Origin of the sequence: Labrys sp. KB_33_2 (assembly GCF_052114505.1) — a bacterium.
In the GTDB taxonomy this organism is placed as follows: Bacteria; Pseudomonadota; Alphaproteobacteria; order Rhizobiales; family Labraceae; genus Labrys.
On the sequence record NZ_JBFREW010000013.1, the window covers coordinates 57014 to 172356 of the forward strand.

The 115343-nt window shown below is 62.6% G+C and carries 104 protein-coding genes and 3 tRNA genes (1 of these 107 cut by a window edge); 38 read left to right on the top strand and 69 right to left on the bottom strand.

The features are described from left to right. Positions 1-1565: the 3' portion of an excinuclease ABC subunit UvrA gene (uvrA, locus tag AB4037_RS22530; RefSeq protein ID WP_441773007.1), read on the top strand. The gene continues 1360 nt to the left of window position 1, outside the view; 1565 of the gene's 2925 nt are visible here — the last part of the coding sequence; its start codon lies off the left edge, out of view; the stop codon is at positions 1563-1565. A 220-nt stretch (positions 1566-1785) separates the two neighbouring features. After that, positions 1786-2586, top strand: a complete 801-nt coding sequence (locus AB4037_RS22535) for an extracellular solute-binding protein (protein WP_434956353.1) — start codon at positions 1786-1788, stop codon at positions 2584-2586. A gap of 18 nt (positions 2587-2604) precedes the next feature. Here AB4037_RS22535 and AB4037_RS22540 read toward each other — a convergent pair whose 3' ends face one another. Next, positions 2605-3594, bottom strand: coding sequence for a hypothetical protein (locus AB4037_RS22540; protein ID WP_441773008.1), 990 nt, complete (start codon positions 3592-3594; stop codon positions 2605-2607). Between the two features lie 646 nt (positions 3595-4240). On the opposite strand from AB4037_RS22540, the gene AB4037_RS22545 reads away from it, so the two are divergent. The 3 genes from AB4037_RS22545 to AB4037_RS22555 all read left to right on the top strand — a co-directional run bounded on the left by AB4037_RS22545 (position 4241) and on the right by AB4037_RS22555 (position 6835). Beyond that, positions 4241-4396, top strand: a complete 156-nt coding sequence (locus AB4037_RS22545; RefSeq protein WP_434956351.1) for a DUF1127 domain-containing protein — start codon at positions 4241-4243, stop codon at positions 4394-4396. Positions 4397-4767: 371 nt separating this feature from the next. Then, positions 4768-6180, top strand: coding sequence for a methylenetetrahydrofolate--tRNA-(uracil(54)-C(5))-methyltransferase (FADH(2)-oxidizing) TrmFO (gene trmFO, locus AB4037_RS22550; protein ID WP_441773009.1), 1413 nt, complete (start codon positions 4768-4770; stop codon positions 6178-6180). 199 nt (positions 6181-6379) lie between these two features. After that, a complete protein-coding gene (locus tag AB4037_RS22555; protein WP_441773010.1) occupies positions 6380-6835 on the top strand; it encodes a tetratricopeptide repeat protein in 456 nt (151 codons plus the stop codon). Between the two features lie 128 nt (positions 6836-6963). Here AB4037_RS22555 and AB4037_RS22560 read toward each other — a convergent pair whose 3' ends face one another. The 5 genes from AB4037_RS22560 to yajC form a co-directional block, all read right to left on the bottom strand. Continuing rightward, positions 6964-7851 carry a phytoene/squalene synthase family protein gene (locus AB4037_RS22560; RefSeq protein WP_441773011.1) on the bottom strand — a complete coding sequence of 296 codons (888 nt, stop codon included), beginning with the start codon at positions 7849-7851 and terminating at the stop codon, positions 6964-6966. 10 nt (positions 7852-7861) lie between these two features. Further along, positions 7862-8242 carry an Mth938-like domain-containing protein gene (locus AB4037_RS22565; protein WP_434956347.1) on the bottom strand — a complete coding sequence of 127 codons (381 nt, stop codon included), beginning with the start codon at positions 8240-8242 and terminating at the stop codon, positions 7862-7864. A 6-nt stretch (positions 8243-8248) separates the two neighbouring features. Beyond that, positions 8249-9190 carry a protein translocase subunit SecF gene (gene secF, locus AB4037_RS22570; protein WP_434956346.1) on the bottom strand — a complete coding sequence of 314 codons (942 nt, stop codon included), beginning with the start codon at positions 9188-9190 and terminating at the stop codon, positions 8249-8251. A 21-nt stretch (positions 9191-9211) separates the two neighbouring features. Next, positions 9212-10810: a protein translocase subunit SecD gene (secD, locus tag AB4037_RS22575; protein ID WP_434956345.1), complete on the bottom strand. Its 1599-nt coding sequence runs from the start codon at positions 10808-10810 to the stop codon at positions 9212-9214. 133 nt (positions 10811-10943) lie between these two features. Then, positions 10944-11294 carry a preprotein translocase subunit YajC gene (gene yajC, locus AB4037_RS22580; protein WP_149250899.1) on the bottom strand — a complete coding sequence of 117 codons (351 nt, stop codon included), beginning with the start codon at positions 11292-11294 and terminating at the stop codon, positions 10944-10946. Positions 11295-11678: 384 nt separating this feature from the next. Between yajC and AB4037_RS22585 the strand changes: the two genes are divergently transcribed. Then, on the top strand, positions 11679-12545 hold the full coding sequence (locus AB4037_RS22585; protein WP_434956343.1) for an ATP-binding protein: 867 nt from the start codon (positions 11679-11681) through the stop codon (positions 12543-12545). Positions 12546-12638: 93 nt separating this feature from the next. Here AB4037_RS22585 and AB4037_RS22590 read toward each other — a convergent pair whose 3' ends face one another. The 14 genes from AB4037_RS22590 to AB4037_RS22655 all read right to left on the bottom strand — a co-directional run bounded on the left by AB4037_RS22590 (position 12639) and on the right by AB4037_RS22655 (position 28022). After that, the gene (locus tag AB4037_RS22590; protein ID WP_441773012.1) at positions 12639-14432 is read right to left on the bottom strand and encodes a peptidoglycan DD-metalloendopeptidase family protein; all 1794 of its coding nucleotides are present in this window, start codon (positions 14430-14432) and stop codon (positions 12639-12641) included. A 316-nt stretch (positions 14433-14748) separates the two neighbouring features. Further along, the gene (locus tag AB4037_RS22595) at positions 14749-15969 is read right to left on the bottom strand and encodes a cytochrome P450 (protein WP_441773013.1); all 1221 of its coding nucleotides are present in this window, start codon (positions 15967-15969) and stop codon (positions 14749-14751) included. 292 nt (positions 15970-16261) lie between these two features. Then, the gene (locus AB4037_RS22600) at positions 16262-16948 is read right to left on the bottom strand and encodes a protein-L-isoaspartate(D-aspartate) O-methyltransferase (protein WP_434956340.1); all 687 of its coding nucleotides are present in this window, start codon (positions 16946-16948) and stop codon (positions 16262-16264) included. Then, positions 16945-17727 (bottom strand): 5'/3'-nucleotidase SurE, encoded by a 783-nt coding sequence (gene surE / locus AB4037_RS22605; RefSeq protein WP_441773014.1) that lies wholly within the window; start codon positions 17725-17727, stop codon positions 16945-16947. Before surE ends, AB4037_RS22600 begins: the two co-directional genes overlap by 4 nt. A gap of 248 nt (positions 17728-17975) precedes the next feature. Further along, positions 17976-19259, bottom strand: a complete 1284-nt coding sequence (serS, locus tag AB4037_RS22610) for a serine--tRNA ligase (protein WP_441773015.1) — start codon at positions 19257-19259, stop codon at positions 17976-17978. Between the two features lie 38 nt (positions 19260-19297). Further along, positions 19298-20080 (bottom strand): twin-arginine translocase subunit TatC, encoded by a 783-nt coding sequence (tatC, locus tag AB4037_RS22615; RefSeq protein ID WP_434956337.1) that lies wholly within the window; start codon positions 20078-20080, stop codon positions 19298-19300. A 1-nt stretch (position 20081) separates the two neighbouring features. Then, positions 20082-20528 carry a Sec-independent protein translocase protein TatB gene (gene tatB, locus AB4037_RS22620; protein WP_434956336.1) on the bottom strand — a complete coding sequence of 149 codons (447 nt, stop codon included), beginning with the start codon at positions 20526-20528 and terminating at the stop codon, positions 20082-20084. A 100-nt stretch (positions 20529-20628) separates the two neighbouring features. After that, complete coding sequence (locus AB4037_RS22625) at positions 20629-20859, bottom strand: twin-arginine translocase TatA/TatE family subunit (RefSeq protein ID WP_434956335.1); 231 nt, start codon at positions 20857-20859, stop codon at positions 20629-20631. A 123-nt stretch (positions 20860-20982) separates the two neighbouring features. Then, complete coding sequence (gene scpB, locus AB4037_RS22630) at positions 20983-21615, bottom strand: SMC-Scp complex subunit ScpB (protein ID WP_441773167.1); 633 nt, start codon at positions 21613-21615, stop codon at positions 20983-20985. Between the two features lie 233 nt (positions 21616-21848). Then, entirely contained in the window at positions 21849-22646 is a 798-nt protein-coding gene (locus AB4037_RS22635) for a segregation and condensation protein A (RefSeq protein ID WP_441773016.1), read from the bottom strand. Further along, the gene (gene nagZ, locus AB4037_RS22640; RefSeq protein WP_441773017.1) at positions 22647-23669 is read right to left on the bottom strand and encodes a beta-N-acetylhexosaminidase; all 1023 of its coding nucleotides are present in this window, start codon (positions 23667-23669) and stop codon (positions 22647-22649) included. It lies immediately after the preceding gene. A gap of 243 nt (positions 23670-23912) precedes the next feature. Then, entirely contained in the window at positions 23913-25601 is a 1689-nt protein-coding gene (locus tag AB4037_RS22645; RefSeq protein ID WP_441773018.1) for an SPOR domain-containing protein, read from the bottom strand. 65 nt (positions 25602-25666) lie between these two features. Then, positions 25667-26794: a DALR anticodon-binding domain-containing protein gene (locus AB4037_RS22650; RefSeq protein ID WP_441773019.1), complete on the bottom strand. Its 1128-nt coding sequence runs from the start codon at positions 26792-26794 to the stop codon at positions 25667-25669. Between the two features lie 7 nt (positions 26795-26801). Next, on the bottom strand, positions 26802-28022 hold the full coding sequence (locus tag AB4037_RS22655; protein WP_441773020.1) for a deoxyguanosinetriphosphate triphosphohydrolase: 1221 nt from the start codon (positions 28020-28022) through the stop codon (positions 26802-26804). Between the two features lie 654 nt (positions 28023-28676). On the opposite strand from AB4037_RS22655, the gene erpA reads away from it, so the two are divergent. Next, on the top strand, positions 28677-29006 hold the full coding sequence (gene erpA, locus AB4037_RS22660; RefSeq protein WP_434956329.1) for an iron-sulfur cluster insertion protein ErpA: 330 nt from the start codon (positions 28677-28679) through the stop codon (positions 29004-29006). A 4-nt stretch (positions 29007-29010) separates the two neighbouring features. Beyond that, positions 29011-29793, top strand: coding sequence for an exodeoxyribonuclease III (gene xth, locus AB4037_RS22665; RefSeq protein WP_441773168.1), 783 nt, complete (start codon positions 29011-29013; stop codon positions 29791-29793). A 38-nt stretch (positions 29794-29831) separates the two neighbouring features. Here the strand turns inward: xth and AB4037_RS22670 are convergent, their stop codons facing one another. Next, on the bottom strand, positions 29832-30575 hold the full coding sequence (locus AB4037_RS22670; protein WP_441773021.1) for a FecR family protein: 744 nt from the start codon (positions 30573-30575) through the stop codon (positions 29832-29834). A 270-nt stretch (positions 30576-30845) separates the two neighbouring features. Here AB4037_RS22670 and AB4037_RS22675 point away from each other — a divergent pair, with 270 nt between their 5' ends. Further along, the gene (locus tag AB4037_RS22675) at positions 30846-33023 is read left to right on the top strand and encodes a CHASE2 domain-containing protein (RefSeq protein WP_441773022.1); all 2178 of its coding nucleotides are present in this window, start codon (positions 30846-30848) and stop codon (positions 33021-33023) included. A gap of 170 nt (positions 33024-33193) precedes the next feature. On the opposite strand, the gene AB4037_RS22680 is transcribed toward AB4037_RS22675, so the two are convergent. Together AB4037_RS22680 and betC are read right to left on the bottom strand one after the other, a co-directional pair. Then, entirely contained in the window at positions 33194-34093 is a 900-nt protein-coding gene (locus AB4037_RS22680; RefSeq protein ID WP_434956326.1) for a tetratricopeptide repeat protein, read from the bottom strand. A gap of 373 nt (positions 34094-34466) precedes the next feature. Further along, positions 34467-35987 (bottom strand): choline-sulfatase, encoded by a 1521-nt coding sequence (betC, locus tag AB4037_RS22685; protein ID WP_441773023.1) that lies wholly within the window; start codon positions 35985-35987, stop codon positions 34467-34469. A gap of 147 nt (positions 35988-36134) precedes the next feature. On the opposite strand from betC, the gene AB4037_RS22690 reads away from it, so the two are divergent. Continuing rightward, complete coding sequence (locus tag AB4037_RS22690; RefSeq protein ID WP_441773024.1) at positions 36135-36842, top strand: HAD family hydrolase; 708 nt, start codon at positions 36135-36137, stop codon at positions 36840-36842. A 143-nt stretch (positions 36843-36985) separates the two neighbouring features. On the opposite strand, the gene AB4037_RS22695 is transcribed toward AB4037_RS22690, so the two are convergent. From AB4037_RS22695 to AB4037_RS22705, 3 genes are all read right to left on the bottom strand, one after another. Further along, complete coding sequence (locus tag AB4037_RS22695) at positions 36986-37597, bottom strand: dihydrofolate reductase family protein (protein WP_441773025.1); 612 nt, start codon at positions 37595-37597, stop codon at positions 36986-36988. Between the two features lie 76 nt (positions 37598-37673). After that, on the bottom strand, positions 37674-39260 hold the full coding sequence (gene ggt, locus AB4037_RS22700) for a gamma-glutamyltransferase (protein WP_441773026.1): 1587 nt from the start codon (positions 39258-39260) through the stop codon (positions 37674-37676). Next, a complete protein-coding gene (locus AB4037_RS22705; protein WP_441773027.1) occupies positions 39257-40000 on the bottom strand; it encodes a FadR/GntR family transcriptional regulator in 744 nt (247 codons plus the stop codon). The genes ggt and AB4037_RS22705 overlap by 4 nt, the downstream gene beginning before the upstream one ends. A 164-nt stretch (positions 40001-40164) precedes the next feature. Between AB4037_RS22705 and AB4037_RS22710 the strand changes: the two genes are divergently transcribed. From AB4037_RS22710 to AB4037_RS22720, 3 genes are read left to right on the top strand one after another with little or no spacing between them, the layout of a single operon-like run. Continuing rightward, positions 40165-41001 carry an ABC transporter substrate-binding protein gene (locus AB4037_RS22710; RefSeq protein ID WP_441773028.1) on the top strand — a complete coding sequence of 279 codons (837 nt, stop codon included), beginning with the start codon at positions 40165-40167 and terminating at the stop codon, positions 40999-41001. Between the two features lie 9 nt (positions 41002-41010). Next, positions 41011-41778 (top strand): amino acid ABC transporter permease, encoded by a 768-nt coding sequence (locus AB4037_RS22715; protein ID WP_434956319.1) that lies wholly within the window; start codon positions 41011-41013, stop codon positions 41776-41778. Next, on the top strand, positions 41775-42572 hold the full coding sequence (locus tag AB4037_RS22720; RefSeq protein WP_441773029.1) for an amino acid ABC transporter ATP-binding protein: 798 nt from the start codon (positions 41775-41777) through the stop codon (positions 42570-42572). The genes AB4037_RS22715 and AB4037_RS22720 overlap by 4 nt, the downstream gene beginning before the upstream one ends. 61 nt (positions 42573-42633) lie before the next feature. Here the strand turns inward: AB4037_RS22720 and AB4037_RS22725 are convergent, their stop codons facing one another. Continuing rightward, on the bottom strand, positions 42634-45405 hold the full coding sequence (locus tag AB4037_RS22725; protein WP_441773030.1) for a valine--tRNA ligase: 2772 nt from the start codon (positions 45403-45405) through the stop codon (positions 42634-42636). 515 nt (positions 45406-45920) lie between these two features. On the opposite strand from AB4037_RS22725, the gene AB4037_RS22730 reads away from it, so the two are divergent. Beyond that, the gene (locus AB4037_RS22730; protein WP_441773031.1) at positions 45921-47450 is read left to right on the top strand and encodes a glucan biosynthesis protein; all 1530 of its coding nucleotides are present in this window, start codon (positions 45921-45923) and stop codon (positions 47448-47450) included. Further along, positions 47426-49627 (top strand): glucans biosynthesis glucosyltransferase MdoH, encoded by a 2202-nt coding sequence (gene mdoH, locus AB4037_RS22735; RefSeq protein ID WP_441773032.1) that lies wholly within the window; start codon positions 47426-47428, stop codon positions 49625-49627. Before AB4037_RS22730 ends, mdoH begins: the two co-directional genes overlap by 25 nt. Before the next feature lie 198 nt (positions 49628-49825). Here mdoH and AB4037_RS22740 read toward each other — a convergent pair whose 3' ends face one another. The 4 genes from AB4037_RS22740 to AB4037_RS22755 all read right to left on the bottom strand — a co-directional run bounded on the left by AB4037_RS22740 (position 49826) and on the right by AB4037_RS22755 (position 57351). Beyond that, positions 49826-51688: a B12-binding domain-containing radical SAM protein gene (locus AB4037_RS22740; protein WP_441773033.1), complete on the bottom strand. Its 1863-nt coding sequence runs from the start codon at positions 51686-51688 to the stop codon at positions 49826-49828. Between the two features lie 507 nt (positions 51689-52195). Then, on the bottom strand, positions 52196-53566 hold the full coding sequence (gene ntrX / locus AB4037_RS22745) for a nitrogen assimilation response regulator NtrX (RefSeq protein WP_434956313.1): 1371 nt from the start codon (positions 53564-53566) through the stop codon (positions 52196-52198). A 269-nt stretch (positions 53567-53835) separates the two neighbouring features. Beyond that, a complete protein-coding gene (locus AB4037_RS22750; RefSeq protein WP_441773034.1) occupies positions 53836-56160 on the bottom strand; it encodes an ATP-binding protein in 2325 nt (774 codons plus the stop codon). Positions 56161-56289: 129 nt separating this feature from the next. Continuing rightward, complete coding sequence (locus AB4037_RS22755; RefSeq protein ID WP_434956311.1) at positions 56290-57351, bottom strand: DUF2252 family protein; 1062 nt, start codon at positions 57349-57351, stop codon at positions 56290-56292. A gap of 156 nt (positions 57352-57507) precedes the next feature. Between AB4037_RS22755 and AB4037_RS22760 the strand changes: the two genes are divergently transcribed. Next, positions 57508-59220 (top strand): phospholipase D-like domain-containing protein, encoded by a 1713-nt coding sequence (locus tag AB4037_RS22760; protein ID WP_441773035.1) that lies wholly within the window; start codon positions 57508-57510, stop codon positions 59218-59220. A gap of 15 nt (positions 59221-59235) precedes the next feature. Here the strand turns inward: AB4037_RS22760 and ntrC are convergent, their stop codons facing one another. From ntrC to dusB, 3 genes are read right to left on the bottom strand one after another with little or no spacing between them, the layout of a single operon-like run. Beyond that, positions 59236-60675, bottom strand: coding sequence for a nitrogen regulation protein NR(I) (gene ntrC / locus AB4037_RS22765; protein WP_441773036.1), 1440 nt, complete (start codon positions 60673-60675; stop codon positions 59236-59238). A gap of 11 nt (positions 60676-60686) precedes the next feature. Continuing rightward, on the bottom strand, positions 60687-61787 hold the full coding sequence (locus AB4037_RS22770) for a two-component system sensor histidine kinase NtrB (RefSeq protein WP_434956308.1): 1101 nt from the start codon (positions 61785-61787) through the stop codon (positions 60687-60689). Continuing rightward, positions 61784-62824, bottom strand: a complete 1041-nt coding sequence (dusB, locus tag AB4037_RS22775) for a tRNA dihydrouridine synthase DusB (protein WP_434956307.1) — start codon at positions 62822-62824, stop codon at positions 61784-61786. Before dusB ends, AB4037_RS22770 begins: the two co-directional genes overlap by 4 nt. Before the next feature lie 227 nt (positions 62825-63051). On the opposite strand from dusB, the gene AB4037_RS22780 reads away from it, so the two are divergent. Both AB4037_RS22780 and AB4037_RS22785 read left to right on the top strand, forming a co-directional pair. Next, on the top strand, positions 63052-63429 hold the full coding sequence (locus AB4037_RS22780; RefSeq protein ID WP_434956306.1) for a DUF2147 domain-containing protein: 378 nt from the start codon (positions 63052-63054) through the stop codon (positions 63427-63429). A 91-nt stretch (positions 63430-63520) separates the two neighbouring features. Further along, the gene (locus AB4037_RS22785) at positions 63521-64549 is read left to right on the top strand and encodes a cupin domain-containing protein (protein WP_441773037.1); all 1029 of its coding nucleotides are present in this window, start codon (positions 63521-63523) and stop codon (positions 64547-64549) included. A 74-nt stretch (positions 64550-64623) separates the two neighbouring features. Here the strand turns inward: AB4037_RS22785 and gatB are convergent, their stop codons facing one another. The 4 genes from gatB to gatC all read right to left on the bottom strand — a co-directional run bounded on the left by gatB (position 64624) and on the right by gatC (position 68382). Then, entirely contained in the window at positions 64624-66090 is a 1467-nt protein-coding gene (gatB, locus tag AB4037_RS22790; protein ID WP_434956304.1) for an Asp-tRNA(Asn)/Glu-tRNA(Gln) amidotransferase subunit GatB, read from the bottom strand. A gap of 48 nt (positions 66091-66138) precedes the next feature. Continuing rightward, positions 66139-66465, bottom strand: coding sequence for a chorismate mutase (locus AB4037_RS22795; RefSeq protein ID WP_441773038.1), 327 nt, complete (start codon positions 66463-66465; stop codon positions 66139-66141). 2 nt (positions 66466-66467) lie between these two features. Beyond that, complete coding sequence (locus tag AB4037_RS22800) at positions 66468-68006, bottom strand: amidase (protein WP_441773039.1); 1539 nt, start codon at positions 68004-68006, stop codon at positions 66468-66470. 88 nt (positions 68007-68094) lie between these two features. Next, the gene (gene gatC, locus AB4037_RS22805) at positions 68095-68382 is read right to left on the bottom strand and encodes an Asp-tRNA(Asn)/Glu-tRNA(Gln) amidotransferase subunit GatC (RefSeq protein ID WP_149250944.1); all 288 of its coding nucleotides are present in this window, start codon (positions 68380-68382) and stop codon (positions 68095-68097) included. A gap of 194 nt (positions 68383-68576) precedes the next feature. On the opposite strand from gatC, the gene AB4037_RS22810 reads away from it, so the two are divergent. Continuing rightward, positions 68577-70289, top strand: coding sequence for a caspase family protein (locus AB4037_RS22810; protein ID WP_441773040.1), 1713 nt, complete (start codon positions 68577-68579; stop codon positions 70287-70289). Positions 70290-70343: 54 nt separating this feature from the next. Further along, on the top strand, positions 70344-71339 hold the full coding sequence (locus tag AB4037_RS22815) for a tetratricopeptide repeat protein (RefSeq protein ID WP_441773041.1): 996 nt from the start codon (positions 70344-70346) through the stop codon (positions 71337-71339). A 76-nt stretch (positions 71340-71415) separates the two neighbouring features. On the opposite strand, the gene AB4037_RS22820 is transcribed toward AB4037_RS22815, so the two are convergent. Continuing rightward, the gene (locus AB4037_RS22820; protein WP_434956299.1) at positions 71416-72117 is read right to left on the bottom strand and encodes a metal-dependent hydrolase; all 702 of its coding nucleotides are present in this window, start codon (positions 72115-72117) and stop codon (positions 71416-71418) included. Positions 72118-72306: 189 nt separating this feature from the next. Between AB4037_RS22820 and ruvX the strand changes: the two genes are divergently transcribed. Then, positions 72307-72726 (top strand): Holliday junction resolvase RuvX, encoded by a 420-nt coding sequence (ruvX, locus tag AB4037_RS22825; protein WP_441773169.1) that lies wholly within the window; start codon positions 72307-72309, stop codon positions 72724-72726. Between the two features lie 113 nt (positions 72727-72839). Here the strand turns inward: ruvX and AB4037_RS22830 are convergent, their stop codons facing one another. From AB4037_RS22830 to AB4037_RS22840, 3 genes are all read right to left on the bottom strand, one after another. Beyond that, positions 72840-73817 carry an Ldh family oxidoreductase gene (locus AB4037_RS22830; protein WP_441773042.1) on the bottom strand — a complete coding sequence of 326 codons (978 nt, stop codon included), beginning with the start codon at positions 73815-73817 and terminating at the stop codon, positions 72840-72842. Positions 73818-73935: 118 nt separating this feature from the next. Further along, positions 73936-75231, bottom strand: coding sequence for an MFS transporter (locus AB4037_RS22835; protein WP_441773043.1), 1296 nt, complete (start codon positions 75229-75231; stop codon positions 73936-73938). A gap of 158 nt (positions 75232-75389) precedes the next feature. Further along, on the bottom strand, positions 75390-76919 hold the full coding sequence (locus tag AB4037_RS22840) for an ABC-F family ATP-binding cassette domain-containing protein (RefSeq protein ID WP_441773044.1): 1530 nt from the start codon (positions 76917-76919) through the stop codon (positions 75390-75392). A 414-nt stretch (positions 76920-77333) separates the two neighbouring features. Here AB4037_RS22840 and AB4037_RS22845 point away from each other — a divergent pair, with 414 nt between their 5' ends. Next, positions 77334-78281 carry an aspartate carbamoyltransferase catalytic subunit gene (locus AB4037_RS22845; protein WP_434956295.1) on the top strand — a complete coding sequence of 316 codons (948 nt, stop codon included), beginning with the start codon at positions 77334-77336 and terminating at the stop codon, positions 78279-78281. 13 nt (positions 78282-78294) lie between these two features. Beyond that, positions 78295-79608, top strand: coding sequence for a dihydroorotase (locus AB4037_RS22850; RefSeq protein WP_441773045.1), 1314 nt, complete (start codon positions 78295-78297; stop codon positions 79606-79608). A gap of 121 nt (positions 79609-79729) precedes the next feature. On the opposite strand, the gene AB4037_RS22855 is transcribed toward AB4037_RS22850, so the two are convergent. Further along, positions 79730-80167, bottom strand: coding sequence for a hypothetical protein (locus AB4037_RS22855; protein WP_441773046.1), 438 nt, complete (start codon positions 80165-80167; stop codon positions 79730-79732). A 253-nt stretch (positions 80168-80420) separates the two neighbouring features. Here AB4037_RS22855 and plsY point away from each other — a divergent pair, with 253 nt between their 5' ends. The 4 genes from plsY to AB4037_RS22875 all read left to right on the top strand — a co-directional run bounded on the left by plsY (position 80421) and on the right by AB4037_RS22875 (position 86036). After that, entirely contained in the window at positions 80421-81026 is a 606-nt protein-coding gene (plsY, locus tag AB4037_RS22860) for a glycerol-3-phosphate 1-O-acyltransferase PlsY (protein WP_441773047.1), read from the top strand. Continuing rightward, entirely contained in the window at positions 81023-82180 is a 1158-nt protein-coding gene (gene dprA, locus AB4037_RS22865) for a DNA-processing protein DprA (protein ID WP_434956291.1), read from the top strand. The genes plsY and dprA overlap by 4 nt, the downstream gene beginning before the upstream one ends. A gap of 309 nt (positions 82181-82489) precedes the next feature. Beyond that, positions 82490-85177, top strand: coding sequence for a type I DNA topoisomerase (gene topA, locus AB4037_RS22870; protein WP_441773048.1), 2688 nt, complete (start codon positions 82490-82492; stop codon positions 85175-85177). Positions 85178-85277: 100 nt separating this feature from the next. Continuing rightward, positions 85278-86036, top strand: a complete 759-nt coding sequence (locus AB4037_RS22875; RefSeq protein ID WP_441773049.1) for a DUF2259 domain-containing protein — start codon at positions 85278-85280, stop codon at positions 86034-86036. 12 nt (positions 86037-86048) lie between these two features. On the opposite strand, the gene AB4037_RS22880 is transcribed toward AB4037_RS22875, so the two are convergent. Both AB4037_RS22880 and AB4037_RS22885 read right to left on the bottom strand, forming a co-directional pair. Beyond that, positions 86049-86453 (bottom strand): thiol-disulfide oxidoreductase DCC family protein, encoded by a 405-nt coding sequence (locus tag AB4037_RS22880; protein WP_441773050.1) that lies wholly within the window; start codon positions 86451-86453, stop codon positions 86049-86051. Continuing rightward, the gene (locus tag AB4037_RS22885) at positions 86443-87297 is read right to left on the bottom strand and encodes a 5'-nucleotidase, lipoprotein e(P4) family (protein ID WP_434956287.1); all 855 of its coding nucleotides are present in this window, start codon (positions 87295-87297) and stop codon (positions 86443-86445) included. Before AB4037_RS22885 ends, AB4037_RS22880 begins: the two co-directional genes overlap by 11 nt. 489 nt (positions 87298-87786) lie before the next feature. Between AB4037_RS22885 and rnr the strand changes: the two genes are divergently transcribed. From rnr to AB4037_RS22910, 5 genes are all read left to right on the top strand, one after another. After that, the gene (rnr, locus tag AB4037_RS22890) at positions 87787-90120 is read left to right on the top strand and encodes a ribonuclease R (protein ID WP_441773051.1); all 2334 of its coding nucleotides are present in this window, start codon (positions 87787-87789) and stop codon (positions 90118-90120) included. Beyond that, positions 90117-90542, top strand: coding sequence for a DUF983 domain-containing protein (locus AB4037_RS22895; RefSeq protein ID WP_434956285.1), 426 nt, complete (start codon positions 90117-90119; stop codon positions 90540-90542). Before rnr ends, AB4037_RS22895 begins: the two co-directional genes overlap by 4 nt. Positions 90543-90546: 4 nt before the next feature. Then, positions 90547-91260 (top strand): NUDIX hydrolase, encoded by a 714-nt coding sequence (locus AB4037_RS22900; protein WP_441773052.1) that lies wholly within the window; start codon positions 90547-90549, stop codon positions 91258-91260. A gap of 171 nt (positions 91261-91431) precedes the next feature. Further along, a complete protein-coding gene (rpmG, locus tag AB4037_RS22905; RefSeq protein WP_068297055.1) occupies positions 91432-91599 on the top strand; it encodes a 50S ribosomal protein L33 in 168 nt (55 codons plus the stop codon). A 75-nt stretch (positions 91600-91674) separates the two neighbouring features. Further along, entirely contained in the window at positions 91675-92283 is a 609-nt protein-coding gene (locus tag AB4037_RS22910; protein ID WP_441773053.1) for an MFS transporter, read from the top strand. 38 nt (positions 92284-92321) lie between these two features. On the opposite strand, the gene rpe is transcribed toward AB4037_RS22910, so the two are convergent. The 8 genes from rpe to AB4037_RS22950 form a co-directional block, all read right to left on the bottom strand. Next, complete coding sequence (gene rpe / locus AB4037_RS22915) at positions 92322-93005, bottom strand: ribulose-phosphate 3-epimerase (RefSeq protein WP_434956282.1); 684 nt, start codon at positions 93003-93005, stop codon at positions 92322-92324. A 29-nt stretch (positions 93006-93034) separates the two neighbouring features. Next, positions 93035-93979 (bottom strand): CbbX protein, encoded by a 945-nt coding sequence (gene cbbX, locus AB4037_RS22920; protein WP_441773054.1) that lies wholly within the window; start codon positions 93977-93979, stop codon positions 93035-93037. Positions 93980-94186: 207 nt separating this feature from the next. Next, entirely contained in the window at positions 94187-94606 is a 420-nt protein-coding gene (locus AB4037_RS22925) for a ribulose bisphosphate carboxylase small subunit (RefSeq protein WP_434956280.1), read from the bottom strand. Positions 94607-94619: 13 nt separating this feature from the next. Next, a complete protein-coding gene (locus tag AB4037_RS22930) occupies positions 94620-96080 on the bottom strand; it encodes a form I ribulose bisphosphate carboxylase large subunit (protein WP_434956279.1) in 1461 nt (486 codons plus the stop codon). Between the two features lie 29 nt (positions 96081-96109). Beyond that, the gene (gene fba, locus AB4037_RS22935; RefSeq protein WP_441773055.1) at positions 96110-97192 is read right to left on the bottom strand and encodes a class II fructose-bisphosphate aldolase; all 1083 of its coding nucleotides are present in this window, start codon (positions 97190-97192) and stop codon (positions 96110-96112) included. Positions 97193-97227: 35 nt separating this feature from the next. Further along, entirely contained in the window at positions 97228-99261 is a 2034-nt protein-coding gene (gene tkt / locus AB4037_RS22940; RefSeq protein WP_441773056.1) for a transketolase, read from the bottom strand. A 74-nt stretch (positions 99262-99335) separates the two neighbouring features. Further along, complete coding sequence (locus AB4037_RS22945; protein ID WP_441773057.1) at positions 99336-100211, bottom strand: phosphoribulokinase; 876 nt, start codon at positions 100209-100211, stop codon at positions 99336-99338. A gap of 13 nt (positions 100212-100224) precedes the next feature. After that, positions 100225-101286, bottom strand: coding sequence for a class 1 fructose-bisphosphatase (locus AB4037_RS22950; protein ID WP_434956275.1), 1062 nt, complete (start codon positions 101284-101286; stop codon positions 100225-100227). Between the two features lie 126 nt (positions 101287-101412). Between AB4037_RS22950 and AB4037_RS22955 the strand changes: the two genes are divergently transcribed. Then, a complete protein-coding gene (locus AB4037_RS22955) occupies positions 101413-102348 on the top strand; it encodes a LysR family transcriptional regulator (protein ID WP_441773058.1) in 936 nt (311 codons plus the stop codon). Positions 102349-102664: 316 nt separating this feature from the next. Here the strand turns inward: AB4037_RS22955 and AB4037_RS22960 are convergent, their stop codons facing one another. Continuing rightward, positions 102665-103033, bottom strand: coding sequence for a response regulator (locus AB4037_RS22960; protein ID WP_434956273.1), 369 nt, complete (start codon positions 103031-103033; stop codon positions 102665-102667). A 219-nt stretch (positions 103034-103252) separates the two neighbouring features. Between AB4037_RS22960 and AB4037_RS22965 the strand changes: the two genes are divergently transcribed. Further along, a complete protein-coding gene (locus AB4037_RS22965; RefSeq protein WP_434956272.1) occupies positions 103253-103546 on the top strand; it encodes a DUF3572 family protein in 294 nt (97 codons plus the stop codon). Beyond that, positions 103546-104814, top strand: a complete 1269-nt coding sequence (locus AB4037_RS22970; protein ID WP_434956271.1) for a DNA polymerase IV — start codon at positions 103546-103548, stop codon at positions 104812-104814. Before AB4037_RS22965 ends, AB4037_RS22970 begins: the two co-directional genes overlap by 1 nt. A 199-nt stretch (positions 104815-105013) precedes the next feature. Here the strand turns inward: AB4037_RS22970 and AB4037_RS22975 are convergent, their stop codons facing one another. The 7 genes from AB4037_RS22975 to AB4037_RS23005 form a co-directional block, all read right to left on the bottom strand. Further along, a complete protein-coding gene (locus AB4037_RS22975) occupies positions 105014-106714 on the bottom strand; it encodes an ArnT family glycosyltransferase (RefSeq protein WP_441773059.1) in 1701 nt (566 codons plus the stop codon). Positions 106715-106791: 77 nt separating this feature from the next. Continuing rightward, positions 106792-106868, bottom strand: a tRNA-Arg gene (locus AB4037_RS22980). A gap of 147 nt (positions 106869-107015) precedes the next feature. Further along, positions 107016-107321 carry an ETC complex I subunit gene (locus tag AB4037_RS22985; RefSeq protein ID WP_434956269.1) on the bottom strand — a complete coding sequence of 102 codons (306 nt, stop codon included), beginning with the start codon at positions 107319-107321 and terminating at the stop codon, positions 107016-107018. Positions 107322-107354: 33 nt separating this feature from the next. After that, positions 107355-107431 (bottom strand) — tRNA-Pro (locus AB4037_RS22990). Positions 107432-107527: 96 nt separating this feature from the next. Beyond that, complete coding sequence (locus AB4037_RS22995; RefSeq protein WP_441773060.1) at positions 107528-107947, bottom strand: DUF192 domain-containing protein; 420 nt, start codon at positions 107945-107947, stop codon at positions 107528-107530. A gap of 59 nt (positions 107948-108006) precedes the next feature. Continuing rightward, complete coding sequence (locus AB4037_RS23000) at positions 108007-108597, bottom strand: cold-shock protein (protein ID WP_441773061.1); 591 nt, start codon at positions 108595-108597, stop codon at positions 108007-108009. 171 nt (positions 108598-108768) lie between these two features. Continuing rightward, positions 108769-109545, bottom strand: a complete 777-nt coding sequence (locus tag AB4037_RS23005) for an SIR2 family NAD-dependent protein deacylase (RefSeq protein WP_441773062.1) — start codon at positions 109543-109545, stop codon at positions 108769-108771. A 34-nt stretch (positions 109546-109579) separates the two neighbouring features. Here AB4037_RS23005 and AB4037_RS23010 point away from each other — a divergent pair, with 34 nt between their 5' ends. Both AB4037_RS23010 and AB4037_RS23015 read left to right on the top strand, forming a co-directional pair. Beyond that, on the top strand, positions 109580-110020 hold the full coding sequence (locus AB4037_RS23010; protein WP_434956265.1) for a VOC family protein: 441 nt from the start codon (positions 109580-109582) through the stop codon (positions 110018-110020). 116 nt (positions 110021-110136) lie between these two features. Next, a tRNA-Glu gene (locus tag AB4037_RS23015) sits at positions 110137-110211 on the top strand. A 70-nt stretch (positions 110212-110281) separates the two neighbouring features. On the opposite strand, the gene AB4037_RS23020 is transcribed toward AB4037_RS23015, so the two are convergent. From AB4037_RS23020 to AB4037_RS23040, 5 genes are read right to left on the bottom strand one after another with little or no spacing between them, the layout of a single operon-like run. Further along, the gene (locus AB4037_RS23020) at positions 110282-111481 is read right to left on the bottom strand and encodes a tyrosine-type recombinase/integrase (protein ID WP_441773063.1); all 1200 of its coding nucleotides are present in this window, start codon (positions 111479-111481) and stop codon (positions 110282-110284) included. Then, positions 111402-111692 (bottom strand): helix-turn-helix transcriptional regulator, encoded by a 291-nt coding sequence (locus tag AB4037_RS23025; protein ID WP_441773064.1) that lies wholly within the window; start codon positions 111690-111692, stop codon positions 111402-111404. The genes AB4037_RS23020 and AB4037_RS23025 overlap by 80 nt, the downstream gene beginning before the upstream one ends. Then, positions 111689-112228, bottom strand: a complete 540-nt coding sequence (locus tag AB4037_RS23030; protein ID WP_441773065.1) for a GIY-YIG nuclease family protein — start codon at positions 112226-112228, stop codon at positions 111689-111691. The genes AB4037_RS23025 and AB4037_RS23030 overlap by 4 nt, the downstream gene beginning before the upstream one ends. Further along, positions 112225-112431 carry a hypothetical protein gene (locus AB4037_RS23035; protein ID WP_441773066.1) on the bottom strand — a complete coding sequence of 69 codons (207 nt, stop codon included), beginning with the start codon at positions 112429-112431 and terminating at the stop codon, positions 112225-112227. The genes AB4037_RS23030 and AB4037_RS23035 overlap by 4 nt, the downstream gene beginning before the upstream one ends. Continuing rightward, positions 112428-113126: a hypothetical protein gene (locus AB4037_RS23040; RefSeq protein WP_441773067.1), complete on the bottom strand. Its 699-nt coding sequence runs from the start codon at positions 113124-113126 to the stop codon at positions 112428-112430. The genes AB4037_RS23035 and AB4037_RS23040 overlap by 4 nt, the downstream gene beginning before the upstream one ends. Here AB4037_RS23040 and AB4037_RS23045 point away from each other — a divergent pair. Further along, positions 113125-113400: a DUF1488 family protein gene (locus tag AB4037_RS23045; protein WP_434956261.1), complete on the top strand. Its 276-nt coding sequence runs from the start codon at positions 113125-113127 to the stop codon at positions 113398-113400. The genes AB4037_RS23040 and AB4037_RS23045 overlap by 2 nt on opposite strands. 5 nt (positions 113401-113405) lie before the next feature. Here AB4037_RS23045 and AB4037_RS23050 read toward each other — a convergent pair whose 3' ends face one another. From AB4037_RS23050 to AB4037_RS23060, 3 genes are read right to left on the bottom strand one after another with little or no spacing between them, the layout of a single operon-like run. Then, a complete protein-coding gene (locus tag AB4037_RS23050) occupies positions 113406-113672 on the bottom strand; it encodes a hypothetical protein (RefSeq protein ID WP_441773068.1) in 267 nt (88 codons plus the stop codon). Then, a complete protein-coding gene (locus AB4037_RS23055) occupies positions 113669-114751 on the bottom strand; it encodes a DNA-methyltransferase (RefSeq protein ID WP_441773069.1) in 1083 nt (360 codons plus the stop codon). The genes AB4037_RS23050 and AB4037_RS23055 overlap by 4 nt, the downstream gene beginning before the upstream one ends. Then, the gene (locus tag AB4037_RS23060; RefSeq protein ID WP_441773070.1) at positions 114748-115227 is read right to left on the bottom strand and encodes a hypothetical protein; all 480 of its coding nucleotides are present in this window, start codon (positions 115225-115227) and stop codon (positions 114748-114750) included. Before AB4037_RS23060 ends, AB4037_RS23055 begins: the two co-directional genes overlap by 4 nt. Between the last annotated feature and the right edge of the window lie 116 nt (positions 115228-115343).

The following is a 115343-nucleotide window of genomic DNA, read 5'->3' on the forward strand; positions in this document are numbered from 1 at the left end:
TGTCGGTGCGCCAGGCCCAGCATTGGTTCGAGGCCTTGCCGGCCGAACTCAACGCCAAGCAGACCGAGATCGCCGTCCGCATCCTCAAGGAGATTCGCGAACGCCTGCGCTTCCTCGTCGATGTCGGTCTCGATTATCTGACGCTGGCCCGTAACTCCGGGACCCTGTCGGGTGGCGAGAGCCAGCGTATCCGCTTGGCCTCCCAAATCGGCTCTGGCCTCAGCGGCGTGCTTTATGTGCTGGACGAACCTTCCATCGGCCTGCATCAGCGCGACAATGAACGCCTGCTCGAAACATTGCGGCGGCTGCGCGAACTCGGCAATACGGTGATCGTGGTCGAGCATGACGAGGATGCCATTCTGCAGGCCGACTATGTGGTCGATGTCGGCCCCGGCGCCGGCGTGCAGGGTGGGCGCGTGGTGGCCCACGGCACGCCTGCCGAGGTGATGGCCAATCCGGCGTCTCTCACCGGCAAATATCTCACCGGAGAGCTGGCGGTACCCATGCCGGCCGAACGGCGCCGGCGCCAGAAGGGCAAGGCGCTGAAGCTCACCGGCGCCCGCGGCAACAATCTCAAGGATGTCTCGGTCGAGATTCCGCTCGGCCTGTTTACCTGCGTCACCGGCGTATCGGGCGGCGGCAAGTCGACGCTCCTGATCGACACCATCTACAAGGCGGTCGCCCGCAAGCTGAACGGCGCGCTCGAACATCCCGCTCCCTTCGACAAGCTCGACGGCCTGGAATTGATCGACAAGGTCATCGACATCGACCAGTCGCCGATCGGCCGTACGCCGCGGTCCAATCCGGCCACCTATACAGGTGCCTTCACGCCCATCCGCGAATGGTTCGCCGGCCTGCCGGAGGCGAAGGCGCGCGGCTATCTGCCGGGGCGCTTCTCCTTCAACGTCAAGGGGGGCCGCTGCGAGGCGTGCCAGGGCGACGGCGTCATCAAGATCGAGATGCACTTCCTGCCCGACGTCTATGTCACCTGCGACGTCTGCAAGGGCAAGCGCTACGACCGTGAGACGCTGGACGTTCGCTTCAAGAACAAGTCCATCGCCGACGTGCTCGACATGACCGTCGACGAGGGAGCCGAATTCTTCAAGGCGGTGCCGACCATCCGCAACACCATGGAAACGCTGGCACGAGTGGGCCTCGGCTATGTCAAGGTGGGCCAGCAGGCGACCACCCTGTCGGGCGGCGAGGCCCAGCGCGTGAAGCTCTCCAAGGAATTGTCGCGCCGCTCGACCGGACGCACACTCTACATCCTCGACGAGCCGACCACGGGCCTGCATTTCCACGATGTCGCCAAGCTGCTGGAAGTGCTGCATGAACTGGTCGAGCAGGGCAACACCGTGGTGGTGATCGAACACAACCTCGAAGTCATCAAGACGGCTGACTGGGTCATCGACATGGGTCCCGGAGGGGGCGACGCTGGCGGCGAAGTGGTCGCCGAAGGCACGCCGGAGGCGATCATTCGCGAGCCCCGCTCCCATACCGGGCGCTTCCTGCGAGAAGTCATGGAGCGTCGCCCTCAGCGGCGCCAGGGAGAAGCGGCGGAATAGAAATCCTTGGGACCGTAGGCGTCCCCGCCTGTTCCTGGCAAAGCCGCCCCGGCGACAAGGCAGATGCAGGTGGTCGCCCCGGGTCCCAGACAATGCATCTTGCCGGGCATCCTTGCTTGTCCCCCGGCAAGGCCATTGCCAAGTGGAGGCTCTCGCAGCTATCGCTATAGCCATTCATATATAGCGAATCGCCACGCCACTCCGTTTCCGGGAAAAACAAATGCTCAGGATCGTGCTCGCCTCTTGCCTGGCCCTTGGAAGCGTCGCGGCCCGGGCCGACGAGGTAGTACTCTACGGCGCGGGAAGCCTGCGCGCCGTGCTGACCGATATCGCCCAGGATTTCAGCAAGAAGAGTGGCATCAAGGTGCGTACCGCCTTCGGCCCCTCAGGGTTGATGCGGGAAAAGATCGAGCAAGGCGACAAGGTCGACATCCTGGCTTCGGCGGACATGGCCAGTCCCCGCCAGTTGCAAAGGGATGGCCGGGCGAGTGCCGTCGTCATGTTCACCCGCAACCGGCTTTGCGCCTTTGCCCTGCCGGAAGCCAGGCTCGCCGTTGTCAACTTTGCCGAACGCCTGCTCGATCCCGCCGTGAAGCTCGGCACGTCCACGCCCAAGGCCGACCCCGGCGGCGACTACACCTGGGCCATGTTCCAGCTGATCGACAAGCGAAATCCGGGTGCTTTCGCCAAGCTCGATGCCAAGGCCCAGAAGATCGTCGGTGGCTCGACCGCCTCCACTCCCGCCGGGCAAGATCCGATTGCCGATGGTTTCAAGAGCGGTCAGATCAATGTGATGATGGGTTATTGCAGTGGCGCGGCACAACGCAAGGCCGTCACGCCGAACCTCGAGGTTATCCAGGTGCCCGAAGCCTATGAGACCGGCCCGGAATATGGCCTGGCTCTGGCACGGACCGACAATGCCGCCGCCGTGGCGCTGATGCTAGCGATCCTCTCCCCGGAAGGTCAGGCCGCCTTCGGCAGATACGGTTTTGCACCGGTCGGCTTGCCGGCTCAGCCCTGAGCGAAACGAGGAATCCGATCACGCCATTGGCATCGACTGCCCTGCACTCTCCCTTGGTTTGCATGATGGAAGAACGCCATAGCCAGGGGATCTATCCGCGTTTCCTGCCGGAAACTCGGTGTGGACATTGCCTGCAGCCCCCAGCCACAGATGACGCCAATGAACCAGAATGGCGCGAAAACGCCCAGCCACGGGCCGGCGTAGCGGCATCGCCGCCAGCAGAACGAGTGCCGATAGCAGCAGGCTCATTCGGCCGTTGATCTCGCGGCCCGACCGGCTGACGGCGGAGATTGGTGTCGCCCGGAGCCAGGGCAAGCGAAACAGCGCAAGAATGGCGTGGATGTCGTCCTCATACAGACGCCCGTCGACGAAGCCATTGGCAACCTTGTTGCCGCCGACGGGTTCGGTATGCCGAACCGGAAATTCATCGATCACGGCAAAATCGCCCGGCCCTTCGGCGACGAGATTGCACCAGACGAGGTCAATGCCGCTTTCGTATCCTAAGGCGTAGAGCGGTGCGATCCGCTCGAGAATGTCATGCCGGAAAACCGGACACATCATCTCCACGAAGTTGAGATACCGCAGGGCATATCGCTTCTGCTGTAGCAGGCAGGCATAGGTGAAATGACTATCCCATGTCAGCGCCGGTTGCGCGATCTTGAGATTATACTGATCACAGCGCGAAAAAATTCCACTTATGGAGGAAGGAGTCGCGCTAATATCATCATCAAAGAAGCAGATGTATTTATATCGACCAAGAAACTCCGCGTGTTCACGCAAAAGCCCATCGTAGCCGGCGACCTTGCTACCGGATCGATACTCGAAATAGACGCCATCGCCCGCGATAGCGGGCAAGCTGGTATCGTAGCTGCTTAAAAAGACATCGTAATTTCTATCCGCACTCGCAGCCAGCCACTGCGCGTGAAGACTTTTCGGCCCTATCCGAGCAACCAAGAGATATTTACGAGGTCTCTGCTCCAGGCCGTCCTCTGTACCGTTCCTCGTCATTGCTCCAGTCTCCCGCTAAGCTTCCAAGGGTTCGGTGAACTTCGGAACCACGCAAGTTAAAAGGCCAGATTGAATCAATATATCCTTCCATTAAGAGGGATATAGAAGATATACCTGCAATTAATATTGGTTTTATATTTCAACAAAACCCAAAGAGCGCATAATTTAACGCCCTCTTCGCTCCGGCATATGCCTAGTTTTCATGCTCCCTATAGCATACCGACACCTTGGGAAGCCAAGTCCAACTTTGGTATATGGCGGTACTACTGATGGCAGCGCGCACTAGGTCTCGGCATGAGCTCCAGGGACCCAGATTAGGCATGCCCCCTGCCATTTGGCCCTGGCCGCGGGTTCAGACGCTCGTGGGAGCATTCGAATGGATACAACCATGCGTTCCCCCGACTGCTCCGTTCTGAAGCCATCCCGCCTTGCGGGCGGAAGAGGCATGCACCATATGCATCCAGTGGCCACCTGTTAGGTCAATTTTGACGATTTTTTAACAATGGCAACTTTGCGACATGCAAAAATTGCATGCTCGTTGTGCGGTGCAGCATCTACCTCATTCGACGAAAAGGCTGCATATAGAGAATGTGAACGGCGTTGAGGAATTCGCTTCAACGCAGGTTCGCAGAAGAGGAACCTTATCATGTTGTTCGCAGCTTTGATCGAACGTGTCCGTATCTGGCGCCGTGAGCGCGAGACGCTGGCCGAGCTCAGGCGCTTGAACGTACGCGATTTGGCCGACATCGGTATCAACCCTGCCGACGTTCGCGCTATCGCGCGTCAGGCTGCCCGCGCCTAATCACGCAGGTGATGACCAATGGGCTGTTCAGCTCATTGGTACAGTTTCGACGATCCACCAGCGCGTCCATCTTTTGCAGTGGAAAGTCGTATCGTTTCTGTCGGCTGAAGCGTTTTGCGATTTGGTAGTCCCGCCAAGAATCGCAAAGATGCGTCGAAATGAGTGAGAGCAAACAAGCGTTTCCGTCTAAAAACGCTTTGCTCTAGCTATGTCGGCCGACAATCGGGCAGCGATTTCATCGCGCCTAAACGGGAAGTAGTGGGCGCCCGCCTTGCTGGAGCAGGGCCAAGCGCCACATAGCCGCCCCCTCAGGGCGGCTTTTTGTTATGCTGGTGCTTCAATCATGAGGCCCGATGGTCTAAAAGCCGGGCATGACAATCACCCCCGTTCATATCATCGGCGGCGGCCTCGCCGGTTCCGAAGCCGCATGGCAGATCGCCCAGGCAGGCGTTCCCGTCATCCTGCACGAGATGCGCCCCGTTCAGCCGACCGAAGTCCATAAGACCACGGACTTCGCCGAGCTCGTCTGCTCCAACTCCTTCCGCTCCGACGATGCGCAGACCAATGCCGTCGGCCTGCTTCACGAGGAAATGCGCCGGCTGGATTCCGTGATCATGGCCTGCGCCGACGCCCACAAGGTTCCGGCAGGCGGTGCCCTCGCGGTGGACCGAGATGGTTTCTCGGCTGCGGTGACGGAACGCTTGGCATCCCATCCCCTAATCGAAATCCGGCGCGAACATGTCGACGGCCTGCCGCCGGCGGACTGGGACAACGTCATCGTCGCCACCGGTCCCCTCACCTCCAAGCCCCTTGCCGATGCAATCGCAGCCCTGACCGGCGAAACCTCCCTTGCTTTCTTCGATGCGATCGCGCCGATCGTGCATCGCGAATCCATCAACATGGACATCGCCTGGTATCAGTCGCGCTACGACAAGCCGGGCCCGGGCGGCACCGGTGCCGACTATATCAACTGCCCCCTCAGCAAGGAGGAATACGAGGCCTTTCTCGATGCCGTTCTCGCCGGCGACAAGACCGGTTTCAAGGAGTTCGAAGGCACGCCCTATTTCGATGGCTGCCTGCCGATCGAAATCATGGCGGAGCGCGGCCGTGAAACCCTGCGCTTCGGACCACTGAAGCCGGTTGGCCTTACCAACCCGCGCAACCCCAGCGTCAAGCCCCACGCCATCGTGCAACTGCGCCAGGACAATGCGCTCGGCACGCTTTACAACATGGTCGGGTTCCAGACGAAGCTGAAATATGCCGAACAGGTGCAGGTGTTCCGCATGATTCCCGGGCTCGAAAATGCCGAATTCGCTCGCCTCGGCGGGCTGCATCGCAACACCTATCTGAACTCACCCGTGCTGCTGGACGCAACGCTTCGCCTGAAAACGCAGCCACGTCTGCGTTTTGCCGGCCAGATCACCGGATGCGAAGGCTATATCGAGAGCGCGAGTGTCGGCCTGATGACGGGCCGCTTTGCCGCCGCCGAGCGCCTGGGTCGACCGGTGGCCACGCCCCCGGCCACCACGGCCCTCGGAGCGCTGCTCAACCACATCACTGGCGGTCACCTCGTCAGCGAGGATGCGGGGCCGCGCTCCTTCCAGCCGATGAATGTCAATTTCGGCCTGTTCCCTCCTCTTGAGGTCTCGCCCAAAGGGGAAGATGGAAAGCGCCTGCGCGGCAGCGAAAAGACTCACGCCAAGAAAAGGGCGATGAGCGCCAGAGCCTTGGAAGCCCTGGAGGGCTGGAAGCGGGCGGTGGCCGGCGAACATCTCTCAGCCTGAGCGTGATCGTATGGTGCCCTTGCGACGGGAAGCTCTACCTGGGTGACTTCCGTCCCGGGACATGAGGCAGGATGGGCACGGGCTCCAGAACGATGTAGCTTGCTATCCGTTCCTGCCCGGCCCACGTCGTGGCGAGAACCGAAGATCCGACCGACGACGTTCACCACCCCGCCTCGTCATTTACAAACAGGATCCTGCCATGCTCCGCCTCCATGGCCTCGCCTCCGCCCTGGCCCTCGTCCTCGTTGCAGGCCCGGTCTGGGCCGCCGACACCTCGTCCGATGCGCCTGCTGCCGCGACCGACCTCGCGCCCATCCGGGCCCAGATCAAGGCGGCGGACTACAAATCCGCCATCGCAGCCCTCCAGCCTCTGGCGGACCAGGGTTCGAAGGACCCTGACGTCTACAATCTGCTTGGCTTCAGCCTACGCAAAAGCGGCGACCGCAAGACCGCGCAGACCTTCTATGAGAAGGCGCTTGCCATCGATCCCAACCACAAGGGAACCCTGGAATATCAGGGCGAGCTCTTCGTCGAGAACGGTGACATTCCGAAGGCCCAGCAAAATCTCGCGGCGCTGGTCAAGCTCTGCCCCAATGGCTGCGAGGAGCGTGAAGACCTCGAAAAGGCGCTGACACAGGCTGCCAAGCCGAAATAACTCGCCGCAACGTTACGACTGTTTTCGACTGGAGAAAGTGCGATTTCTTCGAACCGCACTTCTCTCCATGTCTTTGTTCTGACGTATTTTCTTAATCGAAAAGTCCATCAACTTTTCTGGAAAACGCTCTAGCGCAGCCGGCGTGAGAAACGCCACAGATGCCATTGACTGCGCCATTGCGGTAATTCGGCTTCATGGCGGAACCAGTCAAAACCCGGGCGGGTCATCCGCTTGAGCAAGGGCCTGACCAGCGCAAGGCCGATATAGGCGGGTGCCGCCGCACTGGGCACGGCAGGCAGCAATTGCTCCGCTGCGTTCAGATGATGCAGCGCTGCCCCAGCGAGCTCACCGAACATCGCGCGCATCTCGCCGGTGCTGCGTCCATTCAACAGATCTTCGCGAGCTGTGCCGTGCTTGAGGGCAAGATCGGCCGGCACGAAGATCTGCCCCCGGGCCGCGTGCCGGGCAGCCTGTTTCATCAGGCAGGCTATGCCATAGGCCACGCCGGCGTGCCCGGCGAGATCGGCACTGCCGGCATCGCCGCCATCGGCAAGAATGAGACTGGCCAGGCGAAACAGACTTGAATAGGTCTCGCCGCAATAGCCTTCCAAATCGGTGATGCTCTGCAGCAGATCGTCATAGAGATCATGCGTGTGGGCGTCGATCAGGGTCACAAGAGCGGAAACCGGCAGGTGGTAGCGATCAATCGCGGCCATCAGTTCGGAGGCAACGGGATGCCCCGATATCTGCCCCCTCGCCTGCCCCTCCAGCAGGTCCCGCCACCATTGCAGGCGGACTTCGCCGGGGAGCGGCTCCGACACCATGTCCCTCACGCGTTCGATCTCGCTGTTGAAGGCATAGAGCGCATTCAGGGCGCGTCGGTGCTCGGCGGGCGCAAACAGGTTGGCGAGCCAGCGATTGCGATCGTGCTCGCGCAGCAGACTCTCGCAATAAGCCTGGTTGCTCATGCTGATATTGGAATTGGCCAGGGAACCGGTTTGGCGAGCGGCGCTCATGACAAGATGCTCACGGCACGGCGATCAGGGCGGCGGCGATGCGCCGGTCCTCGGCCAGCAGAACGTTCCAGGTGCGGATCGCTGCGCCGGTCGGCATGGCGTCGACGACGATCTTGAGATCGCGAAAACGCCAGCGCAGCGCCTCGGGGAAAAAAGCCACATCAGGGCCGGTGCCGACGAGCAGGATCTCGATGGCATCGGCTTCCGCAAAAACCGGCTCGAATGCTTCAGCCGAGAATTGAGCAACACTTGTCACCGACCACGCATGCATGCCCGAGGGCAGGCAAAGAAGCGAACCGCGATGCGACATCTCCGCAAAACGGAACCCGCCGGCGCCATAGGCGTCGATCGGCGCCACGCGTGGCAGGAAGCGCCGTTCGCCTGCGGTCATGGCAGCTTACTCCGGCTTGTTGCCGCCCGCCGTCTCATGGCTGCCCGGACGCAGGCCCAGATAGATCAGGACGGGCGAGGCAATGAAGATCGAGGTGTAGGTGCCGACCAGCACGACGCCGAACAGCATGGTGGCGGTGAAGCTGTGAATGGCGTGCCCCCCGAACAGGAGCAGGGCCAGCAGCGCCAGCGCCACGGTGACGTGGGTGATCACCGAGCGCGACAGCGTGGCGTTGATCGACTCGTCCAGCAGTTCATCCATCGGCTTCTTCTTGTACTTGCGCAAGAGCTCGCGGATGCGGTCATAGATCACCACGGTGTCGTTGAGTGAATAGCCAAGGATGGTCAGCAAGGCGGCGACACTGGTGAGGTCGAAGTCGATCTGCGTCACCGACATGAAGCCGATGGTCAGCACGATGTCGTGCATGTTGGCGATCATGGCGCCGACGGCAAACTGCCAATCGAAGCGGAACCATAGATAGATCAGAATGCCCAGAATGGCGACGAAGATGCCGACGATGCCGACCGTCACCAGTTCCTGCGAAACGCTCGGCCCGATGATCTGTGTCTGATCGTCCTTGCCGGGAACGTAGTCGGGCGCCAGCGTCTGCTTGACCTTCTCCGCAACGGCATTCTGTGCCGCGTCGCCGCCCGGCTGCAGGGCGATGCGCATCAGCACCTGTCCCTTGTCGCCGAAACTCTGAATCTGGACCTCACCCAATCCGAGCGGCGCCAGCTTGTCGCGAATGGCCTGCACGTCGGCCTGCCCGGATTGAGCCGTGACGCCGAGGGCGATGCCGCCCTTGAAATCGATACCGTAATTCAGGCCATGGGTGAAGAAGAGCACCAGAGCCAAGATCGACAACACGGCCGAAATCGGAAAGCTGATACGCCGGAACCGAATGAAGCCGAAGCTGGTGTTGTCGGGAACAATGCGAAGATGGCGCACCGCGCTCACTCCATCAATCTATCAAATCGGGATGGAGCGAGGCTTGACCCCGCGATACCACCAGGAAACCAACAGGCGCGTGACCGTGAAGGCGGTGAACACCGTCGTGATGATGCCGATCCCCAGCGTCACCGCGAACCCTTTCACGGCGCCGGTACCGACAAAATACAGCACGGCGGCGGCAATGAAGGTGGTGATGTTGGAATCGAGGATGGTCGCCAGCGCCCGGGCAAAGCCGGCGTCGAGCGACATCAAAACGGTTCGTCCGGCACGCACCTCCTCGCGTATGCGCTCATAGATCAGCACGTTGGAGTCGACTGCGATGCCGACTGTCAGCACGATGCCGGCGATACCCGGCAAGGTCAGCGTCGCCCCGAGCAGGGACAGGATGCCGAAGATCATGCCGACATTGAGCGCCACGGCGATGGACGCGATGATACCGAACAGGCCGTAGCTGGCGATCATGAAGCCGACGACCAGGATTGAGCCGACTAGGGCAGCCATCTCACCGGCGCGAATGGCGGCCTGGCCGAGGCCCGGACCGACCGTCTGCTCCTGAATCACCGTCATGGGTGCGGGCAAGGCACCCGAACGCAGAAGCAGCGCGAGATCCTGGGCCTGCTGCGTGGTGAAATTGCCGGAGATCTGGCCCGAACCACCAGTGATCGGCTCGCGAATGACCGGTGCCGACAAGACCTTGCCGTCGAGCACGATGGCGAAGGGCTTGTTGACATTCTCCGTGGTGACGCGGCCGAACTGGCGCGCGCCATTGGTGTTGAAGCGGAAGGAGACCACCGGCTCGCGCGTGTTCTGGTCGAAGCTTGCTTGGGCGTCGGTCAGTTCGTCGCCGGCGACCATCACCTGGTCTTCGATCAGATAGTTCTGGCCGCCATCCGACGATGGCAGAACCGTGGAACCGACCGGCGGGCGAGAACGCATGGCCTGATCGACCGGCATGCTCAGATCCACCAGGCGAAATTCGAGCTTGGCTGTTTGGCCGAGAAGGTCCTTGAAACGGTCGGGATTCTCCAGGCCGGGCAATTGCACCACGATGCGATCTTCGCCCTGGCGCTGAATGACGGGCTCGACCACGCCGGAGCCGTTGATACGGTTGCCGATAATCTCCACCGCCCGCACCATGATGCGGTTCATGCGGTCACGCAGGCCTTCATCGGTCAGCGTGGCGCCGATCTGGCCTGGGGTGGTCGAGGCAATCGTGGCCGTCCGGTTGCCGGTGCCGAAAAGGTTGCCGTCGGCGGGATTGCCCAGCACTTGCAGGAGTTGCACGGCCTTCTCGGTATCGGCCGGATTGGGCAGCGTCACCACAATGCCGCGCCCCTGCAAAGCAGCCTGGCTACGGATCTTGTTGTCGTTCAGGATCTGGCGCGCCTGCGAACGCAGGCTGGCGACCTGTTCCTTGACCACGGCATTCTTGTCGATCTCGAGCAGGAAGTAGGATCCGCCCTGGAGATCGAGGCCCAGCGTCAGCGTCTTGTGCGGCAGCCAGGACGGCATCGCCTTCACCCAGCTCTCCGGCATCAGATTGGGTACGGCCAGCCACAGGCCGATCAGCAAAGTCAGGAGAACCGAAGCCGTCTTGACGGGAGAAAAATGCAGCATAGCGGAGCGATTCCGAGCCTTGACAGGCTATTCTCAGGACGATCGGGAGATGTAGATTCGCCCCGACCCTATCCTGAGTCTCTTATCGTGTCTTGTGATCGAGACCAAAGAGGGGCGTTGCCCCGCGTAGACCTCAGGCTGCCTCGGCCTTCTTCACCGGCTCGGTCTTGGAGCGGACGGTGACCACCATCTCGCGGATGACCTTCACGCGAACGCCCTCGGCGATCTCCGCCTCGATCTCGGATTCGCCCTCGACAGCCTTGGTCACCTTGCCGACCATGCCGCCCGACATCACAATGGTATCGCCACGACGGATTGCCTTGAGCAGAGCGGCCTGTTCTTTCGCCTTGCGCTGCTGCGGGCGGATCAGCAGGAAATAGAAGATCACGAACATCGCGATCGGCAACAGCAACGTGCCACCGAGACTGGAGAACAGATCGCCGCCGCCCTGGGCTGCCTGGGCAAAGGCTGGAGTCGTGAACATTGGATCGCCTCTCAAGAGAAGCGGCCGGGACAGCCCAGCCGCGAATTCGCGCGGAATATAGTGAACCAGCCACCGAAAGCAAACAGAACGCCACTTTTGCCCAGCACATGACGAAAAATTCATGCCTTCCGATGTGGGAAACCGCCAATCGGGCCAACATGATGGGCTGTCGGGAGGACTACGGATAGCGACAGGGAATCGCCTGTCTCCTCACAAGTCGGCTCCACGCACGCCTCGGCTTGCCCGTGGCCCCCTTGGGTGACCCACCGGCACTGGGCGCACATGCAAAACGGAAGGCAGGCGCGGCATGCCGCCGCTTTTCAGCGCCTCTCAGGCGCGTTAGAGACGAAGGGCTTACCCACAGGTTCATCTCATCTGGTTGCCATGACTGACTTTTCATCCAGCGAATTGCCGCAATTGCTCGCCCGTATCGCCGACGCCCTGGAGCGGCTGGCTCCACCGGCCGCCATCAAGGCCGACTTCGATGCTGCAGAAGCCTTCATCTGGCAGGCCGGCGAAAAATATCTGCAACCTGTACCGAAGGTGAACAGGGTCGCGATGCCGTTGCTCAAGGGCATCGATCTGGTGCGCGACCTCCTGGTCGACAACACCGAGCGCTTCGCAAACGGGCTGCCCGCCAACAACGCTTTGCTCTGGGGCGCGCGCGGCATGGGCAAGTCGTCGCTGGTGAAGGCCGCGCATGCCGACATCAACGCCAAGATCGGTGGCACCCTGAAGCTGATCGAGATCCATCGCGAGGATATCGATAGTCTGCCCGAGTTGATGAACCTCACCCGCAAGGCCCCCTATCGCTTCATCGTCTTTTGCGACGATCTCTCCTTCGACAGCGACGACACCTCCTACAAATCGCTCAAGGCGGCGCTGGAAGGCGGCGTCGAGGGGCGGCCGGACAATCTCATCTTCTATGCGACCTCGAACCGGCGTCATCTGATGCCGCGCGACATGATCGACAATGAGCGCTCGACTGCGATCAATCCAGGCGAGGCGGTGGAGGAAAAGGTGTCGCTCTCCGACCGTTTCGGCCTCTGGCTCGGTTTCCATCGCTGCAGCCAGGACGATTTCCTCGACATGGTCTATGGTTATGCCGATCATTTCGGCCTCGATCACGATCGAGACACCATGCGGGCCGAGGCCCTGGAATGGGCGACGACCCGTGGTGCCCGGTCCGGTCGCACGGCCTGGCAATATGTGCAGGATCTCGCCGGCCGGCTGGGCAAGACGCTGAACTGAGCCAGGTCCGCGTGTTCAATAAAAAGTGGCCCGGACATCGCTGCCGGGCCACTCGAGCTGCTTCGGGGTCTCGCGGAGAAGCAGATTCTGTTATCAGGTGCCGGAAAGATAGCGGGTCGGATCGACCGGCGCGGCACCCTTGCGTACTTCGAACAACACTTGCGGCGAGGTCACGTTGCCGGTCTGACCTGCGGTCGCAATGGTCTGGCCACGCCTGACACTTTCACCCTTCTTGACGTCGAGCTGCTTGGCATGGCCATAAGCGGTGACATAGCCGTTGGCATGGCGGATGAGGATCAGGTTGCCATAGCCTTTCAGCTCACTGCCGGCATAGGCGACCACACCATCCTCGGCAGCCTTCACTTCGGTTCCTTCAGGCACCGAGATGTTGATACCGTCGCTGTTGCGGCCGAAATTCTGGATGATCCGCCCCTTCACCGGCCAGCGGAACTCCGGATTGCCCGGGGTGGCGGCATTGGCATCCTTCGGCAGTTCGGCGGCCGGAGCTGCCGGCTGAGATGCACTCGCGGCAGGCGAGATCGTCCCGGTTGCAACCGGCGCGGGCTGGCTGGCCTCGGCGGGCTTGGCCGGCTTGGCGGCAGCCACCTGCGCAGGTTTGTTGGCCAGCGCCTTCTGCTTGGCGGCAGCAAGCTTCTCCGCCTTGAGCTTGTTCGCCTTGGCCGCATCGACCGGCTTGGCCGCCGCCACCTGGGCGGGCTTGGCCTTGACATCGACGGGGGCGACCCTTGCCGTCTGAACGGGTTTGACCGTTACTGGCTTGACGGTCGCAGTCCTGACGGGCTGGGCATGCGGCGCAGCAACCTGCATCGCTTCGGCGGCAATCGACTTCGCCTGGGTCTTGGCCGTCCTCACCGGCGCCGGATTGGCCGCCCGCGCGGCCTGTACCGGCTTGGGAGCCGCCACGGGCCTGGGCTGCACGGCGGCCGCCACCGGCACGTCACGCGGCGGGCGGTTGTCGACCACGGCCTCTGCAGCCGGAGCAGCAGCGTGGGCCGTTCCGCGCACGACCAGCTTCTGGCCGATCTTGACGCTCATCCATTCGTCGATGCCATTCTCCTTGGCCAGACGCGGGCGCGTCGTGCCGTAGGCTTTGGCGATCGACGTCAGCGTCTCGCCCGGCTTGACAACATGGACGCCGGAAGCGGCGGCGGCAGGCATCGGCTTCGGCTTGGCTCCCGCAGCCGGCGTGGTGGCGACCGGCCGGACCTTGACTTCGCCGACGCTGCCCCGAGACGTTTCGGGCACGTCTCCCGGATAGGGCTGCTCAGCGGTCGCGGCCACCGTCGTCACCGCGGTGTTGCCGTTCTGAGCCGCGTTGTACACGGGAATGATTACCTGCTGGCCGGGCGTCAGCGAGCGAGAGGTCAGGCCGTTGACCTTCATGATCGCGTCGGAAGGCACACCATAGCGGTTGGAGAGCGTATTGATGGTCTCACCCGCCGCGGCGGTAACTGGCGTGCCGCCCGTGGCAGTCCAGCCACCGGCCTTGAAACCGCCGATCTGCGGAGCGGGCGTCGAGATCGCCCCCGTCACGATGGGCTGCTCGCCACGAGCCAGTCGATATTGCGTCGACGGCGCGCTACGCTGTGCCACGGCGCCGACCGGCGGCAGCGGCTGCGAAGCGACCACGCCCGCCGCCGGCACCGTGTTGACGGCATAGTTGGAATTGCCATAGCGCGGCGCGGCCTTGGTAGGCTGTGCCTGGGCATAGGCCAACTGATTGTCACCCGAGTTGAACGGGTTCGAGAAGGGGTTCTGGGCGAACCTCGAAGTGTCGCTGCAGCTTGCTGCGAGGCCAGCCACCAGGGCGATCACGGCGACGCGCGACAAGTGGCGCGAACGGATCAATTCGATCGGAAAACGCATAGGACGTTCACACCCACGCTTGAGAAGAACACGGGGTAATTAAGCCTCTATTGGGGTAAACAACGCCTTAAGAGCCGGACTCAATTTGGACAAAATCCGGAAACGGCTCCGATGGCGGCGGGCTGAGAAACTCAGATCGCCCGCTCCTCATGCCCTTGAGTCCACTGCGTTTTCCAGTCGATCGGCCGGTCTGCCGACCGGTCCCGACTGGGCGGGAATGATTAAGAGCGGGGATCGCCCCCGCCCCATGCGTTAAAGTCGCGCCACGTCGGTTTTCGCAGGGAATCAGCATGGCCGGCGCGACTCGCAAGCAGCCTCAGCGCGTCCATTCCAGGCGCAAACCCTCAGCGCGGCGAATACCGCCATGGCCCTCGACCTTCAATTTGCCGACGAGCTTGGCCTGCGGAATCCGGTTGACGAGCGCCGCCAGTCCTTCTTCCAGTTCGGCCTTTGCCAGGGCCTCGCCGAGACAACGATGCGCACCGCCACCGAAAACATAATGCCAGCGCGTGTGATCCGTTCGCCTGATGTCGAATCGATCCGGCTCGCCGAACACCTCCGGATCTCGCAGGGCCGACATGGTGGAAAGCATCAGCAACGATCCCGGTGCCAATCTTTGACCGCCTATCTCGATCTCCTCGAGCACAAGCCGTGGCAGCGACGCGACCGAGGGTTCGAATCGCAGCGCTTCGGAGACCGCACCGGGGATGAGGCTGGGATCGGCGCACACCGACTGCCATTGTTCGGGGTGCTCGAGCAGAAGCGCGGCCTGGATCGCCATCGAGGCCCGCGTGGTATCACTGCCGCCCAGCACCACGATGATGATCTGCATGATCGCCTCGAGCGGCGTCATCTCGGGGTTCTCGTCGATGGCGGTGATATAATCGGAAAGGAAATCGCCGCGAGGGTTCTGACGGCGCTCCGCCACCAGTTCATACATGTAGTCCGTCATCTGACGGCAGGCATCCTCGAGGTCGGGAATGTCCTTTTCCGTCCAGGAGGTACCCAGGCTGCGAGCGATGACATAGATCCACTGCGCGAATTTTGGGATGTCGGCCTCGGGCATCCCCAGAATCGCAGCGACGGTATGGGCGGGAATGATCGCCGAATAATCCTCGAACAGATCCAACCCGCCAGCCTCGTAATGCTGGTCGATCAGTTTCTCCGCCATGGCCCGTACCTTGGGGCGGACCTCGGCGACCATCTTGAAGGCGAAGGTCCGCGCCATCGGGCCGCGCCGCCTCCTGTGGGCGGCCCCGTTCGAAAGCAGCATGCATTTGTCGTAAAAATCGAATAGTGGGCCCGAGGTGACGCCCCTCAATTGCAGGAGTTCGGTCTCGATCTGCCGGGTGCGCTCATCGGTCGTGAGGCTGACGACATCCTTGGCACGCAGAATGAAGAGCGGCCCATCGTCCCGTTGGATGAAAGGGGTTTCCGGTCGAAACTTTCTGAACAGGGCGTGGGTGTCCTGATCCAGTTCGGCAATAGTGAATATAGGTATATCTGAATTGATTTGTTGTGCTGCTTGTTCGGTCATCTCAAATCCCCCAACCGACGTGCTGCTCTGACTGACCGGCCAGGGGCGATCTTGAAATCAGACCCGAGTTGCCAGTCCAGCGCCGTCGGAAACCGCCGTATACTGCACGGGATGGAGGTATCCCGCCATACCTCTGCGATCTGAATTTGCTGCGATCCACCAGCGCCGGGACTTCGCCGCTGCGACTGCAATCGGGCGATCGTGGCTTGGCCCGGCAAGAAGAACTGGATTGTCTCGCAGCACCTGCGATGAAGCGCCCGAAAACCAAACCCAGCTCAAGTTCAAGGGTGGTTCAAAGCCGGTCGGCCACGCCCAAGATGATGGACGCGGCACGGATATCCATCAGCGGTGTATAGTGAAAGCCATCGGCATCGCGCGCGATCATGGTCAATTGCTGCTCTTCGCCGGGCGGGCCGATTGGTGCGATCATCCGACCGCCCAGCGCCAGTTGATCCAGCAAGTCCTCGGGCACCTCGCTCATCGCCGCCGTGGTGACGATACGATCGAAGGGAGCCTGTTGGCGCCAGCCGGAACTGCCATCGGCGACCATCATGGTGACGTTGAGGATGGTAACGGCCCGCAGCCTCTCCTCTGCCTCGGTGACCAGGGTGCGCCAACGATCGAGGGTCAGGACGCGCTTGGCCAGACGGCCGAGCACCGCGGTCAGATAGCCAGAGCCCGTACCGATCTCCAGCACGCGATGCAGCGGCTCGACGTCCAAGCGCTCGGCAATGGTCGCAGCGAGCACCGGCGGCGTGATGGTCTGGCCGCACTGGATGGGAAGGCTGAGATCGCGCCAGGCGTATTCGGCGAATTCAGGCAGCACGAAAACCGGGCGTGGCAGGGTGGAAACGGCATTCAGCACCTTCTGGTCCGTCAACCCGTGGCGGCGCAGGCGCAGGATGAAGGCCATCATCTCCTGGGCATGCTCGTCGTCAGGATTCACAAAAGACTGATAGTCCGTCATATTGTCCGTCATGATGTCGGTCTTGGCACCGTTTCAAAGGTATCCGAAAGGCGTTGCAGAGCAGGCACGTCGGTCAGATTGAGATGAAGGGGCGTCACAGAAATACGCTTGTTGAAGAGAGCGGCAAGATCCGTGCCCTCGAGCCGGGGCGGCGTTTCCCGGCGCGGCGCCAGCCAATAATAGGGGCCGCCACGAAAATCCTCTCGCTCGACCACATCGACCAGGGCGACATCGCGCTGCCCCTGGATGGTGACGGCAACGCCAGCGACCTCCTCGGGCTCGCAATCGGGAAAATTGACGTTGAACAAGGTTCCCTTGGCGAAACCATGGGCCAGCAGTTTGCGGATCACGCCGGGCGCATGCTGCTCGGCGCAATGCCAGCGCATGCCGTCCCTGCCCCCGATGCCATAGGCCTGGCTGAGCGCGATCGACGGAACCCCAAGAACGGTGCCCTCCATCGCCGCCGCCACGGTGCCGGAATAGGTAACGTCTTCGGCGACGTTCTGGCCCCGATTGACGCCGGACAGCACGAGGTCGGGCTGCTGGCCCTTGAGCAGATGCTGCACACCCATCAGCACGCAATCGGTCGGCGTGCCGCTGACGGCATAGCGCTTTTCCTCGATCCGCCGCAGACGCAGCGGCATGCTGAGCGACAGGGAATGGGACACGCCGGACTGATCCGTCTCTGGCGCCACGACGATCACGTCGTCGCTCAGGCTGCGGGCGATCCTTTCGAGGGAAACCAGGCCGGGCGCATGGATGCCGTCATCATTGGTAATCAGAACTCGCATCCACCGTCCGTCCTTGTTTCACTAAATCGACACCAAAGCGTTTTGCGATGAGATGAAATCATCTCGAATCGCAAAGACGCGTCGAAACGCGCTTTGCTTCAGTGTGCCACAGGAAAAGGAGCTCCGGCGAGAGTTTGTCATACGCAATCCCCTGCTGTTGCAGAAATCCCTGCAGAAACAAATGATTACTTCACTCTCCTTGATTCTGGAATCAAGGAGGGTGTGACAAGGTACGGCAAGATCGAGGCTTATTGTCTCTCGATCCGGCGCAGGCCGCCCATATAGGGGACGAGAACCTCCGGAACCGTGATGGAACCGTCCTCGTTCTGATAATTCTCCATCACCGCCACGAGAGCACGGCCGACCGCAACGCCCGAACCGTTCAGCGTATGCACGAAACGCGGGGCGCCTCCAGATTTCGGCCGGGTCCGGGCGTTCATGCGACGCGCCTGGAAATCGCCACAGACCGAGCAGGAGGAGATTTCACGAAACAGCCCCTGCCCCGGTAGCCAGACCTCGATGTCATAGGTCTTCTGCGAGGCAAAACCCATGTCGCCGGTGCACAGCGTCATCACGCGGTAATGCAGGTCCAGGCCCTTCAACACGGCCTCGGCGCAAGCGAGCATGCGCTCGTGCTCGTCCCGGCTCTTTTCAGGAGCCGTGATCGAGACGAGTTCGACCTTCTGGAATTGGTGCTGGCGGATCATGCCACGGGTATCCCGCCCCGCAGCGCCAGCTTCCGCACGGAAGCAGTGAGTCAGCGCAGTATAGCGCAACGGCAGCTCTTCCTCGGCGGTGATGGCATCGCGCACGAGATTGGTCAGCGAAACCTCGGCCGTCGGAATCAGCCAGAAATCGCCGGGCTGCACGCGGAACTGATCCTCCGCGAATTTCGGCAGCTGAGCGGTGCCAATCATGGCATCGTCACGCACCAGCAAGGGCGCGGCGACCTCGGTATAGCCGTGCTCGCCGGTGTGCTTGTCGATGAAATACTGGCCTAGCGCCCGCTCAAGCCGAGCCAGGCCCTTCTGCAGCACCACGAAGCGGGAGCCGGAGAGCTTGGCGGCGATCTCGAAATCCATCAGGCCGAGAGCTTCGCCCAATTCGAAATGCTCTTTAGGGGCAAAAGTATAGGCGCGCGCCACGCCGTGGCGGTGGCGTTCGACATTGGCATGCTCGTCCGCGCCGAAAGGGACCTCGTCGAGCGGCAGATTCGGGATCGAGATGAGCTGGTCGTAGAGAGCCTTGTCGGCGCCGCGCAGCGCCTCCTCGTCAGCCGGCATCGAGGCCTTGAGCGCGTTGACCTCCGCCATCAAGGCCTGTGCCTTGGCTTCGTCCTTGGATTGCTTGGCCGCGCCGATCTCCTTGGAAGCAGCGTTGCGGCGCTCCTGGGAAGCCTGCAGCCGGGCAACGAGCGCCCGGCGGCTCTCGTCGAGCTCGAGTATGGTGGCGGCCAGCGGCTCAAGCCCTCTGCGAACCCGGCCCTGGTCGAAGAGACCCGAATTCTCGCGGATCCACTTCACATCATACATGAGATCAACTCCAGAACGGACGTCAGGACACCGACGGGCTATTCCGAAGTCTGCGTATCGCTTTCCGCGCGCTTCTTCTCAACCCACCGGACCGAATAGATCGAGAGTTCGTAAAGGAGCACGCCCGGCACGGCAAGCGCGATCATGCTCCACGGGTCGGGCGGCGCCAGCACGGCCGAAATTGCGGTGACGATGACGATGGCATAGCGCCGCTTCTCCTTCAGGAAGGTCGAATCCACGATACCGATCCGCCCCAACAGGGTCAGCACCACCGGCAGCTGAAAGACGACGCCGAAGGCAAAAATCAGGTTCATCAACAGGGATAGATACCCCTCCACCGTCGCCAGCAATTCGATCGTGGCGATGCCGCTGCCGCCGAGCTGCTGCATGCCCAGCGCAAAATGCATCACCGCCGGCATTGCGATGAAGTAGACCAGCAACCCGCCCAGGAAGAAGAACAGAGGCGTGGCGATCAGATAGGGCACGAAAATGTTTCGCTCGTGCCGGTAGAGACCGGGGGCGATGAAGCGATAGATCTGGATGGCGAAGAAGGGGAAGCCGATGAAAGCGGCCGTAAAAAAAGCCACCCGGATCTGAGTAAAAAGAAAGTCGAGAGGACCGTTGTAGATCAGCTTGACCGGATTGCCGGCCGCCGCCCACTCGTAGGGCCACAACAAGAAGAGATAGATCGATTTGGAAACCGCGAAGGCGCCGATGAACAGAACGATGAAGGCAATGCCCGATTTCATCAGGCGCGTGCGCAGTTCGATCAAGTGATCGAGCAGCGGCGCCTTGGAGGCGTCGATTTCGTCTTCGGTCATCTTAGGATTTGAACGCTGCGAGAGGGGCGAAGGCGGAAGGGATTTCGACGCCGACGAGTTTGGAGGCCAAAGGCGAAGAGCTGGGGCCGGCGATGGAAGGTTCGCTCGCTGTGGCATCCAGGACGGGCGCAATCGCAGCCGGGCTGAGAGGCGGCTCCGAATCGAAGACGGAGGACTTCAGGGCATTGCGAGCGAGGCCCGCGGGACTGCCAATGCTACTCAAGGTTGCCGCCGATTGGCGCAGCGTGTCGAATTCCTTTTTGACATCCTCGAGATTGGCTTCCTTGAGGGCTTCGTTGAACTGGCCTTGAAACTCGCCAGCCATCCGTCGCAACTTGTTCACGCCTCGACCGAGGGAGCGCATCGTGCTGGGCAGTTCCTTGGGGCCAATGACCACGACAGCCACCGCGCCCACGATCAGGATATGGCTCCAGCTGATATCAAACATGCAACGCTCGGTCTGGCGAAACGAAACGCTCCGCGCACATACGCGGAGCCTAAAAAGACCCAGTCTTCAGGTCGACCTCACCGGCGCAAACCGCGCCGGCTCAGCCTACCTTGGTCTGCTCGGTCGGATTGACGGTCGTGCCGGCCTGGGTGTCGATCGTCTTCACCGGCTGCTGGGCAGCAGCCGGTTCGTCGTCAGCCATACCCTTCTTGAAGGATTTGATGCCCTTGGCAACGTCACCCATCAAGTCCGAAATCTTGCCACGTCCACCAAACAGGACGAGTACGACGACAGCCAGAATGATCCAGTGCGTAATACCCCATGTACCCATGACACCCTCCAACGCGGCAAAGCCGATCGCAACAACACAACAACGGCGCCGCACGCGACCCGATGATCCCAGTGGAATCTAGGCGGGCTTAACGGCAAAAACAAGAACGTTCGCCGTTCTTACTCAACCTTCATGTTCGGGTTCCGGTTCCGGAAATGCGAAAGAGAGGTCGGCAGTCTCCAGAGGCTCCTCGTCCGGCGTCAATGCACTGTCATCATTGGGCATGGGCACGCTGAAGCCGGGTGGCAGGCGGCCATCGAGCAAGCCCGCGCCCTTGAGTTCATCGAGCCCCGGCAGATCACCGACGCCGTCCAGGCCGAAATGCTCCAGAAATGCTGGCGTGGTGCCATAAGTCACCGGCCGTCCCGGCGCACGCCGGCGCCCGCGCAGGCGCACCCAGCCGGTTTCCAGCAACACGTCAAGGGTGCCCTTGGAGATCGAGACCGAGCGGATATCCTCGATCTCGGCACGGGTTACCGGCTGGTGATAGGCGATGATCGCCAAGGTCTCCATCGCCGCCCGCGACAATTTGCGCGTCTCATAGGCATCACGCGACAGGATCCAGGCGAGGTCGTCGGCGGTGCGGAAAGCCCAACGCCCCCCCAGCCTGACCAGATTGACACCACGCGTGGCATAGTCGGCCTGCAGGGTGCCGATGGCAGCGCCGATATCGGCCCCCTCGGGCAGCCGCGACGCCAGCGTCGCCTCGTCCAATGGTTCCGTCGCCGCAAACAGCAAGGCTTCGATCAAGCGCATATGCTGCTGCAGATCGGTCTGCTCCGTGCCTTCCGGCTGGAACGATGCAATCTCGCCCAAGGTCTAATCCTTCCCTATGCGGGCCGCGCCACGAAATTGAGCGCTTACCTGCATGGCCTGCCAACACCAGTCTGCCCCCGACGGAGTGGCCGTCACCCGCCCTGCCTCCAAGGCCAGAAACTCCGCAAGCGCTTGAAATTCTGCAGATTCCTCCTGATCGAGCCATGGTTCGATCAGGAGGAATCTGCTTGCCCAGCATCACCACGCGAGCGCAGATAGATCGGCGAGAAGGGAGTAGCCTGGCGCAGATCGAGCTTGCCTTCCTTCACGAGTTCGAGGCTTGCAGAGAAGCTAGAGGCCCGAACCGTAGCCCTTGTCGAGGGCTCGGCCAGATAGTCCACCAGAAATTCGTCGAGACTGAGCCAGTCCGCCGCCGGGCCGATCAACGATTCCAGCAATTCGCGTGCTTCGGACAGCGTCCAGACATTGCGCTCGGGCAATTTGACATAGCCGACCATCGCCCGCTGGCGCTGCTGGGCATAGGCGCAGAGCAGATCGTGCAGCGTCGCCTCGAATCGCCCGTGATTGTTGAGCCGGATGCCCTCGGGCATGCCTCGCTTGAACACGTCGCGGCCAAGCACTGCCCGCTCCTGCAACTGGGCGGCGGCATTGCGCATGGCTTCCAGGCGCTGCAGGCGGAAGGCAAGGGCCGCGGCCAATTCCGCTGCTGGAGGCTCCTCGCCCCTTGGCGATTCCGGCAGCAGCAGGCGCGACTTGAGATAGGCCAGCCAGGCCGCCATCACCAGATAGTCGGCCGCCAGTTCGAGGCGGACGCGGCGGGCCTCCTCGACGAAGACGAGATATTGCTCGGCAAGGGCGAGGATAGAAATCCGCGTGAGATCGACCTTCTGGCGACGCGCCAATTCGAGCAGCAGATCGAGCGGTCCTTCGAAGCCATCGACATCCACGACGAGCATGGGATCGCTGACCGCCTTATCCGCCCTCACCTCCTCCTCGAATTCATCGCTCATTCAGACCGTCTCTCCGCCGGCGAGCGCCCCAGCCAGCCGTTCACGCGCCTCGTCAATGTCGAGCGGCTCCGGCAAATGCCGGATGCGGGCCAAGGCGGCATCGGCGCGGCGCCGCGCCTTGCCTGCCAAGCTTGGAGCGGCACGCGCCACCCCGATCATTTCATCCATCTTGCCATTGCAATGCAGGCCGAGATCGCAGCCGGCCGAAAAGGCGGCCGCCGCCCGTTGCTCCAATGTTCCTTCGAGAGCCTGCATGGAAAGATCGTCACTCATCAGGAGACCATCATAGCCGATCGCCTTCCTGATCACATTCCGGATCACCTTTCTGGACGTCGTAGCTGGGGATGACGGGTCCAAAGCGTTGTAAACCACATGCGCGGTCATCGCAGCGGGCATGTCGGCGAGCATGCGGAAGGGCAGGAAGTCGAGTGATTCGAGTTCGGCTGTGCTCGCCGTCACGATCGGCAGCGAGAGGTGGCTGTCGACGCCGGCCCGGCCATGCCCCGGCATATGCTTCATGACGGGCAGCACACCGCCAGCGATCATGCCCTCGGCGGCCGCCCGGCCCAGCGTGCCCACCGTAGTAGCGTCGAGGCCATAGGCCCGGTCGCCGATCACGTCATGAGCCCCTGGTACGGGAATATCGAGCACGGGCAGACAGTCGACATTGATGCCGACCGCCAGGAGATCGTGCGCGATCAGCCTCGCCGCCAATCGGGTGATCTCGCGGCGCGTCACCGGATCATTGGTGTGGATTTGGCCATAGCGCCGCGCTGCCGGATATTTGGGCCAATGGGGTGTGGTCAGGCGCTGGACCCGCCCCCCCTCCTGGTCCACCAGGATCGGAGCGTCACGCCCCACTGCGTCGCGCAAGGAAGCTGTTAAGGCCCGCACTTCCTCCGGCGTGCCGACATTGCGCCGGAACAGGATGAAGCCCCACGGATTTGCATCCCGGTAGAAGGCGCGCTCGTCGGACGTGAGCGACAGACCGGAACAACCCAGGATCAGCGCTGATTGGGGCATGGCAGTCTCCTCGTGCAAAGAGCGTTCATGGCTGAACGCTCTTTGCTCTAACTCATTGTTCTGGCGCGTCTTTGCGATTCCAGGTGATTCCGTCAAATCGCAAAACGCTTTGGCTTTCAGAAAAATCTGCGAAGGTCGATCAGGCCAAACTGGATCGGGGCGATCGGAACTCGGCTCCGGTCGCCCCGATCCAGTTTGGCCTGTCGAAAACTCTCAAATCTGCAGTCTCGGAGCGGCCCGCAATCAGTTGCGGGCGATCACGCAGTCACCGCCGGCGGCCTTGAGCTTGCCGCAGAAAGCCGTAGCCTCGGCCGGGGTGGACCAGCCTCCGACACGCACCCGGTAATAAGTGCCGCGATCAGGCAGATCGACCTTGCGGATCGAAGGCTTCATACCGTTCAGCACGGCTGCGAAGCGGCGCTGCAGCGACTGAAAGGCGTTCTGGGCGTCGGCCGGCGTGCGCTGCGACGAAACCTGGACGACATAGCTGCCATTGGCGACCGGGGCAGCGGTCGGAGCCGCCGCCGGGGCAGCCCCAGCGGCTGGCTCGGCCGACGCCACCTGTGCCGGCTTTGGCGCCGGAGGCATATGGCGGGGACGGACCGGCGGCACCGCCGGCGGTGCCGCCGGGGTCTGCGTCGGTTCGACCACCGTGGTGGCGCCGCCATCCTCCTCGCCCGGCAGCGCCTGCGCGGGTGCCTGGTCGTCCGGCAGGGCAGCAGCCGTGCCGGCAGGCACGGTTGCGACCGGGGCAGCCGGTTGACCAGAGCCGCCCTGCACAAGCGGAGCGGCATCGGGGGCCGCGGGAGCGGCCGGCGCCGTCTCGGACGATGGCTGGCCGGCCGGAGGCGTCGGCGCCAGGGCCGAGACATCGAGAGAACGGGTCTGCTGGGCAGGCGGCTCCGCATTGGTGATCGGCGCTTCACCGGTCACCACCGAACTATCCGGCATGATCTTGATGGTCTTCACGCGCCGCGGCTCATCGGGTGCCTGCGCAACCCGGGTTTCCGCAGTGTTGCTGGCCGTCTGGTCGGGCGTCGTAGCCCCCTCGGGATTGGGGAGCACGATGTTGCTGGTGGTCACCGGACGCGTCGCATTGGCGTCGGGCGCCGCCTGAGCCGGCGCTGCCGTCCCTTCCGGACGCGTCGGCACCACCGCAACCGGCTGCTCCTCATGACGCACCAGCCTTTCGTTGGCGACGGAGGCGGTCTGGTTGCTGCGATTGAAGATCTCGTGAGTCGGCTGGCTGGCGGCCGCTGCGTTCTCGGCCGGCTTGATCTTGACCGGATCGGTGCTCGCCTTGATCACCGGCGGCGCGCTGCCGATGCCAGGGATGTCGCTGCCGACGAAGCCGCCCTTCTTCCAGACATAGGCCATACCGCCGCCGATGCTGGCGACAAGAACGAGAGCGGCAAGGCTGACGGCACTGCCGCGTGACTTGCGGCGTGGTACCCGGGCCTCGGCACGCGGCGCCAGATACTCGTCATCGGCGGCCGGAGCATAGCGATCTTCCTCGCCCTCGGGATAGGCCTCGACATAGGGATTGCCGTCGTGGTCGACCCAAACGCCACGTTGTTCGTCATAGACCCATTCGGGCCCTCGCTCTTCACGTTCATCGTCGAAGACATAGGCCTTCGACGAGCGCGTGGCGACATCTCGGTCGTCGTAATATTCGTCCTGATAGGCCTGCGCCTGCTCTGATTGCGCGTGTTTGGTCACGGTTTCGGGATGGCCGTCGCGAACCTCGTGCCCGTTGCGATCATAGCGATCCGTCATGCCCGCCTCCCGCGAACGCAAAACGCCGGCCGCACCATAGGCCTTTGTGTCGCGCCTTTCAGCATAAACATCGTGATCGGCGCCTGTGGTTGCCAGATCTGCCAGCCATTGATCGCTGTTGCTGGCTTGTGCACGGCGATGTTCGGTTTCAATCATGACTCGTTCCTGACCAGGCTGGTCGACCACCGGGGCGATCTGCGGCCAAAGCGGCCGATCTCGTTTCAGCGCATCTCGTCCGGCGCAGAACTGCCGAGCAAGGCGAGTCCAGACTTAAGAACCGTCTCGACCCCGCGCACCAACGCCAAGCGGGCGCCTGTTAACAATCGATCATCATCCCTAATGAAGCGTAAATGCGGAGCACCAAGGCTGCGATAATATTGCTGGTGCAGCCCGTCGGCGAGGCCACACAGGTGCTGGACCACCCTGTAGGGCTCGCACTGCCTGACGGCGAGATCGATCTGGCTTGGATATAGGGCGAGCAGGCGTAGAATCAACCGTGCTCCCTCATCCTCGAAAGCGCGGACATCCCAACGACTGTGGTCGAAATCGACATGCCCCATCCCTTCGTCCCGCTGGCGCAGAGCGCAGCAACGAGCATGGGCATAATGCAGGTGAAAGACGGCATTGGCATGGCTCTGGTCGGCCAAATGGTCGAGATCGAGCACGAGCGGAGCGCCGGCGGGCTGCATCAGCATGCCCAGGCAAGCGGCATCGCGACCGACGACGCCGGCGACCACCGAAAGATCGAGATCGTCTGCAAAGCGGCCCGCCATGGTGGCAGCTTCCCGCCCTTTCACGCCAAGGAATGGTCCGAGCCTGACAACGACATCGGCTTTCTCAGAGCGCGTCCGAAAGCGCCTGTCTGCACGAAAACCGAGATGCTCGATCATGTTGGTCAAGGCGGTGCCGACAGCCTCGCGGCGCGCCGGCGACAAGGGCCTAGTGCTCTGCGGATCCGTGGCGTGAAAGGCGATCGTGGAGAAACCTGCCCCGCCGCGCTCGCTGGCGCCATAGCCGCTACCGGCCTCCAGCACAGCGGCAAGCATCCGTGCCCAGATGGCCGGCGTCAGCGTCAAGTTCAAAAAACCGGGTCCGGCAATGTCGATGGCGCCGACGCCTTCGATGCCATCCAGCGTTTCGGCGAAGAGACCAGCCAGGGTCCGGGATGGCAGTGCCGCCGGCCGGCTCAGTACGAGCGCAGCGTTGCAGGTGAAATCTCCCCGCCCCGACCCGCCTGGCGCTTCGATCTCGATCGAGGCCAGGTCGAGACCAGCCGGCAGACGACCCGCAGCCTGCAACGAGGCGACGGCTCCCTCTACACCGCGCCTGAGCCATTCGATCAGGTCCATGGCGGCGTCAGCGCAGATCCGGCGCCGTTCCGAACAGGCGCCGATGCTCGTTGAGAGCGAAAGTATCGGTCATGCCGGCAATATAGTCGGCGACACGGCGCGCACGTTTGTCCTCCCGAGCGGTTTCCAGCCCTTCGCACCATTCGGCCGGCATCAGGCTGATATCCGCAAACAAGCCATCGAACAGGCGGGTCACCACTTGTGCGGCATGCGAGCGGACGCGCATGACCCGTTCGTGTCGGTACATGTTGGGATAGAGAAAGCCCTTGATACCCTTGTCGGCCTGCGCGACGGACGGCGAAAAGGTGATGAGCATCTTGCCGGCGGCCCGCACGTCCTCGCTCGACCGGTAGAGCCCGGATGTGAAGGCAGCCTTGCCCACGCCGATCACGTCCTCCACCAGCCGGGTGATCACGCGGCGCATCAATTCGTGGGTGGTGCGCCCACGGTCGAGCCCGGGATGTTGCTCGGCAATCTCGGCGAGCAGTTCCCCCGCCAACGCTACCTGCTGCATGTCCGCAAGTTCGAACAGGCCGGCGCGCAGCCCGTCATCAATGTCATGTGCGTTGTAGGCGATGTCGTCGGCGATGGCGGCGGCTTGCGCTTCGGCGCTGGCGAAACTCTCGAGTTCGAGATTCTGCTGAGCCTGATATTCCAGGATGGCGACGGGGATGCCCCGTTCGCGATAGCGGGCGACGGGGCTACCATCTGCCCGCAGCAGAGGTCCATTATGCTTCACCAGCCCTTCCAGGGTTTCCCAGGCAAGATTGAGCCCGTCGAACTCGGCATAGCGCCGCTCGAGGCGGGTGACGATGCGCAGAGACTGGGCATTGTGGTCGAAGCCGCCATAGGAACGCATCGCCTCGTCCAGCGCGTCCTCGCCGGTATGGCCGAACGGCGTGTGGCCGAGATCATGAGCCAGTGCCAGTGCCTCGGCGAGATCCTCGTCGAGCGCCAGTGAACGGGCGATCGAACGGGCGATCTGGGCAACCTCGATCGTGTGGGTCAGCCGGGTGCGGTAATGATCGCCCTCATGCGCGACGAAAACCTGGGTCTTGTGCTTGAGGCGGCGGAAGGCGGTGGAGTGGATGATGCGGTCCCGGTCTCGCTGGAAATCGGTCCGCGTCGGTGACTGCGGCTCAGCGAACAGCCGTCCGCGCGATCGAGGCGCCACCGCCCACGGGCCACGAGGGCGGATCACGCAATCGGGTATGTCGAGTTCGGCCATCGCGCCTCACGCCTTGCTTGCGCCTGCATAGAGACTGCCACGGGTCATGGCAAAGCTTCTTTCCGAAGTGGCGGACGTCGCAGCAGCCCACAGGCGTGCCCAGTATCGGCGACCTGCTCTCGATATGCGCGCCATGTCCGAAACGGACGGGAAACCCACACGCCGGGAAGCCGGCCGGCACTCTCGCTGGTGGAACGCTAGCGCCCAGGGCAGTGACATCCCCGGCTTATCGCTCACCGATACGCAGGCCGGGTCGCCGCATAGCCTTCACTGGCAACGAGGAACGCGGCCTATGGCAGGCGCAAGGCCGCTGGCGCTATAATGTCATCGACAACACTGCGGAGCGCATGCCAATTCTTTTCGAGATCGAAGAGCGTTTGGAATCCGGCGGACAAGCCTTGTTCCCCTGCAATCCTAGAGCAAAGTGCGTGCACAATTGAACGCCGATTTGCTTTAACTCTTTGTTTCAGCGCGTCTTTGCGATTTTTGGGAATTCCATCTCATCGCAAAACGCATTAGGAAACGTCGTTTTTCTGGATGCTGCCCATCCGTACCCAGTTCGGCTTCGCTCTTCACGCTACACGATCGAGCATTGAACCTTCGGCCCTTCGCACATATTTTCGGAACAGGACGCAAGCAAGTTTGCAGGATGCCATGACCAGCCCCGTTTCCGTAAGCGACCGCGCTGCGCGCCGGATCGCCAAGATCCTTGAGAATGAACCTTCCGGCTCGATGCTGCGCATCAGCGTGGAGGGGGGCGGCTGCTCCGGCTTCCAATACAAATTCGTGTTCGACACCCAACGTCATCACGATGATTTGGCGATCGCCAAGGAAGGCGCCACGGTACTGATCGACGAGATGTCGCAGCACTATATGGAAGGCGCCGAGCTCGATTATGTCGAGGATCTGATCGGTTCCGCCTTCAAGATCAACAACCCGCAGGCCACTGCTGCTTGCGGCTGCGGCACGAGCTTCTCGGTGTAACATGGTGCGTATTGCCAGTTGGAACGTGAACTCCATCCGCCAAAGGCTTCCCCATCTGCTGGGTTGGTTGAAGGACGCCCAACCGGACGTCGTCTGCCTCCAGGAGATCAAATGCGTCGACGAGGCCTTTCCTGCCGCCGACATCGAGGCGCTGGGCTACAATGTCGCCGTCCACGGCCAGAAGACCTTCAATGGCGTGGCAATTCTCTCCAAACACCCGTTCGACGAAGTGAAAACGCGCCTGCCAGGCGACGAGGGTGACGAACAGGCCCGCTATATCGAGGCCGTAATCTCGACCGCCTCGGGAGCGCTGCGCGTCGCTTCGATCTACCTGCCCAACGGCAATCCGGTCGGCACGGAGAAATACCCTTACAAGCTCGGCTGGATGGAGCGCCTCAGGCTGCATATCGGCGGTCTGCTCGCGCTGGAAGAACCCTTCGTGATGGCGGGTGACTACAACATCATTCCGCAGGTGGCCGACGCCAAGAATCCGGCCGAATGGGTGAACGATGCCCTGTTCCTGCTGCAGAGCCGCTCCAAGTTCCGCGAATTACTGGCCTTGGGCCTGACTGATGCCTTCCGGGCCTGCGAGGATGCGCCAGGGCACTACACCTTCTGGGACTATCAGGCCGGCGGCTGGCAAAAGGACAACGGCATTCGCATCGATCATCTGCTGCTGTCGCCGCAAGCCGCCTCGCGCCTCCAGGGCTGCGCCATCGATAAGGCGATGCGCGGGCAGGAAAAGGCTTCCGACCACGTGCCGATTCGCTGCGATCTGGCCCTCTGACGGTCGAAGAACTCGTCGTCCAGTCGACGACCGGGGCGTCAGCCTCGCTGCTGCGGCGGGTTGAAAGTGGGGAAGTTGAAGCCCGGCCGCCTCTGGCCACGATTCTTGCCGCCCTCGCCGCCATAGCGTCCGCAGAGCTGAGCCCCGGCGCCGGTCTCGGCACAATGGGGCGAGAACACCACCGGCGGCCCGCCCCGGCGCGATCTACTTCCGGGGAAGATGGTGATGGTATCTCCCCGCCGTTTCAGAAGGGGACAACGCCGCTTGCGCTCCTCGTCGATCGAGAGCCCTTTCTGACGCGGACAGACCTCGATGACACCTTCCCAGATGGTGAAGCGTTCATAATTGTTGCTGATTTCAGCGGTGAAATTGGTCCCTCTCACGCCGATGCCGGCGAGCGGCGTCTGGATCCAATAAGCCTTCTTGGCGGAGAGACCGCTGGCAAAGCGAAACACCCCCTTCGACAGGCCGATCACCACATCCCTGGCCTGCCCGCCCGAATAGACGAAACGATCGAGCTTGGCCGATGACGAGGAGCCCAGCGCCAGACGCGTCTGGTCGAGGAATTTGATTTCAAGCGCGCCGGAAGGGCCAGTGCGCACAGTCTCGTCGCGATAGACCGCAATATCGACGCCGAGTTCCCCCGAAACCGTGCCGATGGCGGCGGGGGTGACGCCGACCGTATTGCCCACGGTCTCCGCTGCCGAAGCGGGCATGGCTGCAACCGCGCAGAGGGCGCCTAGTCCCAGGAGACGGAAGGTCAGGAAGCGCGATGAGGGCATGCCGGTAACCCGTTGGAGAGACTGTGGTCGTATCGTTCTTGCCGGGAAGCGGCACCCATTCTCCGGCACCTTCTCCAAGCGAACCGATTTGCAGGTGCCGATGCAATCTTCATCATGACGCATTCGCTTCCACGATCAAGAGGCGAGGGTTTTCGAATCTGCAACCGAATGGCCCGCCCGAAAACATCGAGATTGGGATAAATCACTGGCAGACTATGCCGAATTACTCCAGTAGTAAGCTTCGGGGCGGAGTGTGAGCGTGACATCGATATGCGGCTGAAGCGCTTCCTGGGATATCCGCTGGTGGTAGCCATACCCCTGCTGATCTTCAGTCTGCTGACCTTGCTGAGCCCGGCCCCGCTGCCTCGGCTGCAGGACATCGTCTTCGATACCTACCAGCGCTGGCACGCGAAAGGCAGGGACCCCGATTCGCCCGTGCGTATCGTGGTGATCGACGAGAAATCCCTCGCCGAGATCGGCCAGTTTCCCTGGCCGCGCAACGTGATTGCCGAACTCACGCGCAAGCTCGCCGATGCCGGAGCCGTCGTTATCGCGTATGATATCCTGTTCAGCGAAGCGGATCAGACCTCGCCTGGATTGCTCGTCAAGAAATTGCCGACCAGCGCCGAACGAGAAGCGTTGGAAAAGGCAATGTCTCCGTCCACTGCCTCCTATGATGTCATGTTCGCCCAGACCATGGAACAGACACCGGTCGTGCTCGGCGTGCTTGGAACCGATGTGGGGGAGCCGGTCAAAATCAAGAGCGGATACGGGCAATTGGGGGACGATCCGATCAATTTCGTTCAGGCCTTCCCCGCTGCCAAGATGCCGATTCCCGTGCTGTACGATGCTGCCAGGGGCGCCGGCACCATCAACTGGCTCCCAGATGGCGACAGCGTCATTCGCAAGGTGCCGACTTTCGTCGCCATCGGCGGCAAGATGGCGCCATCCCTGTCGATGGAAACAATTCGCGTCGCCATCGGGGCCGACACTTTCATGGTGCGCTCGTCCAATGCCAGCGGCGCGCCGGCCTTCGGCGTTCAAAGCGGCATCAACACCGTCAAGATCGGTGACGGCGATAGGGCCATCTTCATCGACACCGACAGCAACGGCGAAGTCCGACTGGTTGCCCGCCGCTCGGAGCCCTCGTCCTGGATCTCGGCTGCTTCCGTGCTGGACGGCACCTTCAATCCTGAGGACGTCAAGGATCACATCATCTTCGTGGGGGCCGTCGCCATCGGCCTGCGCGACCAGAGGACGACCTCTGTCGAACTGGCGCTCCCCGGTGTCGAGGTACACGCACAGATCGTCGAGCAGATTCTCGCCGGTGCCAGCCTGGTGCGGCCAGACTGGATGCGGGGTGTTGAAGCCTTCCTCATCATCTTGCTCGGCGTCCTGCTCGCCTGGATCTTGCGGCGCACCCGCAACATGCCGCTGGTTTCGACCGTTGCAGGCCTCTCCATCCCGATCATGATCGCCTGCTGGAGCTGGATTCTCTATGTGCGGCAGGGCGTGCTGTTCGATGCGGTGATGCCGGGCACGGGCATTCTCATCATTTTCCTCGCCGCCACGGTCTATCATTACCAGGAGGCCGAGCATCGGCGTGCGGAGGTGCGCAGCATGTTCGGCCGCTTCGTGACGCCGGCGGTGGTGGAGCGGCTGGTCGAAGCGCCGGATCGCATCGTGCTCGGCGGCGAGATCCGCGAACTCACCATCATGTTTTCCGACGTGCGCAATTTTACCGGCATCGCCGAGACGCAGTCGCCGGAAGGCGTGGTGTCGCTGATCCGGCGCATCCATACGCCGGCGACGGAGGCCGTTCTTCGCCATAGCGGCACTATCGACAAGTTCATCGGCGACGGCATGATGGCGTTCTGGAATGCGCCGCTCGACATGCCGAACCATGCGTCTCTTGCCTGCAAGGCCGCGTTGGATATCGCCATCATGGCGCGCGCTTTCCGTGATCCGCCGATCCAGATGGGCATCGGGTTGCATACGGGCGAAGCCTGCGTCGGCAATCTCGGTTCGGAGCAGCGGCTCGAATATTCGGCCCTCGGCGACGCGGTCAACCTCGCCTCGCGCCTGGAAGCCCTCACGAAGCTCTATGGCGTGGAGATTCTCGTCACCGAGGCCACCAGCCGCGCTGCCGCCGACATGCCTTTCCTGGAACTCGATCGTGCCATGGTGCGTGGCCGCCAGGGCGCCATCGGCCTCTTCGCCCTCCATACCGGCGAGGCGGACACCGCCTTCCTCCGGCTGCAAGGCGCCCAGGCGGAAATCCTGCCGCCCTATCGGGCCGGCGATTTCGTTGAAGCCCTCAGCCTATTGGAGAAGAATGCCTCGACCTACCAGGGAGGGTATCAGCGCCTCTATGACTATTACTCAAACCATTTCAAAAAGTTGATAGAAAATCCGAAACCCAATTGGCAGGGCGTGACCCAGCTTTGATCGCTGCACGTTCAACGCTGCCCGGTTCTACTTAGCCTCGAAAATACTGACATCCTGAGGATAGGGCTGCGATCCGATGAAGAGCGGATCTCAATGCGGATTGATATAATCCGCGGCGCCACATAACGCCCGAGGTCGCGTCTCACGCCTCCCCGAGCCGACGCATCGGATCAGGAATGATCCTTGAGGAACTGCGCCAGATAGGTCAGGCACATCTCGCGCTCGTCCGGCGTAGCCTTGGCGAAGGCATCGTCATACAGATCGATGATCCACTGATCACGCTCGCCATTGGCGCCGTCGCGCGCCAGAGTCAGATACATCAGGCCACGAGCGCCTTGGCGAGGCATGTCGCTTGCCGACAGCAGGAGATGGCCGAGCACGGCTTGGGCCTGGCGATGGCCTTTGTCGGCGGCCAAGCGCAACCAGCGGCCGGCCGTGATGGCATCGCGCTTTTGCACGGTATTGCCGTCGAGATAGATGCGGCCGAGATTATATTGCGCGTCGCTGTCACCGAAATAGGTGGCGGCATATTGGAACAGCTCGGTCGCGTGCCTGGGGTTGGGCTTCACCTCATTGGGGATGCCGGAAACATAATAGGAGCCGAGCGCGACGATCGCGCTGGAGACGAAGCGGGCCTGGGCGGTATCCGGGCTGTCCTCGCCATGGGCATCGACGATGGCCTGATAATAGTCGAATGCCTTCTTGTCGTCGCGAGGAACGCCATCCCCTTCCGAATACATGCGGGCGAGCTTCCACTGGGCCAAAGCATGGCCCTTGCTGGCGGCGAATTCCAGTGCCTGGGACGCTCCGGCGAGGTCACCGGCTTTATAGGCCTTGGTACCGTTGCGAAAGGCCTGCATCGGAGAAGGATCATCCGCCGGCGTCTTGGTGCCATCGAAAGCCTGTGCCCCCACGCAACCCAGGGACAGGAAAAGGCCGAGACCACCGGCGCCGAGAAGGCAGCGCAGCCAGGTCAAGGATTGGCCATGACGCGCCTGGACCCGGCCTGCGGATCCGCCAGCGTCCTGCCAGTCGGCCAAGAGAGAAATCTGGTTCATCGTGAAGGACATAGCCGACACTTCTGCCGATTCTTTGACCGATTCACGGCAGCTCTTATGCCAAAGCCGCAAAGTTGATGGCTTTTTCGCGACGGTGCCGACCGGCCAGCGGAATCCCCCGGGCACGTGGACACGACCACTGGCAAGTCCGGCGCTGTCCAATGCGTGTTCGCGAAAAGCTCTATCCAAGTTCGACCGCCACTTAAGCAACTCAACTATGTCCAGCACGCTGGAGATCTCTGGATGCTCCAAGGTGCGGGCTGAATTCAGCGGTCACTTTGTGGCAGGAACGCGGCCAAGTCGACGAGTGGGAGCCGTCAACGCAAGACTTCGAATCCGTGTTGCTCTATTGCCACACCGGACAGTGAAGCATTAACCATAGCATTTACGGACGCACGCGAGGATAGCGGGCCATCGCTTCCAGATCATCGAGGTCTATGGTGTTGCGCATATACTGCCTGGAAGCATCCCTGAAAGGTTGAAAGTCCCAAGAAGTCGCTTTCCCCGAGTTCAAGGCATCATCGACCACACGCCGGCGCCGCTGGCTGGCACGCACATCGGCATCAATAGCAGCGAGGTTCCAACGCGTTTCTATTTCCTTACGGAATCCCGCGACGATTTCGGCATGAGCCGGCGCCGCTGCGAGATTCGTCAATTCATCAGGGTCGACGGCAAGATCATAAAGCTGATCGGGATCGGCGGGCGAGTGCACGAATTTGAAGCTGCCGCGACGAAGCATCAGCAAGGGCGCGATGGCGCCTTCGGCAAGATATTCGCCACGGACTTCGTCATGCCCGCCTTCTCCGAGGCAATGCGGCACCAGGCTGGCCCCATCGATGCCGCTAAGCCCCGCAGCCGAGCCGGGCTCGGCCATATCCACCAGGGTCGGCAGGATGTCGACCAGCGACACGCTGGCAGCAACCCGGTGCGGCCGATAATGTTGAGGCGCGCTGATGATCAGTGGCACCCGGGCCGAGCCTTCGAACCAGCTCATCTTGTACCAGAGACCACGCTCGCCCAGCATTTCGCCGTGATCGCCGGTAAACAGAATGATCGTTTCCTTGTCGAGGCCCGTTGCTTCCAAGGCCTTGAGCAGCTTGCCGACATTGGCATCGACATAGGAAATCGCGCCGAAATAGGCATGTCGGGCATTGCGGATGTGCTGGTCGGTGATCTCGGCCTTGTCCATGTCGCAGACATGGCGCAGCCGCCGGGAATGCGGATCGAGCTCTTCGACCGGCACCGCATGGCGAGGCAAGGGAATCTCCTCGTTGCGATAGAGATCCCAATAGTCCTGCGTGATCGCATAGGGATCATGCGGATGGGTGAGCGAGGCCACCATGCAGAAGGGGCGCTTGTCGGGGCTGCGTACGTGCTCATAGAGGGCGCGCTCGGCCGCGAACACCACCTCATCGTCGAAATCGAGCTGGTTGGTGCGCACGCAAAGGCCGGCATCGGTAACCGAGGACATGTTGTGATACCAGCTCGGGCGCTCCTGCGGATGATCCCAGTCTGGCGTCCAGCCATAATCAGCCGGATAGATGTCGGTGGTCAGCCGCTCCTCGAAACCGTGAAGCTGGTCGGGCCCGCAGAAATGCATCTTGCCGGACAGCACCGTGCGGTAGCCCGCACGCCTGAGATAATGCGCCCAGGTCGGGATGTCGGCGCGGAACTCGGCGGCATTGTCGTAGACACCCGAGCGTGACGGCAATTGCCCGCTCATGAACACGGCGCGGGAGGGCGAACACAAGGGCGAATTGCAATAGGCGCTGTCGAACACCACGCCGCGCTCGGCCAGCCCCATAATGTTGGGCGCCTTGACGAGATCGAAGCCGTGCACCGGCAGGAAGGCCGGTGCGAGCTGGTCCACCATGATGATGAGAATATTGGGCTTGGACTGGGACATGACGGGCCTGACGCGCTGGGCTGGATTCGCAAAGGGGAATAACAATTGTCGGAATACATCGCGAGAAGACCTTGCTTGCATCCGACACGGGCTGGCCTCGGTGGCGCTTTTGGGCTTATAGGGACGGCCTCACTTCGGAAGACCGTCATGTCCCCTGCCCGCCTCACTACCCTGGCTTTCGATGCCGACGACACGCTCTGGCAGAACGAGCAATATTTCCGGACGGCCGAAGCGGAAGTGATCACCCTCCTGGCCGACTATGCCGACAAGGACACGCTGCTGGCGCATCTTCTGGAAGTCAGCAAGCGTAATGTCGTCAGCCATGGCTTCGGCATGAAGACTTTCACCTTCTCGATGATCGACACCGCCATCGACGTCAGCGGCGGCCGCGTGCCAGCGCCGGTGATCGGGCGAATCCTGGCGCTCGGCAAGGAAATCCTCAACCATCCGGTCGAACTGCTGCCGGGGGTCGCCGACACGCTGGAAAGCCTGGCGAGCACCTACCGGCTGGTCCTCATCACCAAGGGCGATCTGTTCCACCAGGAGAACAAGATCGCGCAATCGGGGCTGAGGGGGTTGTTCGAGGCCGTCGAGATCGTCAGCGAGAAGAGCGCCGACACCTATGCGCAGGCCTTCGCCCGGCATGGCGAAGGCCCCCAGGCCAGCATGATGATCGGCAATTCGCTGAAGTCCGACGTGATTCCAGCGCTTCGGGTCGGGAGTTGGGGCGTCTATGTCCCCCATCCCCTGACCTGGGCCTTCGAACATGCGGAAGCGCCGCTGCACGAGCCGCGTTTTCGCGAGATCGAAACGCTGACGCAGACGACCGACCTGATCCAGGCACTCAAGGATTAGAAGTCGCGCATAATGCCAAGCCTCGAAAATGCTGAGGCATTCTCGGCTTGAACAGCAGACGATTTTCGACACCAAATCAAAGATCTGGCGAAAATCAGAAGGAACCGAGACTCATTGAAAATGCCTCCCGGTATGAGACGTAGTCACGCCGGCCGATAGATCTGCACCACCGAGCCCCCCGGAAAGGCTGTCGAGCTGATCGGTTTGAGGCGCCTTGGCGGGACGACGTCGGAAAAGATCGGCAAGCCCTTGCCGAGAACCAGCGGATGCACCACCAGGGAGTATTGATCGATCAAATCCTGGGCGATGAGACTGCGCGCCAAGGCGGCACCGCCATGGGCGATGATCGGCTTGCCGTCGCCGGCCTTCATCCTGGCGATCTCGTCAGCCAGATCGCCGCCGGCCACATAAGCCTCACCCCAACTTTCCGCACCATGCTGCAGCCGTTCCGAATGAGTGCCGCCTACGTTAGATTGGGTTTCAACCACCTTCAGGATCGCCGGCCCCTGGCCTGAGAAGACGGCCTTGGGAATCTGATTCATCGGCGGTGCGAACACGCTGGTGGACGTCGGCCAATAGGCCGCCATGGTCTGAAAGGTACGGCTGCCCATGATGTGCAGGCTGGCGTTCCTGACATTCTCCAACTTCCAGGCGATGGCCTCCTGATCGCCGTCGAATATCCATTCGAGTTCGCCCTCAGGGCCGCAGACAAAGCCATCGAGCGACATGGTCATCGTCAGGATCAATTCTCTCATCGCGTTCTCCTCGCGCCAATCCGTCCCAAGGACGTGCGAGATCAAGCGGTTCCGACAAGGAGCGCCGATTTGGGGCTCAGTAGCCGATGGCAAGCCCATCCTTTCTCGGATCGGAGCCACCTGTCAGCGTTCCCCTGTCCCAATCGATGAGAACCATCTGCCCGCCACCGAGTGGCTCCTCGGCCGGGCCAACCTTGTGACCGCGCGCCTCCAGCGCGCGGAGCGTAGCTACCGGAACGCCCCGCTCGGCAACGAGCTCGCCCTTCTGGTAGAAAACCCGCGGCAGGTCGATCGCGGCCTGGGGATCCATGCCGTAATCGAGCAGATTGCTTAGCACATGGACATTGCCGAAGGGCTGGTAGTCGCCTCCCATAACACCAAAGGGCGCGATCACACGGCCATTGCGTGTCGCCATGCCGGGCATGATGGTATGGAGGGGGCGCTTGCGTGGCGCGATGCAGTTTGGATGGCTGCGATCGACACGAAATCCCTTGCCGCGGTTCTGCAGGACAATACCCGATTTCGGGCCGACCAGACCGCTGCCGAAGGAGTGATAGGTCGAGTTGATGAAGCTGACCGCATTCCGATCGCGATCCACGACCGAGAGATAGACGGTATCCGACGGTTCCATCACCGCTGCCGGCAGTTCGCGGTTGGCAAGGTCCGAATCGATCCTGCGTCTCAAAGCATCGGCATAGGTTGGCGCCAGCAAGGCGTCGACGGGGACGTCAGCATGATCGGGATCGGCGATCAACTCGTCCCGGATCCGGTAGGCGAGGCGCCCGGCTTCGACCTCCAGATGCAGCCGCTCAGGCCCCAGCGGATCGAGCCCGGCCAGATCGAAACCAGACAGCAGGTTGAGCATCACCAGGGCTGTCAGCCCCTGATTGCTCGGCGGCATCTGCCAGATATCGACACCGCGATAGGTGGTTCTGACAGGCTCGACGTAACCGCCCCCGGCGGCAGCGAAGTCGTCGAGCGTGTGCAGCCCTCCCTTGCTGCGCAGATGGGCAACCAGATCCTCGGCGAGCTCTCCCTCGTAGAAAACTTCCCGCCCCCCGGTTGCGATGAGGCGCAGGCTCCGGGCAAGCTCGGGTTGGCGATGGACATCGCCGGCCCTTGGGACGAAACCGCCAGGCAGAAAGATGCGGGCCGCCGTAGTATCTTGCGCCAACAGGTCCTTGGCCTCTTGCCAATCGGCCTCGACACGGTCGTGAATCACATAGCCGGCCTCGGCATAGTGGATGGCAGGAGCGAGCACGCGCGCGAGCGGAGTGCGGCCGTGATCGGCCGAAAGACGGCACCAGGCATCGATCGCGCCAGGAATGGTGACGGCATGCGGGCTATCGGCCGGTATCTCCGTGAAACCTCGACCCTCGTACCAGTCGATGGTTGCGGCCTCGGGCGCCTGGCCGGCCCCATTATAAGCAAGCACCGGCCCCTCTCCGCCGGGCACGTAGAGGCAGAAACAGTCACCCCCAATTCCCGTCGACTGCGGCTCCACCACCGCCAGGACGGCAGACGCGCAGATTGCCGCGTCGATGGCATTGCCCCCTTCCTGCAGCAAGGTCAGAGCGGCTGCGCTGGCCAACGGATGGGACGTCGCGACCATTGCGTCCATGGCACGGACGGGTGAGCGGCCCGGAAGCTGAAAATCCCTCATGGTGCTTCTTCCTGAAATGCGTTGCGCACAAGATCGGTCGACAGGTCGTCGCCATCGCCGGCGTCTGCGTCGGCATGTTCCAGCAGCAAGGCATGCTGGACCGAGCGCAGATGCCGCCGCATGGCCGCTTCGGCGGCTGGTGGGTCATGCCGAGCGATGGCATCGACGATCTGGCGATGATGAAGCGTGAGTTCTTCGAAACGCTCTGCCGTTGTGGGATCGTTGCGCAAGCGTCGCCACGCTCCCTCCTCCCGCACGGCGTTCAGGCTGTCGAACACGGCGAGGGCAAGGGCATTGTGCGTGGCCTCCGCAATGGCCCGATGCAGGCGGACATCCCAGATGTCCCAGGTCGCGGCATCGCGGGCGGCGGCGCTCTTATCGAGGAGATAACGCAGATTGTCGATATCCATGCGGCTCGCCCGCGTGGCGGCAACCCTGGCATAGGTAGGCTCCGTCCAGAGGCAGAGATCCATAAGTTCGGCCGGGCTGGTGCTGGCGGTGATCAGCGACATGCCCAGTTCCCGCTCGGGCGGCCGGGTGCCCACGAAGGTGCCCTTGCCGACATGTCGCCACAGGCGTCCCTCGGCCTCCAATTGCTCAAGACCATAGCGGAGCGCCCGGCGGCTCAGGCCGAGCTGATGCATCAGGTCACGCTCTGGCGGCAAGCGGCTTCCAGGAGGATAGACACCCCCGTTCAGCAGGCTGCGGAGGCTTTGGGCGGCTTGTTGTTTGCTATTCATTTTGAAACCAATTCAAATATTGGTTCCATAGCTTAGTATCGATTTTCTCGAAATGTCCATGCGATTTTTCTTGCTGGCATGCCAATGTTATGTCCCAATATCGGTATCAATAATAAAATTGGTTCCATATCGGGACCAGGAACAAGTCACCCCGGAGCACCACCATGCGCGCATTCCGTGCCGTACTGCCTCGTCTTCGCCCTGACCTTGCTTTCCTGTCGGTTGCCCTCGCGGCGGCGAGCATCGCCACCCCAACCCTGGCGCAGCCCATCGAACCGCCGGCAGCCATCGCCGAAGCCAAGAAGATGGTGATCTGTGCCGATATCGGATCGCCGCCCCTATCCTTCTACAAGGACGACGGGTCGCTGACGGGAGCGGAGATCGAACTCGGCAATGCCATCGCCAAGCAATTGGGCGTCAGCGCTGAATGGAAGCAGGTGCAGTTCGACGGCATCATCCCCGCTTTGATCGCCAAGCAGTGCGACGTGATCATGTCCGAGCTCTATGACAAGCCCAAGCGCCGCGAAGTCGTCGATTTCGTCGACTATCTCGCCTCCAGCCAGTCGCTTGTGGTGCTGAAAGGCAATTCGAGCCATATCACCGGGCTCGCCGATCTCTCCGGCAAGAAAGTTGCGGTCGAGAACGGCACCACGATCCAGTCCCTGGTCGACGAGGAAAACAAGAAGCTCGCCGGCGAAGGCAGGGCACAGGCACAGGTCGTCGTCTTTCCCAAGGATACCGATGCTTTTCAGGCCCTGCGCATCGGCCAGGTCGATGCCTATGGCACCACGATCAAGACGGCCGGCTACTACTTCAAGCAGGCACCCGATCTTTTCGAACTGGGGGGCCAGCCCTTCGCCCAGGCCATCATCGGCGCCGCCTTCAGGAAGGACGACACCGATCTGCAGAAGGCTTTCACCCTGGGGCTCGAGGCCGTGCGCAAGGACGGCACTTACCTGAAGATCCTGCAAAGCTGGGGTATCGAACGCGACGCCTTGTGAGGTCCTGCCATGAACTTCAACTGGGCCTTCTTCTTTCACTATCTGCTCGAACCCTCCAGCATCTATCTGCACGGCCTCTGGCTGACGCTCAGCATCAGCATCGTCGCGCAGATCGTCGGCACCACCCTCGGCCTGTTCGTGGCCCTGGGGCGGCTGTCGTCCTGGCGGGTCCTGCAGGCGATCACCTCCTTCTATGTCTGGGTGATGCGCGGCACGCCGCTGCTGGTGCAGATCGTGTTCATCTACACCGCCCTTGCCGCCGCCGGCGTACTGCGCTTTCACGACATCGATCTCGGCTTCATGATCCTGCCGGGCAATGTTCAGGCGGGTATCATCGCCCTCAGCCTGAACGAAGCGGCCTATATGGGCGAGATCATTCGCGCCGGCATCACCTCGATCGATCGCGGGCAGACGGAGGCGGCCAAATCGCTCGGCATGACGCCGGCCAAGCTCCTGCGGCGCATCATCCTGCCACAGGCCGCGCGGGTCATCATTCCGCCGCTCGGCAACAATTTCAACGGCATGCTGAAGAGCACGACGCTGCTCAGCGTCATCGGCGTGCCCGAACTGCTGCTGGCAACCCAGATGGTGACGTCGGCAACCTTCCGTGTCTTCGAACTCTATTCGGTTGTCGCGCTCTATTACCTCTCGCTCACCACCCTCTGGGGCCTCCTCCAACGCTATATCGAGGCTCGTTTCAGCACGCCCTTTGCCGAGACGCGCAGCAGGGCGCCGCGCCGACGGCTTCTGACCGGCCTGTTCGGAGCCAACCCATGAGCGATACAGACATCCAATGGACGGTCGAGGCCGAGGGCGTCGAGAAATGGTTCGGCCCGATGCAGGTGCTCAAGGGCGTCTCGCTCAACGTCAGGCGCGGAGAGGTCGTCGTCATCGTCGGCGCCTCCGGGTCGGGCAAGACCACTTTCGTGCGCTGCATCAACCATTTGGAGAAGATCCAGAACGGCCGCATCCGTGTGAACGGCCATCTCATCGGCTACCGCGAAAAGAAAGGACGCCTCGTCGAAGACAGCGAGCGCAACATCGCCCGGCAACGCCGCGACATCGGCATGGTCTTCCAGCGCTTCAACCTGTTCCCGCATCTGAGTGCACTGGGCAACATCATCGAAGCACCGACGCAGGTGCTGGGCATCGACCCGGCGACGGCCCGCCGCGAAGCGGAGGCGCTGCTGGCCCGTGTGGGCCTCAAGGACAAGGCGGATGCCTATCCTGCCCAGCTCTCGGGCGGCCAACAGCAGCGCGTGGCTATCGCACGGGCGCTGGCGATGAAGCCGACATTGATGCTGTTCGACGAACCGACCAGCGCACTCGATCCCGAAATGGTCGGCGAAGTGCTGGAAGTCATGAAGGAGCTCGCCCGCGACGGCATGACCATGATCGTCGTTACCCATGAAATGGGCTTTGCCCGCGAGGTCGCCGACCGCGTGGTGATGATGGATGACGGCCTCGTCGTGGAGGAGGCATCGCCCGAAACCTTCTTCACGGCACCACGATCGGAGCGCTCGAAGGCCTTCCTGGCCCGCGTGTCGGGGGCCGGCGGCCGATCGCCCTGACCGGCCGACAGGCGTAGTGGTGATACGGCGTACCGATCCGGAGATCGGCACGCCGTATCGATTACAGGCCGGCCAGAGCGTCCTGCAGCTTGGCGCGGCGGGCCGTGGCTTCATCGAGACGCTCGCGATTTTCCTCGATCACCTCTTCCTTGGCCCGGGCGATGAAGTCGGGATTGCCGAGCTTGGCGTTGATCTTGGTGATCTCGCCGTCGATCTTGTCGGTTTCCTTCTTCAGGCGCGCCTTCTCGGCCTCGATGTCGACCACGCCTTCCAGGGCCAGGGCCGCCACGGCGCCGCGGGCGATGATCTGCACCGAGCCCTTCGGAGCCGATGGCGCAAAGCCGATCTCGCTGATCCGGGCCAGGCGCTTGAGCGTCTCGCCATGGGCGGCGACGCGTGCCTCGATGGCCTTGGAGGCGTTCACCATGACCAGGGGCACCTGGGCGCCGCCGGGCACGCCGACCTCGGTACGGATCGAGCGGATCTCGGTAACGAGATCGACCAGCCAGCCGATTTCCTCATCCGCCGCTGCATCGAGCAGGCCGCCAAGGTCAGGCCACGCGGTCAGGGCCGCCATCTGCTCACGCGGAACCGGTCCCGTCGTCACCGACCAGAGCTCCTCGGTCATGAAGGGCATGAAGGGATGCAGCAGGAGCGTGGACTGGTCGAGGATGAAGGCGACCATGGCGCGCGTTTCGGCCCGCGCCGCCTCGTCCTCGCCCTCGATGATCGGCTTGGCAAGCTCGACATACCAGTCGCACACCACGTTCCAGATGAAGCGATAAACCGCGCTGGCAGCATCGTTGAAACGATAGGCCTCGATGGCACGCTGGATTTCACCGACGGCCTTCTCCGCTTCGCCGGCAATCCAGCGATTGAGGGCGATCTTCGCCGATTTCGGATCGAATGACGGATCGCGCACGCAGCCCTTCATCTCGGCAAAGCGTGTGGCGTTCCACAGCTTGGTGCCGAAATTGCGATAGCCCTTGACGCGGTCGATCGACAGCTTGATGTCACGGCCGGGTGCGGCCATCGCGGCCAGGAAGAAGCGCAAGGCGTCGGCACCATAGCGCTCGATGCCATTCGGATAGGCCTTGCGGGTCTCCGAAGTAACGTGTGCGACATCGGCCTTGTTGGCGAGCGCCGCAGTACGCTTGGCGATGAGGGCATCGAGTTCGACACCGTCGATGATATCCAGGGGGTCCATGACGTTCCCCTTGGATTTCGACATCTTGGCGCCCTTCTCGTCACGCACGAGGGCGTGGAGATAGACATCCTTGAAGGGCACGTCGTTCTGGGTGAACAGGCCTGTCATCATCATGCGGGCAACCCAGAAGAAGATGATGTCGAAGCCGGTCACCACCACGGAGGTCGGGTAATATCTGGCGAGATCCGCCGTCTTGTCCGGCCAACCGAAGGTCGAATAGGGCCACAGCGCCGAGGAAAACCAGGTGTCGAGCACATCCTCGTCGCGGGTGATCGCCGCGCCGGCACCCCATTTGGCATCGGCCTTGGCGCGCGCTTCTTTTTCGTCGCGGGCGATGACGTAACCTCCATCAGGCCCGTACCAGGCCGGGATCTGGTGGCCCCACCAGAGCTGGCGCGACACGCACCAGGGCTGGATGTTCTCCAGCCAGTCGAAGAAGGTCTTTTCCCAGTTCTGCGGTACGAAGCGCGTCTGGCCGCGACGCACCGCCGCCAGGGCTTCCTCGGCGAGCGGACGCACGTTCAGATACCACTGGTCGGTAAGCCAGGGCTCGATCGGCACGCCCGAGCGGTCGCCATGCGGCACCTGGTGCTTGTGCTTCTCGATCTCGACCAGGCGGCCGGCCGCTTCCATGTCCGCGACGATGCGCTTGCGCGCCTCGAAACGCTCCAGGCCGCGATAGGCTTCCGGCGCGTTGTCGTTGATATGCGCCTCGGCCGTGAGGATGTTGATCACCTCGAGGTTGTGCCGCCTGCCGACTTCGAAATCGTTGAAGTCGTGCGCGGGCGTGATCTTCACCGCGCCGGTACCCTTCTCGGGATCGGAATATTCGTCGGCGACGATCGGAATCAACCGGCCGACCAGCGGCAGCCGCACCATCTTGCCAACAAGATGGGTGTAGCGTTCATCGGTGGGATGCACCGCCACGGCGGTATCGCCGAGCATGGTTTCGGGGCGGGTGGTGGCGACGGTGATGGTCTCGCCCGTTTCCTGGCCCGCCTCGTCCACCACCGGGTAGGCGAAGTGCCACAGACTGCCATTCACCTCGATCTGCTCGACTTCGATGTCGGAGATCGCGGTGAGCAGCTTGGGATCCCAGCTGACCAGGCGCTTGTCCTTATAGATCAGACCGGCTTCGTTCATCCGCACGAAGATCTCGATCACCGCCTTGGACAGGCCCTCGTCCATGGTGAAGCGCTCGCGCGACCAGTCGCAGGAAGCGCCCAGGCGCTTGAGCTGCTTGACGATGGTTCCTCCCGATTCTTCCTTCCAGGCCCAGACACGCTCAAGAAATTTCTCGCGTCCGATCTCGCGCCGATGAATCTGGCGCTCCTGGAGCTGGCGTTCGACCACCATCTGGGTGGCGATGCCGGCATGGTCGGTGCCGGGCTGCCAGAGCACGTCCTTGCCGCGCATGCGCTCGAAGCGGCAGAGGATATCCTGCAACGTATTGTTGAGCGCATGGCCCATATGGAGCGAGCCGGTGACATTCGGCGGCGGAATCACGATCGAATAGGGTGCGGCGCCGGCCCGATCGGGCCGGCCTGCACGGAAAGCCTGTGCCTCTTCCCAGGCCGCGGACACGCGCGGCTCGACGCTGGCGGGGTCAAAGGTGGTCTCGATCATGATCTTCTTTCAAGGCAGGTCAGCTAGCGTGGGCAGCGGGCACAGGCGCCGGCATCTCCGTGATTCGGCCTGCCGGCACGCCGATGAGCAAGCAACCCACGCAATTCACGGCCGGTAGTGGCAGAAACGAACCCTTAAAGTCAACGAAACAAGCGCTTAAGCCACTACGCGCGGGTACATTCCGGCATTTCCCCACGCAATGCGCTCCTCAAGGCCCCCGTCGCCCTCCGCCCTGATACGGGCCCTCATGCCTGGGGTTTGGCCGACTTGTGACAACAAAATGGAAAGCCTCTCCTTCTACATCATGAAGTCGTCACGATTCTTCGGTTGAAGGCCGACGGCTCGGGTGTGGGATGGTCGGGGAACGACGTCGCGAATACACCCGCCAGTTGTTGCCGGCGACCGTATAACCTATGGTGCCCCGATGAAGACTAGACGCTTCCTCCCAAGGGACGTGGTGCCGTTCCTTGCCCAGCCACACCTATTGCGCCTGCCGAAAGCGCGTTAAGAAGACCATGAACAGACGCGACTTCTTGAAATTTGCTTCCATTGCCGCCGGTGTGCTGGCTGCCCCCCAGGGGGCTCGGGCTGCGATCGACGCCCCCGGTCTGAAGGAAGGCGAGGTCTTCTCTCGGGACAAGCTCCTGGACTATGCCCGCAATCTTGCGAAGGCTCCCTATCAGGCGCCGGACGCCGCGCTGCCCTCCTCCCTGCAAAATCTGGATTACGAGCAATATGTCTCGATCCGATTCCGGCCTGATCGGGGCATCTGGAGTCAGGATCGCCGCGGCTTCGTGATCGAGCCCCTGCATCGGGGCTTCATCTATGCCGCCCCGGTCGACCTGTTCACCGTCGAGGACGGCCGCGTCCTGATCGTGCCCTATGAGCCGGCGATGTTCGACTTCGGCAAGATCACGCCGCCTCCGCCCGATTCCAAACTCGGCTTTTCGGGCTTTCGGCTGAAGGCGCCGATCGACATGCCCAGTCGGCTCGACGATTTCGCCATCTTCCAGGGGGCGAGCTATTTCCGCGCCATCGCCAAGAACCAAGTCTATGGCGCAGCGGCGCGCGGACTGGCAATCAATACCGGCGAATCCAGCGGCGAGGAGTTTCCCTTCTTCCGGGCTTTCTGGATCGAACGTCCGCCCCAGAACGCAGAGAATCTGGTGGTGCATGCCCTGCTTGATTCGGAAGCGGCAACGGGCGCGTTCCACCTGACGCTTCATCCGGGCGAGATCACCACCATCGATGTCGAGACGACGATTTTCCCGCGCGCCAAGATCGAGCATGTCGGCATCGCGCCGCTGAATTCGATGTTTCTGTTCGGCTCCAACGACCGCAAGGGCGCCGACGACGTGCGCGTTGCCGTCCACGCTTCCTCCGGGCTGCAGATGTTGTCGGGTGGCGGGGAATGGATCTGGCGCCCGCTGCAGAACCCGGAGACGCTGCAGATCTCGGCTTTCGTCGACAAGACCCCTCGTGGCTTTGGCCTGCTGCAGCGGGGTCGCGATCCGGCCGATTACGAAGACAGCCGGCATCATTTCGAAATGCAGCCGAGCGTATGGATCACCCCTAAGGGCGATTGGGGGGAAGGATCGATCCAACTGGTGGAAATCCCGACCGACCAGGAAATCCACGACAACATCATCACCTATTGGCGGCCGAAGGATGCCCTCGAGGCGGGCAAGGACTATTCCTTCGCTTATCGCACCAATTGGTGCCAGATTCCGCCCGATCGGCCGCCGATGACCCTGGTACGCGCGACGCGGATAGGAGCCCTGGGTTCCAAGCGGCGTCTGTTCGTGATCGACTTCCAGGGTGATCTGTTCGCCAATGCCGACAACCTCAACGGCGTCACGCCCGAGGTCACCGTCAATCCCGGTAAGCTGAGCGATGTCAGTTTGACTCTGGAAACGGAGCGGCGCATCGGTCGCCTGAGTTTCGGCCTCGACCCGAGCAGCGAAACCTATTCGGAAATGCGTGCCGTGCTGGTTAAGGACGGCAAGCCTGTGAGTGAGACATGGCTGTATCGATGGACACCGTAGAGGAACACACCGGCGGCACCCACCCGACCTCGTCGCAGGAGTGGGTTTTTCAGCGCTCCGCCATGCCGGACGAGAATCGGCTGGAGATGCCTGTGCAGTCGCTGACCAAGTGGTCGCGCTCGGAACGCCGCTCCTGGATCCATCCGGCCCTGCATCACGGCTCCTGGCTCATCCGCCTGTTCGTCTTCGGCGGGATGTTGGCGCTCACCGCTTTCGGCGCCTTCGAAATGTACAAGGTCGTCGAAGTCGGCGGGGTCACCTTCCTCGAATGGGCCTTGGTCTGCCTGTTCGTGCTCAACTTCTCCTGGATCGCCCTCGCCTTCACCGCGGGCGTTGCGGGCTTCGTCTATCTGCTCTTCCACCGGCGCACCACCCAGCCCCTGCCCCAGCAGTTGAGCACGCGCACCGCCGTGCTGATGCCGATCTACAACGAGGCGCCGAGCCGCGTTTTCGGCGCGATGCAGGCCATCATCGAATCGGTGGAACAGACCGGCCTCGGCCGCGCCTTCGACTATTTCTTCGTCTCCGACACCACCGATCCGAATGTGTGGATCGCCGAGGAGCGTGCCTTCCTGGCGATGCGCAAGCGGCTGGGGCTCGATATCCAGCTCTGGTACCACCATCGCCAGCGCAACACGAACCGCAAGGCGGGCAATATCGCCAATTGGGTCACGCGCTGGGGCGGCTCCTATGAGCATATGCTGGTGCTCGACGCCGACAGCCTGATGACGGGTTCCTCCGTCGTGCAACTGGCGGCTGCCATGGAGCGTGACCCGGATGCCGGTATCATCCAGACGCTGCCGCTGATCATCAACCGCAACACCCTGTTCGCGCGCATCCAGCAGTTTGCCGCCCGTACCTATGGCCCGGTGATCGCCGAAGGCCTGTCGCTCTGGATGGGGCATGACGGCAATTATTGGGGCCATAATGCCATCATCCGCACCAAGGCCTTCGCGGCGCATTGCGGCATGCCGGATCTGTCTGGCCGTCCGCCCTTCGGCGGCCATATCCTCAGCCATGATTTCGTCGAAGCGGCGCTGATCCGCCGGGCCGGCTATGCCGTCTACATGCTCAACGACATCACGGGATCCTACGAAGAAAGCCCACCCTCGCTGATCGACCTGTCGGCGCGCGACCGCCGCTGGTGCCAGGGCAACCTGCAGCATGCACGTGTGATCGGCTCCAAGGGTTTCCACCCCTGTACGCGCCAGCACTTCGCCAATGGCATCTTCTCCTATCTGGCAAGCCCGCTTTGGCTGCTCCAACTGCTGGTCGGCCTGACCATCGCACTGCAGGCCCATTTCATCCGGCGCGAATATTTCACCGACGAGTTCTCGCTCTTCCCGACCTGGCCGGTGTTCAACGCCGAACTCGCTCTGGCGTTGTTCGGCGGCACCATGGGCATCCTGCTCGCGCCAAAGATCTTCGGCCTGATCATCATGCTGCTCGACGGCCCCAACCGCCGGGCGAGCGGGGGCGGCATCAGGCTGACCCTCTCGGTGCTGCTCGAGATCATTCTTTCCGCCTTGCTCGCCCCGGTCATGATGCTGATCCAGTCGGGTGCCGTATTCGAAATTCTGGTCGGGCGCGATTCGGGCTGGAAGCCGCAGCGCCGCGACGACGGCTCGATCCCCTTCCGTGACATCGTCAAGCGCCACCGCTCGCATACGGTTCTGGGTGCCTTTGCCGGTGTTGCCGCTTATGTGATCTCGCCCTATCTGTTCACCTGGATGTCGCCGACCATCATCGGTCTGCTGCTCGCCATCCCGCTTTCGTGGGCCTCGGGCCAACTCGCACTCGGCCTGTGGCTGCGTCGCCACGGCTTCCTGGCGACGCCGGAGGAGACGCATCCGCCGGAGGTGGCGACCCGTGCCAACGAGCTGAGCACCGAACTTGCCGCCGTCGGCGAGGACGACAGCGATGCCATCGAGGTCGTCTATCGGGATGCGGGTTTCCGGGCGCTGCACGAGACCATGTTGCCGACCATGGGCTCCCGCGAGCGCGGGCGCTTCGAGCAGGATCGCGTGATGGCGCAGGCCAAGATCGCCGAGGCCGCCTCGATCGAGGAAGCGGCCAAATGGCTGAATTCGAAGGAACGCTTCGTGGCACTCCATGACCGCAGCCTGATCGCCAACCTGTCCCGCCTGCACGAGCCGGCCAGGGTCGAACCAGCCTAAGGATCGTGCCGTTCGCTTAAGGTTCGTCGCCGGAGTTTGCGTGACCTTTGTCATTGCCGGGCCTGCTCGGCAATCCGGCTCCGCCGGCGGGAGCTACTTCTGGGATAGCCACATCAAGGCCGGCTACGACAAATTGGCGCGTTTCCCGCTCGGGTGAGCGACATCGGGCTTAAGGCTCGCGCCACAAAAGAGGCAACGTTAAGGACCGACGGTTTCGCCACTTAAGCCGGGTTCAGGCTGCAGGTCCTCCTGGAGACGCGATTTCAGTCGGTTCTCCTGGCGCTTCTTCGCATAGGGCGTGCTGCGGTCCGCCGTTCCCTGCACCAGCGGGTCGTTGCGCTCATCGATGACGGCGATGGCATCATCGGTATAGGGAAACAGATCCTGGCGTCCCCAGGCCCGCCAGGCCTTGGCCACGCTCAGACGCAGCCGGCCATAGGTATAGGCATAAGCTGCCATCGTGCGCGCAAAGCGCCAGGCATAGCGGGCATAGAAGCGCAGCGGGTTTTCGAGCGGCAGCCCATGACGCCGTTCGTGGCGGTCGATGATGCGCCCGAGGCCGAACTCGGCGAAGGCAACACCTTCCCGCCGCGGGCCTTCGCGATAGGCGATCAAATTATAGAGCGTGGTCAGCCGCATGCCGTTCTTGAGCTGCACCCTGCGCTTGAACACCCGCTCCATGTGCTCGAAATCATAATAGCGCCGGCTGGCTTCGTGGAAGACGGCATCGAGTTCGGCGTCGCTCATCTTGGGATGATGGGTGACGCGATGGTTCAGGTCGTATTTGTTGAAGTCCGGATCCATCCATATCCCGGCGTCCTTCATGCGCTTGTGATCCTCGCTGCCGGGCAGAGGCGTCAGGATGTTGAAGTAGAGCACGTCGATGGCTAATTCCCGCTTGATCAGATCGACGTCACGCAGGATCGATTCCCGGGTATCGGCGGGAAAGCCGATGATGTAGCCGCAACTGATCACCACGGGATGGCGCTTCCACGCCAGCACCATCTCGCGATATTCCTCGATGCGGTTCTGGCGTTTCTTGGCCGCTTCGAGATTGTCCGGGTTGATGTTTTCGAGCCCGATGAAGATCAGCCGAACGCCGGCCCGCACCACCTTGTCGATGAAACCGGGAATGCGATGGGCCATGGTGTCGACCTGGATCAACAGCCGAGCTTCCACCCCCTCGCGCTCGCGCAATTCGATCAGCCGGTCGCAATAGGCCTCCCAATTGCGGTTGCGGGCAAAATTGTCGTCGGTCACGAAAAACTTGCTGACACCCTCCCTGGCATTCAGCCGGATGATGGCCTCCAGCTCGTCCGCCGTACGGAAACGGCTCTTGCGCCCCTGGACGTTGATGATGGTGCAGAAGGAGCATTCGAACGGGCAGCCTCGGCCAAGATCGAAGCTCGACCAATGGGTGAAGGAACGCCGTACGATCGGCCCGGGCAACAGCGGCACCGGCACGTTTTGCAGGCCAGGTTGGTCCTTCAGATGATTGTAGAGCGGCTTCAGTGTGCCGGCCAAGGCATCGCGCAGAACGGCGTCGAGGCAATCGGGCTCGGCCTCTCCCGCGAACTGGCTGACGCCGAGCTCCCGCGCCAGGGTCAGCTCCTCGGCATCCTCGCCGAGCGTGGCGATGCAACCCGACACATGAAAGCCACCAAGGCAGACCGGCACGCCGGCGGCTCGCAACGGCCGCGCAATATCCATCGCCCGCGGATATTGGTTGGTCTGCACGCCGACCAGCATGACGATGGCCTGCGCTCCGTCAGTCTGATGGCTTCTCAGAATGGCTGGAATGTCGACACGCGTGTTGGTCTCGTCAATGGCGTGGACCCGGGCCACGACATCAGGGCCGAAGACCTGCCGGGATATCGCATCTTCCACCAGGGCCCAGACACAGGCGAGAGAATTGGATGGAATGGCCGAGCGTATCCAGCGAATGGGATAGCCGTCATCGTCATATCGCGTGGCCTTGATCAGCCAGATATCGACATGACGCGCCCGGTCCCCCGGCCGGACGCCTAGTCTACCCGCCCCTGCAAATGCCTGCCCCCGCATGCCATATGCCTCAAGGTATATTATTACTTTTTTGTAGAGGTTTCTATTCCCAGAGCAAGATGATTTTTGCGTAGTGCCTCGCTAGGCGATGCGTTGTGGCAGCGTTTTACATGAATGCGGGTTCGCAGGATCGTAAGAACCGGCCCGCGGACACCGGTCAACAAGTAGTAAGACGGCGAACCTCTGCATACCTGCGATAGTGGAGTACCTCCAAAGACTGGCGGGCAGGCACCCCCTCCTCGCCACGATGTCTTGGCAGGCCGGAACCAATTGACACGATGGCCCGGCGAAGCCGCACAGCCGTGTCGTGCCGGCCAGAACCATGATCGCAGGAGGTTGCTGACATTGCGGAGAAACAGCCGCGCCGCCTCAGCCTCCCCGGGCATGCGCCCACACGGGAAACGGACCGTGCCCTGGCCGGCTTTTCTGGCCGTACTGCCCCGCAAAGCCGGCCGCGTTGCCTTGCGCCGGCCCTGCTCCGTCGTTTCCTCACGGGCTGCTGCCCGCCTACGCCCCGACGCCGAGCGATTTCAGCTTGCGATGCAGGGCCGAACGCTCCATGCCGACGAACTCGGCCGTGCGGGAGATGTTGCCGCCGAAACGATTGATCTGCGCGATCAGATATTCGCGCTCGAACAATTCGCGCGCATCGCGCAATTGCAAGCCCATCAACTGCTCGCCCCCCTGCCCGTTCGGGCGGGTTGGCATCAGCGCCCCGATTTCCGGCGGTAGCATTTCGGCGGAGATGATGGCATCGGGATCGCCGCCCACCAGGATCATCAGCCGCTCGATATTGTTGCGAAGCTGGCGAACATTGCCGGGCCATTCATGCGACTGCAGCACCGCCATGGCGTCGGGGCCGACCACGCGCCGTGGCAGGCCGGTCGCCTGGGCGATCTGTCCCTGGAAATAATCCACGAGTTCCGGAATGTCCTCGCGGCGTTCCGACAGGCCGGGGACACGGATCGGCACCACGGAAAGACGATGCAGCAGATCCTCGCGGAAGCGTCCATCGGCCACTTCCTCGGTGAGGTCGCGCGAGGTCGAGGTGATGATGCGCACGTCGACATGCACCTTGGTCGCCCCGCCGACGCGGGAAAAATTCTGATCGATCAGCACCCGCAGGATCTTTCCCTGCGTTTCGCGGGGCAGATCGGCCACCTCGTCGAAGAACAGGGTGCCGCCATGGGCCTCCTCGAAGGCACCGACCTTGCGGGTACGGCCCTCACCGCCTTCCACGCCGAACAACTCGGTTTCCATGGTCTCGGGCAGGATCGAGGCCGAATTGAGCACCACGAAAGGCCCCTCGGCCCGCTGCGAGGCCTGATGGATGGTGCGGGCGGCCAATTCCTTGCCCGATCCGGGCGGGCCGGCAATCAGGATGCGGCTATTGGTCGGCGCGGTCTTCTCGATCACCTGCCGGAGCTGGTTCATGGCCGAGGAGCGCCCCATCATCTTGGAAGCGCTGCCCGAGATCTGGCGTAGCTGGTTGACCTCGCGGCGCAGGCGCGACGTTTCCAGGGCGCGCTCGGCGACCAGCACCAGCCTGTCCGCCTTGAACGGCTTTTCGATGAAATCATAGGCACCGATCTTGATCGCCGCGACGGCGGTCTCGATATTGCCGTGTCCGGAGATCATCACCACCGGAACTTCGGGGTGTTCGGCCTTCAGCACTTCCAGAAGCTGGAGCCCATCGAGACGCGATCCCTGCATCCAGATATCCAGGAAGATGAGATGCGGCCGGCGCTGGGCGACCGTGGCCAGGGCATCGTCGGCGTCCTTTGCGGTTCGGGTACCATGGCCTTCATCCTCGAGGATGCCGGCAACGAGCTCTCGGATATCGGCCTCATCGTCAACGATCAGAATGTCGGTCGCCATCGTCTAGTTCCTGCTTGCATGAGGTGAATCCAGCGCGCCCGCCTCGCATGAGGTCAGGCACGTCGCCCGCAAACGCTTTGCAATCGCGTATCGGATCAAGGTGTCCCATCCAATGCCAAGCCTCGAAGATTCTGACGCATTCTCGGCTTGAACACCCGCCAATTTGCGAAACCAAATCAAAGATTTGGCGAAAATTGTCAGACGGAACCAAGATCCATCGATAATGTCTCTTGGTATTACATCTTGGCGCGGAAGGTAGGGTAGAACCATCATTGTGCGGCCTCGTTGCTGGCCGCATCGGACTTGCCCGTTGCTTCCACCGGGAACCACAGACGCATCATGGCGCCGTGGCCGCCATCAGCCACCGCCGGGGCATCGAGTAGCTCGATGCCGCCGCCATGCTCCTCCATGATCTTGCCGACGATGGCGAGGCCGAGGCCCGTGCCTTTCTCGCGCGTGGTGACATAGGGCTCCAGCAGCTTCTGGCGGTTTTCCTTGGGCAGACCGATGCCGTTGTCGATCACCTCCACGGCGATATCCGCTTCCCTGCGCACCACACGCACGTCGACGGTCCCCGTGCCCTCGCGATCGTCAGGCCGGCCCGCGATGGCCTCCGTGGCATTTTTCACGATGTTGGTGACGGCCTGCGAGAGCAGGCGGCGGTCGAACCGGGCGATGATGGGCTCGGGCGGTGGCTGGTAGTTGAAGCTGATGTCGGGATAGCCGATCCGCATCATGAACACGACCTGCTTCACCATCTCGCCGAAATCCTCGCTCTCGATCGAGGGCTTGGGCATACGGGCGAAGGAGGAAAATTCGTCGACCATGCGCTTGATGTCGTCGACCTGGCGCACAATGGTGTCGGTGCACTGGTCGAAGACCTCGCGGTCCTCCACGATGACCTTGCCGTATTTGCGCCGGATGCGTTCGGCCGAAAGCTGGATCGGCGTCAGCGGATTCTTGATCTCATGGGCAATGCGGCGGGCCACATCGGCCCAGGCGGAGCTGCGCTGCGCCAGCACGAGTTCGGTAATGTCGTCCAGCGTCACCACATAGCCATGCTCGCGCATGGTCGACTGCTCGGACGTGACGCGCACGGTGACGTTGCGCTCGCGTCCGTCGCGATTGATGGTGATCTGGCCCTGCACCAGCCGCGACCTGGTGCCGAGCGCGTCGGCGAGATAGGTCGACAACTCAGGCATCACCTCGGCCAGGGGACGCCCGACGGGGGACTGGCGCGATTTGATCCAGGTGCTGGCGAGCGGATTGACCACGGTGATCTTGCCCTCGTCATCGATGCCGATCACGCCGGTTGAAACGCCCGACAGCACCGCCTCGATGAAGCGCCGGCGGCTGTCGAGCAGATCATTGGCGCCGAGCAGGTCGTTGCGCTGGGTGCGCAGCGTATCCGTCATGTTGTTGAAGGTGTCGCCAAGCTTGCCGAGATCGCCGGAACGCGGCTCCACCGGCACATGCACATTGAGATTGCCGCTGCCGACCTGGTCCGCCGCGCTGATCAGGCGGCGGATCGGATCCACCAGGCGATTGGCAAAGGAAAGGCCGATCCAGATCGCCGCCAACAGCATGTTGAGGGCGATGATGGCGTAGAGCAGCGCGAAATTGACCTGGGTCGGGAAGCGGGACGCCTTCAGATTCTCGAAGCGAGCCGAGTCCTCGCCGGTCTGGCGGATATATTCTGCGATCTTGGGGTCGAAGGGCCGGACAATGAAGAGATAGCGATCGGTGTAGGCAGCCAGCTTGATGATCTGGCCGGTGACGTTCTGCGTACCAGGATCGATGCGAACGGCCGGTTGCTGGTCGGCGGCGGCAAGGGCCGGAAACAGTTTGGTCGGCAGGAAGAACGGCAAGCTGCCGGGCACATAGGACTGGTCGGTTACCGCCCCCTCTCGGGTCAGGATCATGGCGCTCGACAGGCCGTAATTCACGGCGAGCATGTCGAACAGGCGTTGAAACTGCGACCGGTCCGCCGCGTAGAGCGGCGAATATTTGTTGAGGTCGGCCGCCATCGACAGGCCGGCGAACCGCAATTGCTGGGCCTGCTCGTCCTGATAGGAATTGGCGACCGCGACCGAGGTGTTGACGATGTTGCTGACGCGTGTCGAGAACAGATTGTCGAGGCCGCGGTCGAGCGAGATGATCGCCACCGTCGCCAACAGCAGGACCGGCACGGCGGAGACGATGGAGAACAGCCCGATCACCCGCATATGCAGCGCGGCACCGGCTTGCCCGCGACGCCTTGCGACGATCAGATTACCTGCCTCGACCGCCAGCAGCACCAGCAAAGCCACAATGAAGGAGGCATTGACGATGAACAGCGCATCGATGGCATTGCTATAGGCGGCATCGGTATTCGGCGCCTGGACGGCGGCGTCGATGCCCAACTGGAAGCGCAGACGGGCGACCGTGCTCTTGAGCAGCACCGAGATCGGCTCGACGTCGACCAACACGAAGAATGTTCCGATCGCCGAAGCAACCGAAAGAATGACCAGGCCGAATCCGAGCAGGCCGAGGCGCCGCGCCGGCATGCTGGCAGCGTCTGCCCCCGTTTGCTGCGCGTTGTCTGCAACTGCCATTCGAACGCCGTCCCCGCCCCTGTTATCGACCGATCAGCCAGGGCAATTCCAGGCTGAGTGATTCCTGCAACAGTGTTGCCGAATTGTAACAGAATCAAGGCGAAACTAACGGGGCAGAATAATCAGGGTTCAAGCGAACTCTTCTTGTTCGCCGATCACCGCCTCGGCCGCCGCCTCGGCGGCATTGCAGAGCCAGTCCTTCCCGCGCTTGCGCAAATCCTTCTGCAGCACAGGCAATCTATGCGGGTCATCGGCATGGCAATTGGCGATTTCCTGCCCCATCAATGTGAGCATGCGAGGCGACAGGAACTCGTCGACAGAGGTTTTCACTTCCAGCTTGCGGCTGTTGGGCGACAAGCGCCGCACCAAAATGGCATCCTTCACGCCATAATACGGGTCGGGTGCGCGGCAGCGGCCAGTTGCAATCTTCTCGACCAGGATCGCCTTGGCCCGAGGATCGAAGCGATAAGACCAGGCCGAGATGGTCAACCTCTTGGCCTCCCGCAGCACCGGTCCGCCCCGCCACTCGCCGCAGGCGACGAAACGTGCTCGGCCAAGACTGCCGGTTCCCGCCTGCCGGGGCGCGAAACGATATTTACCCTGCGGATCGGGCATCGAGGCTCGCAGCCTCTCCTCGTAATCGAGCTTGATAGGCTTTCGCGTCTTGATGTCGAACTTGCTCCAGAATGCCTTGCGTGCGGCTTCCGGCAGCAGCACCGCCTTGCGCAACCATTTATAGTCACGTTCGAGCACCACGGGCGACGGGTTGGCGAGCCCCGCGCCATAGCCGGTTGCGATCGCCCGGCAAATCTCCTCCGCCGGCAGACCCCTGCTACCTCGGGCCAGCAGCGCGCTGGTGGCAAGCCGCACGAGATCGAGCACATAGGGCATGACGGCGGCATCGTCGAAATCATTGGCGCCCCAGATCAGCCGTCCCTCGTCATCGCGCCAGGTGCCGAAATTCTCCAGATGGGTGTCGCCGATCGCCAGAACCTCTGGCGCATTCGCAAGCTCCGGGCAGATCTCCAGGATCGTCTCGGCCCAACGCCAATAGGTCGCGCGCAGAAAGGCGAAGGCACCGCTGCGCATCTTGCGGTGCTTTTCCTCCAGGTCTGCCTCGACGAAATCGGTCCCGATCTCTCCTCTCAGCCAGTCCTCATAGGCGTGTACCGACGCCCTGATTGCGTTCATGCCTGCTTCCCACATCCGGGTGAACCGAGTTTAGGGCCTGCCCAAGGCGAACGGTAGCGAATTTGCCACCCTCTCCTGTCACGCAATGGTCGAGCTCCTGTGCTCTAGTTTACCAGTACTTTCCAGCGATCGACGCACAATGCGGGGGAACCGGGCATGCGGGCGGAAGCAACGAACGGTGATTTTGCGCTTCGCGCCATCGCCGGCAGCAATGTGGTGCTCCTGGCGATCGATGCCACCGCCGAGGCCCGCCGGGGCTTGCTCGGCTTTGCCATCAAACGCAGTGACGTCACCGAGGACCAGTCCTATTGGCTGAGCGGCACCAAGCTCTTTCGCGACGTGGTTCCCGAACCGCGTCCGGGGCAGAAATACTCCACGCTCGAACAGCCGATTCAGAGCTTCTTGTGGAGCGACTACACCGCCAAGCCCGGCCGTCCCTATGGCTTCCTGATCCGTCCTGTTTACGGTACGCCGAAGAACCTGCGCTATGGCAAGGATCTTGAAATCGAGGTCACGACCGAGAGTGAGGATGGCGGCAAGCACGCCGTCTATTTCAATCGCGGCGCCATAGCGAGCCAGGCCTTCGCCGAGAAATTCGGCAATCGGGGACCGACCGATCCCAATGACAGCCATGACCGCATCACCCAATGGCTTTCGCGCGGCCTGCTCGAGGCCGCTCTCGGCTTCATTGACGACACTCGCCCGGGGGAAAGCCTGCGTGTCGCCGCCTATGAATTCAGCTATCCGCCAATCCTGAAAGCCCTGGCCGCCGCTCACGAGCGCAAGGTCGATGTCGCCGTCGTCTATGAGGCTGGCCAGGAAACCGTGAAAGGCGAGCGCAAGGATACCGAGGCCACCAAGTCCAATGCCGCAGCCATCAAGGCATCCGGCCTGCCGAAGGCGATCCTGCTGCCGCGCATCCACCGCAACGACATTCCCCACAACAAGTTCATCCTGCGCCTGTCAGACGATCCGGCGCGCGTGGCCGTGTGGACCGGTTCGACCAATTTCACGGCGTCCGGCTTTCTCGGGCAGAGCAATGTCGGCCATCTCGTGCGGGATGCAGCGCTCGCCGCCCACTATCTCGCTTACTGGGAAAAGCTTGCGGCGGACACCGAATGGAAGCCCCTGCGTCAATGGGTGGGGAGCGAGAATGCCGCGCCCCGAGACGAGGTTGCGCCAGGCACGATCACCCCGCTGTTCAGTCCACGCCCCGATGACAGCCTGCTCGCCTGGTATGCCGATCGCATCCATACGGCCCGGCAAACCGTGATGTTCACGGCGGCCTTCGGCGTGAACGCCACCCTGGCCAAGGTCTTTGCCGAGGACGTCGATTTCCTGCGCTACATCCTGCTCGAAAAGCCGCTCGACACCAAGGCGGAGAAGGCGCTGGTCGGCGATCCCGACCTGCAGATCGCCAATGGCGCCGCTCTCGGCAAGATGACGCTACGCGCCAAGGTTCCCGGCTGGAAGCTCGACAGATGGTTCCTGGAGGAAGGCCATTACCGCTATGAAGGGAATGTCTTCTACATTCACACCAAGATCCTTTTGATCGATCCGCTGTCGGACGATCCTCTGGTCATCAGCGGCTCGGCGAATTTTTCAAAGAACTCCCTCGTCAACAATGACGAGAACATGCTCCTCATCCGCGGCGATACGCGCGTCGCCGACATCTACATGACGGAGTTCGACCGCATCTTCCGCCATTTCTATTTCCGCAATGTCGCCAACCAGCTCGCGCTCAAAGGAAGCGAGGGAACGCAGGCGATCTTCCTCGACCCGACCGACGCATGGGTTGCCGAGAACTTCGATCCCGACCGGATGAAATCAAAACGGCGCAAGCTCTTCTTCCCGCAATCGCCGAATTGAATCCTGCTCCGCGCCTCACCGGATGGCGCGGATGACCTGAATATCGAGATCGCGGATCTTCTTGCGCAGCGTGTTGCGGTTGACGCCGAGGAGCTCCGCCGCCTTGATCTGGTTTCCGCGTGTCGCCGCGAGCGCCGCGCCGATCAACGGCTCCTCGATATCGCGCAGCACCCGGTGATAGAGGCCGGGCGGCGGCAGATCGTCGCCGAACTTGCTGAAATAGCGCGTCATGTGGCGTTCGACCGAGGCCGACAGGGTTTCATCGGCCGAGCTCTCCGCCTCCAGCGGCATGGTTTCGGAGGTCGCCAGTTCCTGCTCGATGATCGCAGCCGTCAACGTTTCCTGCGGATAGAGCGCGCTGAGCCGGCGCACCAAATTTTCGAGTTCGCGCACATTGCCGGGCCAGCGATGGCGCTTGAGACGCTCGACGGCCGAAACGTCCAGGTGCTTGGGCGGCAGGCCCTCGCGCTCCACCAGCTTGAAGAAATGGCGGGCAAGGTCCGGCACGTCCTCAGCCCGCTCGCGCAGGGGCGGCAGGCGCAGCGGCACGACATTGAGGCGGAAGAACAGATCCTCGCGGAACAGGCCCTGCTGGATCAGGATGCGAAGATCCTTGTTGGTGGCGGCGACGATGCGCACGTCGGTCTTGATCGGGGTCCGCCCGCCCACGGTGGTATATTCGCCCTGCTGCAGGACGCGCAGCAGGCGCGTTTGTGCCTCCATCGGCATGTCGCCGATTTCATCGAGGAACAGCGTGCCTCCCTCGGCCTGCTCGAACCGCCCCACGGAACGGGCATTGGCGCCGGTGAAGGCTCCCTTCTCATGGCCGAACAGCTCGGATTCGATCAGATCACGCGGGATCGCCGCCATGTTGATGGCAACGAAGGCGCCGCTGCGCCGCTTGCCATAATCGTGCAAAGCGCGGGCCACCAACTCCTTGCCGGTGCCTGATTCACCCGAGATCATCACGGTCAGGTCGGTCTGCATCAGGCGGGCAAGGACGCGATAGATCTCCTGCATTGCCGCCGAACGGCCGACCAGCGGCATGCTCTCGGCTTCCTCGCCCGAGCGCGGCGCCGGCTTGCCGCGAGGCTCGCTCAGGGCGCGGCCGACGATGGCGATCAGCTCCTTCAGGTCGAAGGGTTTGGGCAGATAGTCATAGGCACCCTTCTCGGAGGCTCGGATCGCCGTCATCAGGGTGTTCTGGGCTGACATCACCACGACGGGCAGTTCCGGCCGCACCTTCTTGATGCGCGGCAGCATGTCGAAGGCATTCTCGTCCGGCATCACCACATCGGTGATGACCAGATCCCCCTCGCCCTGGCTGACCCATCGCCACAACGTGGTGGCGTTCCCGGTCGAGCGTACCTCATAACCGGCGCGCGAAAGGGCCTGGTTGAGCACGGTCCGGATGGCGGCGTCGTCATCGGCGACGAGAATACTGCCTGCCTGCATACTCGGTTTTCCTATGCGCTACGGTCGGAACGATACATGGGGAGAAGGATGCGAAAGACCGTACGCTTGTTCTGGCTCTCGCATTCGACGATACCGCCGTGATCACCGACGATCTTGGCGACCAGGGCCAGCCCCAGCCCGGTGCCACTGGTCTTGGTGGTGACGAAGGGATCGAACAGGTAGGGCAGAAGATCAGGCGCCACCCCCGGGCCGCTATCCTTGATGCAGACCTCGATGGGCAGACTGACCCGTGAGGACGATCCCGGCACCGACAGGCGCACGCCTGGCTTGAAGCCGGTGGTCATGGTGATCTCGCCATCCGTGTCGCCGTCGATCGCCTCGGCGGCATTCTTGACCAGGTTGAGGACGACCTGAACGAGCTGGTCCTTGTTGGCATGCACCGGCGGCAGCGAGGGATCATAATCCTCGATGAACTTGATCTTGCGGGCAAAGCCGGACTGGGCCAGCTTCTTCACATGCTCCAGCACGACGTGGATGTTGACCGGGCTGCGCGCCACCGGGCGCTCGTCCGAAAACACCTCCATGCGGTCGACCAGCTTGACGATACGGTCGGCCTCCTCGCAGATCAGCTGCGTCAACTCGCGGTCGGCATCCTCGACCGACTGCTCCAGGAGCTGGGCGGCGCCACGGATGCCGGAAAGCGGATTCTTGATCTCGTGGGCCAGCATGGCCGCCAGTGCCGTCACCGAACGGGCTGCACCGCGGTGGGTGAGCTGGCGATCCATCTTGTCGGCGATGGTGCGTTCCTGCAGCATGATCACCACGCCGCCGGACTGGTCCTGCATCGGCGCGACCTGGATGTCGACATGCCGCTCTACCCCGATCCGCGGCGAGCCGAGATCGACGCGATATTCGTTCACGGGCGCATTGCGCTCGCGGACCTGGTCGATCAGGGCCAGCAGGGGCGAGCCGAAAGGCAGCAGATCCTTGATCAGGTTGCGCCGCATCATCGGCGCACTGACGTCGAAGAAAGCCTCGGCGGCCATATTGGCATCGAGCACCCTGCCCTGCCCATCCACCGAGAGAATGGCGTGAGGCAAGGCATTCAGGACGGCCTCGTGATTGGGCATGTGGCGTGGCAGTGCTGTCATGCCGCCACCCGATCGAGACTGGCAAAAAAGGCGTTGAAGGCGGCCGCCACATCACTCGGTTTGTCGCCCGTCAGCACCGACTGGCGAAGTTCGGCATTGCCGCCGCCGAAATAGCCCTGGGCAGCCTCCATCGCCGAGGCCAGATGCTTGCGGGCGTGGCGGATGCCGTGCGCAGGTCCGTAAAGATCCAGCAGGCCGTGATAATGCTCGAGGGTGAGATCACGCTGCACCGCCGCATCGGGCACCGGCAGCACCTCGCCGGCTGCGAGCTCGCGGGCTATGTGTCCAGGCAGCCAGGCCCGTCCCTGGGCGGCCCGGCCGACCATGACGGCATCGCAACCCGATTGCTGCAGCATGGCCAGCGCATCACTGAGGCTGCGACAATCACCATTGGCGACCACGGGGATGCCGACCGCCTGCTTGACGGCCCGAATGGCCTGCCAATCGGCGGTGCCCTTGTAGAACTGCATGCGCGTACGCCCATGCACGGTGATCATGGCGGCGCCTGCCCGCTCGGCGCGGCGGGCAAGCTCCGGGGCGTTGAGGCTGGCATGGTCCCAGCCCAGGCGCATCTTCACCGTCACCGGAACCTTCACGGCCGATACCGTCGCCTCGATCAGGGTAAGCGCGTGATCGAGGTCGCGCATCAAGGCCGAGCCGGACCAGCCGCCAGTAACGCGCTTGGCCGGGCAGCCCATATTGATGTCAATGACATCCGCACCAGCGTCGACGGCCACCCGGGCCGCCTCGCCCATCCAGCGCGCTTCGCAACCGGCGAGTTGCACGACGTGCGGCCCGCCGCCGGGGGCTTCGGCCCGCAAGCGCGCCTCTTCGTCGCCCGTGGCGAGACGATCGCTCGCTACCATCTCGGAAATCACCAGACCTGCGCCCTGGCGCTGCGCAATGCCACGCAGAACGGCATCGGTCACGCCGGACATCGGCGCCAGGACTACCGGGTTTGCCAACTCGACTGCCCCGATCCGCAGCCGCTCCGGCGGCGCGGACTGGACCTCAGTCGCGATTTCCTTGCCTACCATGAATGCAGGGCTCCTTTATGCTCACAATCTAGCCAGTCACAGGGATGGCAGCAAGCGGAATTCGCCTCCTAAACAAGCATGCCTGCAAAACGGGCAGCGCAGGGCAGATTCATCTCGCCCACAACCTCCATCGCTGCGATTTGCACATTGCCTGCGTTTGGCAAATGATGCGGTCGCGCAGGGGCACCTCATGCTGCCTCTTACAGCCACGCCCTGGAGTGAAATCGATGAAGATCAAGCTATCACAAGTTGTTATAGCCGCTGTCTCAAGTACTTTGTTGGCAGGCGCCGCCCACGCCGGCGATGCCTCCGGGACCTGGCTGAGGGAGAACGGCGAATCGAAGGTGAAGATCGCTCCCTGCGGCGAAGCTCTGTGCGGCTCCGTCACCTGGGTCAAGGATCCCAAGCATCAAGACAATGTCGGCAAGCGCGTTTTCTACGACATGGCGCCGTCGGGCGACGATAAATGGAAAGGCAAGGCCTTCAATCCTGAGGACGGCAAGACCTATACCGGCACCATGACCCTTTCGGGCAACCGCCTCACCACAGCCGGCTGCGTGCTCGGCGGACTGATTTGTCGGTCCGTCACCTGGAACCGCCAGTAAAGATGGCAGGCGCGCCGTCCCCGATGCCGGTGCGCCTTTTCACCTCGCCGGGAAGTCTTGCTCGGCCGGAAGCACGAAAGGGTATCGAGCGATGACGGCAGACAACGAGCCTGCGGTACGCCCGATTTCGTCGCATGACGTGGCTTGGACGGAATGGTCCGACGTGCCTCGTTTCGGCGTACGCTATCGTCATCTCACCTTGGCTGCCATGGGTGAGCCCTATCATGTCGGCGTCGCCATCGAGGAGCTCGAGCCCGGCAGGCAGAGTTCGCCCGCACATTTTCATATTTTCGAGGAAGAGCACGTCTTCGTCCTCGACGGAGAACTCACCGCGCGGGTCGGCGTCGAGACGCATGTGATGAAGGCGGGCGACTATATCTGCTTTCCCGCCGGACAAAGGGCCGGGCATTGCCTCCTCAACACCGGCACCGCAACGGCCCGCTACGTGATCATCGGCGAGCGCAACCCCAATGAGGTCGTCGTCTACACCGACTCGAACAAGGTGCTGGTGCGAGCCCTGGGACGGCATGCCATCTTCGACCTCGCGGCGGCCCGCAGCTACTGGGATGGAGAAGTGACCGGCCTCGACAATCCTGCTTTTCCCAGGCCCGACGTCATCGCCACGCTGTCTCAGCCGGCCAAACCTCTCCTCCCCATCTCGGCGGACGACGTCCCCTGGAACGGCGATGGTGCCGGCCCGCAATTTGGCGGTTCTTCCAAGCATTTGACCCACGCGGTGGCCGGCAGGGCCTATCGCGTCGGCGTGCTGATCGAGTCCCCGGCTCCGGGCATGCGGCTCTGCCCGACCCATTACCACATGCTGGAAGAAGAGCATGCACTGGTCCTCGAAGGAGAGCTGACGCTCATCCTCGGCGAGGAGCGCCTCCCCATGAAACCCGGCGACTATGTCTGTTTTCCCGCCGGGCGGAAGATCGGCCATTCCTTCGTCAATAGCGGCACGGGTCCTTGTCGCTATCTGATGATCGGCGAGCGCAATCCGAACGAGGTCTGCGTCTATCCCGACTCGAACAAGATGGCCGTCGACGCCCTCCGCGTGGAGCCAGGGGTTTTCGACATGTCGGCGACCAGGAATTATTGGGATGGCGAGAAGACCGCCTGAGCAGGTTCAGCCACGATGTGCCGATCGCGCTCCATCGTTCGACGGAGCGCGATCGGCACATCGCTGCCTCGCCCTCACAGGCCGAGCTTGGCCTTCAGGATATCGTTCACGGCCTGCGGATTGGCCTTGCCGCCGCTCTGCTTCATCACCTGGCCGACGAACCAGCCCAGCATGGTCGGCTTGGCCTTGACCTGCTCGACCTTGTCGGGATTGGCTGCGATCACCGCATCGATGGCGGCCTCGATGGCCCCGGTATCGGTAACCTGCTTCATGCCGCGAGCCTCGACGACGGCGCGCGGGTCGCCGCCCTCGGTCCAGACGATCTCGAACAGATCCTTGGCGATTTTGCCCGAAATGACGTTCTCGCCGATGAGATCGACGATGCTGCCGAGCTGCTGGGCCGAGACGGGCGAAGAGGTGATATCGAGCCCTTCCTTGTTGAGGCGCCCGAACAATTCGTTGATCACCCAGTTTGCCGCGATCTTGCCGTCGCGCCCCGTGGCAACTGCCTCGAAGAAGTCCGCGGATTCGCGCTCGGCCGTCAGCACGCCGGCATCATAAGCCGACAGGCCGTACTGGCTGATGAAGCGCGCCTTCTTGGGATCGGGCAGTTCCGGAAGATGGCCGGCGAGATCGTCGACATAGGCCTGATCGAATTCGAGCGGCAGCAGGTCCGGGTCGGGGAAGTAGCGATAATCGTGTGCTTCTTCCTTCGAACGCATGGACCGCGTCTCGCCCTTGTTCGGATCATAGAGACGCGTCTCCTGGTCGATGGAGCCACCATCCTCCAGGATGCCGATCTGGCGACGGGCTTCGATCTCGACGGCCTGGCCGATGAAGCGGATCGAGTTGACGTTCTTGATCTCGCAGCGCGTGCCAAGGGGATCGCCGGGCTTGCGCACGGAGACGTTGACGTCGGCACGCAGATTGCCCTTGTCCATGTCGCCGTCGCAGGTGCCGAGATAACGCAGGATCGTACGCAGCTTGGTGACATAGGCGCGCGCCTCGTCGGCCGACCGCAGATCCGGCCTGGAGACGATCTCCATCAAGGCCACACCCGACCGGTTGAGATCGACCAGCGAGACATCGCCCACATGCATAGACTTGCCGGCATCCTGCTCCAGATGCAGGCGCTCAATGCCCACGCTCAGCGTCTCGCCGGTCTCCGGTACCTCGACGATGACGGTGCCCTCGCCGATGATCGGCTGCTTGTACTGCGAGATCTGGTAGCCCTGCGGCAGGTCGGGATAGAAATAATTCTTGCGGTCGAACACCGACTTCAGGTTGACCTGCGCCTTGAGGCCGAGCCCCGTGCGGATGGCCTGGCGCACGCATTCCTCGTTGATCACGGGCAGCATGCCGGGCATGGCGGCGTCAACGAGCGAGACGTGGCTGTTGGGCTCGCCACCAAACTTGGTGGAAGCACCCGAAAAGAGCTTGGCCTCGGAAGTGACCTGGGCATGGATTTCCATGCCGACAACCACTTCCCAGTCGCCCGTGGCGCCCTTGATCAGCTTCTTGGGGTCAACCGTGGCGTTCATGTCTAGGCTCCGGTTCAAAGAACGGTTCGATAGTGTCGCAGGCTGGATTCAGCCTGGTTTGTCGGCGGCGAGGTGGCGGTTCTCGTAATCGATGATCCAGGCCACCATGTCGCGCCAGATGAGTTCGGCAAGCTCGGGCGGCAATCCTTCGGCTTGCGCCCGCTTGCAGGCCGATGCCACCACTTCCTCGACGCGTTCGGGGATGTTGGCGGGCAGGCCGTCGCGGTTCTTCACCTTGACCACCCGCTGCACGACCTTGAGGCGGTTGGCCAGGAGATGCACCAGCTTTTCATCGATGGCATCGATCTCCCGGCGCAGGTCCGCCAATGTCTCGGTCGTGCCCAATGTTTCGCGGGTGTCCTCGGCGCCGCTCATGCTCAGGCCCACCAGCGCTCGGGGCGGCCGAGCGAGCCGGCGGCCTGTTCGACGGCATGGCCCAGGGTGAACAGCGTCTCCTCGTCGAAGGGGCGCCCGATGAGCTGCAGGCCGAGTGGCAGGCCGCCCGAGGACAGCCCAGCCGGAACGGACAGGCCCGGCAGGCCGGCCAGGTTCACCGTGACCGTGAAGACGTCGTAGAGATACATCTCCACCGGATCGGTACCGCCCTTTTCACCGATGCCGAAGGCGGGCGACGGGGTGGCCGGGGTGAGGATGGCATCGACGCCGCTGGCATAGGCCTGTTCGAAATCGCGCTTGATCAGCGTGCGGATCTTTTGGGCCCGGACGTAATAGGCGTCGTAATAGCCGGCTGAGAGCACGTAGGTGCCGATCAGGATACGACGCTTTACCTCGGCGCCGAAACCGGCGGCGCGGCTATTCTCGTAGAGTTCGGTGATCTCGCGGCCGGCAACCCGCTCACCATAGCGCACGCCGTCATAGCGGGCGAGATTGGAAGAGCACTCGGCCGGGGCCACGATATAATAGGCCGGCAGCGCATATTTGGTGTGCGGCAGGCTGATCTCGCGAATCTCGGCGCCGGCATCGCGCAGCCAGTCAATGCCCTTCTGCCAGAGCGCATCGATCTCCGCCGACAGACCCTCGACCCGATATTCCTTGGGAATGCCGATGACCTTGCCCTTAACGCTGCCGCCGATCGCCGCCTCGTAATCGGGCACGGCGATATCCATGGAAGTGGTGTCCTTGGGATCGTGGCCGGCCATCGAGTTGAGCATGATGGCGCAATCGCGAACGGTATTGCCGAAGGCACCAGCCTGATCGAGCGAGGAGGCGTAGGCAATGATCCCCCAGCGCGAGCAACGGCCATAGGTCGGCTTGATGCCGGTGATGCCGGTGATGGCAGCAGGCTGGCGGATGGACCCGCCGGTGTCGGTACCGGCCGCACCGGGGCACAGACGCGCGGCCACGGCGGCGGCGGAGCCGCCGGAGGAGCCGCCGGGAACCAGGAAGCCGTTCGGAGTCTTGCCGGCAGCGCGGGCTTCTTCGAGCTTGCGCTTGCCTTCCTCGGCGCTCCAGGTCGGCGGCAGCCAGGGCGAGACAGCCGCCCCGAAGGCTGAGGTCTCGTTCGACGAACCCATGGCGAATTCATCATTATTGGTCTTGCCGAGCATCACGGCGCCGTCGCGCCAGAGCTGGCTCGTCACCGTCGACTCATAGGGCGGCACGAAATTGTCGAGGATGCGCGAGCAGGCGGTGGTGCGCACGCCCTCGGTGGCGAACAGATCCTTGACGCCGAGCGGCACGCCCTCAAGCGCGCCGCCTTCGCCCCGGGCGAGCCTGTCGTCGGCTCGGGCAGCCATCACGAGGGCCTGCTCCGGTGTTTCCAGCACATAGGCATTGAGGCCACGTGCCTTCTCCATCGCGTCGAGATAGGCCTTGGCCGCCTCGGTCGCGGTGAAGGCCTTGGCCTTCAGGCCATCGCGGATTTCGGCAAGGGTGAGATCGGTGATATGGCTCACGGAAAGATGTCCTGAACGGATATGGCCAGGGCTCGAAGCGGCGGGGAATGCAGCGGCTCGGGCACGCCTGGCCTGGAAACGGCGTAACTCAGTCGACGACCTTGGGAACGAGGAAGTAGTTGTCCTCGGAGGCCGGCGCATTGGCGACGATCTTTTCGGCGATATTGCCGTCCGTCACCACGTCCTGGCGCTTCTTCATCACCATCGGTGTCACAGACGTCATCGGCTCGACACCGTCGACATCGACTTCATCGAGTTGGGCCACGAAATCGAGGATGGCATTCAGCTCGCCCTGCAAATGCGGAACGTCTTCTTCGGTGACGGCAATGCGCGCAAGACGCGCGATACGCTTCACCGTGGCGGCATCGACAGACATGAAACCCTCGATTGTGCGCAAAATCACGGAACGGCGCGGTCTATCACGCGTAGCTTTGCAGGCGCAACCGATCTTGTCCTCCATGATGCCGCAAGTCAGGGGAACGAGTCACGCTTGTTCGACGCCGCCTGCGCGATGGCTCTCGTAAGAGGTCGTTGCGTAAGCTATCCTGCCTATGCGATTGGGGAATCTCCATGAGAGCGCGCTTCGTCCTGCTCCTACTCGCCCTCCTGGCCTTCGGGAACGGCGTGGCGCCGGCCTCCGCCAAGCTGCTTGCCCTCATCGTCGGCAACAATACCTATCAGGAAGTGCCGCCACTGCAGACGGCCGTGAACGACGCCCAGGCGATGCGTGAGGCGTTGCAGCGGGCGGGCTTCACGGTCACGCTGGTCGAGAACGGCACCAAGCGCCAGATCAGCCGGGCCATGGCGACGGTGGAGAGCGCGATCAGTCCTGGCGACACCGTGCTGTTCCATTACTCCGGCCATGGCGTCGAGATCGACGGGCAGAACTGGCTGCTTCCGGTCGACATTCCCGCCGCGACCGAGGGAGAAGCCGGCCTCATCAAGGACGAATCCTTCAACGCCGCCGACATCATCGAGCGCTTCCGCTCCAAGGGCGCCCGGCAGGTGGTGGCAATTCTCGATGCCTGTCGCAACAATCCCTTCGCGCAGAGCGGCACGCGTGCCCTGCCCGCGACCCGGGGCCTTGCCCGCATGGAGGCGGATGGCGGCGTCTTCATCATGTTTTCGGCCGGCAGCAAGCAGGAGGCGCTGGACCGCCTTTCGTCGGGCGACCCCGAAAAAACTTCCGTCTTCGTGCGCTCCTTCCTGCCGTTGCTGGGGCGCCAGGACTTGACGCTGATCGACATGGCCAAGGAAACGCAGGAGAAGGTGCGCGCCCTTGCCCGCAGCGCCGGCCGTGAACAGGTGCCGGCTTATTATGACGGCATCGTAGGCCGGGTGACGCTGACGGGTGACTTGCCTGCGGCTCGCCCCGCGGTCCAGGCGTTGCCCGCCGCACCGATAGCCTCCCTATCCGGCGACAGCCAGTCTGAAAATCTGTTCTGGCAGTCGATCCAGGCCAGTTCCGATCCCGCCATGTTCCAGGCCTATCTCGAACAAGTCCAGAGCGGGACTTTCACGGGTACCTACAGGGCACTGGCACAGATCAAGCTTGCCGCTCTGCAGCCCAAATCCGAGCCGCAAACCGCGCCCAAGCCCGCCTCCCCGCCGCCATCCAGCCAGCAGGCCGCCCTGCCGGCTCCAGCCGCTCCAAAAACCGAAGCGCGGAACGACGACGTCAAGGCCTGCGATCAGGCCGCCGCCGATCCGCGCGACCCCGACAGGCCGAAGGACGTAGGGGGCGTGAATGTGACCCTTGCGGGGGCGGACGCTGCCGTCGCGGCCTGCAGCAAGGCCATTGCTTCGGCGGGCGCGCCGCGCCGCCTCTATTACCAGCTCGCCCGCGCCTATGGTCAGAGCAGCCAGGATGCCCTGGCTTTGGTGCAGTTGCAGAAAGCCGCGGCTCTCGGCCACGGTATTGCGCTGTATGAGCTGGCCGGGCGCCATCTGGCCGGGCGGGGTGTTCCAAAGGATGCCGTCAAGGCCCTCAGCCTCTACTACAAGGCCACCGACGGCAATTACGCGCCGGCCATCAGCCGCATCGCATGGATGTATGCCAATGGCCTCGGTGCCAGCCGCGACTATCGCAAGGCCGCAGCGATCTATGAACTCGGGGTCCAGGCCAAGGAGCCGACGGCCTTTTCCGGCCTTGGCCTGCTCTACCTAAAAGGCCAGGGCGTGACCAAGGATGCCGGCAAGGCCTGCGACCTCTTCAGGCAGGGCGCGGCCGCCGGGGATGCCGACGCAGCGGGCAATCTCAATGCCAAATGCCCGCCGGGCTGAGCGATAGGCGCAGGCAGGTTCAGTCAGACGGTTGGAAATGAGCGGAGAGTATAGATGTCGATGAAATTGCTGGCAGGGTCGCTGATCGCCACGGCGCTGGCGCTGTCGTGGAGCGCACCGGGACTGGCTGATGCGGCCCGTCCCCTGCTGCTCGCCCAGGCGAGCCAGTCGGCCGAGGACATCTTCTGGCAATCGGTGCAAAACAGCACCGATCCTGCCATGTTCCAGGCCTATCTCGACCAGGTTGCCAGTGGCACCTTCAAGGGCGTCTACAAGCCCCTGGCCGAGATCAAGTTGCGAGCACTGGGCAAGGCTGCCGCACCGGCCACGCCAACCCCGGAGGCGACCACCCAGGACCGGGGCACACCAGCGCCGGCGGCGGAACCGGCACCTTCATCTCCACCCGCCCAGACCGCGCAGGATGCCGCATCATCGCCTGATATCGAGGCCTGCGATCGTGCGGCCGCCCACGCAATGGACGAACAGAAGCCCGCAAATCTGCCCGGCGTCACCTTCGACAAGCTCGACACCTCGGCAGCAATCACCGCCTGTCTGAAGGCGACGAAGCTCGCCGATGCGCCATCGCGGGAGTTCTTCCAGCTTGGCCGCAGCTATGACAAGGCAGAGAATTTCAAAGAAGCCATGGTGGCCTACAAGGCGGCAATGGAAAAGGGGCACAAACGGGCGATCTACAACGTGGCAACCGGCCTGATGAAGACCCGGCGCGGCGTCAAGAAGGACCCCGCCGCGGCATTGGCGCTGATGGAGAGGGCGGTGGATGAGAAAGTGATGTTCGCCCTCTCCGGGCTAGGCGACTATTACCGCCTGGGCGTCGGTGGTCGCCGTAATTACCCGAAAGCGATCGACTACTACAACCAGGCCATCGCAGCCGGTGATTCACAAGGCTATGTCGGCCTCGCCATCATGACCTATGACGGCACTGGCGTGCCGAGAAACCGCAACAAGGCCTGCGATCTCTGGCAGAAGAGCTCCAGCCTCGGGGATATCAACGCCGCCGACTACAGCAAACGGTACTGCCGGTATCGCTGAGGCGGCGACGCAAATACCTGCCACGTCAGGCGGGAGGTCGCAGGCAAGTTGCCTGTGACCTTTCGTATATGCGTCCTTATCCCAGCTCCACGCTTTCGCCGGGTTTGGGGGCAAGCACCCTGGTCTTGCTGCCGGCGATGCCCGCGGTGAAGGCGTCGGCATTGCTCACCAGGCCTGGGAAGGTCGCGTAATGGCAGGGAATCGCGACCTCCAGATTGAGATAGCGCTTCACGGCGAGCGCCGCAGTCTGCGGGCCCATGGTGTAGCGGTCCCCGATCGGCACCAGGCCGATCTTGGGCTGATGCAGTTCGGCGATCAGCGCCATGTCGGAGAAGATGTCGGTATCGCCCAGGTGATAGAGCGTCGGCTGTCCCGGCGCCTTGAGGATGAGGCCGTTCGAATTGCCCACAGCGACGCTGACGCCATTGTCGATCAGACTGGCCGAATGATCCGCCCTCACCATCGTCGCGGTGAAACCGCCAAGGTCGACGGTGCCGCCCGTGTTCATCGGCTCGACCTTCTCTACGCCCTTGCCCGCCAGAAAGGTCACCAGATCAGCATTGGAGACCACCGTCGCTCCCGTTTCCCGCGCCAGTTCGATGGTATCGCCGACATGATCGGCATGGCCATGGGTGAGCAAGATGTGGCTGATGCCGGCGCTGACGGCCGCGCGGTCCCCCTTGAAGGAGGGGTTCCCGCTCAAAAAGGGGTCGAACAGCACGGCCTTGCCGTCGAATTCGACACGAAAGGCGGCATGGCCGAGCCAGGTAATACGCATTTGGATAATCCCTTGAACAATGAGGTTGGTGTTAGCGACAGAAAACCATAACGCCCCACCCCCGTGAAATGCTATCGGCTTTCCAACCAGACGCCAATCCTGGGACCGCGGACGTCTCAGCGACATGCTCCCAGGGATATTTCCTTGATCGTTGATCTTTTCGACCTCGCCGAAAACCTGCCTGCCGAAATGCGCCTGTTTGGCCTTGATCTCGGCACCAAGACGATCGGGCTGGCGCTTTCCGACGTGATGCTGACCATCGCCTCGCCGCTGGAGACGATCCGGCGCACCAAGTTCACCGCCGATGCCGAACAATTGCTCGCCCTCGCCGCCCGGCACGATGTCGGCGGCCTGGTACTTGGATACCCCCTCAACATGGATGGCAGCAAGGGCCCGCGCGCTCAGGCCTCCGAAAGCTTTGCCCGCAATCTGGAACGCCTGAGTGACTTGCCGGTTGCTCTTTGGGACGAGCGCCTGTCCACGGTCGCGGTGACGAGAACCTTGCTCGAAGCCGATGCCTCGCGGCGCAGGCGCGCGGAGGTCGTCGACAAAATGGCCGCATCCTTCATCCTGCAAGGCGCACTGGATCGCCTGGGCTACGGGCGATAACCGCATCGAAGCCTTATTGGACTGCAAAGTAGCTAAGCTGCTGACGCTCGCCGCCATGCGCAATTTGACGTGCTGTGCGTCGTTGTTGGACAGAACCGGGACGACGAAATGCGTCAGCGCCCGTCCCGTTCCAACGCCTCTATCACCGCCTTGGGAACCTCGATGGTTTCGCCGGCGCGCTTGCGGCCGGGAATATGCACTCCCTTGCCGGACAGCCTGTTCAACTGCTCCTTCAGGCGATCGGCAAAGCCCGGTTCCAGGAGATCGGGCTTCAGGGCGAGCACGAACAGGCCCGCTCCCGGGCTCTTCTCGCCCGTCATGAAACGCGGGGCATCAAGCGACCAGTTCGCTCCGCTGATGCCGGCGGCCAGCACCTCCACCATTAGGGCGATATTGCCGCCGCGGGCGCCACCGAAGGCCAGGAGCGCTCCCTTGACTGCCTCGCGCGCGTCGGTCGTCGGGCGTCCCTGCGCATCGATCGCCCAGCCTTCTGGAATGGTCTCGCCCTTCTCGGCGGCCCGCCGGACATTCACGAAGGCGGTGGCGCTGGAAGCCTGGTCGATCAACAAGGGCAGTTCACCGGCGACGGGAGCCGCGAAAGCCAGAGGATTGGTGCAATAGACTGCCTCGCTGCCCAATGCGGCCGCCATCAGGGCCGGCCCGTTGGAAGCGGCAATGGCGACCAGTCCGTTTTCGGCCAGGCGGCGCACATAGTAACCCAGCTCGCCGGTGGTATAGCTGTTGTGCTGGACGAAGACCGCCAGCCCGTAGAGACCGGCCCTGCTACACAACGCGTCGAACGCCCTGTCGAAACCGAGCTGGGCGATACCGCCCTTCGCATCGGAGCGGATAATAGCCAAGGCCGGATCGTCGAGTTCCGGCTCTACCCCTGTGGCGATCCGCCCCGAGGTAAAACCGACCAGATAATCACGCAGATGGGCAAGCCCCACCGAGGAGCGCCCAACCCATTCGGCGGAAACGATGGCATCGGCAAGCGACCGCGCAATCGCCTCATCGGCGCCCGCCCCCCGGCAAGCACCATAGGCGAGAGTCCAGGTCGCCTCCCGCCCCAATCTTACGACATCCGACATCTGCGACAACCAACTCCCAAAGTGCCTTGCGGTCTGCCGAAATCGACAGGAATCGCGACGACGTATTCAAACAAGGACCAAGCACGAACGAGCGCTCGGCCAGGAGCGTTCGTTTGTCCTAGAATGCCGATGCCGGATCCGGTCGGCTGCTCGCCAGTTTCGTGCGGTAGATGAGCAGGGCTGCGATCAATCCGCAAGCCGCCGCCGCCGACAGCCACAGCCCCGGTGCCGCCTTGTTCTGCAACAGGGAAATCAGCCAGGTGGAGACCGCCAGTGAAAAGCCACCGAGCGCGGTGGCGAGGCTATAGGCCAGGGAGAATCCAGTGGTACGGACGTGGGCCGGCACGATCTCGGTCAGGGCCACCACCATGGCACCGTTATAGCTGCCATAGAGGAAGGAAAACCACAGCTCGACCTCCAGCATGTGTGCAAAGCTGGGGGCGCTGACCAACCAGGACAGGGCGGGATAGGCGGTCACCAGCATCAGGAAGGAGAAGATCGCAAGGATGGGGAAGCGTCCGATGCGGTCCGACAACGCCCCCATCACCGGCAGCCAGATGAAATTGGAAATGCCGACGCACAAAGTGACCACCAGGGCATCGGACTCCGACAATTTGAGTACGCTCTTGCCGAAGGTCGGCGTGTAGACGGTGATCAGATAGAAGGAGACGGTGGTCATCAACACCAGCATCACGCCGAGCAACACGACCTGCCAGTTTTGCAGCAGCGAAGACACCGCCTGCTGCAGGGTCGGTCGGACATGACGCGCTTCGAATTCGGCCGTCTCCTCCAGGCTCCGGCGCAGGAAGAACAGCAGCGGCACGATCATGCAGCCGATGAAGAAAGGAATGCGCCAGGCCCAATCGGTGATGGTCTCAGGCATCAGGAGATGATTGAGCGCGTAGCCGATCAAGGCCGATACCACGATGGCGACCTGCTGGCTGGCCGACTGCCAGGAGACATAAAAGCCCTTGTTGCCCGGGGTCGCCATCTCGGCGAGATAGACGGAGACGCCGCCCAGTTCCACGCCGGCCGAAAAGCCCTGCAGCAAGCGCCCGATCAGTACCAGGATCGGCGCCAGCAAGCCTATTGTGGCATAGCCCGGCACGAAAGCGATCAGCACGGTGCCCATCGCCATGATGCCGAGCGTGACGATCAGTCCCCGTCGGCGGCCGATGCGATCGATGTAGGAGCCAAGAAACAAGGCACCGAGCGGCCGCATCAGGAAGCCGGCCCCGAAAGTCATGAAGGCCTGCAGAAGAGACGTCGTTTCATTCTGTGAGGGAAAGAAGGCCTGGGAAATCTGGGTGGCATAGAACCCGAACAGAAAGAAATCGAACATTTCGAGGAAATTGCCGCTGGTGACCCTGAGTACGGTCCCCGCTTTCGACTGACCTGTCGCCGCGCCTGCCATGAGCGTTCTTCCTGTCTGTTCTTGTTTGTTCGTTCGCCCCCCGGCACGAGCATTAAGAGCCAGCCCACGCGCCCCGACAAGGGAAATATTCGGCCAGCCAACGGAGGGCTCGGCCCTTCCGAAACCATCCGGAAGGGCCGCGGCCGGGAGAGGAACAATCAGTTCTCCGTCCCGCTTACGGCGGCGAAGAACGCCTCTGGTCCGTCCGCCTCGATCAGCTTCCTGCCTTCGATCAACCAGAAGCGATTGCCAACTGCACGTACGAAGCTCCGGTCATGCGAGACCAGCAGGCAGCTGACATTGGGGCGCAGCAACTCTGTCTCCAAGGCTTCCTGCCCGTCAATGTCGAGATGGTTGGTCGGCTCATCGAGGAGATAGAAGTTCGGTTCGGCCAGCCTCAGCATCAGCAGACCCAGACGTGCCTTCTGGCCCCCGGAGAGCTGGCCGATCGGACGGGTCTGCTTCTCGATCGCCACACCGACCCCGGCCAGTAAGGAGCGCGCCCGCTGGTCGCCGACTTCGAAGCGGTGGATCAGGGCATGGTGCGGCGTCTCGGCGTCGTCGAGGTCAGCCAGAGCCTGGTCGCCATAGCCGAGGACCAGCGCGGGGGTGGCCTTGACGCCTTCCGCATCGGTCTGCGGCTGCTCGATCGCACGGCGCAGCAAGCTGACGAGCCGCGTCTTGCCCGCGCCATTGGCGCCGAGCAGAACAATGCGGTCGCCCTGGCAGATGAAGCGCTTGCCAGTCCGAAACAGCAGCGTGCCGTTGGGGGTGGTCACAGCCGCGTCATCGAAGCTGACCAGTACCTTGGCATGCGTGCCCTGGCTGGCAAGCCGGACGGCGCCGGCGGAACGCTCTTGATGGGCGGGCTTTGCCGCGCCCTCCAGGCGTTCGGCGCGCTCCTTTAATTGCTTGGTCTTGACGACCAGGAGATCGCTGCCGGAATTGATGCCGATATTGTTCAGCTTCGCCGCCTGCTTGCGCAGTTGCTGGGCTGTCTTGATATCTCGCTGATAGCGCCGTTCGTCCGCGGCGTCGGCCTCATCGAGTGCGATCCGGGCCCGCGAATAGGCCAAGGGGAACAGTTGCGAATGCTCCGGCCGCAGGAACAGGGTGCGATTGGTGGTGGCGTCGAGGAAGGCCCGGTCATGGCTTGCCACCACCACGGGCACGTCGCGCGGCAAAGCGTTGAGCCAATCCTCCAGCAGGGCAATCTTGGCGAGGTCGAGGTGATTGGTCGGCTCGTCGAGCAGCAGGAGATCGGGCTCCCTGACCCAGACCCGCGCAAGCATGGCCAGCCTGAGCCAACCGCCGCTCAACTGCCCGAGTGACCTCTGCCGCAAGATTTCAGGTACCTGCAGCGAATCGAGGGTGACGTCTACGCGCCAGCCCTCGCTTACCTGCGCCTCCGCCGACAGGGCCGAGAGGACAGCCTCGTAAAAGGGCATGTCGAGCAAGGCTGTCGGCACATGCTGCTCGACGTGGCCGATCGTCAGCCCGCGCGACTTGACGATATCCCCCTCCCCCGGATCCATCGTGCCGGCGATGCAGCGCAGGAGGGTGGATTTGCCACGGCCATTGGCCGCCACCAAGCCGATACGATCGCCGGCATTGATGGTGAGGTTGAGTTGCGAGAAAAGCGGTGTGCTCAGCGTCACGCCGAGGTTGCGCAGGGTAATCAGGCTCATGGGAATTCTCTGGTCCGGACCGGCGATCGCGGCATCCCGGGCACGCAGCCATCGAGGAATGCAGGCGAAGGAACGGCGTTTGACGATGCGCAATCACGAGCATGTTCTCGTTCTGCGCGGGCCACGAAGGGCAGACCAGCAAGGGGGAGATACGACCTCTGGTCAGCCCTGCAAACGCATCTGCAGGGCCTGAACTGGGCCACGCTGGCGATGATGATCGCAACGAATAATCACGCGCAGCCCTCCTTTCCCGGTTCGAGTATCACCTCGCCGATAGCATTGGTCCGAGGGATAGGCAAGTCATGTCCGCACTCTCCCTGGAAGCCCTCACCCAAAAGTCTCAGGTGGAAAAACACGCAAGGCCTATCTCCGGCCTTGCTGCCGTCACTAGTGCGGCCTATGAAGTCGGCTTTGATGACAAAGCCAGCTCAAGCGACTTATCCGCACCGCCACCTCCTCGGCATAGAAGGCCTGACGGAGAGCGATATCCTCAGCCTACTCGACGAAGCCGACGAGCACATCGCCTTCAACAGGCAGGTCGAGAAGAAATCGTCCGCCCTGCGCGGGCGCACCCAGATCAATCTGTTCTTCGAGCCCTCGACTCGCACCCAGTCCTCCTTCGAGTTGGCGGGCAAGCGGCTCGGCGCCGATGTGATGAACATGTCGGTCGGCTCGTCCTCGGTGAAGAAGGGCGAGACGCTGATCGATACCGCCATCACCCTCAACGCCATGCGGCCAGACGTGATCGTGGTCAGGCACAACCAGGCCGGCGCCGTGCATCTCCTGGCCCGCAAGGTCGATTGCGCCGTGGTAAACGCCGGCGACGGCGCCCACGAGCACCCGACCCAGGCTTTGCTGGATGCCCTCACCATCCGCCGCAACAAGGGGCGCATCGCCGGGCTGACGGTGGCCATCTGCGGCGACATCCTGCATTCACGCGTTGCCCGCTCCAATATCCTGCTGCTCGGCACGCTGGGGGCCCGCGTCCGCCTGATCGCACCCACCACCTTGCTCCCCGCCGGCATCGATCGCTTCGGTGTCGAGATCTTCAAGGACATTCGGGAAGGTCTCCGCGACGCCGACATCGTGATGATGCTGCGCCTCCAGCGCGAGCGCATGGCAGGCGCTTTCATCCCCTCGACCAAGGAATATTTTCGCTATTTCGGCCTGGACGAGGAAAAGCTCGGCTTTGCCAAGCCGGATGCCCTGGTGATGCATCCCGGCCCGATGAATCGCGGGGTGGAGATCGATACCGCCGTCGCCGACGGCGCCCAGTCGCTCATCCGCGAGCAAGTCGAGGCGGGCGTCGCCGTCCGCATGGCCGTGCTCGAGGCTCTTGCCCGCAACCTGCCGAATGTCTGAGGGGAACTGGAAGTTGGATAACGCTCGCCCTCTGGCCCCGGCCAATGCCCTTCTGGTCAATGCACTGCTGACCGATCCCGCCGCCGGATCGCAGCAGCGTGGCGGCCTACTGATTCGCGACGGCGTCATCGCCGATATCGGGAGCCATCTCACCTCCGGCGCCGTGGGCTCGGACACCGCCATCATCGATTGCGATGGCCAGGTCGTCGCTCCCGGCCTAGTCGACATGCGGGCCGTGACGGGCGAGCCGGGCGCCGAGCACCGCGAGACCCTCGCCACCGCCTCCCAGGCGGCGGCTGCCGGTGGCGTCACCACCATCGTCTGCACGCCGGAAACCCATCCGCCGATCGACGATCCCGCCGTGGTCGATTTTGTACTGCGCCGCGCCCGCGACACCGCCATCGTGCATGTCCATGCCATGGCGGCGCTGACCAAGGGGCTTGCCGGCCAGGAGATGACCGAGATCGGCCTGCTCGGCGAAGCGGGCGCCGTCGCCTTCACCGATGGCGCCCGCAGCGTGATGAATGCCCGGGTGATGCGTCGGACACTGACCTATGCGCGCGATTTCGACGCTCTCATTATCCATCACACCCAGGATAGCGATCTGGCCGGTGACGGCGTGATGAACGAGGGCGAATTTGCCAGCCGGCTCGGCCTGCCAGGCATTCCCGCCGAAGCGGAAGCCATCCTGCTGGAACGGGACATGCGCCTGGTCGCCCTGACCGGTGGGCGTTATCACGCCGCAACCGTCACCTGCCGCGCCTCGATCGAGGTGCTGCGCCGGGCCAGGCAGGACGGGCTCGACGTCACCGCCTCCACCTCGATCAACCACGTCACCCTCAACGAGAACGACATCGACGGTTTCCGTACCTTCTGCAAGGTATCGCCGCCGCTGCGCCATGAGGACGACCGCATGGCCCTGGTCCAGGCGGTCAAGGATGGGCTGGTCGATGCGATCGTCTCCGATCACAATCCCCAGGACGTCGAGACCAAGCGCCAGCCTTTCGCCGAGGCGGCCGACGGCGCCATCGGCCTGGAAACCATGCTCTCGGCCGGCCTGCGACTGGTGCATGACGGCTCGCTGGACCTGATCGGCCTCTTGCGGGCTCTTTCGACGCGACCGGCGCAGATCCTGCGTCTGCCTGGCGGCACGCTGGCCAAAGGTGCAAGCGCGGACGTCATCGTCTTCGATCCTGACGTGCCCTTTGTGCTCGACGCCGCCAAGCTACGGTCTCGCTGCAAGAACTCGCCCTTTGACGGCGCGCGCCTCAGCGGCCTGGTTTCCCGCACTTTCGTTGCCGGCCGCCAGGTGTTCGAGCGGGGCTGAAGGCCTGCCTCAAGAAAGCGGGGCTGAAGGCCTGCCTCAAGAATATGGAGTCCCGGGAGCCGGACCTCCCCGTCCGCTCTCTCCCATCGTCAAAGCATTCCATTTCCAGGCGCGGATCGTTCTATTCGTCGAATGCCTTATCCAGGGCCTGTTTCTGTCCCGTGCTGGGGCCACCCAGATAGACCGGCTTGTCGCCGTCGCGGATCTCGGCCCAGGCCTGACGGCCATCGGCCGTGAACAGGAAGACGCTGCCATATTCGGCACAGGTCACGTTGGTCGGGCAGACCATGGCGACGCGGTAGGGCGAACCGTCGATGCTCACCTGCTTGGAGCCGAAAGTCATATAGTCGCCCTTGCGCCTGAGCACGTCGGACAAATAGTCGGGAACGGGCGACAATTCCTTCAACAGGGCACCGTAGGCTCCCTTGTAGGGCTGCGCCTTCACCAGCCGGTCCAGGGCAGGAAACTCCTTTTCGACCTGTTCGTTGTAGGTCGGCTGCTGCGCGAGGGCCGCGCCGGCCAGACCAAGAAACAAAGCCGAAGCCACGATGACACGCATCCAAATCTCCTTCAGTCGGCCGGCTCCCACAAATGCGGTGCGCCCATGCGTCCTACAGCATTGAACCAGCTCAGCACATCGGGAAAGCCTTAGCGCGCTCCCGGGTCATCGCAACCGGTCGACCCAACAAAGGTTGAGGAAAACTCCATCGTCGATGCTCCGCTCCGTCTCAAGGCAAAGATTTTCGTGGCCGGCCCTCGGCGAGTGACGATAGTGTGCGGCACGCACTTTTTCTTCCTAAAGCGAGCTGCCGATGTTTGCCGACCTGACCCTGACGACGACGCTGGCGGCGCTGCTGCTCGGCTACCTGCTCGGGTCGATTCCTTTCGGCCTGGTTCTCACTCGCCTGGCCGGACTGGGGGATATCCGCGCCATCGGCTCTGGCAATATCGGCACCACGAATGTCCTGCGCACCGGCCGCAAGGATCTGGCGGCTGCCACCCTGATCCTCGACGCCCTCAAGGGCACGGCCGCCGTGCTGCTCGCGCGCCACTTCTGGGGAGATGGGGCCGCAGTCTTCGCCGGACTCGCCGCTTTTGTCGGTCACCTCTTCCCGATCTGGCTGAAATTCAAGGGCGGCAAGGGCGTCGCCACCTATCTCGGCCTGCTGGCCGCCTTCGCCTGGCCTATCGCCATCTTTTTCGCGCTGGTCTGGGTCTCGGTTGCCTTCATTACCCGCTATTCGTCGGCCTCGGCCCTGACGGCCAGCCTGCTGAGCCCGATCGGGCTCCTGCTCATGGGCTATCGGCGTGAAGCCCTGCTCTTTGCCATCCTCACCGTGGTCCTGTGGGTGATGCATCGCACCAATATCGGCCGTCTCCTCAATGGTACGGAGAGCCGCATTGGAAAGAAGGCGTGACGTCGCCAGGTTCTGCCCTCTCGGATGAAGAAAAGCTGGATTGGCTGCGCCTGATCCGCTGCGACGGCATTGGCCCCATCAGCTTCAAGGGCTTGCTGGAAAGCCACGGTTCCGCCAGAGCCGTGATCGAGGCTCTGCCCGAGATCGCCAGGCGCAGCGGCCGTGCCCTCAAGCTGCCCTCCGAGGCCGGCCTTCGGCGAGAATTGCAGGCCATGGCCGCTCTTAGTGCCCGCTTCGTGGCCGTGGGCGAAGCCGACTACCCCCTCTCTCTGGCCGCCATCGAATCGGCCCCGCCTCTCCTCGCCGTTTGGGGATCGCTCGCTCCCTTGTCCCGGCCGATGGTCGCCATCGTGGGTGCCCGCAATGCCTCTGCGCTTGGGCGCCGATTCGCGGCTGTCATGGCGAGCGAACTCGCCAATGCCGGTTTCACCGTGGTCTCCGGCTTGGCGCGGGGTATCGATGAAGCCGCGCATAGCGCCACCGTGAGCAACGGCACCGTCGCCGTGGTCGGGGGTGGTCTCGGCCATATCTACCCGTCACAGCACGAACAACTCGCAAAGGATATCACTGCCACAGGCTGCGTCATTTCCGAGATGCCGTTCGAGTGGGTGGCAACGGCACGCGATTTCCCCAAACGCAACCGCATCGTGTCGGGCCTCTCGCTCGGTGTGGTCATCATCGAAGCCGCTGCACGCTCCGGCTCCCTCATCACGGCCCGGCTTGCTTTGGAGCAAGGCCGCGAACTGATGGCCGCACCCGGGTCGCCGCTCGATCCGCGCAATGACGGCAGCAACAAATTGCTGCGCGAGGGAGCTATCCTGGTCCGGCATGCCGGCGACGTGCTGGAAGCTCTGACGCCATTGGTCGAGCGCCCCGCACCACCGCCACGGCCCGTTCAGCCCCGCTTCGAATTCGAGACCAGGGAGCCGGAAACCGCCCCCGCCCCTCCTTCCGCGTCGACGGGTGATCCCGACCAGGACCGCCTGATCGCCGTGCTCGGGCCTTCGCCCGTGGCGATGGACGAATTGGTGCGCGCCTCCGGCCTCGATGCCCGGCGCGTACAGCTAGCCTTGCTCGAACTCGATCTCTCCGGGCGAATCGAGCGGCATGGCAACGGCATGGTCTCGCTGTTGTACGCCGGTCGGCCGAATTGACTTAAGGCTACCTTTTGCCCATCTTGCCGCCGCATTCGGCCCTATCGTAGGACCCGATTGCAACTCATGTCCTACGATAGGGCCTGGGGTCACGACATCGCCCGATCCGACAAATGCGCCAGTTTGCAATTTTCGGATTTGTCCTTATTTGGCAGCTAGTCGACTGCTCCGAGGCACAGGTTTGCGAGATGCAGGCCTGGGCTCGGGAGGCAGGTGGCAAGCTTGTTTTCATGCCCTACCCGGCCGATCTTCAATGAGTCGCGGCCATGGTGGGGACATTTCGTTTTCCGCGTATTGAACGGCCCGCCCATGCCTGTCGTCATCGTTGAGTCGCCTGCCAAAGCACAGACGATCAACAAGTATCTCGGTTCCAACTACCAGGTGATCGCCTCCTATGGTCACGTGCGCGACCTGCCGGCCAAGGACGGTTCGGTGGAGCCCGACGCCGATTTCGCCATGGTGTGGGAGAACGACGCCAAGGCCAGCAAGCGCCTGTCGGATATCGCCAAGGCGGTGAAGGAGAGCGACAAGCTCATTCTTGCAACCGACCCTGATCGCGAGGGCGAGGCGATCTCCTGGCATGTCCTGGAGATCCTGCGCCAGAAGCGTGCCATCAAGGATATTCCGGTCGAACGCGTGACCTTCAACGCCATCACCAAGGACGCAGTCCTGAAGGCGATGAAGGCGCCACGCGAAATCGACGAGGGCCTGGTCGATGCCTATCTGGCACGACGAGCGCTCGACTATCTCGTCGGCTTCCGCCTGTCGCCGGTACTTTGGCGCAAGCTGCCGGGCGCCCGCTCCGCCGGTCGTGTTCAATCGGTCGCCTTGCGTCTGGTCTGCGACCGGGAACTCGAGATCGAGCGCTTTGTCGCCCGCGAATATTGGTCTTTGATCGCGACCCTCGCCACACCACGCGGCGATCTGTTCGAAGCACGCCTCGTCGGCGCGGACGGCCAGAAGATCCAGCGCCTTGATGTCGGCACCGAAAAGGAGGCTCTCGCCTTCCGCGCGGCTCTCGACCAGGGCCGCTATGTCGTAGCCAGTGTCGAGGCCAAGCCTGCCCGGCGCAATCCCTTCCCGCCCTTCACCACCTCGACGCTGCAGCAGGAGGCCAGCCGCAAACTCGGCCTGTCGCCCAATCGCACCATGCAGATCGCCCAACGCCTCTATGAGGGCGTCAACCTCAATGGCGAGCAGGTCGGCCTGATCACCTATATGCGTACCGACGGCGTCGATATGGCGCCGGAGGCCATCACCGCCGTGCGCAGCATGATCGGCAAGAGCTATGCGCCCGGCTACCTGCCGGAGACGCCGCGCCGTTATGTCACCAAGGCGAAGAACGCTCAGGAAGCCCATGAGGCGATCCGGCCGACCGATCCCTTCCGCACGCCCAAGGACGTCACCCGCTTCCTGGATAACGAACAGGCCCGGCTCTACGAACTGATCTGGAAGCGCACGGTTGCCAGCCAGATGGCTTCGGCGGAGCTCGAGCGCACCACGGTCGACATCCTGGTCGAGGCGGGCGGGCGCAAGCTCGACCTGCGAGCGACCGGCCAGGTCGTGAAGTTCGACGGCTTCCTGACGCTCTACAATGAAGACCGGGACGATGATGGGGACGACGAGGACGGCAAGCGCCTTCCCACCATGTCGGCCGGCGAAGCGCTCGACAAGAAATCGATCGCCGCTACCCAGCATTTCACCGAACCGCCGCCGCGCTACAGCGAGGCCACGCTGATCAAGCGCATGGAGGAGCTCGGCATCGGCCGCCCCTCCACCTATGCGGCCACGCTCGCCACCCTGCGCGACCGCGAATATGTCTCGATCGACAAGAAGCGCCTGAAGGCCGAGGACAAGGGTCGTCTCGTCACCGCCTTCCTTGAGAGCTTCTTTGCCCGTTATGTCGAATATGACTTCACCGCGGCCCTGGAGGAGAAGCTCGACCGCATCTCCAACCACGAGCTCGACTGGAAGGAAGTCCTGCGCGATTTCTGGCGCGATTTCTCCGCCGCCATCGACGGCACCAAGGAATTGCGTACCACCCAGGTTCTCGACGCACTCAACGACCTGCTCGGGCCGCATATCTTCCCCGACCGGGGCGATGGCTCCAGTCCGCGCCAGTGCACGGTGTGCGGCACCGGCACGCTCTCGCTCAAGCTCGGCAAATACGGATCGTTCATCGGCTGCTCCAACTATCCCGAATGCCGCTATACGCGCCAGTTATCGGCTGGCGCCGACCAGAATGGCGAGGCCGAGGGCGGTGGCGAAGCCGGCACCAGGAAGCTCGGCGCCGATCCCGAGAGCGGTCTCGACGTCACCCTTCGCGATGGGCGTTTCGGCCCCTATGTCCAGCTCGGCGAAGGCGACAAGCCCAAGCGTTCGAGCCTGCCTCGCGGCATGAGCGCAGCCAATGTCGACCTCGAACGAGCACTGGCATTGCTCTCTTTGCCAAAAGAGGTCGCAGTCCATCCCGAGAGCGGCAAACCGATCCTGGTGGGCATCGGCCGCTATGGTCCCTATGTCCAGCACGAGAAGACCTACGCCAATCTAGACAAGGATGATGACGTATTGGCAATCGGCGCCAACCGGGCCATTGCTCTGATCCTCACCAAGGAAAGCGGAGGTTCTGGCCGCCGTTTCGGCGCCGGTGCGCCGGCAGGCCGTCCCCTCGGCGACTATCCCGGCGGCGGCAGCGTCGAGGTCAAGCCGGGACGCTATGGCGCCTATGTCACCAATGGCAAGGTCAACGCCACCCTGCCCAAGGGCATGGAAGCGGATGCGGTGACGCTCGAACAGGCCATCGAACTCATTGCCGCCAAAGCCGGCAAGGCCCCGACGACCGGCAAAGCTCCGGCTGCCAAAAAGACACCGGCGAAGAAGGCTGCGGCCGCCAAGACGACGGCCGCCAAGACGACGGCTGCGAAGAAGCCGGCTGCCAAGAAGAAGGCAACCAAGGCGATCGTCGATTCCGACGAGGTTCCCTTCGACACCGATTGATATTTGGACTTCCGGCCGGAGCCTCTGTTCCCGCCGGGACTTCCTTGTGATCATGAAGGCCTCCAGCCTGCCCCTTGCGTGCAGGCTGGAGGTGGGTGTCATGATTCGTCGCGTTGCGGGGCTGGTCGGCGGCGCTCTTCTCAACGCCCTCGCGCTCGCATCCGCCTTCGCCGGCGATGCCGCCGTGCCCGATATCATCGGCTTTTCCAAGGATGGACGTTATTTCGCCTTCGAGGAATATGGCACGCTCGATGCCTCCATCCATCCCTACAGCACCATCCACATCATCGATCTCGATACCGGCAAAGCTGTCGCAGGCTCGCCTCTTGCAGTGAGCCATGACAAGGAGGGGCCCGAAGAGGCCCCCCGCACCGAGGCGCGCAAAAAGGCCCAACCGCTGTTGGCCAAGCTCGGCATCGGCGATAAGCCGACCAGGCAGGTCGTGCACGAGGGCGCACGGCTTTTCGATGCGCCGACACCCGATCAGGCCTATGCCACCATGGCCGCCGAAGTGACGAATCTCAGCATCGAGGATGCGGTTCCCGGTGGGGACGTCACGGTCGATGTCCTGCCCCGTACGATCACGGATACGACTTGCTCGGCGCAGGGGCGCGAAGAGCTCAAAAGCTTTTCGCTGGTGCGCACTCTGCCCGAAAACAATAGGGACAACGAAATCGTCTATATCGACGAAGCGTCCGGCTACGAGCGCGGTTGCTCGCAGTCCAACGGCCTGAATGCGCTCTTTGTCTTCAAGCCGGCCGATGCCAGGCCGAGACTGGTGGCGCTGGTCAGCTATTGGCCTCGCAGTTGGGAAGAGCCCGACCGGCGCTATCTCGCCATCCCCGTCCCTCTGCCGTGACGCAGCGAGCCGTTACCATCGCCCTCTTCGCTTGTTCCAAGCGAACAACAGGTCGGCGAAGCGATCATAGGCGAAGCGCGTCAGTACGATGACGCCGGGCGCTCCGAGCAATTTGGCGATCCAGGCTTGCCCCGGCGTGCGCCGCCAGATTTCTAGGACGACATCGGCTCCCACCAGCAGGCGGCCGTCCTCGTTGGTTGCATGCAGGCGGCGCCTGATGTCGTCAAGGCCCGCCCCGAAATGCGCCAGTGCATCAGGCTCCAGATTGATGTCCAGAAACTCGATACGGCCAGCCTTGACCGCTTCCAGGAGACGGCTGCGCTGATGGCGGATGCCGGCATCGCAGACCGGACATCTGGTATTATACCAGACCGTCAGGGGACGAGCGCCGCCGGCTTTTGCAATCTCACTGACCATCCCAACTCTTCAGCGCCTCGATCTTGAGCTTGCGCTGCTCGTCGGCGGAAAGCTCGTAATTGCTCTTGTAGGGGGCAGATTCGAAAGAGCCATAGGTCGGGTTGGCAATGACGATCCAATCGTGCCCCCAACGGGCGGCACTGTCTGCGAAAACCTTCTCGCGCTCCTCCGGCGTTCCCTTGTAGGCATCGGTAAAATCCCCGAGATTGTCGCCGACCAGCAGCACGATGCGATAATCCTTGGCGATCACCGCCCGTCTGGTGCCCTTGGCCGACTTCCAGTCCGGCTGTTCCTTGGCACTGAGGAAGGTGTCGACATTGCCGCCATTCGGAAAGCCGAGCTTTGTCATCAACTGCACCGTCGGCTCTTCCTCCTCCTTGGTTCGGTTGGTGACATAGAAGACCTTCACGCCTTTCGAGGCGGCATACTGGGTGAATTCAACCGCCCCGGGAATGGGGGTATCAACCTGCGCCTTGACATATTTTGTCCAGGTCTCCGGCGTGAAGCGCGTTCCCGCCTTGACGTTCCAGGCCTGATAATTGGAGGTGTTTAGCAGCGTGTCGTCTACATCGAGGACGATGGCCGGCGGAAAACTCTTGAAGTCGCCGGTCTGCTCGGCGGGCGCCGCCGTCCAGGAGGTATCGGCCAAGGCCTGATCGAGCCTGATTCTGGCCAGTGCGAACGCCGCCATCGCATTGGCCTTGGCTTCGACGGCGGTCTGGTCCCAGAGCACGGCGTTGAGATTGTCATCAGGCTTGGCACCCTCGGCGAAGGCCGGTGAAACTGCGGCTGAAACCGCAACAAGCGTCGATGAGAGGCAAAGTCCGATCAATGCACCACGCATGCCCTACTCCCAGTTGGACCGACGATAAAACAGAAACGATATCATCGGACCTCGACGGGTCAACGCGGCATATTCCCTGCGACCTTAGAGAGAATGCTGCAGTGCAGCATTTTTATTGACAAGCCAGGCATGTGGCCCTATATGCGCAGTGTCCGGTTCAATCGAACCGTTCCATCTATCCGTTCGTGCCAGCGGATCTTTTAGGAATTTTGGACAGTCTGTCCCGGCACTCGATGTTCCTTGCCGCCTTGCGTATTGCCTCACATGGCTCTGCCGCGCTGTGGGATCCCCTCCGGATCGCCGCGCAGATCGCATCGGCAGCTTCTCTTCGACAGACAAACCGCCGATCGGGCAGGACGCCGACGAAATACGTCGTGTCCACGATTGGCTTCGACAAATACTATGTGCGTTGGTCTATGATGACGCCGGATCCACTGCCCGCTTCCTTTGGGCATATCGGGCCGCCAACGCCAATTCGGAATAATTTCTGTGGTTCGTAAAAACAAACAAGCCGAGGCATTGGAACCCACCCTGCCCAGCCGCGAAGACATTCTCGCTTTCATCGCCCGTTCGCATGGCAGGGCCGGCAAACGCGAGATCGCCCGCGAATTCGGCTTGGGCGGCGCCGACAAGATCGCCCTCAAACATCTGCTCAACGAATTTGCCGATGGCGGCGTCGTGCAGCGCAACCGCAAGGGCTTCAATGCCCCCGGCGCCCTGCCCTCCTCCCTCGTTGCCGACATTACCGGCCGTGATCGTGACGGCGAGCTCGTCGCCACCCCTGCGGACTGGAACGAGGATAATGGCAAGCCGCCGCGCATCGTGGTGACCATTCCCAAACGCTTCGGCGGAGCCGCGCCAGGCGTGGGTTCGCGGGTGCTGCTGCGCATGGCCGATGGTAGCTCGGATCACCAGCCGACCGGACGGGTGATCAAGGTGCTGGAGCGCTTGCGCCAACGCATTCTCGGCGTCTTCCGTCGCCTTCCCAACGGCGACGGCCAGATCGTACCGATCGAAAAACGCAATGCCGGACGCGAGATGATCGTTCGCCCGGAGGATGCGGTGAAGGCCGAAGACGGCGATCTCGTCGCCATCGAGCCCCTGCGCGGCGCCCGCCATGGCCCGCCCGTGGCACGCATCGTCGAGCGGGTCGGCAAGGTCGGCAGCGAGAAGGCGATCAGCCTGATCGCCATCCATGCCCATGACATTCCCTACGTCTTTCGCAAAGACACGCTGGAAGAGGCCGAGGCCGCCAAGCCGGCGACCAAATCTGGTGGCAAGGATTGGTCCGGCCGTGAGGACTGGCGGCGCCTGCCGCTGATCACCATCGATCCGGCCGATGCCAAGGATCACGACGACGCGGTTCATGCCGAGCCCGATCCCGATCCGGCCAATCCGGGCGGGCATATCCTCACCGTAGCAATCGCCGACGTCGCCGCCTATGTGAAGCCGGATTCGCCCCTCGACCGCGAGGCCCTGATCCGCGGCAATTCGGTGTATTTTCCCGACCGTGTCGTTCCGATGCTGCCGGAGCGCATCTCCAACGATTTGTGCTCCCTGCGCGCCGACGAAAACCGGCCGGCGCTGGCCGTGCGCATGATCATCGCAGCGGACGGACGCAAGCTTCGCCACAGCTTCCATCGCGTGATGATGCGCTCGGCCGCCAAGCTCTCCTACCAGCAGGCCCAGCGCGCCATCAACGGTGATACCGACGAGGTAACCGGCGCACTGCTGGCGTCCGTCCTCCAGCCTCTGTGGGCTGCCTATGCCTGCCTGAAGACGGAGCGCGACGATCGCGGGCCGCTCGACCTCGATCTGCCTGAACGCAAGATCCTGCTGAAACCCAACGGCATGGTCGACCGGGTCGTCGTTCCCGAACGCCTCGACGCCCACCGTCTGATCGAGGAATTCATGATCCTCGCCAATGTCGCGGCAGCCGAGACGCTGGAAGCCAAGAAGACGCCATTGGTCTATCGCGTGCATGACGAGCCTTCGATGGAGAAGATCATCGCGCTGCGCGAATTCCTCCACACGCTCGACATTCCGCTCTCCAAGCAGGGGGCGCTCCGGCCGAGCCAGTTCAACACCATCCTTGCGAGGGTCGCCGGCACCGACAATGCCCATCTCGTCAACGACGTGGTGCTGCGCTCGCAGAGCCAGGCCGAATATTCGGCCGACAATATCGGACATTTCGGTCTCAATCTGCGCCGCTACGCGCATTTCACCTCGCCCATCCGCCGCTATTCGGACCTGATCGTGCATCGCGCTTTGATCCGCGCCCTGCATCTGGGCGATGACGGCCTGCCGGCGGAGATGACGCCCGCAATGCTCAACGAGATCGCCGGCCGGATCTCGGCCTGCGAGCGGCGTGCCATGACGGCAGAACGCGAGACGATCGACCGCCTGATCGCCCATTTTCTCGCGGACCATGTCGGCGAGATCTTCCAGGGCCGTGTGTCCGGGGTGATCAAATCAGGCCTGTTCGTCAAACTCCTCGATACCGGCGCCGACGGCTTCGTGCCCGCCGCGACGATCGGTCACGACTATTACCGCTTCGAGGAGAGCGCCCATCAGCTTATCGGTGCAGCAACAGGTGAATCCTTCCAGCTCGGCGATACGGTGTCGGTGAAGCTGGTGGAGGCGGCGCCGTTCGCCGGTGCGCTGCGCTTCGAAATCATCTCGGACGGTCAACGGCGCAGAACCCCGGGTCGCAAGCTCGGCGTGGTCAAGCGACCGCGTATCACCGATCGCAAGGGCAATGCGGCCAAGCGCAAGGCGAAGGCGCAGAAAGGCAAGCACGCCGGGAAGAGAAGTCGGCGATGAACGAATATCGGCCCGAGCAACGCGACCGACCTGAGCAGCGCGACGTGGCGCTCGCCATGCGCCGGGGCGCCTTCGGGCGCTGCCCCAATTGCGGCAAGGGCAAGATCTTCACCTCCTATCTCAAGGTCGCACCGCGCTGCAGTGCCTGCGGCGAGGATCTGTCGCATCACCGCGCCGATGATGCGCCACCCTATTTCACCATGATGATCGTCGGGCATGTCGTGGTCGCCGGCATCCTCGCCTGCGTGATCGAGACGGAGATGCCGCTCTGGTTGCTGGGCGTGATCTTCGGCACGCTAACCATCGTGCTGTCGCTGGTCCTGCTTCCGATGATCAAGGGCGCCATCATCGGGCTGCAATGGGCCAACCGCATGCATGGCTTCTCCGGCAAAGCCGACCCCGACACGCTTTCCCCTTACTGAGTCCATGACAGATATCCCCTCCTCGCCATCGAAGCCCCGTCCCATCAGGCCCCGCGATGCCGCTTCGCTGATCCTGCTCGACCGCACCGGCAACACGCCCCGCATCCTGATGGGAAGGCGGCATTCGGGCCATGCCTTCATGCCCGGCGTGATGGTGTTTCCCGGCGGCCGCGTCGAGCCTGCCGATCGCAGCATGAGTGCCTATGGCACGCTGTCGGTCCACGCCGAACGGGGGCTGCTCACGCGCGTTGTCAGGCCCTCGCCGGCCAAGGCCAGGGCACTGGCCCTATGCGCGATCCGGGAGACCTTCGAGGAAACCGGCATCCTGCTCGGCGAAACAGGGCTCGGCACCCCGCCCGTCAGCAGCGAACACTGGCGGGCCTTCGCCGACCACGAAGTGTTCCCCTCGCCCGAAAGCCTGCATTTCGTCGCCCGTGCCATCACGCCACCTGCCATGAAGCGCAGATTCGACACGCGCTTCTTCGTGGCTGACGCGCGTTCCATCGCGCACCAGACCGACGGTGTCGTCGGTCCCGACTCGGAGTTGGTCGAAATGAAATGGCTCACCTTCGACGAGGCCCGGTCAGAAGATCTGGTCTGGATCACCCGCACGATCCTCGATGAGGTGGCCAGGAGGCTCGAAATCGGCTTGGAGAAGGACGTTCCCGTGCCTTTCTATCGCGAGCAGCGTGGCGTACGGAGCCGGGAAGAGATCTAGATCAGCCGCGGATGGCCCGCATGGCCGCACAATTCCAAGCAGCATGCGCTTCTTTTGGTTGACTTCAGCGCTTCCATGAGTAGTGTGCGCCAAGATTCAAAAGGGCCGCGCCATTGCGCGGCTTTGCTGCCTTAGCCGATACGGTCCGGTAGCAATATTCGGAGCATCACCATGGCCAAGGCTGCAACCATCAAGATCAAGCTGCTTTCGACGGCAGACACGGGCTACTTCTATGTCACCAAGAAGAACACCCGCACCAAGACCGAAAAGCTCGCAATGAAGAAGTACGATCCCGTCGCGCGCAAGCACGTCGAGTTCAAGGAAACCAAGATCAAGTAAGATCGGTTTCCGGATCGGAATCAAGGGCGCCTTCGGGGCGCCCTTTGTTTTGGTGATGCCCGCGGGAGGCTATCGGTGTCGACCCCCAATGAGACACGCAATACCTCGCGCGGTTTGCAGTTCTTCATTCTCGCCTGCACCCTTCTGGTCATCGGCTTCGGTTCGGGAGCCGCCTCGATCAGCCTCTCGACCATTTTTCAAGAGTTCGCGCTGTCCTACGCGATCATAGGCGCCGTCACTTCCGGGGTTTTCCTTTTCCTGATCCTATTCCTCGCACTAGGCGGACGCCTGCGCGCGCTGGTCGGCGACAAGCCCCTGCTGATGGCCTCGACGTCCACATTCGTCGTCGGCGAAGCTCTGGCAGGACTTGCCCCCGATTTTTCCGTCTGGGCAATCGCGCGCCTGCTCCAGGGTTCAGCAACCGGTTGCCTCCTTTCCGTCAGCCTTGCTTTCGTGGCCGACAGTGCACGTCGCCAACGGCGAGGCGACGTCATAAGCGTGCTGCTTGCCCTTTATTTCCTCGGCACGGCATTCGGCCCCGGCGTAGCAGGCTACATCACCGCGTTTTATAGCTGGCGCGACATCGCCTACGTCTCGGCGGCACTGGGCGTGATCATGCTCATCCTACAGGCCGCATTCGTCACGGCACCCACGAGAACGGAAATCGAGACCATTTTCGACTGAGCGGGCAGTCCGGGACGACCATCACGGTGGCCTTGCCTCTATGCCACCTTCCGAACGTGGTCCTCTGCTGCCTCGCGGATAGCGGCTATGTTACCGGCATAATTCGCCGCCCCGCCCTGAAACACGGCCGATCCCGCCACGATCGTGTCTGCTCCGGCCGCGGCCACCAGCGCTGCCGTCTCGCTGTTGACGCCGCCATCGACCTCGAGGCGGATCGGCCTTGTCCCGATCATTGCCCGGACGCGCCGAATCTTGTCGAGTTGCGAGGTGATGAAGGCCTGCCCTCCGAATCCCGGATTGACTGTCATCACCAGGATGAGATCGAGACGATCGAGCACATATTCCAACACGCTTTCCGGCGTACCCGGACAGATCGTCGCCCCGGCCTTGCAGCCGAGAGCGCGGATCGCCTGCAGCGAGCGATCGAGATGCGGACCGGATTCGGCATGCACGGTGATGATGTCGGCACCGGCTTTGGCAAAAGCCTCCAGATAGGGATCGGCCGGCGTGATCATCAGATGCACGTCGAAGGGCTTTTTTGTGTAGGATCTGACAGCTTTGATGACATCGGGTCCGAAGGTGATGTTGGGCACGAAATGCCCATCCATCACGTCGCAATGGATCCAGTCCGCCCCGCTCTCGTCGATAGCTCTGATTTCCTCGCCCAGCCGCGCGAAATCAGCCGACAGGATGGACGGCGCGATCACGATCGGTTCAGCCATGATAGTCTTCCTCTCATCTCCGGTATTCGTCAGGCATCGTCGCCATCGGGTTTCGCGTCCCAGGCGAAAACGCGACTCGCCAGAACATCTCCCGCCTCGATGGTCATGATGTCGTCCGTGGTCAGCTTGCGGTCGAGATCTTCGACCAACCGACTGGCCTGGCGCAGGCGGATACGGTCGAGCGCATTGCGGATGGAACGGGCATTGGAGAACAAGGGCTGGGTCTTGCGCAGCTCGATATAGCGGATGAAGGCAGCCCGTGCCTCGGCATCGAAGCGATAATTGCGTTCCTGCAGCATCAGCTCGGCAATGGACAGCAGTTCAGGCTCTTCATAGTCAGGAAAATCGATGTGGTGGGCGACCCGCGAGCGGAAGCCGGGATTGCTGGCGAAGAACTTCTGCATGCGATCCTCATAGCCGGCGAGGATCACGACGAGATCGTCGCGCTGCGTCTCCATCACCTGCAGCAGGATCTCGATGGATTCCTGGCCATAATCGCGCTCGTTCTCGGGGCGGTAGAGATAATAGGCCTCGTCGATGAACAACACGCCGCCCATCGCCTTCTTGAGGATCTCCTTGGTCTTCGGCGCGGTGTGGCCGATATACTGGCCGACGAGATCGTCCCGGGTCACCGACACCAGATGTCCACGCCTGACGAAGCCGAGGCGATGCAGGATGTCGGCCATGCGCAAGGCCACCGTGGTCTTGCCGGTACCGGGATTGCCGGTGAAGGACATGTGCAGGGTCGGCGGATCATTGGCCAGGCCGATTCTTTGCCGGATGCGCTCGATCAGTAGCAGCGAGGCGATTTCACGGATGCGCGTCTTCACCGGCTTGAGGCCGACCAGGTCGCGGTCGAGCTGGGCGAAGACGTCGGCAATGCCGACCGCCTCGAATTCCTGCCTGAGGTCGATGGTCTCGGCTGCAGTCGTGCCGGCCTCCCCGGGCTCTTTCACGGTGTTTGCATCGAGCATGGTGATCCTCGCGAAAGGCTCCGCCGCCCAATAGGCGACGGAGCAAGTTGTCCGGCGGGTCGTCAGAGACGGGAGGCACTGCCGTCACCAGCCGGACCAAAGCGTGTTGCGATTGGGCGAAATCACGCAGAATCGCAAAGACGCGTCGAAACCAGAAGCTTGAGCAAACAAGCGTTCAGTCATGAACGCGTTTTGCTCAAGGACACATCAACCGTAGCGCTGGCCTTCCGGCCGGTCGGCGGCATAGCTTTTGGTGGTGTAGCGGATATTGCGGCCGACGCTTTCCTGCCGGTCGAGGCGGAAGCCGGGCTCCTCCGTCGGCCGATTGACGATGAAGGAGATGCGCACCGACTCCCAGCCATGGCTGGAGTCAAAGCCGCAGATGCGGATATAGCGGTCGCCATAGACGCGCCGGCATTCGGCGAGTTCCATCATCACGCCTGCCGCATCCCGCAGGTCGAACATCGGCAAACCCCACATCTCCCAATAGGTGTTGCGGGGGTGAGGATCGTCGGTGAACTCGATGTTCACCGCCCAGCCCTGTTCCAGGCAATACTGCACCTGGCGGCCGATCTGCTCGTCGGTGAGATCGGGCAGGAAGGAAAAACACCCTTGTGTGATACGCATCGTCTTTCTCCTTTCAGGCGGTGACGGCGACGGTGGGCACGAAATCCGGCGTGTCGGTGGATTCGTAGTTGAAGGTCACGTCCTTCCACACTTCGAGCGCCTGCTTGAGCGGCGTACAGCTATTGGCCGCCTTGGCCAGGATTTCCGGCCCTTCATGCAGGTAGTCGCGTCCCTCGTTGCGGGCGAGGATCATCGCTTCCAGAGCCACGCGGTTGGCGGTGGCGCCGGCCTGGATGCCCTGCGGATGGCCGATGGTGCCGCCGCCGAACTGCAGCACCACATCCTCACCGAGAAGATGCAGAAGCTGGTGCATCTGGCCGGCATGGATGCCGCCGGAGGCCACCGGCATCAGCTTGTTGAGGCTGGCCCAGTGCTGGTCGAAGAAGACGCCGTGTTCGAGGTTGGCCGGATTGAAGTCCTCGCGGCAGATGTCGTAATAACCGCGCGTGGTGTTGGGATCGCCTTCCAGCTTGCCGACCACGGTACCGGCATGGATATGATCGACACCGGCCAGCCGCATCCATTTGGCAATGACGCGGAACGATACGCCATGGCTCTTCTGGCGCGTATAGGTGCTGTGGCCGGCCCGGTGCAGATGCAGGATCATGTCGTTGCGACGGGCCCAGGCCGCCATCGACTGGATCGCGGTATAACCGATCACCAGGTCGATCATCACGATGTTGGAGCCGATCTCCCGAGCAAAATCGGCGCGCTCATACATCTGCTCCATCGTACCGGCAGTAACGTTGAGATAGGTTCCCTTGATCTCGCCCGACGTCGCCTGCGCCTTGTTCACCGCCTCCATGCAATAGAGGAAGCGCTCCCGCCAATGCATGAAAGGCTGCGAATTGATGTTCTCGTCATCCTTGGTGAAATCGAGTCCCCCCTTCAGCGCCTCGTAGACCACGCGTCCGTAGTTGCGGCCCGACAGGCCAAGCTTGGGCTTGACGGTGGCTCCCAGCAGAGGTCGGCCGAACTTGTCGAGCCGCTCGCGCTCGACCACGATGCCGGTCGCCGGCCCCTGGAAGGTCTTCACATAGGCCACGGGAAAGCGCATGTCCTCCAGGCGTAGCGCCTTCAAGGGCTTGAAGCCGAAGACATTGCCGATGATCGAGGCCGAGAGGTTGGCGATCGAGCCGGGCTCGAACAAATCGAGATCATAGGCGATATAGGCAAAGTACTGGCCGGATGCGTTGGGCACCGGATCGACCCGGTAGCATTTGGCCCGGTATTTTTCCGCCGCTGTCAGCCTGTCCGTCCACACCACCGTCCAGGTCGCGGTGGAAGATTCGCCGGCCACGGCCGCCGACGCCTCGATCGGATCAACGCCCTCCTGCGGCGTTACCCGGAACAGCGCGATGACATCGGTGTCCTTGGGTTCATAGTCGGGCTCCCAATAGCCCATCTTCTTGTATTCCATCACGCCGGACCGGTAGCGATCCTTGCCGCGGACGGTTTGTGTATTCACGTTCATCTCGTCCTCCTTGGTTCGAGGGAATTGGGTTACGCCGCTGTCGCCAGGCCCGAGACTTTTGGTTCCAGGGCGCCAGCGCGGTAGCGCCGCGCCATTTCGGGCAACGGTACGACCCTGATCCGCGAGGCTTGTCCTGCCGTGCCGAATGCCTCGAAGCGCGCGCGGCAAAGAGTTTTCAGTCCTTCCATGGCGGGCTTCAGGAATTTGCGCGGATCGAACTCGCTGCGGTTCTCGCTGGCGACCTTGCGGAAGGCGGCGGTCATCGCGAGCCGACAGTCGGTGTCGATATTGACCTTGCGCACGCCATGCCGGATGCCCCGGACGATCTCGTCCACCGGCACGCCCCAGGTCTGCGGCATCTGCCCACCGAAGGCGTTGAACATGTCCTGCAGTTCCTGCGGCACCGAGGAGGAGCCGTGCATGACCAGATGCACGCCGGGCATGCGTCGATGGATCTCCTCGATCACATGCATGGCCAGGATGTCGCCATCGGGCTTGCGGCTGAACTTGTAGGCGCCGTGCGACGTGCCCATGGCGATGGCGAGGGCATCGACCCTGGTGGCGCGCACGAAATCCACGGCCTGGGCGGGATCGGTGAGCAACTGGTCATGGCCGATCTCGCCGACGACGCCGTGACCGTCTTCCTGCTCGCCGCCGCCATGTTCGAGCGAACCGAGCACGCCGAGCTCCCCCTCGACGGAAGCGCCGACCCAATGGGCAAAATCGACGACGCGACGAGTGATCGCGACATTGTAGTCGTAGCTCGCAGGCGTCTTGCCGTCGGCCTCGAGCGACCCATCCATCATCACCGAGGTGAAGCCGTAGCGTAGCGCCGTAGCGCAGGTCGCTCCCTCATTGCCGTGGTCGAGATGCAGGCAGAGCGGGATCTGCGGATACATCTCTTCCAGAGCCTCGACCATCTTCGCCAGCATGATGTCGTTGGCATAGGCCCGTGCCCCGCGCGAGGCTTGCAAGATGACAGGAGCATCGACATCTGCGGCAGCCTCCATGATACCGAGTGCCTGCTCCATATTGTTGATGTTGAAGGCCGGTACGCCGTAGCCGTGCTCGGCAGCGTCATCCAGCAATTGCCTGAGGGTGATACGGGCCATGACAGTCTCCGTTGCGCCTTTTGAAATTTACAGACTTACAGGCCTTGTCCCCGCTTCTCCGACGCGAGCTGGCGGGCAGCCTCAGCGATGGTGGCGGCCGTGATGCCGAACTCCCGGTAGAGATCGCCCGCCGGTGCCGAGGCGCCGAAGCCGCCCATGCCGATGAAGACGCCGTCTTCGCCGAGCAGGCGGGACCAGTCGGCCTCGATGGCCGCCTCGATGCCGATGCGTGGCGCCGTCCCCAGCACGGCGCGGCGATAGACCGGTCCCTGCCTCCGGAAGAGTTCGAAGCAGGGCGCCGAAACCACCGCGGCTCGAATGCCTTCCTTCGCCAGGAGTTCAGCGGCCTCGACGGCGATCGAAACCTCCGAACCTGTGGCGATCAGCGTGACGTCTCGCTCCGCCGGCGGCTCGAACAGCACATAGGCACCGAGCGCGACCCCATTCACGCCACAGTCGGAACGCAGCGTCGGCAGCGCCTGGCGCGACAGGCAGATAATGGAAGGCTGCTTTTCGGCCGCGAGAGCACATTCCCACGCCTCCGCGGTCTCGACGGCATCCGCCGGCCGGAACACCAGGAGATTGGGAATGGCCCGGAGCGCGGCCAGATGCTCCACCGGCTGATGGGTCGGGCCATCCTCGCCCAGACCGATGGAATCATGCGTCATCACATGGATCACGCGCAGTCCCATTAGCGCCGCCAGCCGGATCGCCGGCCGCGAATAATCGGCAAAGGCCAAAAAGGTGCCCCCGAAGGGAATGTAGCCGCCATGCAAGGCGATGCCGTTCATCGCCGCAGCCATGCCATGCTCGCGCACGCCGTAATGGATATACCCACCGGAAAAATCCTCGGCTTGGACCGGCTGCAAGCCCTTCGCCTGCGTGAGATTGGAATGGGTGAGATCGGCCGAACCGCCCAGAAGATTGGGCTGGGCAGAAACAATCGCGTTGATGACCTGCTGGGACGCCTGACGCGTGGCGATTTGCGGACAATCGCTGGCAAAACGCTGGCGAATATCGGCAAGCGCACGCTTGAGCCCGTCGCTCAATCTGCCCCCTACCGCATCCTCGAACTGCCGCCTCTCCGCCTCGCCGACCTGACGCAGCCTCTTCTGCCAGGCCTTGTGCTCGGCCTTTCCACGGGCTCCGACAGCCAACCATGCCTCGCGGATTTCGGGTGGAATCTCGAAGGGCTCGTGCGGCCAGGCCAGGGCCTCTCGCGCAGCCAGGCTCTCTTCGGCGCCGAGCGGAGCGCCGTGCACCTTCTCGGTGCCTTGTCGGTTTGGCGCGCCGAAGCCGATGATGGTCCGGCAAGCAATGAGCGAGGGCCTGTCGGTTGCCAGTTCCTCCGCAATCGCCGTCGCCACGGCCTCGCGGTCATGCCCGTCGACCCGGCGCGTCGACCAGCCGGACGCCGCGAAGCGGGCGAGCTGGTCGTCCGAGCAGGAAAGCGAAGTCGAGCCATCGATCGAGATCTCGTTGTCATCGAACAGCACGATAAGCCTGCTGAGCTTGAGATGGCCGGCCAGCGAAATCGCCTCGTGGCTGATACCCTCCATCAGGCAGCCATCGCCGACGATGACATAGGTATGGTGGTCGACGAGCTCTTCCCCGAAGCGGGCATGGGCAAGGCGCTCCGCCAGGGCCATGCCGACAGCCGTCGCCAGCCCCTGCCCGAGCGGCCCCGTCGTCGTCTCCACGCCTGGCGTGTGACCATATTCGGGATGCCCCGGTGTCTTGGAGCCCCATTGCCGGAAGGATTTCACCTCCTCCAGCGTAAGTTCGGGATAGCCGGTGAGATGCAGCAGGCCGTAGAGCAGCATCGAGCCGTGCCCAGCCGAGAGCACGAAGCGGTCCCGATCTGGCCAGGCCGGGTCAGACGGATCGAATTTCAGGAAACGCGAAAACAGCACGGTAGCGACGTCGGCCATGCCCATGGGCATGCCGGGGTGTCCGGACCTGGCCCTCTCCACGGCGTCGACAGCCAGGAAGCGCAAGGTATTGGCCATGTCGCGATGCGGCACCGAGGTCTCGAAAATGGCTGATGGCGTCGGGATATTCACGGGCATGTCCTCCCATTCCGCTGCCCGGGGCAGACGGTGGTTTGGTTCACGGAAAGGCTCTGTGTCCTGCGGGCGCGCCTCTAGGCGGCTCGCTTCTTGCGCTCGACCAGTTGCAGGATCAGCGGCGTCAGGATGAGCTGCATGGCGAGATCCAGCTTCGAGCCATGGATGACGATGGAGTTGGCTCGCGACATGAAGCTGTTGGGGATCATCGACAGCAGATAGGGAAAATCGATCCCTCTTGGTGTCTGAAAGCGGATCACCACCATCGATTCATCCGGCGTCGGGATCCAGCGCGCGATGAAGGGATTGGACGTATCCACGGTCGGCACGCGCTGGAAATTGATGTCGGTGTGGGTAAATTGCGGGCAGATATAGTTCACATAGTCGGGCATGCGCCGCAGGATGGTGTCGGTCACTGCCTCGGTCGAATAGCCCCGCGTGCTGCGGTCGCGATGCAGCTTCTGGATCCATTCGAGATTGATCACCGGCACCACRCCGATCTTGAGATCGGCATATCTGGCGACGTCGACCTCGTCGGTCACCACCGCTCCATGCAGCCCTTCGTAGAAGAGCAGATCGGTGCCGGATGGCAGTGGCTTCCAAGGCGTGAAGGTGCCGGGCAGGGCCCCATAAAGGATCTCCTCCTCATCATCATGGACATAGTGCCGCGTGGTGCCGGTTCCGTGGTTGCCATAGTCGCGAAACAGTGCCTCCAACTCGGCGAACAGATTGGTTTCCGGGCTGAAATGACTGAAATGCTTGTTACCCCTGGCCGCCTCATCGGCCATGTGGGCGCGCATCTCGGTCCTGTCGTAGCGATGAAAGGAATCGCCCTCTACGTAGGCCGCTTCGATGTTCTCGCGGCGAAAGATCTGCTCGAAGGTCCGCTTGACCGAAGTCGTTCCGGCGCCGGACGAGCCCGTGATGGAAATGATCGGATGCTTGATCGACATGGTATTTCCCAGCTCAGACGCGGAACAGGCCGCGATTGGCGAACAAAGGCGCCGAGGTCGGCGGCCACAAGCCCGGTCGGTTATGCAGCGTTTCCAAATGGGCGACCTTGGTCCTAGCCCCAAGGATCAACGGTACGCGCTGATGCAGCGAGGTTGCGCGGATATCGAGAATGCGGATCCGGCCATTGGAGGCCGCCCCGCCTGCCCTCTCCATCAGGAAGGCCATGGGATAGGCTTCATAGATCAGCCGCAGCCGGCCCTGCCCGTAGCCGGCCCTGGCGTCTGCCGGATAGAGATAGATGCCGCCACGGGTAAGAGCCCGGAAGGTGTCGGCCACCAACGCTCCGTGCCAGCGCATGTTGTGATCCCGCCCTGAGGGACCGTCGGCGCCCGCCTGGCACTCGTCGATGAAGGCCCGCACCGGCTCTTCCCAATGCCGATAGTTGGAGGCGTTGATCGAATATTCCGGCTGGTCCCGTTCCGGCAGACGGACATTGGCCTGGGTCAACAGGAACTGGCGGTTGCGGCGGTCGAGGGTGAAAATATCGACTCCCTCCCCGAGCGACAGCACCAAAGTCGTCTGCGGACCATAGATGACGAAGCCTGCAGCAAGCTGGCTGGTGCCGGCCGGCCATACCAGGGTACGATCGACCGCCGAGGCCAGCACGAATTCGTCTGGCGTCGGCACGATGGAAAAGATCGTGCCGGCCGGCATGTTGAGGTCGAGATTGCCGGATCCGTCGACCGGGTCGATGGCGACGCATAGAGGCTGGCTCGCATCCCAGATTTCCAACTCGTCGGCTTCCTCCGACGCGAAGGCGGCGATCGGGCAAGTTCGCAGGGCCTCCCGGAACTGGCGGTTGGCCCAGACATCCATGTCCTTCTGTTCGTCTCCCCCGGCATTGTGGCCACGGGTCTCCTCGGCGATCTCGGCGAGCGTGCCGAGCGAGACGGTTTCCGAGACTCGGATGGCGGCCGCAGCGAGACTGGCGACGACTTCGACAACCGCGGGCCTGAGCATGTCGGCACCGGCATGGCGAGCAAGATAGCTGTCCAGAGTCGGTTTGTCGGTCATCGGCATTCTCCCCCGGATGATGCCCCGTCCGGGGCACCGTCATTTCGTGGTCTTTCGAGGAGTTTGACCGAAAATAGAAAATAATCGAAATTTTGTTTTCTTCGCCTTTGCGAAAGTTTTTCTTATATGGTCATACGCCTACGAGACATCACCCGTCGGCAGCTTCGCGCCCTCGCCGCCATCGCATCGAGCGGCTCGGTGACGTCGGCCGCCAAGAATCTGCACCTAACCCAACCGGCGGTGACATTGCAGCTGCGCAACCTGCAGGATCTGGCTGACCTGCCCTTGCTGCAACGGACGGGCGATGGGATGATCCTCACCGATGCCGGCATCGAGATGCTGCAATTACATAGCCGCATCGAGGCAGCCATTGCCGATTGCGAAGCCACGCTGAGCATCATCTCCGGAAGAACCGCCGGGCGTGTCTCGATCGGGGCGGTCAGCACGGCCAAATATTTCGTGCCGTTCATCATCGCAGCCTTCTCACGCGTGCATCCGCGGATCGAAGTGACATTGTCGATCGGCAATCGTGCCGAAATCATGCAGGCCCTGCGCGACTACAAGCTCGACGTCGCCATCACAGGCCGCCCTCCTCCCGACATCGAGGTCGAGAAGCACCTGATCGGCCAGAACCCACATGTCATCATCGCGTCGCGCAATCACTGGCTGGCGAAGGAGAGAGGCCTTGCCGCGGTCGATTTGTCGCATGAGACTTTCCTCACACGAGAGCCGGGTTCAGGCACCCGCATGCTGATGGAGCGCCTGTTCGAGCAGACCGAACTCGCCCCTCATATCGGCATGGAATTCGACTCAAACGAGACGATCAAGCAAAGCGTGATCGCCGATCTCGGCATCGCCTTCCTCTCGGCCCATACGGTGGCGACCGAGTTGGAGGATGGCCGCCTCGTGATATTGGACGTGGCGGGCCTGCCTGTGACCCGGCAGTGGTTCGTGGTACGCCGGGTCGACAAGGTGTTGTTGCCTCCGGCCCAGGAAGCCTTGGATTTCATCGCAAGAGAGGCGTCTCAATATCTGCCGCGCCCGCTCCTCAGCCACGACTGACCTCAAAAAGGGGAATTTGTGGGATCGCAGGGATCTCAGCCCATAGGCGCTAACTTTGCGGAACTCGGTGCTTATCTGGTGGGTCGATCTCCAGATCGACCATCTTGGAAGCGCCTTGCTTGCTGGCGGGAAGATGCCGATCAGAAGATCGGCACACCTCGTTTCAGGCGCCTCCACTCGCAAAATTAGCGCCTATGGGCATCCCCGCCCGCTCTCGGAAACACTGTGCTTGCAGGAAGAGCAGGCTGTCGTGAAATGCTCGGGCGTCGCTGAGATAAATGCGATCCTCAGAAATGCCTTGGCGATTCTCGAGGCCCTATTCTCCCAGGAAGCCGCGCACCGTTTCCAGGAACTTCGCCACCGAGATCGGCTTCGATAGATAGGCTTCGCACCCGCCCTGGCGGATGCGTTCCTCGTCGCCCTTCATGGCGAAGGCCGTGATGGCCACCACCGGGATCGTCTTTAGCTCGTCATCGTCCTTGAGCCAGCGCGTCACTTCGAGGCCGGAAACCTCAGGCAGCTGGATATCCATCAAAATCAAATCGGGGCGATGCTCGCGGGCCAGGCTCATCACATTGATGCCGCTACGCGTTTCCACGATGTCATAGCCGTTGGCTTCCAACAGATCATGGAAGAGCTTCATGTTGAGCTCGTTATCTTCCACGATCAGGACTTTCTTGGCCATGGAGCCCCTCGTCTACGCCAAAGCATCCTGCGATGTGGCACAATAGCCAAGAATCACAAAGACGCGCCAAAAACAAAGAGTTAGAGCAAGGAAGCGTTTTCAGCAAAACGTGCTTTGCTCTAGAATGCGCTGCGGATATCGCGGCTGCGAATCTGTTTTCAACCACGCCCGCTTACTGGCACGTTGTTAGCAGTCAGTCCTTACCAAACGGGAAATCGAATGTTCAGGCAAACCGCCGGGCAGGCAGCTCAAAAACAACGCGCCGAAGAAGTCGCGACGGCCGCTCTCGGCTTCATTGCAGCGGACGAGGATCGACTCAACGGTTTCTTCATGGCGACCGGCCTGTCACCCGACGAGATTCGCAGTGCGGCCGCCAAACCCGGCTTTCTCGCGTCGGTGCTGCAGCACGTCCTCTCGGATGAGGCGAGTGCCGCCAGCTTTGCAGCGGAGAATGGCCTGTCTCCGGAAGATCTGCAACGAACGGCTTTCCAGCTCGGCATTCGTTGGGACTGATGGGCGCTCTCTGCCGCGACTGCCTTGGCGAAGCGGGCGAGGCAGATCGCTGCCCTACCTGCCGTTCGCCGCGCATTGTCCGGCATGCTGAACTCGAGCGGCTCGCCATCGCCCATGTCGACTGTGACGCCTTCTACGCCACCATCGAGAAGCGCGACGATCCTTCCCTCACCGATAAGCCAGTGATCGTCGGCGGCGCCAAGCGCGGTGTGGTCTCCACCGCCTGCTACATCGCCCGCACCTATGGCGTGCGTTCGGCCATGCCGATGTTCCAGGCGCTTAAGCTGTGCCCGGATGCGGTGGTCGTCAGGCCCAACATGGAAAAATATGTCCAGGTCGGCCGCCAGGTCCGCGACATGATGCTGGCACTGACGCCGCTGGTCGAACCGCTTTCGATCGACGAGGCCTTTCTCGACCTCACTGGCACCGACCGCCTGCATCACGCCAGTCCGGCCCGTACACTGCTGCGTTTTGCCAACCAGGTCGAAAAGGAACTGAAAATCACCGTGTCCATCGGGCTCTCGGCCAACAAGTTCCTGGCCAAGACCGCCTCCGATCTCGAAAAGCCCCGCGGTTTTACCGTGCTTTCGCCGGAAGAAGCGCCCGAGTTTCTGGCTCCGCGCCCAATCTCCTTCATCTGGGGCGTCGGCAAAGCTGGAGCCGCCCGCTACGAGCGGGACGGATTGCGCACCATCGCCGACCTGCAGCGTGCCGGGGAGATTCCACTGATCCGGCGCTACGGCGTCGAGGGGCAGCGCCTCGCCCGCCTCGCCTTTGGCCGCGACGCCCGCAAGGTCGATCCAGAAGGCGATCGCAAATCGGTTTCGGCCGAGACGACCTTCGAGCACGACCTTGCCAGTGGCGAGAGCCTGTTGCCGATCCTCTGGCAATTGTCGGAAAAGGTTTCGGCCCGGCTTAAAAAATCCGCCATTGCCGGTTCCACCGTGACGCTGAAGTTGAAATCGGCCGATTTCCGCATTCGCACCCGCGCCCAGAGCCTGCACGAGCCGACACGCCTGGCGACACGCATCTTCGAGACCGGCAAAAAACTGCTCTCGAAGGAAACCGATGGCACGCAATATCGCCTAATCGGCATCGGCATCACCGGCCTCACCGACATGGCCGACGCCGATCATGGCGATCTCGCCGACCCCAACGCCAAACGCCTTGTCGCGGCCGAGAATGCCATCGACGCCGTCCGGGCGAAGTTCGGCAAGACCGCCATGCAAAAGGGCATCGCCTTCAAACCCGGCAAGGGCGAGACCTAAGGATTCATGCGTCGACAAACGAATCGAGCTGGCTCGACCTTTGTCATTACCGGGCTTGACCCGGCAATCCAGTTCCTCCCTCCAGACGTCAAAGACGGGCTCCCTGGATGCCCGGGTCAAGCCCGGGTCAAGCCCGGGCATAACAAAGGTGGCGCTTCAATTATGTCCGGACAATGCCTAACCAAGGCCGCAAGACGCGTTACGGGCTGCGATAAACGCCGATATCCAGCTTCTTGCCGCCGTTGATGTTGATTCCCGCAACCCTGGAAACCAGGTCGACCTTGGTCCCGTTCGCGGTGAGACGGGCCAGAAAGGCAGGCTCGAAGCGCTTGTCGACAAAGGCGGCCCGGCAGATCCCCTGCCCGATGAAGTCCGCCGCGCCTTCGGGGCTGGGCATATCGAGATCGGTACCGGCCAGGAAGACCAGGCTGGGCTCACGAAAGCCAACGCTCGCTGCTGCGACATGCGGGCATTGCGCGGCCTGGGCCGCCGCAGCCAAGCGCGGGCTGATGGCCATAGCCTGCAATTTGGGAATGGCGCCCGCATAGATGCCCCAATAAAGCAGCAGGCCGGTGGCGAGACATGCCAGGACGGCCTCCACGCCCCTTCCCTCACCCAGCCGTCGCCAGGCCAGCCATGCCGCCGCTACGGCCCCGATGGCGAAAGCCAGCGTCAGCCAGGCGATCTCGCTCTGATAGAACCACACCGCTCCGACCCCGACCACCGCCAGCACCAAGGCCAGCAAGGGGATCAGGCCGGCGACGATGCGCGCCCAGAGGCTTCGCGACAGCCCGTCATCGAAGACCGCCATGGCGATCAGAATCGCAATCGCCGGATAGACCGGCAGGACGTAATGCGGCAGCTTGGTCGGGAAGAATTCGAAGACGAGCCAGAATGGCACCAGCCAGGCGAGCAGGAAGATCACGGCCGGCCGACGCCGCTGATGCCAGACCCAGGGCGCGGCGAGTGCCGCCAGCGGTGCGAATGGCCAGAACGTGCCCCAGAACACGGCAAGATAGGTTCCCGGCCAGCCACCATGCGATTCCTGGGCGCCTGCCACCTTGTTCAGCATGTCCTTGCCGACCGATTCCTGCAGGAAGGCGCCCTTGGTCTCGATCATGATGGCGATGAACCAGGGGGATACCAGGACGAGCGTGAGCAGGATGCCCCAAAGCCAGCGCAACTGCCCGAGCCAGCGCCAGTCACGCGTGGCAGCCACGGTGCCGGCAATGGTAAGGCCGACCAGAAGGGCGCCTATGGGCCCCTTGATCAGGATCGACACCGCCATGCCGAGCCAGAAAACGGCTGGAAGCGCGAGGCCCGCGGGCGCCGGTTCTCCCCGGTGCGAAGCCATGAAGAACCGGGCGAGCACGCCCACCATCGCCATGACCGTCAGCAGTTGCGTCGCATCCGTCTTCGCCAGGCGCGCCTCGACGCCGAGCAGCAGGCAGCCGGCCATGATCAGGCCCGCAAGCAAAGCCGAACGTCGTCCCGCCAGCGGGATCGCCGTCCACCAGGTCAGGAGCACCGCTCCAATCGCAGCAATCAGCGAGGGAATGCGATAGAGCCAGATCGTGGTGCGTGCCTCGGGAACCCCGAGGCTGGCGCCGAGGCTGACCGCTGCCGTCTGCAGCCAGTAGATACCGACCGGCTTCTTCAGCCTTGCCTCGTCCTGGAAGCGGATGGAGACGAAATCGCCGCTCTCCAGCATCTGCTTGGACGCCTGGGCAAAGCGCGGCTCGTCACGATCCATCGGCGGCAGACCGGTGAAGCCGGGCGCGAATGCGAGCAGCGCAGCCACCAGCAAAGCAGAGATCGCCAGCAGATTCGAGCCCGCTATGCGGTCGAGCAATCGTCCAGGGGTGCTGGCAGCTGCCGGTGATTCGGATAGAGCTGCCATGCAAACCTCCGCCGATGTGCGGGTTATGTCGGAAAACCGAAGTCCGGCTCGAGCCGATGGAGAAGACCGGCCTGGGATGGCGACCCCAGCAGGGCTCGAACCTGCGACCTAGCGCTTAGAAGGCGCTCGCTCTATCCAGCTGAGCTATGGGGCCAATCCCGACGCCGAGCGCTAAAGCGTTTTGCGATTTGACGCAATCACCAAGAAGCGCAAAGACGCTTTAGCCAATCCATTGGATCGGCTGGAAACAAGGAGCGAGAGCAAACAGGCGTTCAGTGAGGAACGCGCTTTGCTGTCAAACTCAATGGGTCCACTGACCCACGCGCGAAACCTTGAAGTTGTCCGAATAGGACACGATCTTCGTCGTCGCTTCCTGCGGCTCGAAGAGTTGATAGGCGATGCCGTTGCGAGTGGCGTAGGCGATGGCCTCTTCCTTGGTCGCGAAACGCAGCTTGACCTGCTGCTTCATGTCACCCGAGGAAGTCCAGCCCATGAGCGGCTCGACCGAGCGCGGCTCTTCCGGCTCGAACTCCAGGAGCCAGTCCTTCGTCTTCGCGGAACCGGACTGCATCGCCGTACGTGCCGGCTTAAAGATTCTGGCTGTCATCGTTCGCCGTCCGCCTTTCGTCTCATCCATCCTTGGTCGGGGCAGCAGGATTCGAACCTGCGACCTATAGTACCCAAAACTATCGCGCTACCAGGCTGCGCCATACCCCGTTAAGGACGAATGATGAGCTTACTAAGGGGCCGCGCCGAGAACCGCAAGGGCCTGAACGGCCCGATTTCAAAAAGTTGTATGACCGGGGTACGCGGTCAAGGTTTGAAGATCGGGTAGCTTACCTTGTCGCCGGGCTTGATGCCCAGCTTGTCCGCCGTTCCCGCCACCACCTCCAAGACGGCAAGCACCGGCGCCCCAGACATGATGGTGCGCGTCGACAAGGGTTCGGCACGCTTCTCGATACGCTGGATCGTGCCATCGCCGCGGATGAAGATCATGTCGAGCGACACATAGGTGTTTTCCATCCAGAACGAGGCGATACGTTCGGCCGGGAAGGGAAACAGCATGCCCTTGTCCGGATCGAGGCTGCGTCGGAACATCATGCCGCGCCTCTGTTCGTCCTCGGTGCGCATGACCTCGACCTGGAAGTCGCGCTCGCCGCCAGCTGTGGCGACCGACAAAGGCTCGAACACGCCATCCTCGGCGCGCAAAGCCGAAAGGCCCGCAATGCTCACAAACAAAGCAAGGATAGCGGCGTAAGCTATTGAAAGCGAAAAACTCTTGCGCATTTTCGTCAATGCGACTGCGGTCCAGTCGGTCCATCCGCAAGCTTGAGCTCGGCGGCCATCAATCCCTTGGGTCCGGTGCCGAAGCGCACCATCAGGATCTGACCTGGCTTCAGGTCCATGATGCCGAACCGCCGCAAGGTCTCCATATGGACGAAAATATCCGGTGTGCCATCGCCCCGCGAGACGAAGCCGAAACCGCGCAGGCGATTGAACCATTTCACCGTGGTCGGCTCGAAACCACCCGTCGGCGTCACCTGCACATGGGTGCGGGCCGGCGGCAGCTGAGCGGGATGCACGGCGGTGGATTCATCCATCGACAGGATACGAAAAACTTGCAGGCCCTTGGCACGCTGTGTGGCCTCGACCACCACGCGCGCGCCCTCGAAGGCCGCCTGGAAGCCATCCCGGCGCAGGACGCTGACATGAAGCAGAATATCCTGGCCGCCATTGTCCGGAACGATAAAGCCGTAGCCCTTCGCAATGTCGAACCATTTGATGGTGCCGGCGACCTCCAGCAGGCCCGCCGGCCTCTCGTCCGGATGTCCCCCGGAGTCGTGAACTGGCTCGAACCTTGCTTCAAAATCGTTCGTACCCATCTACGCCATCCAACACATTGCCCACGGATTGGGCCGCCGCACGATTCTTGAGGCTGCTACGATAACACCCCCTGGCTCAACGGAAAGCCCGAATTAACATTTTTGTGCCTCATCTTCGTACAATCGCAAAACGTCCCTAAAATCGACGAACTCTCGAAAATCCAGCTGCATTTACAGAACGAATTCCTCCAGCAGATCGCCGATCTCTCCCCGCAGCAATAGATCTGCATAACGATCGCCTGGTGTCTCCTCGCGATTGACGATTACCACCCGCGCGCCCTGGCGATGGGCAAGTCGCGGCAGGTCCGCGGCCGGATAGACGACCAGGGATGAGCCGACCACCACGAAAAGATCGCAGGTCCTGGCGAGTTCGGTGGCGCGCCGCATCGCCGTCTCCGGCATGGGCTGCCCAAAGGATATCGTCGCCGTTTTGATAAAGCCGCCGCAATCGTCGCAGCGCGGCGCTTGTCCATTTGCCAGGAACGGGGCGCGCAAGGCCTCGATTTCATAGCGCCTGGCGCAGTCGAGGCACGTCGCATACGTCGTGTTGCCATGCACTTCCACGACGGCATCGGCCGGAATGCCCGAATCCTGGTGCAGATTATCGATGTTCTGCGTGATCACCGCCGGACATTTGCCGGCCTGCACCCAGGAGGCGATCGCCATATGGCCGCGCGTGGGCCGGGCCGAGCGGATCTCGTCGTCCATGTCGAAGCGCCGGCGCCAACTTTCGCGCCGGGCCTCCTCGTCGGCCAGGAACGCCTCGAAGGCAATCGGTTTTATCCGGCTCCAGCGGCCGCCCGGCGAGCGAAAGTCGGGAATGCCGGCCTCTGTCGACAGGCCAGCACCGGTGAAGGCGGCGACACGATCGGCCCGCGCCAGCATTGCGGCGAAGCGGGCGCGTTTTTCGGCAAGCACGGCATCCTTGTCGGCGGCGGCAATCGGCATTAGGCCTTACCTCTCCACATGCAATGAGGGTCCGATGAAATATCTCCACACCATGGTCCGCGTCCGCGACCTCGATGCCTCGCTCAAATTCTATGTCGACATCTTCGGCCTGGTCGAGGGTCGGCGCTATGAAAACGAGAAGGGCCGCTTCACCCTGGTCTTCCTGGTTGCCCCGGAGGATCTCGAAGCCTTCCGGGCCGGCAAGGCCCCTGCCCTCGAACTGACCTACAACTGGGATCCGGAAGATTACGGCAGCGCCCGCAATTTTGGCCATCTCGCCTATGAGGTCGACGACATCTATGCCTTCTGCGCCCAGTTGCAGCAGGCCGGCATCACCATCAACCGCCCGCCCCGCGACGGCCACATGGCCTTCGTGCGCTCGCCGGATCTGATCTCCATCGAGATCCTGCAAAAGGGTGATTCTCTGCCGCCAGCCGAGCCCTGGGCCTCGATGGCGAACACCGGCGTGTGGTGAAACGGGGCATTTCACCCGCAAAACCAGCACCAAAACTGCCCGGCACAACAAATTTCACAAAGGCGGCATATTCCTCTTGCCGCCTGCGATTCACCCCTCTATATGTCCGCCCCGCCGCGCCCTTCGTCTATCGGTCAGGACGCCACCCTTTCACGGTGGAGAGAGGGGTTCGATTCCCCTAGGGCGCGCCACACCGCTAAGTCAGTACTTACTTATCAATGGCTTACTGACCGAAATTGTCGCACCTCCTGTAACCGCCTCTTAAGGTGCGACACGGCTGTGCTGTCTCCGTTCCCCAGGCTCCGTCAAAATCTTCTCGGCAACGAGGGTCTGCGCGATCCGCTGGAAACCTTTCGTCGCTAGAATCAGGGCTCTCGCCTTCTTGGTGTAGACGCCGGACTGGCGATTGTTTGCCCAGCCATACATCGCCTCGAGCTCGACCTCTGAGCCGCCGTTCTCCGAGCAGATCGTTGCACCGCCCTTGCGGAGACCGTGCGGCGAACAATCCGGCAAGCCAGCCTCACGGCATCGGTCTTTGAACCAATTCCCAAACGCCGCGCCGGAGGCGAACGGTTTGCCATAAGCCGTGAGCAGGTACGGGAGTTGATCAGTGTCGGGCATTGCCTCGATCGCATCGACGAGCGGCCAAGGCATTTCGGTGATCAGGTCCGCACCGGTCTTGCTGGTTTTGAAGTTCACCTTGCCCGAGCGAGCGTGTTGCCGGCCGAACTTCACCGCGTCGGAGCGCCGGAGCCCGGTGAACAGAAGCTGCATGCAGGCCAGATACGGCATTGTGCCGATCGGATGCCTCTTCACGTAGGTTCGGATGTCGTCGACCGTCCAGGTGTAGAAGCCCTCGGATTCGGTCTTGATCTTTCCAAGCCCCGCAGCTGGGCTCACCTCTATGATCTTGATGCTCACAGCCCACGTGTAGAGCGCCTTGAGGGATTTCAGCCACTCATTGGCATTGCCGGGAATAGCAGACCGCTTGGCGACGCCTTTGGCTATGTTCTCGCCTGGGATCACCATCGGCTTATGGCCGTGTTCCCTCTTCACTTCCTCCAGGATCTTCCGGCGACGCTTTCGGCCGAGCGGATCCATGGTGAGATATTTCGTCGACTCGGTGAAATATCGCTCGATCAACCAGCCCAGCGTCTTCGGGGCGAACGGCACTCGCACATCTTGTTTGCCTGCCTTCGCGGCATTCTCTTCAACACCGGCGAAGAGCGCTTTCACTGCTGCTCGATACTCGTCGAGGAATTCGGGCGACGAAACCGGGTGCTTGAGACGGATCCGTTTTCCCTTCAGGCGCGCATAGACGACGCGCCGGCCGTGACGCGTCTTTTCCTCGCTTAGATACCGAAGATCGATCTCCATCCCGTCAGGGTGCTTCATCGCCCCAACCGTCGTCAACGTCGCCTTCTGGGGATTGCGGGGATTGCTCATCACGAAGTTGATCAAACGCCGAATCCAGCGCGCGCATATCCCAGATCACCCGCCGGTCGATCCGGATCGGCTTCGGCATCTTGCCCGTTCCAACGAGCTCGAGGAACTTCGTCTGGCTCAGACCGATGTAAGCTGCGGCTTCTTCGCACGACAGGCCGCGCCGCGGCGCCGGCGAGAGTGGCAGCACGATGGTGGTTGCGGCGTCGATCGCGCGGGCGTGCTTCATCGCGGAATCTCCTGGGCAACGCGCTTAACCAGCGCGATCGCCTCGCTAGGAAAGCAATCGAACCATTCCCCCTGACGACGGCAGTGAGAAAGCCGCACATGCACGGCCCTCTCGATATCGCGCGCGTCCTTCGCTGCGACTTCAAGTGCGAAAACACATCTCACCTCGAATGGTGACGCGCCCTTCAGATCTGCGAGGCGCTTGGCGACATCGAAGGCTATTCCGACCTTCACATACCGCTCGGTTTCCATGACGTAGACGCTTCTGCGCCCCCGATCTCGAGCTTTGATTTTCTTTTCTTCTGCCAGTCGTTGCTGCAGGGCGGCCGCTTCACTCATCGCCTTGATAGCGCCAAGGGATGTGTAGAGCCGGCCGGCCATCTTCCATGCGGTGAGGGTCCTGTTGGCTATGCCTTTTCGCAAGCCGCTCACCGACATTGTTCCATCGGGATATGCGAGTTGTGCAGCGATATGAAGCTGCAGAGGGGTGTCATCGTTGATCAGCGACGGATCTGGAAGACGAGGCGAGCGTGTCATGGCCTTTCCCCGTTCACTTTGCGACAAGCAACCCACTGAGCCGATGCCCCGGCCAACGCCTCTAGCTCTTGCGCGGCGAGTTCGATTCCACGCTCGACAATGCTTGTCATTGAAATGCTGTAGGGCGTGATTTGCTTCAGCGCCTCCAGTCTGGCTTGAGTCTCCTCGGATAGACGGACTGTGAGGCTCTTGCTCTTCGTCATGCCGCCTCCTTCAACGCGTCGATGTTCTGCCTATGCACGGTGAAGGTCAGCGCGACCACCCAGGGGTTTGCCCCCCAGGCCCCGGGGCCGTTGATTTGGCACCAGAGCGCGGCATAGGCCTCTCGAGGATCTTCCCAGGCTGACACCTCGTGGCCCGTGACCTGCGCCCACGTCGCCGGCCGGACGGTGAACCGATCACGATAGCCATCGCCGATCACGGTGCGGCCGATCCCCTCGGCAATTGCATCCGTTTCGCTGATGTCCTGCAATCGCTCGACCTTGACGCCGGTCACCACCAGCGTGAGGCGCGATGCCCAGCGAGGCATGAACATGCTGGAGCGGAGACGGCCAATCTTGGCTATGGCTGGGTACCCCCAAGTTTGGTGGGCGCCATCCGCTTGGTATTGGATCGGCTCTTCACCGCCCATCGCAGACGGCGCCAAATCGTCATAGGCAGCAGCGCTGCGCCACGCCTCGCGCACCCACAGACGATCACCGTCGCGCCAGGGATAAGCGTCATCTCGCCACTTTTGGTTACCGGGATCGAGAACATAGTTGTCCGACCAGGTGCCGTCGAAAAGGCTCGGCCTATTCGGGTTGTGCCGTGGCTTGATGACGCGCCGCGTCTGCGTCTTGGTCCCGGCCAAAAGGGCGCGTATCATCGCCGGAGAGAAAAGAATAGGGCGATCAACCATGCCGCTCACTCCCTCCGATCGAGAGCCTTTGGACTCGTTCAATCCTCAGGGCGTCAAATTCTTCATGATGGATGGCGAGCGCGAGGTTCCGTGTTTGGTTTCTCGCGCCTATCTCGACGACATCGGGCCAGGGCTGACGAACAATGAGGCGGAACGCATTGCCCGGTTCGTGGACAATCGAGCTTTCATCGAGCAGATAGCCAGCCGAAAGCACGATGCCCGCATGCTCGACGATGGCTACGTGATCGTCACGAATGGGGACTTTCGCAGGTAGAGCCATCAAATCCCCCCTGCCGCTTCGATGGCGGCGGCTTTGCAGGCGCGGAAAGCTTCCGTGACCCGGACATAGATTGAATCGGGAACCTCAAGACCGTCGGCGGCTCGCTGGTCAGCTTTGACGGCCTGATGCCACGCCTGATCGTATTCGCGGCGCAGTGATGCGGGTATCGCGCTGTAATGCCGATCACAGATCCATTCTTCGTCAGAATCGAACGTCGGCTTGCGGGTGCACCGGCAGAACGGGACGAGGCAGGTGATACGGGTCATTCTGCGACCCCCTCGAATAATGGCGCACTCCCCTTCGGTTGCTTCCGTCGTCCCCTGCTCTCCATCGCCGTGATTGGGCCGCTCCGGGCCTCGATCATGCGGGCTCGCGCCATATCGGCGGTTTTCGGATTGATCTCGATCAGGACGGCGTCACGGCCAAGACGATCGGCGACAAGTCCGGTCGTGCCGGGGCCACCAAACGGATCCAACACCGTGTCGCCCGGTCTGCTACCGGCCAGCATGCAAAGCTCGGCGAGCGCCGGCGGCATCATGGCGTGATGCTGCTCGCCGCTCGGCTGCGTCGCGATCGTCCAGACGTTGCGACGATTGCGCAGACCGCCGCGCTCGACCTGGTCCAAACCGGATTGGTCGGAGCTGCCATATTGGGCGTGCCGGGGTGGCAGACCGCGCTTGCGAGTCGGAAAGCCACCAGACTTGCCGCGGTCATTTCCTCGAGCTGCGGCTGCACTCTGGTTGCCTCTTCCGGTGACGCGGGCGCGTTGCTCGTATCGCTCTTTCGGGTCAGTCTGGAGACCTTCAGCGATGGCGCCCGCATCGTAGAAATATCGTTCCGACTTCGCGAACAGGAACACGTGCTCATAGCTGCTGGTCGGCCGATCCGTGACGCTCTCCGGCATCGGGTTCGGCTTTGCCCATATGATCGCACTTCGCAGATACCAGCCATCCGCCTGCAGCGCGAAGGCAACACGCCAGGGGATGCCGATCAAATCCTTGGGCTTGAGGCCCGTATATTTCTTGTTGCCGCCAATTGGGGAGGCATGGAGGGCGGCGACGTGCTTGCCGCCCGTGTGCCCACCCCATTTGCCGACGTTGGCATAGCTGTCGCCAAGGTTGAGCCACAAGGTGCCATCGTCCCGTAGCACGCGCTGCACCTCGCGAAATGCCCTTACCAGCGCCTCGACGAACTCGGCCGGCGTCTGCTCAAGCCCTATCTGACCGTCGGCATCATAGTCTCGAAGGCCGAAATAGGGAGGCGATGTCACGCAGCACTGCACGCTCTCGCTCGGCAAGGTCTTAAGCACTGCGCGGCAGTCGCCCTGGATTACCTTGACGCTCACTCGACCTCACTCCCGCACTGAAACTTCCCTCCCCGCACGGACGGATAGTCGCCGGCCGCGCAACGCGCCTGGGAAAGGCCGCAGGAGCAAAGCTCGACGGGAGGCAAGCCGGTCGCGGTCAGGCGTTGGGACGGAACCTTGAGGTACCCAATCGCGCCATCGTCGAAGCCCTTTTCGATCTCCTGATCTTTGTCGAGAACGACGGTCGCCTTGCGCTGGTGCCACGACCTGATGACACCGCGCCGCGTGATCGCCCGCTTCTCGAACGGGTCATCATCTGGCCGGCTCCACGATTTCTCGACGAGATCGAATGCCTTCACCTCAACGACCGCGCCCGGTGGAAAATCCTTTTGCGGCAGCCGGCACTGCAGCGTTGCCTTCGTGATGCTGAGGCCCTTGAGGGCGGCCAGCGTCTTCGTCCGGATGCTGCAGTCGGCCTTACGGTGGCAATTATGGCAGGGATGCAGAACGGTCATGTCGCGACACTCCCCGCACATTGACATCCGACAGGACGAGGACGAATGATCTCCTGCGCGGGGGCGCAGCCGTTCAGGGACCGAGTGCGATGGCTTTGCGCCACACCAGGGGAACT

Coding starts and splice junctions, on each gene's coding strand:
- AB4037_RS22535 (WP_434956353.1), top strand. CDS start 1,786: ATGCTCAGGATCGTGCTCGCCTCTTGCCTGGCCCTTGGAAGCGTCGCG.
- AB4037_RS22540 (WP_441773008.1), bottom strand. CDS start 3,594: ATGACGAGGAACGGTACAGAGGACGGCCTGGAGCAGAGACCTCGTAAA.
- AB4037_RS22545 (WP_434956351.1), top strand. CDS start 4,241: ATGTTGTTCGCAGCTTTGATCGAACGTGTCCGTATCTGGCGCCGTGAG.
- trmFO (WP_441773009.1), top strand. CDS start 4,768: ATGACAATCACCCCCGTTCATATCATCGGCGGCGGCCTCGCCGGTTCC.
- AB4037_RS22555 (WP_441773010.1), top strand. CDS start 6,380: ATGCTCCGCCTCCATGGCCTCGCCTCCGCCCTGGCCCTCGTCCTCGTT.
- AB4037_RS22560 (WP_441773011.1), bottom strand. CDS start 7,851: ATGAGCGCCGCTCGCCAAACCGGTTCCCTGGCCAATTCCAATATCAGC.
- AB4037_RS22565 (WP_434956347.1), bottom strand. CDS start 8,242: ATGACCGCAGGCGAACGGCGCTTCCTGCCACGCGTGGCGCCGATCGAC.
- secD (WP_434956345.1), bottom strand. CDS start 10,810: ATGCTGCATTTTTCTCCCGTCAAGACGGCTTCGGTTCTCCTGACTTTG.
- yajC (WP_149250899.1), bottom strand. CDS start 11,294: ATGTTCACGACTCCAGCCTTTGCCCAGGCAGCCCAGGGCGGCGGCGAT.
- AB4037_RS22585 (WP_434956343.1), top strand. CDS start 11,679: ATGACTGACTTTTCATCCAGCGAATTGCCGCAATTGCTCGCCCGTATC.
- AB4037_RS22590 (WP_441773012.1), bottom strand. CDS start 14,432: ATGCGTTTTCCGATCGAATTGATCCGTTCGCGCCACTTGTCGCGCGTC.
- AB4037_RS22595 (WP_441773013.1), bottom strand. CDS start 15,969: ATGACCGAACAAGCAGCACAACAAATCAATTCAGATATACCTATATTC.
- AB4037_RS22600 (WP_434956340.1), bottom strand. CDS start 16,948: ATGACGGACAATATGACGGACTATCAGTCTTTTGTGAATCCTGACGAC.
- surE (WP_441773014.1), bottom strand. CDS start 17,727: ATGCGAGTTCTGATTACCAATGATGACGGCATCCATGCGCCCGGCCTG.
- serS (WP_441773015.1), bottom strand. CDS start 19,259: ATGTATGATGTGAAGTGGATCCGCGAGAATTCGGGTCTCTTCGACCAG.
- tatC (WP_434956337.1), bottom strand. CDS start 20,080: ATGACCGAAGACGAAATCGACGCCTCCAAGGCGCCGCTGCTCGATCAC.
- tatB (WP_434956336.1), bottom strand. CDS start 20,528: ATGTTTGATATCAGCTGGAGCCATATCCTGATCGTGGGCGCGGTGGCT.
- AB4037_RS22625 (WP_434956335.1), bottom strand. CDS start 20,859: ATGGGTACATGGGGTATTACGCACTGGATCATTCTGGCTGTCGTCGTA.
- scpB (WP_441773167.1), bottom strand. CDS start 21,615: ATGCGCTTGATCGAAGCCTTGCTGTTTGCGGCGACGGAACCATTGGAC.
- AB4037_RS22635 (WP_441773016.1), bottom strand. CDS start 22,646: ATGAGCGATGAATTCGAGGAGGAGGTGAGGGCGGATAAGGCGGTCAGC.
- nagZ (WP_441773017.1), bottom strand. CDS start 23,669: ATGCCCCAATCAGCGCTGATCCTGGGTTGTTCCGGTCTGTCGCTCACG.
- AB4037_RS22645 (WP_441773018.1), bottom strand. CDS start 25,601: ATGATTGAAACCGAACATCGCCGTGCACAAGCCAGCAACAGCGATCAA.
- AB4037_RS22650 (WP_441773019.1), bottom strand. CDS start 26,794: ATGGACCTGATCGAATGGCTCAGGCGCGGTGTAGAGGGAGCCGTCGCC.
- AB4037_RS22655 (WP_441773020.1), bottom strand. CDS start 28,022: ATGGCCGAACTCGACATACCCGATTGCGTGATCCGCCCTCGTGGCCCG.
- erpA (WP_434956329.1), top strand. CDS start 28,677: ATGACCAGCCCCGTTTCCGTAAGCGACCGCGCTGCGCGCCGGATCGCC.
- AB4037_RS22670 (WP_441773021.1), bottom strand. CDS start 30,575: ATGCCCTCATCGCGCTTCCTGACCTTCCGTCTCCTGGGACTAGGCGCC.
- AB4037_RS22675 (WP_441773022.1), top strand. CDS start 30,846: ATGCGGCTGAAGCGCTTCCTGGGATATCCGCTGGTGGTAGCCATACCC.
- AB4037_RS22680 (WP_434956326.1), bottom strand. CDS start 34,093: ATGTCCTTCACGATGAACCAGATTTCTCTCTTGGCCGACTGGCAGGAC.
- betC (WP_441773023.1), bottom strand. CDS start 35,987: ATGTCCCAGTCCAAGCCCAATATTCTCATCATCATGGTGGACCAGCTC.
- AB4037_RS22690 (WP_441773024.1), top strand. CDS start 36,135: ATGTCCCCTGCCCGCCTCACTACCCTGGCTTTCGATGCCGACGACACG.
- AB4037_RS22695 (WP_441773025.1), bottom strand. CDS start 37,597: ATGAGAGAATTGATCCTGACGATGACCATGTCGCTCGATGGCTTTGTC.
- ggt (WP_441773026.1), bottom strand. CDS start 39,260: ATGAGGGATTTTCAGCTTCCGGGCCGCTCACCCGTCCGTGCCATGGAC.
- AB4037_RS22705 (WP_441773027.1), bottom strand. CDS start 40,000: ATGAATAGCAAACAACAAGCCGCCCAAAGCCTCCGCAGCCTGCTGAAC.
- AB4037_RS22710 (WP_441773028.1), top strand. CDS start 40,165: ATGCGCGCATTCCGTGCCGTACTGCCTCGTCTTCGCCCTGACCTTGCT.
- AB4037_RS22715 (WP_434956319.1), top strand. CDS start 41,011: ATGAACTTCAACTGGGCCTTCTTCTTTCACTATCTGCTCGAACCCTCC.
- AB4037_RS22720 (WP_441773029.1), top strand. CDS start 41,775: ATGAGCGATACAGACATCCAATGGACGGTCGAGGCCGAGGGCGTCGAG.
- AB4037_RS22725 (WP_441773030.1), bottom strand. CDS start 45,405: ATGATCGAGACCACCTTTGACCCCGCCAGCGTCGAGCCGCGCGTGTCC.
- AB4037_RS22730 (WP_441773031.1), top strand. CDS start 45,921: ATGAACAGACGCGACTTCTTGAAATTTGCTTCCATTGCCGCCGGTGTG.
- mdoH (WP_441773032.1), top strand. CDS start 47,426: ATGGCTGTATCGATGGACACCGTAGAGGAACACACCGGCGGCACCCAC.
- AB4037_RS22740 (WP_441773033.1), bottom strand. CDS start 51,688: ATGCGGGGGCAGGCATTTGCAGGGGCGGGTAGACTAGGCGTCCGGCCG.
- ntrX (WP_434956313.1), bottom strand. CDS start 53,566: ATGGCGACCGACATTCTGATCGTTGACGATGAGGCCGATATCCGAGAG.
- AB4037_RS22750 (WP_441773034.1), bottom strand. CDS start 56,160: ATGGCAGTTGCAGACAACGCGCAGCAAACGGGGGCAGACGCTGCCAGC.
- AB4037_RS22755 (WP_434956311.1), bottom strand. CDS start 57,351: ATGAACGCAATCAGGGCGTCGGTACACGCCTATGAGGACTGGCTGAGA.
- AB4037_RS22760 (WP_441773035.1), top strand. CDS start 57,508: ATGCGGGCGGAAGCAACGAACGGTGATTTTGCGCTTCGCGCCATCGCC.
- ntrC (WP_441773036.1), bottom strand. CDS start 60,675: ATGCAGGCAGGCAGTATTCTCGTCGCCGATGACGACGCCGCCATCCGG.
- AB4037_RS22770 (WP_434956308.1), bottom strand. CDS start 61,787: ATGACAGCACTGCCACGCCACATGCCCAATCACGAGGCCGTCCTGAAT.
- dusB (WP_434956307.1), bottom strand. CDS start 62,824: ATGGTAGGCAAGGAAATCGCGACTGAGGTCCAGTCCGCGCCGCCGGAG.
- AB4037_RS22780 (WP_434956306.1), top strand. CDS start 63,052: ATGAAGATCAAGCTATCACAAGTTGTTATAGCCGCTGTCTCAAGTACT.
- AB4037_RS22785 (WP_441773037.1), top strand. CDS start 63,521: ATGACGGCAGACAACGAGCCTGCGGTACGCCCGATTTCGTCGCATGAC.
- gatB (WP_434956304.1), bottom strand. CDS start 66,090: ATGAACGCCACGGTTGACCCCAAGAAGCTGATCAAGGGCGCCACGGGC.
- AB4037_RS22795 (WP_441773038.1), bottom strand. CDS start 66,465: ATGAGCGGCGCCGAGGACACCCGCGAAACATTGGGCACGACCGAGACA.
- gatC (WP_149250944.1), bottom strand. CDS start 68,382: ATGTCTGTCGATGCCGCCACGGTGAAGCGTATCGCGCGTCTTGCGCGC.
- AB4037_RS22810 (WP_441773040.1), top strand. CDS start 68,577: ATGAGAGCGCGCTTCGTCCTGCTCCTACTCGCCCTCCTGGCCTTCGGG.
- AB4037_RS22815 (WP_441773041.1), top strand. CDS start 70,344: ATGTCGATGAAATTGCTGGCAGGGTCGCTGATCGCCACGGCGCTGGCG.
- AB4037_RS22820 (WP_434956299.1), bottom strand. CDS start 72,117: ATGCGTATTACCTGGCTCGGCCATGCCGCCTTTCGTGTCGAATTCGAC.
- ruvX (WP_441773169.1), top strand. CDS start 72,307: ATGCGCCTGTTTGGCCTTGATCTCGGCACCAAGACGATCGGGCTGGCG.
- AB4037_RS22830 (WP_441773042.1), bottom strand. CDS start 73,817: ATGTCGGATGTCGTAAGATTGGGGCGGGAGGCGACCTGGACTCTCGCC.
- AB4037_RS22835 (WP_441773043.1), bottom strand. CDS start 75,231: ATGGCAGGCGCGGCGACAGGTCAGTCGAAAGCGGGGACCGTACTCAGG.
- AB4037_RS22840 (WP_441773044.1), bottom strand. CDS start 76,919: ATGAGCCTGATTACCCTGCGCAACCTCGGCGTGACGCTGAGCACACCG.
- AB4037_RS22845 (WP_434956295.1), top strand. CDS start 77,334: ATGACAAAGCCAGCTCAAGCGACTTATCCGCACCGCCACCTCCTCGGC.
- AB4037_RS22855 (WP_441773046.1), bottom strand. CDS start 80,167: ATGCGTGTCATCGTGGCTTCGGCTTTGTTTCTTGGTCTGGCCGGCGCG.
- plsY (WP_441773047.1), top strand. CDS start 80,421: ATGTTTGCCGACCTGACCCTGACGACGACGCTGGCGGCGCTGCTGCTC.
- topA (WP_441773048.1), top strand. CDS start 82,490: ATGCCTGTCGTCATCGTTGAGTCGCCTGCCAAAGCACAGACGATCAAC.
- AB4037_RS22875 (WP_441773049.1), top strand. CDS start 85,278: ATGATTCGTCGCGTTGCGGGGCTGGTCGGCGGCGCTCTTCTCAACGCC.
- AB4037_RS22880 (WP_441773050.1), bottom strand. CDS start 86,453: ATGGTCAGTGAGATTGCAAAAGCCGGCGGCGCTCGTCCCCTGACGGTC.
- AB4037_RS22885 (WP_434956287.1), bottom strand. CDS start 87,297: ATGCGTGGTGCATTGATCGGACTTTGCCTCTCATCGACGCTTGTTGCG.
- AB4037_RS22895 (WP_434956285.1), top strand. CDS start 90,117: ATGAACGAATATCGGCCCGAGCAACGCGACCGACCTGAGCAGCGCGAC.
- AB4037_RS22900 (WP_441773052.1), top strand. CDS start 90,547: ATGACAGATATCCCCTCCTCGCCATCGAAGCCCCGTCCCATCAGGCCC.
- rpmG (WP_068297055.1), top strand. CDS start 91,432: ATGGCCAAGGCTGCAACCATCAAGATCAAGCTGCTTTCGACGGCAGAC.
- rpe (WP_434956282.1), bottom strand. CDS start 93,005: ATGGCTGAACCGATCGTGATCGCGCCGTCCATCCTGTCGGCTGATTTC.
- cbbX (WP_441773054.1), bottom strand. CDS start 93,979: ATGCTCGATGCAAACACCGTGAAAGAGCCCGGGGAGGCCGGCACGACT.
- AB4037_RS22925 (WP_434956280.1), bottom strand. CDS start 94,606: ATGCGTATCACACAAGGGTGTTTTTCCTTCCTGCCCGATCTCACCGAC.
- AB4037_RS22930 (WP_434956279.1), bottom strand. CDS start 96,080: ATGAACGTGAATACACAAACCGTCCGCGGCAAGGATCGCTACCGGTCC.
- fba (WP_441773055.1), bottom strand. CDS start 97,192: ATGGCCCGTATCACCCTCAGGCAATTGCTGGATGACGCTGCCGAGCAC.
- tkt (WP_441773056.1), bottom strand. CDS start 99,261: ATGCCCGTGAATATCCCGACGCCATCAGCCATTTTCGAGACCTCGGTG.
- AB4037_RS22950 (WP_434956275.1), bottom strand. CDS start 101,286: ATGACCGACAAACCGACTCTGGACAGCTATCTTGCTCGCCATGCCGGT.
- AB4037_RS22955 (WP_441773058.1), top strand. CDS start 101,413: ATGGTCATACGCCTACGAGACATCACCCGTCGGCAGCTTCGCGCCCTC.
- AB4037_RS22960 (WP_434956273.1), bottom strand. CDS start 103,033: ATGGCCAAGAAAGTCCTGATCGTGGAAGATAACGAGCTCAACATGAAG.
- AB4037_RS22965 (WP_434956272.1), top strand. CDS start 103,253: ATGTTCAGGCAAACCGCCGGGCAGGCAGCTCAAAAACAACGCGCCGAA.
- AB4037_RS22970 (WP_434956271.1), top strand. CDS start 103,546: ATGGGCGCTCTCTGCCGCGACTGCCTTGGCGAAGCGGGCGAGGCAGAT.
- AB4037_RS22975 (WP_441773059.1), bottom strand. CDS start 106,714: ATGGCAGCTCTATCCGAATCACCGGCAGCTGCCAGCACCCCTGGACGA.
- AB4037_RS22985 (WP_434956269.1), bottom strand. CDS start 107,321: ATGACAGCCAGAATCTTTAAGCCGGCACGTACGGCGATGCAGTCCGGT.
- AB4037_RS23000 (WP_441773061.1), bottom strand. CDS start 108,597: ATGGGTACGAACGATTTTGAAGCAAGGTTCGAGCCAGTTCACGACTCC.
- AB4037_RS23005 (WP_441773062.1), bottom strand. CDS start 109,545: ATGCCGATTGCCGCCGCCGACAAGGATGCCGTGCTTGCCGAAAAACGC.
- AB4037_RS23010 (WP_434956265.1), top strand. CDS start 109,580: ATGAAATATCTCCACACCATGGTCCGCGTCCGCGACCTCGATGCCTCG.
- AB4037_RS23025 (WP_441773064.1), bottom strand. CDS start 111,692: ATGAAGCACGCCCGCGCGATCGACGCCGCAACCACCATCGTGCTGCCA.
- AB4037_RS23030 (WP_441773065.1), bottom strand. CDS start 112,228: ATGACACGCTCGCCTCGTCTTCCAGATCCGTCGCTGATCAACGATGAC.
- AB4037_RS23035 (WP_441773066.1), bottom strand. CDS start 112,431: ATGACGAAGAGCAAGAGCCTCACAGTCCGTCTATCCGAGGAGACTCAA.
- AB4037_RS23045 (WP_434956261.1), top strand. CDS start 113,125: ATGCCGCTCACTCCCTCCGATCGAGAGCCTTTGGACTCGTTCAATCCT.
- AB4037_RS23040 (WP_441773067.1), bottom strand. CDS start 113,126: ATGGTTGATCGCCCTATTCTTTTCTCTCCGGCGATGATACGCGCCCTT.
- AB4037_RS23050 (WP_441773068.1), bottom strand. CDS start 113,672: ATGACCCGTATCACCTGCCTCGTCCCGTTCTGCCGGTGCACCCGCAAG.
- AB4037_RS23060 (WP_441773070.1), bottom strand. CDS start 115,227: ATGACCGTTCTGCATCCCTGCCATAATTGCCACCGTAAGGCCGACTGC.